Origin of the sequence: Marinomonas pontica (assembly GCF_036322735.1) — a bacterium.
Classification (GTDB): Bacteria; Pseudomonadota; Gammaproteobacteria; order Pseudomonadales; family Marinomonadaceae; genus Marinomonas; species Marinomonas pontica.
In genome coordinates, this window is the sequence record NZ_AP027271.1 from 1,120,343 (window position 1) to 1,235,685 (window position 115,343).

Sequence of the window (115,343 nt, forward strand, 5' to 3'; positions counted from 1 at the left end):
CAGAATATCGCCATTGTTAGCACGAATCTCAAATTTGTAGCGCGCACCGTGATTCACGTCTGGAATAAACAAACGCCAAATGCCATCGCCATTGCTCGACATAGGGTGAGTTCGGCCATCCCATGCATTGAAGTCCCCCACAACAGAGACAGAACGTGCGGCGGGTGCATAAACCGCAAAACGTGTTCCCTGTATTGTTAATTCATCATTTACTTTTGCACCGACGCGAATGGCCCCTTGGCTTTTGTAAAGGCTTGCTTGATGGTGGCTTGGGTCAACAAAGGTGGTGTTCGGGAATTGATAAGGGTCTACTAACGTGTGTGTGCTGTTGTCTTTGTAAGTAATTTCTAGTCGATAATGAAAGCGAGTCTGTGTTTTTGGCCATTCAGCTAAAAACAATCCTTTGTCATCGACTTGGCGCATTTTCGCCAATTCTGTGTCCTGATCGATTGCCAAGACACGAATGGCGGTTGCTTCCGGCTGCCAAACAATTAACGACAGGCCTTTCTTCGTAGAGGATTCATGCAGTCCTAAACATCCAAACGGGTCAGAACAGTGTGTGTTCAACACGTCATTAATTAGGGCATTTTTTAGTAGATCCATTCACTTCTCCAGCAAGAGTGAGCGTGTTAACTCGTTGAGTGTTGGTGCTGATGACTGTGAAGTTTGCTCACTGTCCAACGTAAGTATTGGTTTACTTTATTCGGTGTAATTTGTGCAAATTCGTCCAAAGCGGCGTCGGCCCAACTGTCTTCTGGGTGTTCCGCTTGGTGTTGCTTAGCATGGTCTAACGCCGCTTGAGAGACCAGAACAGGTAGGTTTATTTCCTGTTCAAACTTACAGTTTTTGTGTTGCTGACAGAATCGTATAAAGGCGTATAACCCTTCAAAAATCAAACTCTTATACCAGCTTGGGTGAATATCTGATGTCAATGTTTCAATCAACAAGGCAAAGGTGTCTTCACCAGGTGTCATTGAACTGAGTGCTCGTTTACAGTCTAAAGCCGTGTTGCTTTGTACGTCGCCAAACACGATGGTGTTCGCATTGCTCAGACTTTCCCAGAGCTGCAGAAGCATTGACTCAGGCAGCTTGGTAATCATGCCTTGCTCTGAACGCCAGTCAAACCAATCCACGTCTTTCATCTTGCTCTGTGCGTCTGTGCTGTTGTGATAACGCATGGTATTGGCAACGTGTGCAAATTCATCGTGCTTTTGTTGTAACACTTGTTTAAGGGCTTCGTAAAGCTCACTGGGAGAAACGTTTGATAATGTTTCAAAAACCGGCGCATCGTCCACTGGGTCAAATTGTCGTGCGCAAAGCTGTGCAAGGTTGTGGATTCGAATGGTTCTTACCCCGGAGAAAAAATCAGGGTGGACTTTTATTAAAGTACCAGCGATAGAGATCAGTTCGTGGCAAATGACTAAGCCGATAGGAGACGACGACACGCTTCTTAGCATGTCTAAAATCACATCCTGATGCAGAGGTGAGCTGATATCCACCTCTGTTTCTGGTGTTTCTCCAATGACTAATAGACGTTGTCGAACAGTGATGTCGGCAATGTACGTGGCTAAGTCGGTGGTGGGCTTTAATACCAAGGAATACAGCAATCTGGCCGAGCGCCAGTTTTCAGAAAGCAGCGCCTGAAAGTAAACGCTGTTCAGTACTTTGTAGGCGGTAACCGCTGGTGTTGAATTGGGAACCGTGTTCATCAGCGCACGACGTCTGCCTAGCTCCATCAGACAATCAATGGCTTCATTCATGCTGGGTTGCGTGGTAAATCGAGCGAGTAAGGCGTCGGTTTCTGCGTTTTTAATCTCCGCCACATCATAGGCTTTTGGTTTGTCAGACAGTGGCCAAAATGCATCATGAACAGGCAGTTTGGCGCCCAGCTGCTGTTGATCTATGGTGTTGATAATAATGGAACGGCGATTGCCAGATTTAAACGCATTTTTAGCAGACTGAGGAATGACTCGGAACTCTTCGTGCTCGCGCTTTTGCAGCAATCGAATAAATTCGAATAGCGCATCACTGCCTTTCATCTCGCTCATGGCTTCATCGATTAAAATGGTAAAGACAGCGTTCGCTTGATAATACCAATGATCCGCGATGATTTTTAATTCGTTGCGAATGTGCGCTTGGAATAGGATTGGGTCGACTTTGCGGTAATCTTTGTCTTCGTTTTGAATCCAAGATAAGCAAAGGTAACTTTCACCATCGATGTTAAACGCCTGAGAAGTGGCCAAACTGTTTAACGCACGGTTTGGGCGACCGGTTAACCCCAATGTCTCTGACGCGCCAAGATGGCGATAGGTTTCAACTAATTGATCGGCACTGATGGCTTTTAAAGGCGCAATGTCTTCCAGCGTTTGGCATAAACAGCCGGCATTCAAGAGCTTCTGTTTTACGTTGTCATTTTGAGCCAGAATCACCATGGAAGTGGTGACTTTGTTGGGACGATACTGAATGCGATGCAGACCCAATGGATCTAGGTCATCCGTATTGATCAGTTCTTCATCGAGCATTTTTCCAACCAAATACAGACTTTGCGCCCATACCAAAGGTAGGTTGTCATTGGGAACGCGTTTTTGTGACCCTGGCTTTTCTTTTTCGGCTAAGATGTTTTCTTGCGGCACGTAATACAATTCTGGCAGCAGCATTTGACCGTCTTTTTCGACCATTAATGACTCTAATTTATGGCGATAAAAATTGGCGCTTTCCCAGTCTCTGGCAAACAATCGATCGATATACAGATACGTGAAGAACAATGGCCATTCTGATTCGATGTGTTCAAAATTAATCAGCTCGTCGTACTCGTAATAAATTCGACTTTGATCTTCCAATTCCGACTGATGGCCGTCGAGTAAAAAGCGTTTACAGCCGTATTCACCCCCCAGTTTGCTGATGATTTCCTTTCGCGTGCGTCGTGCCAGTTTTTCGTCGTTTACCGCAAAAGCAGGGAAGCCAATAATACTGAGGATGGCGCTGTCGACTTCTTTTGAGCGGGATTCTTTTGGAAGCAATGATTGAAGAACTGAGCCTGCTCGCGCCACCGCATCGGCAAACGAATGAACGACAGCCCACTCTGGACCATCACTGCCAAATAGGTTTAATCCGTCCATGGCTTCCATGGCGGCTTTTGCCATGCCCACAGAGCTGGCGTTGATTTCAGCTTTGCCGTTGTTGACTTTATTTCCTCGTTCCCAAATACCATAATCGGGCGTACGGTAAGTGCGAGAAATATAGTAAATCAGGTTTTGGATGAAATTGAATTCATCGCGAGAAAAAATCAGCTTGCTGCCTGCCTTAGTCATTTGCGCCAACATCAACAAATAAAAGCTGGTGGCGTCAATTTGCAAATGCCCCCATGCATCGTCCGCCACGGCTTCTAAGCCTGTTTTTGTGTCGTATTTGGCGTGTAGCGCATCTTTCGGGTCTAGGCTGTGTTTAAAGGCTTCTACTTTGTGGGACTGACGCATCATGGCAAATAACAAACCGCGCATCATTTTTATGCAGGCAAACTCTAATTCATTCGCACGTTTTTGAGGGTTGGAAGCGCGCTTGTAAGCTAGGTGTAACGCCCAAACGGCCTGAATACTGTAAACGTTGTCTCGTACCCATGCATCGGTATAGTTGCCGTGATTATTGATGCTGGTACTGGCTGGAAAAAGCCCTGTGACTGGATGTTGGCGGGTTAAGATAACCGCTTGAATATGTTGATAAAGAGAATCTAGCTTATCTTGAGCATCAGTCGCCATGTTCGATCCTTCATAAAACGTACCGTTAAAGATCTGTTGCCTAATTCAAATCAGAGTTGTCCTGATTAGGTTTGGATTTACTATACCCAAACATAATGGGACTCACCAATAAGTTAAAGCGGTAAACGGCTTCTTTTTCACATAATCTCCAAAAAAAACGAGATTTCAAGAATATCCTATTTCTGTGCACGGTATAAGGGCGTGAACTGTCACGATTGCTTCTTTTTAGTCTCTCCTCTCGTTACTGACCTTTGTGTCAAATACTAAACTGATGGACAAGTTTGCGTAACTGGCTTGCGCATTCTTGTAGGTTGTTAACGGATTTTTGAATGTCGGTTGAGTTGTGATTGGTTTCTTCGCAGATATTGGCAATATTTTCTAACGTTTGATGGACGGTTTGCGATGATTCGAATTGTCGTTCGGCGGCTTTACGGATGGTACTGTTGAGCTTGGAAATGGACAACACCCCGCTGGCTATTTCAGAAAACGCTTGCCCAGCCTGTGAGGTTTGTTCTGCACCTTGGTGCGCGGTATTGCGCGCCGACTCCATCACATCCACGGTGGTCAAGGTTTGTTGGGTTAATTGATCAATAAGGCCGCCAATTTCCGTGGCCGCTAACTGTGAACGCTGCGCCAGCTGACGAACTTCGTCAGCAACAACCGCAAATCCTCGCCCTTGTTCACCGGCTCTGGCGGCTTCAATGGCCGCGTTTAATGCCAGTAAATTGGTCTGGTCCGCCACTTCGGCAATGACACCAAGACGATCATTAATGTGAGTTACTTCTTCACGCAATTGTTGAATCTGCTTGGCCGCTTCGCCCACTTCAGAAGACAGTTGTTGAATGTCTTGGTTGGCTTTGTTCATTACCCCAAGACCCTGTTTTGAATGTTGGCCAAGTTCTTGAGTGGTATCGTTGGCTTGTTCGGCAATAGCAAGCGTTTCTTCGACCGAGGTCATGACGCTGTGCATCAAATCCGTTGCCTGACCTGTGTTGGATAACTGTTTCGACACGCCCAGAACGGTTTTAGTGGTGGAGTTATTGGTTTGACTAACGATGCTATCGAGTAACTCGCTTGAATGGCTGACATTTCGAACGATAGATTGAAAATCGTTCATCATGCTATTAAAGGCTCTGGCCATGTCACCCATTTCATCTTTGCCTTTAAATTCAACGCGTTTCGTTAAATCACCAGAATGTTGAACGGACGTCATAGTTTTGCACAAAGCCGTTACCCGATGGGTGACAAGATGGATAATATACAGAGCGGTTCCGCCGACTAAAACGGTTAATACGCAAACTAAAATGGCATAATCAACCAAAGCGACAAGGAAAAAGTCCATCACTGCATTCATAGACGCCGTGGCAATAATCGTGATATTCCAAGGCTGAAAAGTGGAGGCGGTCGCGACCATATTATGTACTATGTGGTCATTGCCTTTAAATTCGAACGCAATGGATTGGTAGCGCTCTGATGTAAATGGGGCCGCTTTGAGAGCGTTGGCGAGTGAGGCTGGTATTGACTTACCGGCGTAGGTGTCCGGTGCATTGACTATTTGGTGTTGTTTTTGGTCCAGAACCCACAGACTTTGTTGGTCGCCATATTGGTAAGTGGACAGTTGAGATAAGGCGTGTTGTTTGGCTTGGTCTGCGGTTAATTCTCCCGATTTTTGTTTCTCATAAAGAGGAACTAGGGTCGCGTTAACAATATTTAAAATGTCATGAGTACGGTCTTTGCGAGCGTCCACATGACTGTAAAATAAAGACGTTAGAGAAACGAGTATAAGTGCCGCCGTTCCCATGGACATTAAGCCAATAATAGCCCATAGCTTGTAGCGAATTTTTATATCATTGACGCGTTCCAGCATGCCAGCTCCAAAAAGTAAGGTCGGTCTTGTTGGTTACAGTAAATAGATGATGCGCTCAGTAATGACTTTGTTATAAACACCGGCGTTATAAAAGCAACGTAAAAGAGTAAATGTTTTGTCTTGGGTTTCCTAGTCGAGAAAATTGAGATAGATCAGTGTTTTCTTGCTTAGAAATCGAATTATTTTGATATGAATGGGTATGGCAATATTGTGTGGGATTACCTGACGGTTTTTTTTGTGTCTTTTCTGTCTGCGACGATTTTGCCGATGGGGTCAGAAGGGCTATTGCTCTATTACGCTAATGAAGCATCCGCCTCGTTGTTACTTTTGTGGGGATGGGCGAGTGTTGGTAATACAATAGGTGGCCTTACAAACTGGGTGTTAGGGCGTTATTTAGTGCGTTTCGAGCAGTCTAAATGGTTTCCTATCAGTGCATCGTCTCGTCAAAAGGCCGAGCGGTTTTTTAATCGATATGGCATTTGGAGTTTATTATTTACATGGCTTCCTGTTGTTGGCGATGGGATTGCTTTAGTATCGGGTGTGTTACGTACACCTATTTGGTATTTTTTACCGTTGGTTTTCATTGGCAAAGCGGCTCGCTATGCCTTAATTTTGTGGGGACATCACTTACTAGTCACCTGATCCTGTATGAATGGCATACACACTCATATTAGTAAGCGCAGAGTCCGAACGATGTACACGGAGAATTGAATCATGGAAATGTCCAAAAAGTGGCTTATTGCGTTGGCCGGTTTATCATTGACTGCTTGTTCATCCATGGATGAAAAAAATACCTTCATGACCTACGATGATTTGCAAAATAAAGTGCGTGCTCATGAAGATCAATGGCAAGCGGCGCAAGTGAAACTGGATAAAATCGATGCGCTCGAAGCCGAAATTGCCGCTTTAAAGCAAGAGAAATCCAACACTATGACTGAGGGTGAGCCTCAAGAGAATATTATTTCCGACGATAGTATGGCCGCCGTAAATGTGATTCCTGCGGTCACGCCAGCACCAATAAATGAAGAGGCCTCAGATAAGATGATGGCCGATTCAACGGAAGAAAGCGTGGAAATGGCCAATGCTGCTCCACCGGTTGTTGCGGCGCCAATGGCGGTACAGAAACAAGAGTACGGAGTGCAAGTGGCCGCTTATGGTAATCGTCAAGATGCGATTCGCGGATGGAAGGTAATGCAGAAAAAATCGCCAGCGTCATTTGACGGTCTTACCCCCTTGATTAATGAGAAAGAGGTCAGTGGTCGAATGATGTATCAGTTAAAAGTGGGGCCATTTTTTAGCAAGTCCTTCGGCTCGGATTTCTGTAAAATGCTGAAAGAGAAAGGCACCGATTGCTTGGTTACGCAATACAACGGCGAAACGTTCGCCGCGAACTAACAGGTTTCAATTTAATTAAGAGGCGCGTTTTTATCTGTACTTCAGAAAAAAACGCGCCTTTTTTGTATCGATTGACTGTCAAATGAACCCGGATTACATCAACGGAAACTCGGTGTCGTAGATTTTACCTTGGCCATCTTCGATGTGGATCTCACTCTTATATTGATCCTCTTCTGAGGTTATTAGGCCTTGTTGAATCAAGCCATCAATGATCATTTGTGTTTGCATTTTGACTTCTGGGGCATCCGCTGGCGCGTAAATTTTGCTGGCAACAAACTGCTCCGCCAAGCTGTGAAGCAACGCTTGATCGGCTTCGATGTTGGCATTCACAATCATGTTATACAACCAAAACTCAGGGGTCGACAGCTCTTCCATAGTGGGAGTATCTATGTCTGCTAATGTGCTGGTTAATGTGGCCTTAAAACGACCATTTGGAAAAGAACCGCTAAAGTCCGTAATGTTGAATTCAGGTTTGGCAGCCAACAACTCATCAAGATGCTCTTGCATGAAATCAAACAACGCCGCATAGGTATCATCCGACACTGGTGCATCATTCAGCAGCATGTCTGAGACATTTTTGTAGTCAATGAAGAATTGGTTGCTAAGTTTGTTTAACTCTGTCACCAACGTCAGGTCACTTGCCTGGAAATCGCCGTATACAACGTCTTTGATTAAGTAAGCAAGCCCAATGCTGCCCAATTGAGCGTCTTTATCTAAGCTGGATCCCATTTCCATGTTCAAACCTGAAAACGTCGCATCCGTACCAATATCCAGCTGCTCAAGGCTTAGATCGGTTGTACTGTCATAAAAGCCACCTTTCATAATGGTGGCCAGATCCGCGTCTAACTCGATTGACAGTGAAAACCCCGATGCTTTAACCGGAGTGTATCCATCCACTATATCTAGTTGATCTAAAACACCTTGGTAGTTGATACCTGTTTTGGTTATGTCACCTTGTCCTGTATAACCGCTAAATTGAAACGTATTGGCCGCATTGCTAAGCGCAGGGATGTTATCGGCAAGGTAAATGTTGCCAGTAACGTCGCTAAGGACAGAAAGTGCGTACAGAGGCTGATTTTCATCCCAAAGTAAAATCGCGCGTTGTTTTTCTCCATCCAAACGAATCGTCGACTCGAACCAACCGAATACGCCTTGCTTTGAAAATAACAACGGACCAAAGTGCGTGTCGACAATCAGCTCAGCTTCAATTTTTCCACCTTGAATCGTCGGGTCAATATGAGTCGTATCGAAGCTCACTTGTACTTTGTTTTCAGAGCCGAACCACGCGGAATGCGTTGTCACAATGGCTGCATGATAACCGGGTGCTTTGTTGATGTTTGACACCAGCTCGACCACTTTAGCTTGGTGCTTCGGTGCGATAAATTTAGGTGCCACCAGACAGGCGGCCACCAGAGCAAACACAAGTACAGCAAGTATTTTCTTCACAGAAAGTTCCTTTTCTTTGTAGGGAGAATGTAGGCGTGCATAATACAGGCAAATGATACGCAGATGAAACAATGCCTAGCGTGCTTTATCAAAATAACGTGGCGCAAATACAACATTTTATTTTCCATTGTTTCAGCCAACATGGAATCAATTTGGCAGCGGATTTTTTGTATTTGAAAATCGTCAGCGCCACTTTTCGTTATGACAAAAAAGGTTCCCTACACTATGGTATTCGAAGAGTATTCTAAGATAGTTAAAGAGTTTCAGCATGATGCGTCTTTATCGCTAACTCAGACGTTTGATGCACTTTGCGCAGCACAAGATTCGTTAATTACTGAGCTGGTGGCGTCGGGCGCGGGGGTGGCAGGTTGGAAAATTGTAGATAAGGATGGCGTGATTATTTTGTCCCCAATCTTTGATTTTCAGGTTTTCAAACCTATTGGTGAAACGATCTCGAGCCAAGCCATTCGTGGTACTGAGCTGGAAGTGTGTTTTCAAATAACAGTGCCCGCTACGCTTGACGCTGTTAAAGAGAGGGTGGCTGATTTACCACCTTTTGCGGCCGTTGAATTGATTCGACCAGAGATTCACCCATCCAACCATTCAGCGTGCGATTTTTACTTTAACTATGGCGTGTTTGTGACTCCGTCTCCTGTTTCAGGGGAGGTGCGTTTTGAAGGCGGCAATCAAGGGTATGACTTTTCTGTGAATGTCGATCAACTTGTGGATGCGAAAAAAGCCATCGTGCAGCAAGGTATATTGCAATGCATTCAGCGTGGCTATGGCGATAAAAACTATTTTTTCATTACCGGCACGTTAAATGGCTTGGTGCCGACGAGCGAATCCATTGGCGTGAACCGCGTGTTGAATCAAGGTGAATGTCAAATTTGTTTTGATATAAGTGAGACAGCGGTGTTGTGATGACGCTGTGCTGATGCTGAATAAAAAAGGGAAGACGCTCGTTGCGTGTTCCCTTTTTTATTGGCTTTGTGGCAGCTTGGTTATGCGTTTTTGGCGTTTATACTCAATGCCATGGCTTCGGCAATTTTGATGCCGTCGATGGCCGCTGACATGATGCCACCGGCATAGCCTGCGCCTTCACCAGCTGGGTAAAGCCCTTTGGTGTTGATGCTTTCTAGACTGTCGTTATCACGCTTGATATTGATCGGAGCTGAAGTGCGTGTTTCTACCCCTGTTAGTAGCGCATCGTCAAAGGCAAAACCGCGGATTTTCTTATTAAACGCTGGAATGGCTTCTCGAATCGCTTCGATACAAAAGTCTGGTAGAGCATCCGCTAGGTTAGTGAGCTTGATTCCCGGCTTGAAAGAAGGTTCAACTGTACCCAGTTTTTCTGGTGTTTCGTTACGCAGAAACGCGCCAACGGTTTGCGCTGGTGCATCGTAGTTGCTGCCACCTAACTCGTAAGCAAGGCTTTCTAGTTTGCGTTGGAATTCGATTCCAGCAAGCGGCCCACCCGGATAATCTGAAGGATCAATGCCGACAACAATGGCGCTGTTGGCGTTACGTTCGTTACGAGAATATTGACTCATGCCATTGGTTACGACACGGTTTTCTTCCGAGGTAGCGGCAACGACCGTCCCGCCAGGACACATGCAGAAGCTATAAACGGAACGACCATTTTTACAGTGGTGAACCAGTTTGTAATCCGCTGCACCAAGAATTTCGTTACCTGCATTTGGACCAAAACGTGCTTTGTCGATAGACGATTGCTCGTGTTCAATACGAAAGCCTACCGAGAAAGGTTTGGCTTCGATATAAACACCTTTATTGTGCAGCATTTCGAAAGTGTCACGAGCACTGTGACCAATAGCAATAGCGATGTGCTTAGAATGCAGTTGTTCGCCATCAGCAAGCGTAACGCCAGTGACTTGACCATCTTCAATATGCAAGTCATCCACGCGGCAGCTGAAACGAATCTCGCCGCCCAACGCAATGATCTGAGCACGCATTTTTTCGACCATGGCCACTAATTTGAAAGTACCAATGTGTGGTTTGCTAACGTACAAAATTTCGTCTGGTGCGCCCGCAGCAACAAATTCATTGAGCACTTTACGGCTGTATTGTTTTGGGTCTTTCACTTGGCTATAGAGTTTGCCATCAGAGAAGGTTCCCGCGCCACCCTCGCCAAATTGTACGTTAGATTCTGTATTCAGAATTTTTTTGCGCCAAAAACCAAAAGTGTCTTTGGTGCGTTCACGTACTTCTTTACCGCGCTCAAGCACGATGGGCTTATAACCCATTTGCGCCAGTACCAATGCAGTCAACAATCCACAAGGGCCAAAACCTATGATGATCGGTCGTTCGGTCAAGGTGACAGGCGCTTGGGCAACAGGGTGATAGTCTAAATCCGGCGTTTCCTTAACTTGTTGATGATCTGAGAATTGCTGCAATAAATCATCATTACATGTTGTTTCAACATCCAAGGTATAAATCAACATGATGTTGGTTTTTTTACGCGCATCGTAACCACGGCGGAATACATTAAAACGAACCAGTTTTTCCGCTGAAATATCAAGCATGGATAAAATCGCGTTTTCTACTGCGCTAGCGTCGTGGTCAAGAGGAAGTTGAATATTAGAAAGTCGTATCATAGGAATAAAAGTAAGTATGCTGAGTCAATGGCTAATAGCGGTGGATAATACGATATTTTTCGAAGAAAAGCTGTCACCAAATAGCCGTCGTGCTTTTAAAACATGCCAAGAAAATACCACCAAATAAAATTCAGCGGCAGCAACACAAGACTTGTTAGCACAAATGTAGCCAAACACACTTTAGTCACTGCACTGATAGACAGGTTGCCGAGCGCGATGGCTGTAATGAGCGGCGGAGCTTGATAAGGCAGAAAAACCGTTGAAAAAGCCAATACTTGCGTCATTAATACGGCGTCTTTGGATAATCCTGTAATGTCCGCAAGATGTTCTGCCATAGGGGTCATGATGGCTGGCACACCCGCTAAGTTCGTCACGATAGCCACACACGTAGAAATGAATGTCAGCAAACTAAGGTTCAACAAAGGAGTGTGTGGTGAAAACGGAATAACCTCTGTTAAATAGTTCACCAAAACACGACCCAAACCAGAATGGGCAATGATGGCACTTAAACCAATGATGCCAGCCGCAAACAGCAAGGTGCCGTATTGAATGTCTTTATCGATAACATTTTTTCCAGTTAACCCAAGGCTGGGTAACAAACATAGCAAAGCAGCAATAAGGCCAATCCAGCCTGCGGAAATATGGTGTAGGGAGTCGGTGAACCAGAAAGCAAAGCAGGCACAAAGCACCATCAGCAAACGAATTTCTATTTTGGTCATGGCTGATTTTTCAATAGTGGCTTGTATTGCTTGGTTAGGGGCTTGATCGGGAAAGAGCCAAAGAATCACCCCAATGGTCATGAATAGCTTTCCCAATCCCAAAACAGGGAAGTGCAAGAGCAAGTATTCCCCATAGGAAAAAGGCGCGTTGTAGAGAGCTTCTGTCATACCGGAAAGCAACATGTTTGGTGCATTTGCCGGTAAAATCGAAAAGGCGGGTAAAAATGTTCCGAACGCGGCCGCCAGTAACATGCCTTTACGACCATTAGAATCTTGGTCATAGCCAAAATGATCGGCAAGAGAAGCGATGATCGGAATGATCAACACGATACGGCTGACGCCAGAGGGAATTAAAAACGCCAAGGCCATGGCAAACAAGGCGATTTTTACAATCGTACCTTGGTAGCTGTTGCCCAAAATCAACATGAGCAAACGTGTCGCACGAGAATTAATCCCCGTGTGGTTGATGGCAGCACCAAACACCATGCCACTAAACAACAACCAAAATGTTGATGATTGAAAGCCTGCGAAGATCACCTGGGTTGGCGCCAGCTGTGTTGCAGTTGCAAAGGCAAATAAGCCCAAAGCCGGCCAATAAGCGGGCACCAGAGACGTCGCCCAGAAAGCGATGCACAAGAAAAGCAGCCCAGCCACCAGTGCTTGGTTCAGGCCTAAAAATTCATAAGACAAGAGACCAATTGCGGCTGTAATGACCAATATGAGAACAAGCAGACAGTAACGTTGAGCCATCACGCAGACAAGGTCGCGAAGCGACGTGGAAGATTGAACTGGGTGATTATGTTGACTCATTGGCGTGCCTTAAAGGAAAGTTCGGGCATCTTTGTTAATGAAAGAAGCCCGAACGAGGGATTAACGAAGGTTAACGGCGATGGCTTCGTCAAAACCTAACATGATGTTGAGGTTTTGTACGGCTGCGCCAGATGCCCCTTTGCCTAGATTATCCAGTTTAGCGACCAATATGCCTGACTTGTTGCCAGGTTCACTGAGCACAGACAGCTCGATTTGGTTGGTGTCTTCCAAGCCGTGTGGTGTCAAGAATGGCGCTGCGTTATCGGCTACCACATTAAGGCCATTGACTGTTACAAACATGTCGTTGGCATACACTTCGACCAATTTAGCGTGTAACTGCTCCATGGTGACGCCGTCTTTTAGCTGAATTGGCAAAAAGGTCAACATGCCTTGGCGGAAGTTCCCGACGCTTGGTACGAAAATAGGCGCTTTGTCTAAACCAGACCATTTTTTCATTTCAGCTAAGTGTTTATGATTAAAACTCAGACCGTAAGCGCCAAAGATCGGGGCGTTATTATCGCCTTCGTAACGGTCAATTAGCGCGTTCCCGCCACCACTGTAGCCTGACACCGCATTAATGGAATAGTCATAAGACGCAGACAATAACCCAGCTTCTACTAATGGTTTTAGCAACAAAATCGCACCCGTTGGGTAACATCCTGGGTTAGACACAAATTGCGCGCTTTTGATTTTTTCACGTTGTGTCACGTCAAGCTCTGGCAAACCGTATACCCAGCCTTCTGCAACACGATGTACTGAACTGGCGTCTAAAATGCGGCAGCCTTCTTCTTTCGCCAATACGACACTGTCTTTTGCAGCGTCATCAGGTAGGCAAAGTACGGTTACATCCGCTTCTTTCATCAGGCGACGTTTTTCTTCGACGTCACGTTTCTTTTCTGGATCAATACTGATGATTTCAATGCCGGGATGGTTGACTAGGCGATCTTTTACTTGAAGGCCTGTCGTGCCTGTTTCGCCATCAATAAATACTTTTTTCACAGCGGAATTCCTTGTTGGGGGATTAAATCAAAGCATAAATCAGTTTTACCGAGTGGTTGGTCTGATTTTTTTGCGCACTGTTACGCTGCTCTTTAATGGTTAAATAGTGTAATGCATCGCGCCGCGACTGAATAGTTGGTTAAAACGCTTAATCACTAAAAAGCACGGATTTGCACTATTTGGCTTTTATTTTTCCATGGGTACTCTGGCCAAGTTGGCGATGATTTCGTAAGGCGTTACACTGCAAGCGTTTTTAGGAATTGAGCGTGTATGAAAAAGTCAGATAAAAAGATAGAAAATGCCATAAGAGAAGCGTTGACCACGGTGTGTGATGGGGCGCTGGAGTCGGTCAGTGGTTTTGTATGGATCACTCACATGGTTAACTACGATGCCTTTCCTCAATCCCTCAGAATTGTGTGCGTGTTTGATACGGATGAGGCGTTGTCTAATGCGTACGATGCTAAGCAGGACGCGTATTTCTATGCTGCCATTGAAAAAGCATTACGTGGGGTAAATATCAAACTCAATAAGCTTCCTCAACAAGTCAGTTTTGATACGGAAGAAGCCTGCCAACGTACCCATGCCGGAAAATGGCACGAACGGCTTGCCAAGGTGTCAGGTCGTTTGCATTAGTCAATCTTCCGCTTGGTCTTTAATTCGCTTCATGGCGTCTTTTAATTGAGGGTTCTTTTCTTCCAAGTATTTGCTTAGACGATCAATAAATACTTTATTTTCGTGAAACGGCACGCCGATTTGGTGTGCGTCGGCGACTTCAACCATGGATACTTTGTCGTGTTGGTTAAAAACGTCGATCATTTGCTCGGCTTTGTTGTGCGAAATACCCAATGCCTCAAAGGCGGATCGCCCCATACGCAAACTGCTGTCATAGTTTTCACGGATAATGTCTCGACAACCTGACGCCCATAAATCGTAGACATGATTGTTGTCAAAGGCTCTGGCAATGACGTGTAGATCTGGGTAATTCGAGCAAACGTATTTAACGAGCTTGGTCACTTGTTCTGGATTGTCGATGGCAATAATCAGCAAAGAGGCTTCATCAATGCCCGCGGCTTCTAATAAGTCTGGCCGTGTGGCGTCGCCAAAATAGTTTTTGACGCCAAAGGGTTGCAGTGCTCTCAAACGTTTGATGCTGAAATCAATAACGGTAGAGTGAAACCCCGCTAAACGCAGCACGTTGTCTATTGTGCTGCCCATCCTTCCTGAGCCTGCGATGATGATTTTGTTGTCATCAGGCAACTCGTCAAAGCTCTCTGCCGCGTGGTCGGTGGCATAGCGTGGTGCAATAATGCGGTCGTAAATGATAAATAAGGCTGGCGTCAGTAGCATCGACAAAGCAACGACTAATAGTAAGGTGTCGGCTACGTCTTGTGATATTACGGCATTACTGACGGTAAAAGACACCAGAACAAACCCAAATTCCCCCGCTTGCGCCAACCCCAACGCAAGCAACCATTTGTTGGAACCACGGATATTAAAAAACCATCCAAGCAACAACAGAGTGGTGGCTTTGACAAGAATGAGTCCAACGGTTAAACCAAGAATCGAAAAAAAGTGATGGAAGAGTAAGGTGAAATTAATACCCGCACCGACCGTCATGAAGAATAAGCCCAACAGCAAGCCTTTAAACGGCGCAATGTCGCTTTCTAATTCGTGACGATAAGGCGAGTTTGCCAGCACAACGCCGGCTAAAAACGTGCCCAGAGCAGGGGATAACCCCACCAACGACATCAACAGCGTTGTGCCGATCACAAACATTAACGCCGCAGCGGTAAACAGCTCTCTTAATTCCGCAACGGCAATGAAGCGGAAAATTGGCGTCACTAAAAAGCTGCCACCTAACACCACAATGGCAATGGCGCCAAAGGTCACTAATGTGGTTTGCCAAGCTTCAAGCCCAGACAACAGAGACACATTGTCGGTCGAGGTAGTGTCATGCAGGGCTTTGGCAGTATGGCTTACCGCATCTATGAGTTCAGGTGTTGCGAGCAAAGGAATAAACGCCAACATTGGAATCACAACAATATCTTGTGCCAGCAAGACCGCAAAAGACGACTGGCCTCCATCGGATTTCATCAGGCCCTTTTCGGTCAGCGTCTGAATGACAATGGCAGTCGAAGAGAGTGCCAACACCAAACCTATAGCGAGACTGGTGCGCCACTCTTGGTCTAGCAACACCCCCAGCCCCATAACACAGAGTGCCGTCAAGGCGACTTGTCCGCCCCCCAAACCGATCAGTTTGGACTTTAAGTCCCACAGTTTTTTAGGGTTGAGTTCCAATCCAACTATAAACAGCATCAACACCACCCCCAGTTCTGCGAAGTGCTGAATGGAGTGTATGTCAACGCTTAATATGGCCAACAGCGGGCTGATGATCACGCCTGCCAGCAAATACCCCAACACAGAGCCCAGTCCAAGACGTGACGCAATCGGAACAGAAATAACGCCAGCAACCAGAAAAACAAAGGTAAGTAAAAGCGCGTCAGTCACGTCGTTGGGTCCTTTATAGCAGACAAGATTTTTAAGAGTGTTATCGTGTTATTGACGTGGACGGCAACACTATAAATCCGCCACATCGCGTGCGAACTGGTCGACGCTTTCCCAATTGGTGAATTCCATATTGGTTGTTGGGTCGGTTGGGCCTTTGGTCATCCACATAATAAAACGAATCATGTTTTTGTCGAGAAAGCCGTAAATAGAATAATTTAATTTGCCAGCAAAAACGCCTTTTAAAGCTGGCTGCCAATTCAATTGATCCAAAAATTTTACAATATAAGGGTTGGTGTCTGGTTGGCATTTTTCGGCTTTACGCGCCACCAAATTCACCGTGTAAAACGCATTGGGTTTGTCCTCTAACAAGGCTTTATTTTGGGTGATGAAATCAGCCACATTTTTTTGGTGTTTGCCGTAGCGAATACTGGCACCAATAACAATCTTGTCATGTTGGGCAAGTGTGTCAGACGTAGCGTCTTCCACCGGCATCAAGGTGACAGTATGACCCTGCTGCTCTAAAACAGATTGCATTTTTTGGCTGATTTTTTGAGTATGGCCGTCGGTAGTGGAATAAATGAGCAAAGTATTGGACATGGGAATCAGAAAAACTGCCTCTGTTGTTTTGGCTGGAATGACGTAAGGAATGCAACGAGTTATAAACACTCATAGAGCGAGTGTAAAGGGCGCAGGCCATGCTTCCTCGTTTTTATGGAAAATCCCATAAAAAAAGCGGTTCATCATAGAGGAACCGCTTTGCGTGTTATCGAATGAATTTACTCAGCTGAGCTGTGTTTTCTTGCGCGAATGTCAGATTGCGCGCTGCGATAAAATTTTTCTTGTGGCTTAGACTTCGTGACTTGATCGTCGTCGTTGTCTTCATTGCGCAGCAATAAGAAGTCAGCAACGCGTTGTTCATCAAGACGATTGGACTTCACGGCGGCTTTTAAAGCGCAACCAGGCTCACCTTCATGGCGGCAGTCACTAAAGCGACATTGTTTTTCCAAGACAATAATATCGGCGAAATTGGCAATGGCACTGCTATCAAACTCTGCTAATTGCAATTCACGCATGCCAGCGGTATCTAATAAAATCGCTCCTGAAGGCATGATTTTTAAAGACCCAGACTCGCCAATATTACGTTGTGTCTTATTGCTGTCGGTGGTTTGCATCAGCGTATTGATCAAGGCCGACTTGCCTGATCCAACGGCGCCTAGCAAAGCAACCGTTTTGCCTTTTTTAAGGAAGGGTGCCAAACAAGACAAACTGTTTGCATCCAACGCATTGACGGTTTCCACGATCAGTAATGGGTCGAGTTTTTCGACTTGAGCGCGTTTTTCCATGGCATCGTCACAGGTGTCAGCTTTGGTCAATACAACCACTGCATCAGCTTGAGCTTCATGGGTAAGTTCTAAATAACGTTTGATTAACGTTAAGTTGAAATCCTGATTTAATGCGCAAATCAAAAAAACAGTATCGATATTGGAAGCAATGCTTTCAAAGGCTGAACTGGCTTCTAAAAGGCGCAAAAAACGGTTTTCAGTATCGGTAACAACCCAGTCACCCACCGCCATATTTGGCATATCTGAATGGCTTTCTAATGAAAAAAAGCCAAATTCACCGACAAGCTCATATTGGTTGCTATTAAAAGCACAAATACGCGCAATGCGATTCGATTCTAAATCATCCAATGATAACTGTTGTTGAAAGTAAGCCTGCCAGCCTAGATCCAATAAAGTAAACGTGGAATCCATTGATATTACCCCAAGCGAAATACGCCATCGTAAATTAGAAGCAAAGCGCTTCAATTAGTACAACCGAACATCAGTAAATAGTTACCTTTGTTCTAGCCAAAAAAATACACCAAACCACACGGATTATAACCCGTTAAAACAAGGCGTTATTCTGCGAGATTAGCACAGTGTGACTGGCCTACAAACAGAAATATTGCTGTCATAAAAATGCGTTATCGTCGGGCTATTTACATGGAAATGACCGCGCAGCATCTTTCACCAATTTAATGCCTGACAAGAGACATTTACCAAGATTAAATACCTTTTACAGCGGATTTCTTTGGAACCTGCTGAGTAATGCAATGAATGTTTCCACCGCCTAATAGTATATTTCTGGCATAAATGCCGTGAATATCATAATCAGGGAATGCTGCTTGCAATAAACGCTTAGCCTGCTCGTCGGTATCTACGCCAAATACAGGAAAAATAATGTGCTGGTTGCAGATTAAAAAATTTGCGTAAGACGCGGCTAAGCGTTCGCCTGCATCGCGGTTCATATTAGGGCTTTCAACGACGCTTTTGGCTTCTTCTTCGCTGACGTACAGTGGGCCGGGCATGGGCAGTTTGATGATGTCCAGCGTTCGGCCTTTGGCGTCTTTTGTGTTGCTTAGGACTTGAAAGGCCGCTTGACTGATCGCGTACTGCGGGTCGTTTGGGTCTTCGCAATAGGTTAACGCGACAACACCTGGGCGAATCACGTGCATGATATTGTCTACGTGGCCATTGGTTTCGTCGTTAAACAAACCGTCTTTTAACCAGATGATTTTATCTACGTTCAAATACACCTTTAGTAGGTCTTCAATGTCCGCTTTGCTCAAATCAGGGTTACGGCTTGGGTGAAGCAGGCACTCTTCTGTGGTGTACAGCGTTCCTTCACCGTCCACATGAATGGAACCGCCTTCTAAAATCAAAGGCGCTGCGTAAACTTGATCGCCCGTAACGGCGGCCATTTTTTCGGCCACTGCGTTGTCTTGCTCCCATGAGTCGTACAGTCCATCTAACTCGCCACCCCAGGCATTGAATTGCCAGCTGTTTGCACGGCGTTCGCCTTTGTCATTCACAACATAAGTCGCACCGATGTCACGCATCCAGCAGTCGTCAGAGGGAATAGTGAGCAATCGAATATGATCTGGTAGTGATTGACGAGCTTGATCGTGATGTTTTTCATCCACAATAAAAGTGACATCAGCGGCCTTAGAAATGGCCTCAGCAACCGCAACAAACTCTTGTTGTGCCGGCTTGCCTTGTTCGCGCCAGTTGTCTTCTCGGGTTGGCCATGCCATCCACACTTGCTCTTGCGGCTCATGTTCTGCAGGCATTCGAAAGCCATCCAGTCGTGGTGAGGTAAAAAGCGTGCTGCTCATAACGTGTCCTTTATTCTGGCGGTGAGCCTCTATTCGCAGAGGATCGGTTTTTCGCCAATTCTATGGCAGAGACGCAAACATTCAAGCGTATTTTTGTCTATTTTGGTGAGTTTGCTTTTATTGGCAGCACATTTTTTGCGTCTTTACATTTCCTCGACGGAAAGCGTTACCGAGTAAAATGGTAAAAAATACAGGCCAACGCACGCCGAGCATCACCTATAAAAGTGAATATTCAATAAAAAAATATTATTAATCAGTGGTTTATGTGGTTTCTGGAAAGCTGGCACAACATTCGCAACAGTCTAAGTGACGTCAACCTTTGGAAGAAAAAACCATCCAATATAGGTTGAATCGGTTTCTTGAAGTCACGCTTATTCAGCGTTGATTTTGCAGAATTTTATAACACTAAATGGAGGTTACCATTATGACTATGAAACGTACTCTACTAAACAGCGCTTTGGTTCTTGTAACAGCGGCAACATTGGCAGCATGTGGACAAGAAGGCGAAGAAAACAAAGTAGAAGATGCCATGTCAAACGCAGGAGATGCCGTTGAGCAAACAATGGATGACGCAGGTGATGCATTGAACAACGCTGGTAATGCAATGGAAGACACCATGACAGACGCTGGTAATGCCATTGAAGACAAATGCGAAGAAGTAAAAGAAGGTGTTAACGCAGCCGACACTAATTGTTAATAATAAGTTCGATTGAGGCAGACAGGTTCTGCCTCAATCGTTTTTATTTGACTTACACAAGTGGTGAGTTGTCGTATTTGTCTAGCTTGTTATAGAGCGTTTTGATGCTTATGCCGAGTTGATTGGCGGTGTCTGTGCGGTTGCCATCGTTACTTTTGAGTGTCTTTAGAATGGCGATTTTTTCGATATCATCAAGGCGCATGCCATGCGGAATGCCCGCTGCTTTTGATGGTTCTTGCGCTTTGATTTCATTGGTAATGATGTGCTCGGGGTGAATGGTGTGGTCGGCCAAAATATACGCTCGCTCGATGGCGTGTTTTAGTTCTCGGACATTGCCAGGCCAAGCATATTGGCGGATTTTTTCGAGACTCTGATCAGAAAGTTGTTTGTGAAGGCCATCTTGGGCATTGCGATATGCCAAGAAGTGTTGGGCAAGACCGCAAGCATCGCCTTCTCTATCACGCAATGGCGGAGATTGAATGGGAAATTGGGCGAGGCGAAAATACAGGTCCTCACGGAAGATTTCGTCACGAATGGCGTTTCCAAGGATTCGGTTGGTGGCAGCCACGATCCGCACGTTGGCTTTTTTTACATGCTGCGCTCCTACGGGTTTGTATTCTGCGCTCTCCAATACTCGTAACAATTTTACCTGGTGTTCGTAGGGCATTTCGGTGACTTCGTCTAAAAAGAGCGTACCGCCTTCGGCTTGTTCAAAAACACCTTGATGGTCTTTGTGTGCTCCCGTAAACGCCCCTTTAACATGGCCAAACAGTTCGCTGTCAATCAGCTCTGGGCTCAGCGCGCCGCAGTTAATGGCCACAAACGGCGCATCCGCTCTTGGGCTAAACACATGCAAGGTATTTGCAATCAATTCCTTGCCCGTACCGCTTTCACCGATGATGAACGCATTGGTGTTTGTGGCGGCAACTTTGCGAATGGTGCGATACAGAGTATGCATGGCGCTGGAAGAACCAACAAGCAAACCAAATTGATCTAGGTAGCTGGTTTGTGTCGTGACCTGAGGCGAAGAGTGGCTTAGTTCGCTAAAAACTTCATTTAATGACGATGCCACTAAATTCACATTGAATGGTGCGCGATAATGAAAGCCGGCGCCTTTTTGAATGAGTTTGTCCAATCGCTCATCGGGTTCGCCTTGGCTAAAAAAGAAGAATTCGGTTTGCGACAGAATGGGGTGATGGATTAGGGCGCTCAATGACTCGTCTTGATCGGAATGGACTTCAATGAGTGCGACATCACATTGGCTCGCAGTTAATTGCAGTAGCCAATTTTCTTCGTGATGACTGATGTTCAGTTCATATTGTAAAACGCCTTTTAGCGCCAGCAGGTCGGACGCCAAAGTAGGGTCTTGAACGTGCAAAAAGAGCTTTGGTAAAGACATCATTATTTTCCCTGAATCGATATCATGAAATGGATACGGTAATAAAATCATAGGGTTGAAGCGGATCAAAGGTGTGGCTCTATTACTTTTCATGAAACACAGCGTTAATCACGCGTATTTGCACAAAGCTCACCCTTTTTTGAAAGGAGGCCACGGTGATGAAAGAACACAGTTTGGATCAGAGGACTTTTACGCAACATGACTGTCGGCTTCTTTACGACATGCTTTCTGTGTGCTTAGACGGTGTTTTTGCCAATTCAAGGCTACATAATCGAGCGGATAATACGCTAGAGAAACAGGTGTTTCAGTCGTTGTCTGTGTTGTATCGGCATTTGGCGGCATGCTTAATGGTCAATATTAACCGCCAAGTAGTCAAAGTAAACGCGGCAGGCACTAACGCTGCTTCCCCCACCGCAAGCATCATTGCGACGGCGTATTTAGCTGCGTTAGATGGATCCGCTTCCCAAGCGCCCATTCAAGTAATGGATGTGAATAAACAGACGATAAGGCAGCTTCGGGTATGGTCTCAACAACTAGTGAATGAGCCTTTTGTGTGCGCGATTTCTGACAATTTGGCGAGTCTCCAAAGAGGCATAGATCGCGCGCAGCAGCGGCGAGAAAATGCCCAATTGTGATGAGCATTTAGCAAACAATCCCTCGTTAATACAGCAAAACGACATGCTTATTTATCGTCAACGATACGGTAATCTAACTTGCCTTTAATAGAGCCAGTTTTATCGTGCGTTGCGACATTAAAATTAGCGTCATTCTTTTCTCTGTTTGGGTTAATGGTCGCAATAACCTGATTGTTCACCACCAATTGGTAGGTTTCTGAAAACGTGATGTTCAAGTCTTCCGATTTAGGGTTCTCAAACAAAATGTTGTCTTTTAAGCGAATGCCACGGCTTTCTCCGCGAACCCATTGACCCACAAGCGGCTGAGCTTTGAAAGAAACCGCATTATGCTCAACGGTCACTTCAGACAGAAAAATACGAATCACATCGCCATTCATTGCCACTTTTTGGCGGTCGCTAACGCGCGCATTTAACGCCGCTAACGTCGTGTTGGTTTGGCTGACATAGGTGCGCAATGCTTGAATGCTGGCGTTCAGTTCTTTGTCGGTCTGAGATTGGCTTGGGGATACTTTTGGTAACCCCGCCGCTTTGCCGAGTCGGTTGGTCAATTCGGTGTGATTGGATTGCGCCAAGGCGGTTTGATCCGCAAGCTGTTTCATTAGCGTCTTGTTGGTGGAAGAATTTTCTGTTGGCACAGTGGTCGTGTTCGTTGGTGTTAACTCTTCTGCCGCAGAAGTGTTTACCGATGGCGTGTCTAGCGCATTGGTTTGAACGGTATTTGTGTCGCGATTATCCACCTTGGAAGAGGGGGAATCTTGTAAAATTGGCATCGAGCAGGCGCTAAGTAATAGCGTTGCAAGTAAAAGGCCAGAACGTAATGTAGGCATTGAATAATCCTAGGATTAGAGGCGAAAAAATAGGCCACTAAGTATGCGGTATGGCGGGGGACATGTCGAGAAAAGCGTTTGAGGCAAGCAAATTACTTGCCTCAAACGTAGGGTTATTTTTGCGAGTTATTCCACAAAATGCATTCGTCTAGGGTCACACCTTGTCCACCAAAAATGTCTAAGGCACTGCCGATGGTTAAATCGACTTTCCCGTTGGATAGTTCATGGACACGCTTTAAATCCGCTAACGAACGAGCTCCACCAGCGTATGTCACAGCAACAGGACAGCCTTTTCCAAGTAAGGTGACTAAGTCTTCATCAATACCCGCTTGTAGGCCTTCAACGTCTGCCGCGTGAATCAAAAACTCGTCACAGTGGTTTGCTAACTCTATTAAGTTTTCTTGGTTCACTTGCGTCGATGTGATGGTTTGCCAGCGGTCTGTCGCAATATACCAACCGTCTTTTGTGCGACGGCAGCTTAAATCGAGCACCAAACGATCGGTGCCGGTTTCTCGTTTGATGTTGTCCAGGCGATCCCAAGAAAACTCGCCATTTTCAAACAAATAAGAAGTAACAATAACGTGCGACGCCCCTGCTGATAGGTAACTTGCTGCGTTACGATTATTGACGCCTCCGCCAAATTGCAAACCATCTGGGTAGGCGCGAAGTGCGCTGAGCGCTTCTTCTTGGTTGCCTTTGCCAAGTGCAATGACATGCCCACCCACTAAATTATGCTCCTTGTACATTAGGGCATAATGTTCAGCATTGTATTCGCTGATAAAGTTCTCGGTGGCGCCTTTGTCGTTCAGGCTGCCGCCTACAATTTGCTTAACCTTGCCTTGGTGTAGATCGATACAAGGACGGAATTGGGTCACAAAAAACTCCTATTTAGTCGGAAACAAGTCGGCGATTGTAACCGATAATGTACTGATAAACGATGCGCCAAAGCAAACACTTAATAAGCCTGTTATAATCGCAGACCAATTCGATAGATAAGAATCATAGCGCTACTACCATGTTGCAAATTACCCTCGCCGTGTCGATCCCAGATCATGAAATAGAACTGACAGCCATTCGTGCTCAAGGTGCGGGTGGGCAGAATGTGAATAAAGTGTCTTCGGCCATTCACCTTAGATTCGATGTTGCGAATTCGTCTTTGCCAGAATTTTACAAAGAACGTTTGCTGGCGCTGAGTGATTCACGGCTCACCAAAGACGGTGATATTGTCATCAAGGCACAGCAACATCGCACCCAAGAATTGAATCGAGAAGACGCACTGGCTCGTTTGAAAGACCTGATTCTTGACGCTGTACGCGTTCAAAAAGCGCGCCGCCCGACCAAACCCACACGTTCTTCGCAGAGAAAGCGCGTTGATCAGAAAAAGCAAAAAGGCCAAATTAAAAGTTTGCGTCGCAGTAACTGGGACTGATTAACATGGCCAAGAATGTATCCGCATGAAGAATAAGCCAATCGCCGGTGTGAACGAGATATCCGAATCGAAGGTGCTAAGTCCTTGTATTCGTCACTGTTGTTTGGATGGCGATGATGTCTGTGTCGGTTGCTATCGCACCATTACGGAGATCATGAATTGGCAACGGTCCTCTGACGCGCAAAAACGGGATATTTTGAACCGTTGTTCTACTCGTAAACAACAACACGATGCGCGTTATCGCTGATTTCCCCCAACGGTTGTATTTTCTCATGTTCGCGATTTTTGTTTTGTCTTTTTTTTCAGTATTAGTGTAAGAAAGCCACGCCTGCCCACGTCAAAGTTCTAGAAACACAAAAAGCCGCTTGGTGTTGACCAAGTGTTTAGACGAATTGAGTGGGTAATGTACCGTGATTGCAGAACTTCAAGCATGGCTGACATCGGGAAACACGTCCTTACCGGTGTTGTGTGTTGGCATTGTGCTTTTGTCTTATTTACTTGAAGACTTAGCGATTGCCACAGCAGCCACCGTGTCAGTGCAAGGACATTTGTCGCCATCGCTTGCGTTGTTGTCGATTTTTATCGGCATTGCCAGTGGTGATGTGGGCTTGTACTTATTAGGGCGTTACGCCCGTAATGTCCGATGGTTGCGCTACCGTGCTTTAACCCATACCTCTTTTAACGTTGTAAGAGAAAAGCTTACTCAACGCGCTTTTGCGAATTTGTTCTTAATTCGCTTTATCCCCGGTTTGCGAACCATTGGTTTTACCTTGAGCGGTTTTTTTTCTATCCCACTCCCGCTGTTTATGAGCGCCGTTCTGCTGGCGACGTCCCTATGGACGTTGGTGGTGTTTACGTTGATATATCAGCTCGGAAACGTTGTGTTTTCTGCATTGGCCGAATGGAAGTGGGGGGTGATCCCCTTGGCCTTTGTTTTGTTGTTTTTGATGAATCGTTTTCTGACACCGTCTTTCACACGAGGTAAGTTATGAGCGCCATGACAGAAGGGCGGTTCATTTCGCCTGGTAAAATGAATGCGGGAATGCCGCTGCTGGAAGTGGAGCAAAACGCCAGTATTTCCCCTTATGAATTTATGCCGAGCTGGTTTTTCTATGCGCCAGTGGTCATACAGAGCCTTGCGTTGGGTCTGCGTCATGGTGACCTGTGTTTGCCGTTAATTGCCAACCCAAGTATTAAGTTGAGTGGCATGGTAGGCGAATCCAAGACCGATATTTTGAACTTGGCTGGCCCTGTTGCGAAACAGTGGATTGAGCCTTTTATTACACTGACGAAAAATGCTCATAACCTTGATGCCCAGCTAGAAAGCGCTATGCAAGCCATGAACTCGGCTCAGCTGTCTTTTCCCATTGTGGCGAAGCCAGATTTGGGGTGTCGAGGTGTGGGAGTCAAATTACTGAAATCCAAAGCGCAGCTGCGCGATTATCTTCAAACGTTTCCTGCATCTGCGCGGTTTTTATTACAGCGTAAGGCTCCCTATCAAGCCGAAGCTGGTGTGTTTTATGTGCGTTACCCCGGCCAAGAACGAGGCAAGATTATTTCCATAACCTTGAAATACGCTCCCAGTGTGGTTGGTGATGGTACACACACTCTAAAAGAGCTGATCGAGCGTTGCCCACGAGCGGGTCAGCTCACGCATTTGTACTTTCCGCGTCATACACAAAAGCTGGATTGGGTTCCCGCAGAAGGCGAAGAGTACCCACTCGCGTTTGCGGGCAGTCACAGTCGTGGCTCGATTTTTCGTAATGGCAACCAATACATTTCACCCGCATTAACGCGTCGGCTTGATGGCATTTTGAAGGACGTAGACGGCTATTACTACGGTCGTTTGGATATCAAATTTGCAGACATGGAGTCTTTCATGGCGGGCGAGAATTTCTCCATTTTAGAAATGAACGGCGCGAGCAGTGAAGCAACACATATTTGGGATCGTCAGACCTCATTGTTTGAGATTTTTAGCACGTTGCTGAAGCAGTATCGCATTTTATTTGAAATCGGTGCGTTACAGAGAAAACGCGGAGTCAAAACGCCAAGTCTGCGTGCGTTATTGCAGGCTTGGCGTGAAGAAAAGTCATTGGTTCAACATTATCCAAGTACGGATTAGTCAACGCACTGTATGAAAGGAACGAGTATGCAATCGGTATGTAAAAAGAGCGCCGTTGATCTGCCGCAGTCCATCCCATATGCGCCTACGATTCAGGGGGCGCTGGAAATATTTGGTCAGGCATTGCGTTGCTTGCGCAGATTAGATGATGAGGCGTACCAAGCGTCGATGAAACCGTATGTGAGCAGCTCTATTGGGGAACATTTCCGCCATTGGTTGGACGTGTTTTACGCCATTTATCGAGCCAGCATTGTGATTGATTACAATCAAAGGCGCCGCGGTCATGACGTTGAACGATCGCGAAAGATGGCCGAAGACGATATTACTGTGTTGGTTCAGTGGTTGACCGGACTATCGGAAAAGCAGCTTAAAAAAAGCGTGACCATTGTGACGGAAGTGTCGGTAACACACACGCAAGATTGTCTTATGACATCGACCTTAGAACGAGAAATTACTTTTGCCGCGCTTCATGCAAACCACCATTTTGCGATGATCAATGTCGCAGCCAGTTTAATGAATAAGCCAATGGATGATGACTTTGGTATTGCGCCAGCCACAGCCACTTTTTTGCGAGGGCAATAACTATGTGTTCGGTTTCTTGGTGGATAGACGCATCGGGGTATCAATTGTTTTTCAATCGTGATGAGCAAAAATCCCGTGCGCCAGCGTTGCCACCTCAGACGTTTATTCTGCGAGGGGTTAAGGTGTTAATGCCGGTTGACCCTGTTGGTCAGGGCAGTTGGATCAGTGTCAACGAACACGGTTTGTCACTGTGCTTGTTGAATCATTACCAAGGCAAAAAGCCCGCTGGAGAGCTGATTAGCCGAGGACAATTGGTAAAGTATTTGTCTAGTGCGAAGACGATTGCGGAAGTGGCTCAGCGGTTTTCAGAATTGAAATTGGGCGTGTTTGCCCCTTTTACCCTGCTGGCATTTGAATTGGGTCATTCTACCGCACGGGAGTTGCAATGGAATGGGGAGTCGTTCTGTGTTGTGGCGGCGTTTTCGCCGTATTTCTCTTCCGCAGTGGCGCTGGAAGACGTAGTTACCTATCGACAATCTGTCTATGACGCATTACCTAACATTGATTCGCACACCTTGTTGGCCTTTCATGCTCAGCATCATCCAGAGCAATCGCATATGTCGGTTTGTATGCATCGTGATGACGCGCAAACGGTGAGTTTCACTGGCGTAAGAGTGTCTGAACAGCATCGACAAATGAGCTATGTAGCGGGGTCGCCTTGCACGCATTTGACGGCCGCGACGTTAGCATTAAAAACAAGTTACTTAGAAAAAACGGAATCTCACCCTGGTCTTTTTGTTTAACCCTAGTTTAGGAGTGCTTATGACGCGCTTAATGGTTTTTTTGACTTTGTTTATGAGTGGCTTTGTGGTCGCGCAAGATGAAATTTATACCGGCTATTTTAGCAATAAAGCCTTAGATGGATACGATACGGTGGCGTATTTTACCGACAATAAACCTGTGGAAGGCAAGCCTGATTTCGTGACCACATACAAAGGCGCGGATTGGTATTTTGTGTCGCAACAGCATTTGGATATGTTTGTGGCAGAGCCTGAAAAATACGCGCCGCAGTACGGTGGTTATTGTGCTTGGGCGATTTCAGCGAAAAACGATTTTGCCTCGGCTGACCCAAAAGACTGGGCCGTTGTGGACGGCAAGTTGTACCTGAATTACAACGACGACATCAAGCGCAAGTGGGATCAAAATCGTGCCTTGCACATTAAGCAGGCCGATGAAAATTGGCCCGCACTGATCCGCCCATAACCGCAATTCATAAGGTCAATTACGATGAAATCTTCTTTTATGAAACCGTCTTTTACTAAGTATGTTCCCGCTGTCTTTATCGCGTTTGTTTTTGTGCAGTCGTTGTTTTTTAAATTTACTGGGTCTTATGAAACCGACTATATCTTCGGTGTGTTGGGGACTTGGTCTGGTTTGGCGTTCTTTGGGCAATACGGTGGCTACATTATTGGTGTGGCTGAACTGATTGCGGCTCTTTTGCTGTTCAGTCGTTGGCATGGTGTCGGGGCTTTGATGGCGCTGGGAGTCATGAGCGGGGCGATTGTTTTCCATTTTTTCACGCCGTTGGGTGTGGTCATGCCTGAGTTTAACGCCGTTGGTGAGGTCATTGGCAATGATGGCGGTTTGTTGTTTGGAATGGCGTGTTTGGTGTGGTTAAGTGCGGCGTTTTTAACGCTTCGGGATACAAAACATCCGCAAGGCACTTTGAATCAAATTGTCGCTAAATGGGTGTATTGAGGAGCATTATTATGTTGGCTACTTCGACGCGTGTGTTGAGTCCTTTTCGTTTACCACGAGTCACACCATTTGGTGTGGGGGAATCGATTGTAGAATGGGCGACAGGACTCGCTGCATTAGATCGCTTGTACCAACATCGACCTCGTTGTCAGTCCTGTTTTGAGTTTATGCGTTATACCCTAGATGCATTGAATATTGACTATTCGATAGCCAAAGGTGGACTCAATAACCTTCCTCAAAAAGGCCCTGTCGTGGTTGTGGCGAATCATCCTCTTGGGGCGATTGAAGGGGTGATATTGGCGGATTTGGTTGGTCGTGTCCGTTCTGATGTGAAAGTGTTGGCCAATGAACTGCTGAAGCGCTTGCCTGAAATCAGTGAGCTGTTTATTGGTGTGAATGTGTTTGGTGGCGCGTCGGCACAGCGCACGAATGGCAAAGCGATTCGCGATGCGCATCGACATTTAGCCGAGGGCGGTGTGCTGATTGTTTTCCCAGCGGGTGAAGTATCGACTTACCTCAAAGACACGCCAACGAGTGAGAAAACGCTGGCGGACATCGAATGGAGTCAGTCGGTGGCGAACTTCTTAAAGCGCAGCCACGCGATTACCGTACCGATGTTTATTAATGGACAAAACAGCGCGTTGTTTTATCAAGCGGGTCGTCTTCACCCTTTACTTCGCACGGCGTTATTGGGGCGCGAATTACTCAATAAACGATCGTCGGTCATTGAGGTCTCCATCGGCGACGCCATCCCGTATTCGGAAATGAGCCAATTTGACGACAATCGTGAGCTGGTGAGCTATTTGCGTTTAAATACCTATTTAATGAGTACGCAGCGAACAGACCGTGAAAGCGAGCAAGCAACGGCGGTGGATTTGCCGATTATTTCACCGCTAGCCCCCAATGTACTGGATGCAGAAGTGATGGCATTGCCAGACAGTATGCGGTTGTTAGAGCAGGGGGAATTCTGCGTGTATTGCGCACCAACACATTCTATTCCACAGCTGATTCAGGAAATTGGTCGAGTCAGGGAAGAGAATTTTCGTGCTGTGGGTGAGGGCAGCGGTTTGGCGTGTGATGTTGACAAATATGACTTGTACTACCATCAGTTGTTCGTTTGGCACCACGGTAATAAAGAGCTAGTCGGTGCCTATCGTATGGGATTAGTGGACCAGCTCATCGAGGCTCACGGACTGGATGGATTGTATTCGCGCAGTTTGTTTAATTATGACCATGCGTTTATAGACAGTTTGGGGAGCAGTCTTGAAATGGGGCGTTCTGTGGTCGCAGCAAAATACCAAAAAAGCCTACAGTCCTTGCTTTTGTTATGGAAAGGCATTGCGACTTTTGTGTCTCGAAACCCTCGTTACACGCACCTTTTTGGCCCTGTCAGTATCAGTAATAACTACAGCCAATCCGCACGTCAATTAATCGCCGCGACCTTATCGATTCATTATTACGATAAAACCAAAGCAGAATTGGTGACCGCCTCTACTCCGTTGCGAAATCGCGGTTCGGTGTTTTGGCAGCCGAATTTATTGTCGTCATTAACCAGTGTGGCTTTATTGTCCAATGTGTTGTCAAGAATGGAGCAGGGCAAAGGCGTACCGGTTTTGATTCGACAGTATTTAAAAATGAACGGCAAGTTGGTGTGTTTCAACGTTGATCCTGCTTTTCACAATGCTTTAGACGGCTTGATCGTGGTGAACCTTAAAGATGTTCCCTTGGCTATTTTGGGAAAATACATGGGACAAGAAAACGCCAGTGACTATTTGGCAAGCTAAGGAAGACTGCGCGAGTTGACGTCTTCAATGGCGTCAATCACGCGGTTTGGATACTGCAAATGCAGTAAGTGTCCAGCGTCTTGAATTCTGTCTATTTTGATCTCACTGTGTTGAAACAACTGGCTTGCGAAGGTGGCATTCTCTGGATCTACCAGTGTGTCTTCAGTGCCTTGTAATAAGGTGATGGGAACCTTTAACCCAGACAGTGTTGTTTGGGCATTGGCCAAGCTTTGAGACAGTGCCAGTACTTCTTTGTTTGAGTTATTCCATTTGTCTGGGATCAAAAAATCCGGCGTCCAATCAAGCAAGGTGTTGTACCAACGGCCTTCTGCCAGTGTTGGGCTCAGATCTCCAGCCAAAATCACCACGCCTCGCACGTATTGAGGGTAATCCGCCGCCAGTATGGGCACAAGAGAACCGCCCAAAGAATGCCCCACCAAAATGATTTTCTGTTGGCCGTTTTGTTCCCAAATGTTTTTTAGCATTAAACCAATTTGACTGGACTGTTTTTGTAGCTCGGTAGGGTAATGGCCCGCATAAGTGGATATTCCCCAGCCTGGTCGATCAATCGAAATGAGTCGAAAGCGGTCTTTTAGGGTGGCATTCTGAAAATATCGGGCAAAAGAAGACCAATCCCCCGGCGTTCCGTGCACAAAGACCACTGTATGGCGCGACATTTTGCTCGGGTCGCTGCTGGCATAGTGCAATTTGAAATCGCCGTCCGGCCCTGAAATATACAGTACATGGTTTTGAATCATTCCCGGTGTATTCGCCACTTGCCTGGCTATGTCTTCGTTCTCATCCAGCTCTTTTGGCATCGAACAAGCGGTTAATAGCAGCGTTGTTACGCTCAGTACAAAGAGCAAAACCTTGTTAGGCAAGCGATTTAGCATGGCTTTCATGGGCGAGTTTCCAACATTCAAACAGGTTAGATCAGTGCGAAATGATAATACATTTTAGCGACAAAGCGTGCAGATGATTTTGTATAGAATGGACTCGCTTCAAAACGCATGACAGCTCGATCTTTTTGCCTACTTATTTCTTTCACTCTCTTTATCTTGATCTAACGCAATGTTTCAAATCGCAACAGCACTCATAATCCAGCCTTATAGTAAGCCTCATACTGATTTGGGGCTTCGGTGGGCGTTGGATAACAAGAACACATACTAAGTAAGTGTCTACGATCGTCTTTTTTCTCAATCAAATGAATGGGTTGAAGTTATATGATTAACGAAGCTGTAGTGGAATTATCGCGGTTTCAGTTTGCTTTCACTGCTCTGTACCACTATTTGTTTGTCCCTTTAACACTAGGGATGTCTTTCTTGCTGGCTATCATGGAGTCTGTCTATGTTATTACCGGTAAGCAAGTCTACAAAGACATGGTTAAGTTCTGGGGTAAATTGTTTGGTATCAACTTTGCGCTAGGCGTAACAACAGGTTTGACGATGGAGTTCCAATTCGGGACGAACTGGTCTTACTACTCTCATTATGTTGGTGATATTTTTGGTGCACCTTTGGCCATAGAAGGATTGATGGCGTTCTTCCTAGAATCCACGCTGGTGGGTTTGTTCTTCTTTGGTTGGGATCGTCTGAGCAAGGTAAAACACTTGGTTGTGACATGGGGCGTAGCATTAGGCTCTAACTTGTCGGCTTTGTGGATCTTGATCGCGAACGGCTGGATGCAAAACCCAGTAGGTTCTGAATTCAACTACGAAACCATGCGTATGGAATTGGTCGACTTCGGTGCTTTGTTGTTTAACCCAGTGGCGCAGGTGAAATTTGTTCACACAGTATCTGCGGGTTACACAACGGGCGCGATTTTCGTGCTTGTTATCTCAAGCTACTACTTACTGAAAGGCCGTGATCTTGCATTTGCTCGCCGTTCTTTTGCCATCGCGTCTGCGTTTGGTTTGGCGTCTATTTTGAGCGTTATTCTTTTGGGTGACGAATCTGGTTACGAGCTAGGCGAAGTGCAAAAAGTGAAATTGGCGGCGGTTGAAGCGGAGTGGGAAACACAAGAAGCACCGGCTGACTTCACGCTAATCGGCTTCCCGAATCAAGAGCTTGAAGAAACCGAATTTGCTATCAAAATTCCGGGCTTGATGGGCTTGATCGCCACGCGTTCTTTAGACAAAGAAGTCGAAGGCATCAAAGAGCTGAAAGAGCATAATCGTCAACGTATTATCAACGGTATCTATGCGAATCAATTACTTGAAGAATTGCGCAGCGGTAATACGGATCCTTTGGTAAAAGAAAACTTTGAAAAAGTGAAAGGCGACCTTGGCTACGGCTTATTGGTTACGGCTTTCAATGAAGACATGAACAAGGTGACATCTGAAGAGATCGATCAGGCGGTGGAATACTCTATTCCGCAAGTGGCGCCATTGTTCTTCGCCTTCCGCATCATGGTGGGTTGTGGCTTTGTGATGTTGGTGGTATTTGCTGCGGCGTTTTATCAAAATGCGCGTCGTCGTATTGGTAATAACCCATTGTTCCTTAAATTGATCGTGTTGTGCCTGCCATTGCCTTGGATCGCCAACGAAGCAGGCTGGTTTGTTGCAGAATACGGTCGTCAGCCATGGGCGATTGGTGAAATCTTGCCGGTTCACGTTGCGGTATCCAGTCTAACTGCGACGGAAATTTGGATAACAATTGCTGGTTTTGCTGTGTTGTATACCGCGTTCTTGATTGCCGAGATGTACTTGATGATTCGTTTTGCGAAGCAAGGGCCTTCTAGCTTGCACACTGGTCGTTATGCACTTGAACAAGAAACGTCTCAGTTGAAGCAGGAGGTGTAAGATGGATTACGAATTATTAAAAGTCATTTGGTGGGTATTGATCGGTGTTCTATTGATCGGTTTCTCCGTGACAGACGGTTTTGATATGGGCGTGGGCAGCTTGCTAAAAGTAATCGGCGGCACGGACTCAGAGCGTCGTATTATGATCAACTCGATTGCGCCTCATTGGGACGGCAACCAAGTGTGGTTTATCACAGCAGGTGGCGCATTGTTTGCGGCTTGGCCTGTGGTGTACGCAACGTCTTTCTCTGGTTTTTATTTTGCGATGATGTTGGTGTTGGCGGCGTTGTTCTTCCGTCCGATCGGCTTTGATTATCGCTCTAAACTAGAAAACTCCAAATGGCGCACAAGCTGGGATTGGGGCATTGTCTTCGGTTCTGCTGTTCCACCGATCATTTTCGGTGTGGCATTCGGTAACTTGTTACAAGGTGTACCTTTTGAGTTTGACCAGTACCTTCGTGCGACTTACACAGGTTCGTTCTTTGGTTTGCTAAACCCATTCGGAATTCTTTGTGGCTTGGTTAGCTTGATGATGTTGATGACTCAGGGCGGTGCTTGGTTGCAAATGAAAACCGACTCTGACTTGCATCGTAAAGCCTGCCTAGCAACGGCTGTTACAGGAACATTGGCTGCCGTACTGTTTGTTTTAGCAGGTGTTTGGTTGGCATACGGAATTGACGGTTATGTGTTAACCAGCGCGATTGACGGCAATAAAGTACTAACGCCATTAATGAAAACCGCAGAAGTACAAACGGGTGCTTGGTTAGCCAATTACGAAAAAGTGCCAGCGCTTATGCTTGCGCCATTGATCGGTGTGTTGGGGATGTTGGGAGCCGCTTTGGCGGGATTGGCGAAGAAAGGCGCGTTGTCTTTCCTTAGTTCTTCATTGGGTATTGCTGGCATTATCGTGACTGCGGGCGGTTCTATGTTCCCATTCTTGATGCCGTCTTCAAGCTACCCAAGTATGAGCCTGACAATGTGGGATGCGACGTCAAGTGAGAACACCATGATGATTATGTTCGTGGTCGCCTGCATCTTCGTACCGATTGTGTTGGCATACACTTTGTGGAACTACTTTGTGATGTACGGTCGTCTGACGAAGAAACACATCGAAGACAACAATCATTCACTGTATTAGTCATTGGCTCTAAAGGGTGGAGCTCCCTGAGCTCTGCCTTCTTTGCAATAAATAGAGGAACAAAATATGTGGTATTTTGCTTGGGTTCTAGGCATTTTATTGGCGTGTTCATTCGGTATTATCAATGCCGTTTGGTTAGAGTTTAGTGGTTATGAAGGTGAAGAGGAGCAGAAGTAAATTCTATGACGAGAGAGAAGGAAGCAAAGAAGACTCGTCGAACTGGTCGAATCAAAACACCTGAAGCGGTATTTTTGGGCTCGTTGGCCAATCAACAATCTGCCAAATACCGTTTTGCGCAAATCGCAGGTGTGGTGTTCGCTGTGTCTTTGGTGCTGCAAGCGTGGGCATTTGCTAATGTGTTTTCTGACATGGCCTTGCAGCAGTCCTTTTCTCTGTCTCTTTTGGTTGTGGGGTTACTCGCTCTTTTGGTACGCGCTTTGGCGAGTTATAGCCGAGAGCGTATTTGCACCAGCGCAAGCCGTGACATACGTTACGGCTTGCGTCGTAATATCGTGTCGCATTTAACCTTGCTTGGGCCTGCGCGCCTGAGAATCGAAGAAGACGCGGCACTGTCTACTCGCGTCTATGAACAAATCGACGCGTTAGACGATTTCTTCAGTCGTTATAAACCACAAGTGTTTATGGTGACTCTTATTCCCTGTGTGATCCTGTTGTCTGTTGTGTCTATTTCCTGGATCGCCTTTTTTGTTTTTATGATGACCGCGCCATTGGTCATTATCTTCATGATTTTTGTCGGCCACAAAGCCGCACAAGCCAACCGTCGACAATTTAACGTCTTGGCCATGCTGTCCAATCAGTTTATGGATTTAAACCAAGGGCTGGCCGAATTAAAGCGTTTGCATCGCACATCTCAGGCCAGAGAGCGTTTATCCAACAGCGCTGCCGCTTACCAAAAAACCACCATGGGCGTTTTGGTCTTGGCGTTTTTATCGACCGCGACACTGGAGCTTTTTGCTTCCTTGTCTATCGCTATGATTGCCTTGTATTTGGGATTGGGGTTATTGGAAGTCTTACCTTGGCAAGTGGGTTCTTCCCCCGTTACGTTAACTCAAGCCATGTTCTTGTTATTGCTCGCGCCAGAATTTTATTTACCGCTGCGACAGTTGGGTAACGATTACCATGCGAAGCAAAAAGCCGAGGCAGCCGCGACCGATTTACTGGAAATTTTACATCATGAGATTTTAGCCACACCGACTCATGTGGATTCGGCAACGGAAAACGACAATGCCGTGGCGCGGGATCACATAACGTCTATTCGTTTTCAAGACCTAAGTTGGCAAGAAGCAGGACGCTATCGACTTGCGCCCATTACGGCCGAGATAGCCCAAGGTGAACGCGTCTGGTTAAGTGGCGAGTCGGGGGTCGGGAAATCGAGTTTATTGCATTTATTGCTTGGCTTCGAAGACGCGTATGACGGCCAGTTTTTAGTCGGTGGATTGCCATTTTCTCAATTGAATCTTGCTGATTGGCGCAGCCAATTAGCTTGGTTGCCGCAAACACCTGAATGGATCAATGGCAGTATTCGCCGAAACTTACTGTTAGGCCTTGGTGGAAAAGAAGGCAAAGAACTTCCCAATGAAGACGAGATACATACGGCGCTGAAAGAAAGCCAATGTGATGGCTTTGTCTATGCATTGCCCGATGGATTAGACACCAAACTCACAGAGTTGGGCTCAGGATTATCTGGTGGGCAAATGCAGCGCCTTTCCATTGCTAGAGCCTTATTGTCCAAGGCCAACCTGTGGCTACTGGATGAGCCTTGTTCCGGTCTCGACAACGACACAGCGCAAGCGGTGTTAGATACTTTAAAGCGTGCCTCTAAAGGCAAAACATTACTGATCGTCAGCCACGATACACACCCCATTCTATGGGCAGATAAGCACTGGTCTTTAACCAAAGGAGGCTTGCATGAGCAATCACGCAAACAACACGGCGAAGCTATCGCTTAAACGCCTGTTATTGGCGAATCCTTGGGGCTTTATTGTTCCGTTTGTCACTGGTGTGGCGGCTACCTTAGCGGGTGTTGGCTTGCTTGGCCTTTCTGGCTGGTTTATCTCTGCCGCTGGTTTGGCAACCGCCATGGGGGTGGGCATAGTATTCAATTACCTCACACCAGGTGCGATCGTCCGAGGCTTAGCCATCTTACGAACAGCAGGGCGATACGGCGAACAAGTTACTGCGCATAATCATTTGCTTGGCTTGTTGCGGACATTGCGTCTTTGGGTATGGGATCAACGGGTCGCAAAAGAGTCGACTGACTTGAACCAACAAAGTCGAGGTGATTTATTGCAACGTTTGGTCAGCGACCTTGACCAAATTATTCGTTGGCCTTTGGTGGTTTTTTTGCCGTGGATGTACGCCGTATTAGCGTATGTTGCCGTGGCCATATTCGCTTTTTTTATCTCGCCAGACTTATTGTGGCCGTTATCCATCGCCGCGGTGTTTCATGTTTTGATTGTGCCTTGGGCGTGTGGCCACATTGCCAGTCATGCGGTGCATGTTGGGCAAATATTAGGTGTGCATCGTCGCAGTCGATTTGTTAGCTTCTTTTCAGCATTGATCACCTTAACCATTCGAGGTCGTTGGGAAGATTACGCCAAACGACTCGATCAACTGGATGTGCGTCAAAAAAACGCCGAAATTCGCATTCAACAAGCCGTTAGCTTAGGGCGACTGTTTTCCTACCTCGTAACCATCTTGTTATTGGCGTGCAGCCTGTATTTACTGGGCACTGTGACGACAGAAACGGGGCGTTGGGTATTGAACGACGGAGTACAAGGCACGTGGGTCGTTGGCTATGTTTTATCCTTGCTTGCTGTGAATGAATTGGTGTTGCCATTGGTGCAATCCTTCGTCGCACAAGGGCAATCGCAGGTAGGGTTACGTCGATTAAACCAACTGCATCAGTATGCGAATACTCCAATAGATCAGACGATCCCTCGTATAGAACAGCTTTTCTTCAAACAATGGCGCGGTTTTTATCTGCCGAGCCGCATGGGGAGCCCAACAACCAATATTCGAGTCAATCATGGCGAAAGTGTGTGGCTGCGTGGTGTCAGTGGCTCAGGAAAATCCACCCTGCTTGCGTCAATGGCAGGGGACTGCTTGTCGTCCGGAGAAGCGTACATCAATGATGAAAAATACGATGTGTGCAACAACCCAAGCTATCAAGCCAAACTCAGTTACTTGCCACAATCACCGTACGTGTTTCAGCAAAGTATCGCCGCCAACTTGCTTCTTGGTAACCCAAATGCCAGCGACGACCAACTGTGGGCAGCACTTGATGCCGTCGCCTTAGCTGACTGGGTCAAAAGCTTGCCGAACGGACTGGAAACCTTACTTAGCTCCCAAGGCCGTAACCTGTCTGGCGGGCAACGCAAACGCCTCGTGTTAGCGCGTCTTCTGTTAAGGCGATCCCCCGTTCTACTCCTGGATGAACCTTTTGATGGGCTAGACAAAGCCACCATTGAAAGGATTTCTCATTCACTACAACATGACTACAAGCCAGATATCTTAATCCTTGTTAGTCACGTTGGTAGCCGCCTTGGCGACAACGCGAGAGTTATAGAGCTGTAGCTCTTTTCCCCTCCCCTTATGTCTTGCAAGGGGAGGGTTAGGGTGGGGTTATTCTCTTCTTTGGGTTCTATTCAAACACTTTGTATTCCCAACCTTTTTTCCGCTCTGCTGAGCGGGTAACTTTTTGCAAGCGCCCAAAAAGTAACCAAAAATTCGCTTTATCGGGCTATCGCCCAAACGTCTCATTTATTTTCTTAAGATTAGGTTTAGCAACACGATTTTTAGAGTAAGGCATGGATTGTTCTTTTAGTAAGAGATAGATCTTAAAACAATGACTCTGAAACTCCATAAAGTCGCGCAACTTCGTCGCGTCGAACTGACTGCATCGTAGCTAATTGTCAGCTAGCTGATGCGGGGTCGAACCCCTTTTTTGACCCAAAGGTCTTTTTGATCCAACAGTCCTTATTAAAAAAGGGCTTTGACCCCATAGTTAATGGTTGAGGGTTCTTGACAATGCCTTATTTACCTATCAATATGATAGGTATTAACTCAATGGATGAGTGACATGAAAAAGAATAACCCACAAGGAAAGGTGGTGTTTCCACTTAGTGAGTTTACCGCTCGAAAAATCATTAATGATCTAGCAGAAAATCATACCAATCGAATCCGTTGGAGCAAGCATATCAAAGAGAGAATGCTTGAACGTGGTGTGACAACGGGGCAGGTTTTAGCGTTGCTGAAGAGTAAGCGCTCAGTATTCCGTGAAGGGCCTTATCTCGAGATTAATGGTGATTGGAAATTTAACATAAAAGGAATGGCGGCAGGATCTATTATAGAGCTCAGTGTCGCCATTAAGAACCATACTGATAACCCGACTTCAATTCTCATTACAGTTTGGGTTCATTAGGAGTAAAACGATGTATCACTATACAGAATGTGGTTTGCCTAACGTCTACTTAAAAAACGGTTTTACCATTGAACATATAGACGGCGAAGACTACACCAGCATTGATGATATGAATAACTTGCATGTCGCTATAGCGCAGACAATAGCAGACGGCCACACGGCACTTCGTCCGGCGGAATTTAAGTTTTTACGCATAGAGCTGAACCTATCGCAAAAAATGCTCGGACACCGCTTTGGTGTATCCGAACAAACGATAGCGCGTTACGAAAAAGGTCAGTCAGACATCCCTCGAACGACAGACGCCGCACTTCGATCTCTATTCATGGAAAAATTAGAGAAAACGAACTCCGTTAGCTACTTTCTAGACCTACTTTCTGATGCCGAAGCACAGCAAGCCGCAAAAGAAATCTTACTGGAAGAAGTCGATAACCACTGGGGAATTGCGATATAGCTAGACGTAGTGGAATTCGAACAATTAGGGTCATATATGGTCCATCCCGCGATGCAAGATAAAGTTACTGGTATGACAGAAAGATATTGCTTCCATATATCCGGCCTTTAACTGAGGTTTTTGTAACCTCTGGCCCTGATGGAATTCGCTCGCTCCTACCTCATCAGATGATCGGCCTCTATGAGCCCTAGACCCTAGCAGGTTTTAGGAACGCAGGTCTTACCTTTTATGCCATCACTTGTACTTTATCCACGCAACTCGTTGCTGATCTACCTTGTTAACCGCTTTTCTGTTTAACTTTTCTTTGCATCTCATGACCAACTCGGTCGGGATCAGGCTGCTGCCTGATAAGATTCCTTTTTACTCAAGACCGCCCAAGCAATACGCGCATTTTTATTGGCGACCGCAACGGCTGAAATATTCTTACCACGGCGGTTATCAAGCTCCTTCACCCAACGATTACGGCGATCATCATGTTTGTCGGCCACCCTGACAACCGTCCTGCCACCATGGATCATCAAGGTTCTTAGATAGGTATCCCCTCGCTTACTGATGCCGAGCAAGGTGGGTTTTCCTCCGGTGGAATGTTGTCTAGGCACCAGCCCAAGCCAAGCGGCCAGCTCACGGCCGTTTTTGAACACGGTCACATCACTAATCGCCGCGATCAGTGCGGTGGCGCTCAACAGGCCGACGCCCGGAATGGTGAGCAAACGTTGGCAATCGTCATGGTTTTTGGCGATGGTTGCCAGTTGTAACTCAAGTGCCTCAATCCGATCATCTAAATGAACCATCTCATCGTAGAGCGTGCTGAGCAAGGCCCGAAATACATCACTTAATCCATTGTCTCTCTCTTCGAGAATAAGGGGGATGTGTTTTCGAACATAAGAAATCCCCTTGGGAATGATAATGCCGTATTCTATCAGTAGCCCCCTGATCTGATTGGCTTGCGCCGTTCTTCGGGCAACCGCTTGGCTACGCACACGGTGAATGCTCTGGATGTCCTGTTGCTCAATACTTTTCGTAGGCACAAAGCGCATACTCGGGCGCTGGATCGCTTCACAAATTGCCTCTGCATCTGCGGCATCATTCTTGTTTGATTTGACATAGGGTTTAACAAATTGAGGGGCAATAATACGAACCGAATGCCCCAAGGCCGTAAATTGACGGCACCAATAATGCGCACCGCCACAGGCTTCAATGCCAATGACACAAGGTGGAAGATTAGCGATGCAGGGTAACAGCTTGCTACGGCTGAGCTTTTTTCTGAAAACCACCTTCCCATGGTTATCTACGCCGTGCAATTGAAAGCTGGTTTTGCTCAAATCAACTCCGAGAGTACATACCTGGCCTTTTTTGCTATGCTCGTTCATGGTTCGCTCCGTTTCTTTTGATGAATGACATTGTTCACACAACTCACTTCATCATGGCTCATTTGAAGCCGATATGGGGCGGGGTGGACCATTCCATTAGATGAAAATAAAATTATCTGCCCCTAATTTCTACGTCGACAACGCGAGAGTAATCGAACTTTAAAACCCTATGGGGTCGAATTCCTTTTTGACCTCATAGCGTAAACGCTTTAATTTGCCGATCTTTATTTCGTACTTTCATTTCAGGAAAAGCTGAGCGGTTTTTATTTTTCATACACAACAAAATATTTGCGGGTCGGCTTGTAGTGGCATAGTTAATTTGGCCACCTGATTAGGGATGTTAAGATGCATCTCAGAACTAGACAGGTGACTATATGAAAAATCGTACAAGACGCACTTTTAGTACAGAGTTCAAACTTGAAGCTGCACAATTGGTGACAGAGCAAGGCTATTCAATTATCGAAGCAGCTAAGGCTATGAACGTCAGCAAATCTGCAATGGACCGATGGGTTCGACAACTAAAACAAGAGTATCAAGGTATTACCCCAAAAGCGTCTCCACTTACGCCAGAGCAAATTGAGATTCGTGAGCTCAAGAAGAAAATATCCAACCTTGAGGAACACAATGATATTTTAAAAAAGGCTACCGCTCTCTTGATGTCGGACTCGCTGAACAATTCTCGATAATTGAGAAACTCAGGAAGGGCTTTAGCGTAGCAACCTTATGTAAGGTATTCAGCGTTCATCGAAGCAGCTACAAGTATTGGCGTAGTAAAAGTAGGCAATTATCACCTGAACAAAAGGAATTACGCTCTATTGTCAGTGATATGCATGAAGCCAGTCGCGGCTCTGCTGGAGCGCGTACCATTGCTAGTATGGTGACTAATATGAAGAACATTCCGCTTAGTCGCTATCGTGCAAGCAAATTAATGAAATCCCTTGGCTTAGTGAGCTGTCAATCACCTAAACATCGATATCGAAAGGCTAAACAAGAGCACCTTGAAATCCCTAATCTTTTAGGACGTCAATTCTCTGTAACAGAGCCAAACAAGGTTTGGGTAGGCGATGTTACCTATGTATGGGCAGGAAATCGTTGGATGTATTTAGCTGTTGTCATTGATTTGTTTGCACGAAAACCGATTGGCTGGGCTATGTCATTATCGCCAGACAGTAAGCTAACAGGGAAAGCATTAACGATGGCTTTTGAATCAAGAGGAAGACCAAAAGGAGTGATGTTCCACAGTGATCAGGGTAGCCATTATACAAGTCGTTATTTCAGGCAATTATTATGGAGACACCAGATTAAACAAAGCTTATCAAGACGAGGAAATTGCTGGGACAATGCACCAATGGAACGATTCTTTCGTAGCTTAAAAACAGAATGGATACCACCGTCAGGGTATCGTAACTTCCCAGCAGCACAGCAAGAAATCATTCACTATATTATTGGCTATTACAGCCAACTTAGACCCCATCAGTATAATGGTGGGTTATCACCCAATGAATCAGAACGATTATATTGGGAAAACTCTAAAACCGTGGCCAGTTTTACTTGACCCCTACAGCTCGACCACTTCCCAGCTGCCCTGAAAGCCTGCGGAGATTACAAATCGGTCACCGGCTGTTACTCGTATAGGCTCTTTTCCCTCTTCGGTGATGAGGCTTATGCCTTCAAGAATATGGCAGTATTCTTCTTCGCTGTAACGGATTTTCCATTTGCCTTTGTCGCTTTGCCAGATGCCAGCGGAGAATGTTTCTGAGCTGTCTGTGTACTCCATCCACAGTTTTTGGAGTGGATTTCCTTCGAGTCGTTTTTCTTCTGAGACGTAATATTCTTCGGCTTGAATATCAGTATCTAAACGTGTAAATCCCATCTTCATCCTTCCTGTTCGTTTAATAAAAAAACTTGCTAAAGGCTGAAGTTAAAGACTTAACAAACGGATTGCTATACCTCCTAAAGGATAGGTTGAGGACAATATCAAGCGCCGACTCTTGTTCTATTTGTTGTGTCCTTCCTTTTCGTTCTGTCTGTTTTTCCCGTAATAGTGTCCCAAAAAACATTTTTTAAGATAGATAGCATATTGCCTATTCTCGATGTACATTGACGGCTCGATCTTGTTTCTTCGACAAGGTCATTATTGGCTATTCATTAAAGCTTATCAGTCTGTTTCCCCTGCAATGTTGGCGTTCAAATAGGAGTGCTAGATGCAATCAAAGTTTACGGTTCAAGTCGATTCTTTCCAGAAGATCAGTAAGATTCAAAACGCGTGGTCGGTTGGCGATTTTAAAGCGCTTTTGACGATTATGGATTTTGACGACGATGTCGACGCGATGGACGCAGGCGAGCTGCGCGAGATGTGCATGATGTCGTTAAGCGATTTGAAACCAGAGGACGCTGCGGCGGTGGTGTTAACGCATAGTTTTCCGACGTTGTCTCGCGGTAAAGTTGAACAGATTAGCCATGATATGATGGATGAGCATTGCTGGGAGGAATACCCAGATTGCCTGTATCACGAGCGTTTCTTTAATGCGTATTCGTTGTTGCGAGAAGCGTTTAATGGCAAGTTTGCCAAACCAGCCGGTGTTGAAATAGCGCTTACGGTAACCGCGGCTCACAGTGAAGATATGACGATTTTTGATGACTCGCTTCATTCTTCCATCGTGCGTATATTGGCAAGTGGCCAAGGCGATGATGCACTGATTAATCGTTTGTACGAAGAGCAAATCCAAGGGAAATATTTTCCTGAAGCGAAGGGCATTGTGTGGCAGCTGAAGCAGATCGCGGACAATGGCTTATCGCGACAGTTTAGTTTGGTTAGCTCTTATTTCTGGTTGGAATTTTTTGAACAAGTTGATGAATTCAAAGCGGTGTCTCACGCAGATAGCGCCGCCTAGCGCTGTGATGTATCAGGCATTTGCATGGTTATGAAATGAAAAGCGAATCCTAGGGTTCGCTTTTTTTCTGGGTTGGCCGTTGTTAAATCGGTCAATTCGGGTTGTTTTTTCGTACACAAGCTCCATTTTAAACGAATGTTCGAACACTTTATTATTGAGGATTAAGATGACGGCTTCCCCTATACAAATCGTTTGTCAAAGTTGCGCCACAAAGAACCGTGTGCCGAAAGACAAGCTTGGTAATACACCTCTTTGTGGCAAATGTAAAAAGCCCGTTCTTTCAACCCGTCCCATTATGGGCGGTGATAATAATTTCAGACGCTATATTACAGACAGCGACTTGCCAGTGGTGGTTGATTTTTGGGCGTCTTGGTGTGGGCCGTGTCAGCAATTTGCGCCTATTTTCGAACACGTCGCGGGTGATCTGTCGACAAAAGCCTGTTTTATGAAGTTGGATACAGAGAAGAATCAAACCACGGCGGGTGGCTATAATATTCGTTCTATTCCTACGCTAATGATTTTTCATCATGGTAAAGAAGTCGCGCGTTTATCAGGCGCATTACCGAAAGCACAATTCCAGCAATGGCTAGCGGAGAACTTGCCTGCTGTTTAAGGTTTGTTTGATATTGGTGGGGCGTTAAACGCTGGTATCAAAGTGCATTTCAACAAACTTCTCGTATAATACGTCTTCTGTTTCGCGTCTGTTAGGATCGGGTTTCACGCAGTCGATAGGGCAGACAGCGACGCAAGTGGGTTGGTCGTAGTGACCAACACACTCTGTGCATTTATCGGGATCGATAACATAAATCTTCGCGCCCATGGTGATGGCCTCGTTTGGGCATTCGGGCTCGCACATGTCGCAGTTTATGCATCGATCGTTGATGAGTAAGGCCATGCTTTGACCTTACTCGGTGGCGCTAGCGTGAGGCTGGCGTGTAGTTTGTCCAGCCGATAGGTTTCTTAATAAAATTCCCATCGAGGCATCGATGTTTTGTGGGCAAGGAATCGACACAGTGTGACCACTGCCTTTGGCAACGTCGATTGGGTGGCCATTTTTGTCGTTCAATTCGGTCAATTGAAAAGTAACATTGCCTTTTGGTGTCATCAGTTCCAATGAGTCACCTACGCTAAAGCGGTTTTTTACTTCTATGGTGAGGGCGTTGTCGCTTGTTGTGATGACTTCACCAACAAATTGTTGCTGTTCGCTGACGGAGTTGCCTGTTTCGTAGTTTTGCATGTCCACATGGCGATGGCGTTGCAAGAATCCATCGGTGTAACCTCGGTTCGCGAGGTTGTCTAAGCGGTTCATTAGACCTTCGTCAAAACGCTGGCCAGTGACAGCGTCGTTAATGGCTTGGCGGTATATTTGCGCGGTTCTGGCACAGTAATAAAACGATTTGGTTCGGCCCTCAATTTTTAATGAATGCACACCCATTTTCACCAAGCGCTCTACGTGTTGAATGGCACGCAAGTCTTTGGAATTCATAATATAGGTGCCATGTTCGTCTTCAAAGGCTGGCATGTATTCGTCTGGGCGGCCGCGTTCTTGAAGCAAGAAAAGCTGATCAGTTGGCTCTTGTACTTGCACAGAAGCCTCTTGAATTTGAGCTGTCTGTTCAGGAACGTATAACGAAGCGCCACTGGTGGCAATGATCTGTCCTGCGTCATCTTGTGTCGCTTCGTGGACATTGTATTCCCAGCGACAGGCGTTTGTGCACGCACCTTGGTTTGGGTCGCGTTTGTTCATGTATCCCGATAGCAGGCATCGACCAGAATACGCCATGCATAATGCCCCATGCACGAAGACTTCCAGTTCCATTTCGGGCACTTTCATACGAATTTCTTCGATCTCGTCTAAGGACAATTCACGCGACAGTATTACGCGGGAAATGCCTTGTTGTTGCCAGAACTTGACCGTTGCCCAGTTGACCGCATTGGCTTGTACCGAAAGATGAATTTGCTGATCAGGGAAGGCTTCTCGCACCATCATAATTAAGCCTGGATCTGACATGATGAGGGCGTCTGGATTGAGATCGATGACCGGCGCTAAGTCGTCAAGGTAGGTTTTTAATTTGGCATTATGGGGAGCAATATTGCTGACCACGTAAAGTTTTTTGCCCAGCTGGTGAGCTTCATTTATGCCGATACCAAGTTTTTCCAAGTCAAACTCGTTATTACGCACTCGCAATGAATAGCGTGGTTGACCCGCGTATACCGCGTCTGCCCCGTAGGCAAAAGCATAACGCAGGTTTTTTAACGAACCAGCTGGAGAGAGTAATTCTGGAAAGAAGGCTTTTTCTTGAGACATGAGGTTCACCGATCGATCAAAACGGGCGGAGTTTACCTGTGTGTTGATTGAACTCAAGCACTGTCGGTGGGATGACTTGTTTAAATAAAACGACTTTGATGCAGGTCAAAAATGTAGGAAAAACCCCCAAAAAAACGGATCAAGAGACCCGCTTTTTTGTATCTGTCTGTTAGTGAGCCTGATGCGATTTAAAAGTCGTAGGCGGCAGTAACATACACGCGACGTCGTTCACCTACGAAAGAGCCGTTTTTCTCCGTAAACCCACTGACGGCGTATTCTTTGTCGAATAGGTTTTTGATGTTCAGCTGGAATTTCCAATCTTCCCAGCTTGTTTGCCAAGACGCATCATAAACTGCATAGGGTTTGATGGTTTGTCCTTGACGGTTGATTTGGTCACTTACATAGTCTGCACCGAAGGCAATGGAGGAGGTGATACTTGGGAAATCGTATCGAGTCCAAAGGCCGAGCTGGTTATATGGCGTATTGGCAAATCGGTCATTATTAGAGTACTGAATATCCGCGTCGGTTGACTCTTTTACTACTGTGTCGTTGTAGGCGTAATTGACGTTTGCTACCCAACGAGGTGTGATATCGGCCATCACATCAATTTCTATGCCCTGACTGCGAACTTTACCTATCGAAACTAATAGACTGGCGTCATTTGGGTCTTCCTGAAGGATGTTTTCACGAATGATGCGATACGCAGCAATGTTTACATTTAGCTTGTTTTGCAGCCAGTAAGTACGCAAGCCCGCTTCAATTTGATGGCTTTCTTCTGGGTCGAAATACCCGTCAGTTGACGATGCTTGGTTGGAAGCAGACTGAGGTACGAAACCTGTTGATGCGGACACATAAGGCTTAATGTGTTCATTTAGTGCGTAGGTTGCCCCTATGCGCGCAGAGTAGCCGGTGTCATCGTATTCGGTTTCTGTATTTTTTATATTATTGGTGTATTTTTCTTCGTATCGATCAAAGCGAACCCCCGTGGTTAAATCCAGTTTATTGGTGATGGCCCATTGGTCTTGAGCAAACACACCAACACGGTCTAAAACGGTTTCTTCGTCTTTATAAAGCGGCATGGTGTAGTCGCTAACGTTGTCTGTGTACTGAGGGTTGCTTAGGCTTAAATCTGATACACCAGAACTTGAGTTTGATCGGTAATAAAGAAAGTCACCATAAAGATGGAAGTAATCTGCGCCGACTAAGACGGTGTGGTCACCTAATTCAGCAATTAAATTACCTGCGACCGTAGTGCCTTTTTTGTTGCGAACTTGGTCGCGATATTGACGTGTTACCATATCGCTATCAGTCGAAGAAATTCCGGTCACTTCATGGTATTTCTGCGTTTCGGTATTTTCAAAATAGCGTAATGTTAAATTACTGGTTAGCCATGCGTTAATGTCATGATCTAAGCGTGCTTGAAAGACTTCGGCATCCAGCTCTTGGAAATCACTTGATGAGTTCGAGTTCCAAGACGTATCGGCCAAGAAATTACCGTCGTCATCCGTAGGGATACCGCGTAATCGCGCCCCTGAAATGTACTGATGAATCTTGGTGTATTGAAGATTCAGCGTGTTGTTGCTGTCGATATCCCACGCATAACCAAGATCAATGATCTGATTTTCTTCTTCTACGTTCGTGCGGTACGAATCCTGTCCGTCTGAGTAAACACCAACTCGGTAACGCTGAGACGCATCTTCATTTGCGGGGCCAGAGGATTCAATGCTACCGCTTAAAAAGTCTTTGTTTCCGGCACTGATTTTCAGCGTATTTTTCTGTTCATACGTCGGTTTTTTGGTGACGTAGTTGATAACGCCGCCCGGTTCACCTGCGCCGTACAGGGCGCCAGATGGGCCTTTTAAAACTTGTACTTGTTCAATGGTGAACAGTTGTGGAATAGAAAAACCACTGAAAGGGTCGCCACGCATACCGTCATATAAGATTTCATCTTGATTGAAGCCACGCAGTGTTACGTTGGCGACATTGTTTTGCGACATGCCTGAGATTGAGCGGTATAAATCGGTGATTTGTCTTGCCGCTTGGTCTTCTATTAATGCTTCTGTGACTACTTGAACCGACTGCGGCGTTTTGTCGATAGGTGTTGCGGTTTTTGTCGCGAGTGTCGCTTCGTCTTCCTTGTACAACGATAAAGCACGTCCTTGTACTTGCAGTGTTTGAAGTTCTATGTCGGATCCATCCTTAATTTGAGCATCTCCCTCATTGAGATACACACTTTGCTCAGTATTGCTTGTTGTCTCTGCAAGCAGTGCTGTCGAAAACACAAGCGCCCCACAGGCTTGCATCATGATTAAGGTGGTTCTTAGTGCCATAGCTAAACCCGTTATAATGATAATTAAACGCGCATGTTAGTGTTTATGATAGTCATTTACAAATGAGAATTGGCGAACAAAACTTACAATAACTGCGAAATACTTGGGGTGAGGGACGTTTTGGAAAGGGAGTCAGCCAGAAAAACACGAGAGGTGCCTTTCTGGCTGTAAGCAGTGCAGGCGTGTTTAGGCTTTTTCAGCGGCCAGTCTGGTTGCCTTGATGTACCCTTGCAAGGTGTCTTTTAGTTGAAGGCGCTGTTTCTTCAATTTTTCTTCTTCAAACGTGGCTGCTGGCACAATTTCTTGCTCGATTTTCTCAACCGCTTTTGTCAGGTGGTTGTATTCGTCATACAGCTTTCTGAAATGCGCATCGTCCATTTTTAGTTGATGAATGTCGTCTTTGAATTCTGGGAATTCATTAATAAGTGTGTGGTCTTCAATTGGCATAACTTTCTCCTTTAAGTGTTTGCTTTAAGATTAGGTTAGCCTAGTTAAGCGATTTCTCTCTTGATGCTTGTCAGGCTTTCCTTAGATTGTTATGGCTTGTTTATGGCGCTTTTCAAGCGTTAGGAAGCCAGTATCGGAGAGGTGTCATGGTTTGATGGATATCTTTGCTTATATTTGACGAAAAAGCCGCAGTAGAGCACCTTGCTGCGGCTTATTTCGGTTTTTATCTAAACTGTCTCGTTTCGCCCAATCCAACGCGTATTGGTTAGAAGTTGAGTTCGACTCTTGGTTTGCTGCTCTTAGAAAGGTCTATTTCTGGCGAGCAAAGGAAGATTCTGGACGATGTAATCCCTTCACTTACCAGATAGTCTTTTAGGTGGTCAGCGCGTTTTTGCGCTAAATTTCTGGCTTGCTCTTTGGTCTCATCGTCAATGGATACCGGTGGTTTTTCAAATCCTAAATCCACAAAACTGGTCACGCCGCAGGCTTTAAGTTGGCTGTCTTTTTTGTCCTTCATTAAGGCGGTAAGCTGGTTTAAAAATGCCTCTTGCGAATCGTTCAAAGTGTCTTCTTCAGCGTTGAAAATGAGCGGTTCTACTCGGATTTTCAGCAGCTGGTCACCCGCCAGTTGAGCAATGCTAATGACGTTGGCATAGGGAATAAATGTTTGCATTAAGTAAGTACTGGAAGCGGTATACAGGGCTTTTTTCACCGGTAAGAATAGGAAGTCTTTCCAGCCAAATTCTGGGTTATTGATGTCCCCAGACAGTGGAATGTTTAAGTCTATATTGTTGTCGCTGTCTTTTAAGATACCAACAGCAATGTTCAAAGGCACTGCGCCGGCTCTTACGACGGAATTACTGTCTTGGCGGCCACCTAAGTCAAATTCTCTCAGTACAATGTGAGAATCACCATTTAATGTGCCGCTTTTTGCCTCTAGGTTGAGATCCAAATCGAGTTGACCGGAGTCGATTTGATAGCCTAATACGTTGGCGATATACGACGAAAAAGGCGGCAGCTCGGCTTCTCGCACTTGGACTTTGCTTTGAAGCGTTAACTTATCGGCCAGCGGCCACACCGTGGCGTCGGCTTTCAAAGTTGTGTATTTGCCACTGCGCGCTTTGAATGAAAACACAGTTGCTTGGTCTTTTTTCTTCGAATTTAAGTCGCGTAAGGACAAAGTTTCTATGTCCAGTGATCGCTTCAGTGTTGGCGTGATACTTCTATCTTGGAAGTAAATACTGGAAGCGCCCGTGGTATCGTACGCACCAAGAACCACATAATAGGGCGCTTTAAAAGCGGGATCTTGTGCATCCGTGGCGATAGGTGCGACATCATTTTCTCGTGGTACGGATTTAGTGTCTGGTGTCGGCTGGGTTGCATCTTGTTGATCTGCGCCACTGGTGAACACAAGGTTTTCAATGCGCTTTTGAGCATCAATCATTAGGTTAATAGTAAACGAATCGGCGGTGATTTGTTTGATGTCTGCACCGTCTTGATTGGCTGTCACTTCCTCTATGCGGATGTGATTGACATGGCTTAGAGATGGCAATGCCTGTTTGGTGGATTCCGTAAGTATCTGCGAAACGGTTAGATCATCGAGGTCTAACTGCGTCAGCGTGACGTTGACATTGTCGCCTTGTTGGCTAAATGACAGATCGTTCAAACTGGCGTTAGCCCAAGACGCGATGCGTTTATTATCGGTCAGTAGACTGTCTAATGCGCTGCTGGAAAAGTTGATGTTTTGTCCTGTAATTCTAGGTGACTTCCCCATTTTTTGTTCAAAATCGAGTTGTTTTGCTGTCAATGTTGCTGCGCCTAATGACACCTGTTTTTCATCGATGTGTTTTGCGTTGACACCCTCAATAGCCACCTTCAACTGATCGTTTTGGGCAGATAACGCATCATCACTTTTTGTTAGTGATAAGGTATTCGACAACGTAAACACATCATAATGAGCGGTATTTCCAGCTTGTTGTACGGCCAATCCATTGCTTTGTATGTCTGTAAATAAAGACACACTGACAGCGGCTTTAGGATCCATTGCCACGTCCACATCTTTTAAGGCAATGTGCAATTGTTTGTTTTGCACGGCAAGACTGTCTAACGATAGTGCTAATGTGTTCACGTCGAGTGTTGTGGAGGCTAGGTTGGCGTTCAGCCCGGACTCTTTATCTTGTTTGATCGTAAATGGTGTTTTCAGCGCTAAGTCGTCAAACACTATGTGCTGGCTGGCTTGAGCAAAACGGGATTTGCCCAATTGCGTTATTAGATCGCCCGTTGCCGTTATGCCCTGTTCACTTTGTTTTACATCAAATGGTGTGCTGAATTGAAGCGTTGCAAGTTGTACATCAAGATCAGCTTGAGCGAAATACGGCTTTTCCAGCGCTAAGTCTAGGCGACCTTTTGCAGTCAATCCTGATGTATCACGAGAGATATCGAACGGTAGGTTCAGAGTCAGTTTGTCCAGTTGTGCTTGGCGGTCTTCTTGAGCAAAAGACGACTGTGTGGAGTCTAATGTCATGGTGCCTGTAGCGGTTAATTGGTCGGCAGAAACAAAGCGAAGGTTAGCTTGGGACAGCTGCAGCGAGGTGGATTTGGTTGAGGATCTGTCTTGTTCGCCTAGTGGTAACGTTAGGTCTGTGATTTTAGTGTCCAGCGTCAGGTTTTTAATGTCATAAACGGCGCGGTTATTGACAGATTGCAGTGAGAACAGAAGGCTTGCATTCAGATCGAGTAGACCGCTTCCTGTGTTGTAGGGAGCTGGCAAAAAGTGTTTGAAGCTGCTGATCATCAGGCGAGTGTCTGTGATGTCGATGTTCGCATTTGCTTGTTCCGGCGAATAGTCGAATTGGCTGTCTAATGACATTTCAGCCTCATTCACTAAGACAGATGCGGCGATATTACCTTGCCATGTCAGACCTTGACCCGATAAATCTTCAATGCGCAATTGCTTTAAAATAACGGTATCGGATTTAACTGGGGTGTTTAAGTCCGCTTGTCGAGATAGAGAAACTTGCCCATCGCGAATGGTAAACTCCGGTAATGTAATCGACCAGGGCGTGCTGGCTGTGTCAGCGGAATTTTCTTCCTCTGTAGATGCTTCTGACTGGTCTGTCGGTGCAATGAATTGTGTCGTATTGATACCAGCCACGATCCAATTTTTTTCCTTTTGAGCGACTGTTAGGTGCAACCCTTCAATGTTTGCTTCAGAAATATGCACGGTTTTGGTGAACAGAGGCCAGAATTCAATGCCGAATGTCGCTCGCTTTAGCGACAAGGTATCGTGTGTTTTATCGTTTATAACAATGTTTTTTACATCAATTTTGGGTGGGAAAAAATCAATCGATAATGCCCCTACAGAAAGGTCTTTACCTTGCTCGTTCAGGTAAGCGGTAAGATAGTGTTGCGCCACATAGGGAGTAGCAAACCAGATGGCTGTGACAAGGCCAGTAACAGCGGCAAAGGGGTAAAAGACAAAGTGTTTGAAATGTTGGCGTGTCATCATAAAGTGCCTTTTGGTGAAGCGTATGAGGGGAAAAAGTTTAACCGTGTTCGTCTTTCTCTACTGTCTGATCTGTATTTTCGGAACGCAGCGGCATGCGCATTAAATAGGTTGTGACGCAAAGGCCAATCACGATTAATCCGATGGTGGCCCAAAAGCGAGACACGATAAAAATGGAGATCGCCATGCCCGTCCACATGAATAAAATGGCGCGGTTTCTGGCGTGTTTTGGAATGCCGTCAGAAGACTGCCAATCCCGAACAATAGGGCCAAAAAATTTGTGCTCAAGTAACCAAGTGTGGAATCGATTTGATGATTTAGAAAAGCACCAAGCGGCCAATAAAACCAAGGGGGTTGTGGGGAGTAAAGGCAAAAAAATACCAATAATGCCAGTGATAAGTGAAAACCACCCAAGCATTAAATAGAGAATTCGCTTTCCTTGCATAGGCTTGCCCACGTAAAAGGTAAAAGAAATGGGCTGTTATCTCGCCAACCCATTTCCATTATGCGGTTATTTTCCAGAATTAAAAATAGCCGCCATGCTGTCTTCTGGTTCGCTTTCCACCAGTGGCCATCCACCAAGGCGTTTCAAACGATTCACCATTTCGCAAAAGAGTTCAGCGGTTTTTTCAGTGTCGTATTTCGCTGAGTGTGCTTCGGAGTTGCTAAACGGGATAGAGGCCGCTTCACACGCTTTCGCTAACACAGTTTGTCCATATACCAGCCCTGCTAAACTTGCCGTATCGAAGCTCGAAAATGGGTGGAATGGATTGCGTTTTACATCCGCTCGCTCAATGGCTGCGTTTAGGAATCCGTGGTCAAATGCGGCGTTGTGCCCCACCAAAATGGCGCGTTTACAGCCTACAGATTTCAGTTCTTTGCGAACTTTTGTAAACATTTGAGACAGCGCTTCTTCTTCTGGCATGTCCTGTCTATCAGGAGCAAACGGGTCAATGCCGGTAAAGTCGAGCGCTGCTTTTTCAAGGTTTGCGCCTTCAAATGGCTTGATCAAAAATTCTAATGTTTCATGGATGTATAAATCGCCATTTTCATCCATTCTTAGGATGCTGGCCGCCATTTCTAACAAAGCATCTGTTTTTTGATTAAAGCCTGCGGTTTCTACGTCGATAACAACAGGTAGGAAGCCGCGGAATCGATCTTTGATTTCATGGTTTGACAAAAGAAGGTCCTTAATTCTGCCGCTTGATCAACAGTAACGGTATACAATAGGATCGCATCATAACACATTTGATAATGCTTGAACGAGATGTCTAAATGGGAATTCCCCAACAACTTCTAATTCGCACCACATTTTTATTGGCCGCTGGCTTAGCGTGGACGCAGGCTAACGCCATTACACATTACCAATCGGGTATTTCGGATTCTGAGTGGCTTCTTGCGGGCGATATTTTTTCTTGCAGCTTAACGCATCCCGTGCCGAATTATGGCGAAGGTCATTTTATAAAAGAAGCGGGCGAACCGATGAAATTCATCCTGCAACCGCAGAATGAAAAGTTGGGCCCTGGCCAAGTGTATATTATTTCCCAAGCGCCTGATTGGTCGCCGGGCGTGAAGCCAGAAACGCTGGATATTTTACCTTACCCAGGTTACGGGTTAACCGTGGAAGTGGGTGGCAAAGTGGCGGAACGTATGTTGACGAGCTTGGATCGTGGTCGACATCCAGTGGTCGCTGGAACTGCGTGGGAAAACAGCCGAGAAACCGTAGAGGTGGGGCTGTCGAACATTAATTTTGCGCCAGCCTACAACGAATTTAGACGCTGTTTGTCCAGTTTATTGCCCGTTAATTACGATCAGATTGCCAGAACAGCGGCCTTGTTTACGACAAACGGGGTTGATCTTACGGACCGAATTAAAGCTCGTTTAGATTTGGTGGCCTTGTATGTGTCTTCCGACCCCAGTGTGGAATACATTTACATTGATGGTCACACAGACATCATTGGTTCGCGTCGAGATAACCGAGAATTGTCTAAAATACGTGCCGAAAAAGTGACGGCGTATTTGCTTGAGAAAGGCGTGCCCGCGGCCAAAATTATCTCTCGTTATCATGGTGAACGTTATCCTTCAGCGACCAACAATACGGCGCAAGGTCGAGAACGTAACCGACGTGTGACGATTCGTTTGGAAAAAAATGAGGCGAGTTGATTTGCCGATTTTCTGATTGTCTCTGAATTGTAAGAAATAGCCCTGTTTTGCCGATTTATCTGTGTAGAACGGGGCTTTTTACTTGCTAAGCAAGAATCGAGATCTTACACTTACCACCCCTTTTTTTAAATTATTTGCGCCGCCATGTACTGGTTTGAAAGCATTGGTGAGGGAGCGCGAGCTCGTTGAGGAGAATAGAGATAATGTCTGACGTGAAGAAGGTTGTGCTAGCCTATTCAGGCGGCCTAGATACTTCCGTAATCGTGAAGTGGCTTCAAGAAGAGTATAACTGTGAAGTGGTTACCTTTACCGCTGATTTGGGTCAGGGTGAGGAAGTAGAACCAGCTCGCGCTAAAGCTCAAGCGTTGGGTATTAAGGAAATCTACATTGAAGATTTGCGCGAAGAATTTGTTCGCGACTTCGTTTTCCCTATGTTCCGTGCCAACACTATTTACGAAGGTGAGTACCTATTAGGTACATCGATCGCTCGTCCATTGATTGCAAAACGTTTGATCGAAATTGCCAATGAAACGGGTGCGGATGCTATTTCTCACGGCGCGACAGGCAAAGGTAACGACCAAGTGCGTTTTGAACTTGGCGCGTACGCATTGAAACCTGGCGTTAAAGTGATTGCACCTTGGCGTGAATGGGACCTAACGTCTCGTGAAACGCTAATGGCTTACTGTGAAGAACACAAAATTCCGGTTGATTTTTCGACTAAAAAGAAAAAATCGCCTTATTCTATGGACGCTAACTTACTGCACATCTCTTTTGAAGGGGATCAGTTGGAAGACCCATGGACAGAGCCAGAAGACGACATGTGGCGTTGGTCTGTTTCTCCAGAAAATGCACCAAATGAACCTACTTACATCGAAATTGGTTACGAGAAAGGCGACCCAATTTCTATCAATGGTGAAGCAATGTCTCCTGCAACTATCTTGGAAACATTGAACAAGATTGGTGGCGCGAACGGCATTGGCCGTGTTGATATCGTAGAAAACCGCTTTGTTGGCATGAAAGCGCGTGGCTGCTATGAAACACCTGGCGGCACTATCATGATGCGTGCTCACCGCGCCATTGAGTCTATTACACTAGACCGTGAAGCGATGCACCTGAAAGATGAAATGATGCCTCGCTACGCTAAATTGATTTACAACGGTTTCTGGTGGTCAGAAGAGCGTCGTATGATGCAAGCTTTGATCGACACATCACAAAAATACGTAAACGGTACAGTGCGCCTTAAGTTGTACAAAGGTAACGTAAGCGTGGTTGGTCGTCAGTCTGATAACAGCTTGTTCGACAGCAAAATTGCGACATTTGAAGACGATGCTGGTGCTTACGATCAGAAAGACGCAGCAGGCTTCATTAAGCTGAATGCACTTCGTATGCGTATTGCCGCACAAAAAGGTCGTGGTTTTCTAGATAACGACAAGTAATCACTGTCTGTTTTAGAAAATTAAGCTTTCAAAAAACGCTCCGTTCTTGCAGAATTGGGGCGTTTTTTATTTTTTGTACGCTTGGTCAATATTTGTGATTAGATCGACTGAGTTGACTGCGTAGTGGTGTTGGGTAGGACGATCTACCGTAACCCATGTTCATACTGAAGGAAGGCTATAATGACAATTTATAATGTTGGCTCGATTAACCTCGACCACCTTTATCAGCTTGATCACTTTGTTCGACCTGGTGAAACCATGGCCTCAGACAGCTACCAATGTTTACTGGGTGGTAAAGGGGCAAATCAGTCTGTGGCGTTAGCCAAGGCAGGGGCTGACGTTAAACATGTCGGTGCTGTGCATCACAGTGATCAAGCGGTGATTGATCAGTTAGAATCGCTTGGTGTTAACACGGACTTAATCAAGCGAGTAGACACAGCCACAGGTCATGCGATTATTCAGCTCACCAAAGCCGCGGAAAACTCGATTATACTGTACCAAGGTGCAAACCATACGTTGTCGGAAGCGCAAATTGACCAGGTGTTATCCAGTGCAAGTGCTGGTGATTGGGTGCTGTTGCAAAACGAAACCAATCTGATCGAATACACCATGCGTAAAGCACAACAGCATCAGGTCAAGGTTGCGTTTAATCCAGCGCCGATGGATGCAGAGCTGACAAAGCACGTTTTGGAGTTTGTTGACTTATTGATCGTCAACGAAGTCGAAGGCATGGATTTGATGGGAACAACAGATATCGACAGTACCATCGCTGCGTTTCCGAAAGCGTACCCTGAACTTGCGGTTCTCATGACGTTAGGAAAAGCGGGTGTGTGCTATTTTAGTGGCAACGAAACCTTGTCTGTGGACGCTTTTTCGGTTGACGCTGTCGATACGACCGCGGCAGGGGACACATTTATCGGCTACTGTTTGTCTTCTTTAATGAGTGGGGACGATATGACTCAGGCAATTACTCGTGCCTGTGCAGCCTCTGCCATTTGTGTTACACGTTTGGGGGCGGCGTCATCCATTCCAACACAAGACGAAGTGACGGCTTTTCTTGCTGAACATAGTTAGCCAAAAACCGTTAACCAAAAGAATTCGCTAAAAATAGTTAGCCAAAATGACATAGCAAACAACAAATTGCTAAAAGAGGAACAGAAACATGGCTCGTAAAATTATTATTGATACCGATCCGGGTATAGACGACGCAATGGCGATCTTTTTTGCCTTCCAAGCGCCACAGCTTGACGTGCTGGGTCTGACTACGACGTTTGGTAATGTGTCTGTGGAATTGGCAACACAAAATGCCATTACCTTGACGGAAATCGCCAAGGTAAATGTGCCTGTGGCGAAAGGTGTTGCGGTACCAAGTAAAATAGCCCCACGCCCACATCCTGACTTTGTTCATGGTGCTGATGGTTTTGGCAATATCGATTGGCCAGCACCAAAAGGCCAAGCCGTTGATAAAAGCGCCGCGCAGTTTATCGTTGATACTGTGCGTGAATTTCCAGGTGAAGTGACCATTATCGCTCTTGGTCCGCTAGGTAACTTGGCAAAAGCGCTTGAGCTTGATCCAGAAGTAGCCAACTTAGTCGATGAAGTGGTGTTAATGGGTGGTACTGCGATTGAATACGGTAACGTATCCCCAGTAGCGGAAGCGAACATCATGAACGATCCTCATGCGGCGGATAAGGTATTTACTGCGCCTTGGCAAGTGACCATGATTGGTCTGGATGTGACGCATCAAGTATTGTTGGATAACCCTATTCTAGAGCGTATTAGAGAAGCAAACCCAACAGAGGGTGGCTTCTTGTACGATTGCGCTCAGCATTACATTAATTTCTACAGCAGTCGATTTGATATGAATGGGTGTTACTTCCATGATGCATCAACCATTGCGTACGTGTTAGATCCGAGTATTTTTGGTGTTGAGTTGGGTGCCGTTCGCGTAGCGTGTGAAGGTATTGGCATCGGCCAAACGATTTTTGCACCGCAGGGTATGAGTTTTCCTGAGCCCCATTGGAATGATGTACCAATGACGCAAGTGTGTATGGAAGTGGACAGCCAAAAACTATTGGCATTATTTGAGACAACCCTGTCTTAAATCGTTAGAATGGCGCAATCAAACTGGAAGGCATGGACAGTAACCCCATGCCTTTTTTATTTATAAAGAGAAAGATATGAAATTATTAGTTAGAAACCTAGCGCGTAACACCACAGAACAAGAGCTAAGAGTCTTGTTTGCAAAACATGGCACATTGCAATCTTGTAATCTTGTAATGGACAAAGAGACCGGCGAATCAAAAGGTTTTGCCTTTGTTGAAATGCCAAAAGTCGGTGACGCTAAAGTGGCCATTAAAATGCTAAACGGCAAAGAAGTTGACGGATCAAAAATTCGTGTGAAAAAAGCAGAAGAGACTGCGAAAAAAGTGGGTAGCGATGACGCAGAGTAAAATCCGCATCGAGTAATCTGCTATCCTAGCTTGTCTTTGTTATGAGCTAGGAATGAGCGTCAGCAAATACTTTGATAAACTCCACATCTTTGTTTGAAATCGTATGATAAGACAGCTTTATATAGTGCTTATTATGCTCATTAAAGACATCCAATTCTGGGTCACACAGCGCGACAATCGTGGCTGTTTTTCCTTCATGAATGGCCTTCAGCTCCAGTTTCACCATTTTAGATCCCTGTAAACCTCCTGGTGCTTCTACTTCGATTTTTTGTGTTGATATGTGTGTGCAATGGATTGGCATAACCATCCCATTGGTCAAATACAAAGAACCTGTCCAAAAGCAACGAACATAGGGTGAATGAGAAATAGACACAGGAATTATCCTTTGCTGGGTGAAGAACTAAAATCGATAACGATGCGTTTGCAATCGTCATTATAATGCAAGAATGTTCGCAATGGATAGTTGCAATAATATGATGCAAATCAAGGTGTTGCACATGCACGTACAACACCTTGAGTTTTGGGGAGCGTAAATCGCAAGTGAAAAATTAGCTTACTTGCTTAATGGTTTCTCCTAGAGCATTGATGAGACTGTCCATTTCAGATTGCTCTGTTGTAAATGGTGGTGCTAACTGAATGGTATCGGCACCATAACGCACGTAATAGCCTTTCTCAAACATGGACATAGCAATCTGGAAAGGACGTTTCGCAGGCTCGCCATCGACTGGGGCAATGGTGATGCCCGCTGCAAAACCGTAGTTGCGAATATCAGTGACAATGGAGCTCGCACCTTTCAGTTGATGAACACCGTTTTCCCACGTGGAGCTCATGCTCTTAACGCGCTCAATCAAACCTTGTTTTTTTATCTCAGCGAGAGAAGCCAATCCCGCAGCGCAGGCAATAGGGTGGGCTGAGTAGGTGTAGCCATGAGGAATCTCTAGCATGTAATCCGGACCGCCATTGTCCATGAAGGTGTCGTAGATTTCTTGTTTAAAGGCCACAGCGCCCATTGGGATCACCCCATTGGTAACTTGTTTTGCCATGGTAATCACGTCAGGCGTCACGCCAAAGGCTTCTGCGCCGGTTTTCGCGCCCATGCGCCCAAACGCGGTGATGACTTCATCAAAGATGAGCAAGATATTGTGCTGATCACAGATCTCACGCAAACGCTGCAAATACCCTTGTGGTGGAACGATAACGCCAGCGGAGCCTGACATGGGTTCAACAATGACGGCGGCAATGTTTGATGCATCGTGCATTGTAATAAGGTTAATTAGATCGTCAGCACGTTCTTTGCCTTGCTCTGCCATGCCTTTGGTAAATTCACTCCCCGGCACTTGAGTATGCGGTAAATGATAAGACTCTAAACCTTGACCGTACAGCGTGCGATTCGCGGGAATACCGCCCACGCTAAAGCCAGAAATACCAGCGCCATGATAGCCCTTTGCGCGGCCGATGAATTTTGTTTTCGTGCCCATGCCTTTTTTGCGCCAGTATGCACGAGCAATTTTTAATGCCGTATCTACCGATTCAGAACCTGAACCTGTGAAGAAAACGCGGTTCAAGCCTTCAGGCATAAATTCGGTAATCTGTTCGGCCAACAGGAAAGATTTCTCGTGACCAAATTGAAAAGCAGGGGAGTAATCCAGAGTTTTTACTTGTTGAGCCACCGCTTCATTGATCGCTGGAACACTGTGGCCTAAGCCGCAAGTCCACAACCCAGATAAACCGTCAAAGATCTGACGACCATCAAGGTCAGTGTAATAGTTGCCCGCCGCAGATGTAATAATACGAGGGTCTTTCTTAAACTGACGATTGCCTGTGTAGGCCATCCAGTGTGCATCAAGTTGAGCTTGGGTCAAACTGGATTTAGTAATGTGGCTCATATCAAACTCTCTCTAAAGTTGAACATCAATAGAGTAAGAATGCCGAGCAAGAAAGGTTTAATAAATGTGATGTTATTTAATTTTAGATTAGTCTTTGATTAACTAATGGTGGAGTCGTTATGAGCGTTCGCCTGTCTACAAAATTAAGTAGAGGTTTTGTCCTTGTATTCGCAAAGGTCTTCAATAATGCAGGCATCGCATTTAGGCTTTCGAGCGACACAAATATAGCGCCCATGAAGAATCATCCAGTGGTGAGCGTCTAATAAGAACTCTTTCGGGACGAACTTGAGCAACTTCATTTCCACTTCTAGGACGTTTTTGCCCGGTGCGACTTTGGTTCGATTGCCAAAGCGAAAAATATGCGTATCCACTGCCATGGCCACTTGGCGAAACGCCGTATTGAGTACCACATTGGCCGTTTTACGACCAACACCTGGAAGGGCTTCCAGTTCTTCTCGTGTTTCTGGCACCACGCTGTTGTGTTTATCGATCAGTATTTGGCAGGTTTTGATGGCGTTTTCGGCTTTGGCGTTAAATAAGCCAATGGTTTTGATGTAGCTTTTTAGGCCATCAACGCCAAGCGCCAACATGGTTTCTGGGGTGTTGGCGACAGGGAAGAGTTTGCGTGTGGCTTTATTGACGCTGACATCTGTGGCTTGAGCAGAAAACAAAACGGCGATCAAAAGTTCAAAAGGCGAGCTGTATTCTAGCTCGGTTACGGGATTTGGGTTTTCAGCTCGTAAGCGAGAAAAGATCTCGTAGCGCTTTTCTTTGTTCACAATAAGTAGCCTTTATTTACTTTAATACCCCCTCCCAACCTCCCCCTTAGCAGGGGGAGGAGCTTAGAGCGTTTTACTCCTTCCCAACCTCCCCCTTAGCAGAGGGAGGAGCTTAGAGCTTTTTTATTCCTTCCCCTTATCTTCAAGGGGAAGGCTAGGATGGGGTTGTGTAGATCTTGGTGTAAAGTGTTAACTAACCTGCCCAGTCACACGAACGCGTTTCGATGCGCTTGGGCCGTCTTTGGCTTTTTGCGTGGCAACGCGTTTTTTCTCACGTTCGTCTAGGTAGTTTTTGCCGGCGATCAACAAGCCTAAGCCAATGAAAGCGCCAGGTGGCAATACAGCAAATAATACATTTGGGTAGTTTTCAAAAACGACGACTTTCCAATGAATGGCCATGTCGCCGAATAAAAGCTGCATGTCGGAAAACAGTGTTCCTTGTCCGATTAATTCACGCATAGCACCTAAGGTAACGAGGATAAACATGAAGCCCAAGCCCATCATAAAACCATCGAGCGCAGAAGGCAGCACAGGGTTGCGGCTAGCGAAAGCGTCAGCACGGCCAAGTATCGCGCAGTTTGTCACGATAAGCGGAATGAAAATCCCCAGAATCTGGTACAACTCATACGTGTAAGCTTGCATGATCAACTCGATCGACGTGGTGAACGAGGCGATGATCATCACAAACGCAGGAAGACGAACGGCATCAGCAACATAGTTACGGATGATAGAAACCGCAATGTTTGAACCCACTAATACCACTAAGGTAGCGAGCCCAAGACCCAGTGCGTTAACCACCGTGCTGGTGACGGCCAGCATAGGACACAATCCCAACAACTGAACCAAAGCAGGGTTGTTTTTCCAAATGCCGTTATAAATGATTTCAGCGTAATTCGCGCTTGGCTTACCCTCGTCTTGGGTCGCGTCACTTGTTGCTATTTCTGCGCTCATTTTCATTGGGCTATCCTAATACGCTAACAGCGTATCTTTGTGTTGATCAAAATAAATAAGGGTGTTTTTCACCGCGCGAACCACGGCGCGAGGGGTGATGGTTGCGCCGGTAAACTGGTCGAAATCACCGCCGTCTTTTTTCACGCCCCAGCCTTTTAAGCTCGGGTTTTCAAGCGACTTATTAGCAAAACCTAAAATCCACTTGGATTTTTTGAGGTCGACCTTGTCACCTAGCCCCGGTGTTTCTTTATGACTAATGACTCGGCTGCCCGTCACTGTGCCGTTTTTATCAATGGCAACTAACATGTCTAAATTGCCGTTATAACCGCGTGGTGCGATGGTTTCGAAGATGATTCCCGACACGTCACCGTTTTTGCGAGCGATGTGAATCTTGATGCCTTCTTCGCTGCCCAATAACGGATCAGCAGGCAAGTACGCGGTGTCTTTGGTTAAATCATTGTCGTACAAATCCGCAGGCAAAATTTCGTTAAAAGCGGAAATTTGCGCATCCAAAATGTTGTTCTTGATGGTGTTGTCTGTGAGCTGGTGAGTCGTGGCAATAAGGCCTGCTGTCAGCACCGCAAAAATAGCAAGACCCAGACTGTTGCGACGAATAGAGGCGAACAATTCCATTAGTTATCCTCCCCAACTTTTAAACCGGATTTGGCTTTTTTGTGGCCGTAGGTTCTCGGTTGTGTGTAGTAATCGATTAACGGTGCCGCGAAGTTCATCAGCAATACACCAAACGCCACGCCATCAGGATAACCGCCCCAAGAGCGAATAATGTAAATCAAAATGCCAATACCGGCGCCATAAATCAGTTTGCCGCGATTACTGGTGCAAGATGACACTGGGTCAGTGGCAATAAAGAAGGCACCAAACATGGCTGCGCCAGTGGTTAAGTGGAAAAACGGTGTTGCCGTATCGGTTGGGTCGATCAAATGAAACACGCCAGACATCACCAACAAAGCACCAAGCAACGCGGCGGGCGTGTGCCACGTAATAATACGCAACCAGATCAGTGCCAGACCACCCACAAGGTACGCTAGATTTACCCAAAGCCAGCCGTTTAAGCTAGGGACTTGAAGAGCCGCAATGCTGCTAAAAGCCGTTTGCGTGTCTAACAAGTCTTTGTGTTTGAAACCATCTAATGGCGTTGCCATGGTGTAGCTGTCGATCACCGGAAGGTGATGGAAAATGGCTTGTAAACTTTGTAGGAAAGACAAAGTCTCACCCGCAGAAATCATACTTTGCACGCCCAACCACTGGCTCATAGGAACAGGAAAAGACACTAAGACAATGGCATAACCGACCATAGCAGGGTTGAATGGATTATTGCCCAAGCCGCCATAAAGCTGTTTAGCAAAGATGATCGCAAACGCAACGGCGGTTACTGTTACCCACCAAGGCACAACAGGAGGCAATGCTACCCCTAATAAGACAGCGGTTAACAAGGCGCTGTAGTCTTTCAAAAAGAAACCGACAGAGCGACGACGAATGGCCAAAATGGCGGCTTCACTTAATAGTGCTGTGATGCAGGCAATCATTAGGTTGATAAGCGTGCCCCAGCCAAATAGCCAAGTCTGTACGACTATGCCGGGAATGGTCGCTAAAATGACCATCTGCATCACCCAAGAGGTGCGGCGTCCTGCACGTTGTGTGTGGGGGGAGGTGATCCTCAATAATGCCATTTAACGATTCTCTTGCATGTTGGTTTGCGAATGAATAAGTTTTTCTAACAAGGCTTCAGCGCTTTGCAGACGTTTCTCGGCTGCATCAATCTCTTGGCGAATGCTGTTGGTGTCTTCTGGCGAGTTTTCTAGGCGCTTGTTGAGCTTGTTTATTTGCGCTTTTGCTAATGCCACCGCAATTTTTTCTTTCTTGATTTGCGTGGCCAGATCCATGTCAGCCGCGGCTTGAGCTTCAGCTGGCACCGCCTTAGTTTCTGTTTTAGCCGTTGCTGGTGTTGGTTGCTCGCTTTCTAGTGTAGCCAGCTTTTCTTGCGCTTCGATCAGTTTTTTAGGCCATTCTGAAGCGTTGATTTCGCTTTCGTCCTTGCCTTGGTCTTTTAAAAGCTGAATGTTTTTCTCGGCTTTTTTAATGCCGGCCTTGGCAATGGCCAGATCAATTTTGCGTTTCTTCGCGGCATCGGCATCGGCACTGTCTGCTACGGATTCGGCTTTAGCGGTTGTCGTTTCAGCCGTCTGTGTTGCGGCTTCTGGATTGGCTAAGGCTTTCTCTAATTCGTCAGCACGCTGTTGCGCGTCTTGCAATTGCTGACGGATAGCATCTATTTCGGGTGCGTTAATCTCTTCCGCTTTCTTCAAAGCTTTTTCGACTTTTTTTACGGCCGCTTTGGCGATAGCCGCATCGATCTTGAGCTTCTTCAGATCATCATTGGCTGCGGCTTTAGGAGCGCTTGCCACCGGTGCGCTGGCGCCCAATGTCGCCAAGATGGCTTGTGCGGCTTTAAGATCCGCTTCAAATCCAGCGACTTTGTCTTTTAGTTCTTGGTCGTCTGGTGACTCGTCCAGTTGTTTCTGTAGCTTTTTCAATTTCACGCCAATGAGCGCCACATCGATTTTGGCTTTTTTCAATTCGTCATTGGCTGGGGCTGGTGTAGCCTCGGCAGCAGGCGCTGCTTGAGCTACGTTCGCCAGCTGAGCTTCAAGAGAGGCAACGGTCTTTTCTTGATCGCTGACTTGCAGTTGTAAGCTGTTGATGTCTTCCACATGCTCGTTTTCTTGCGCTTCTAGTAGCTGTTTTTGCAATTTCTTCAGCTTAGATTTGCCAATGGCGATGTCCACTTTTAGCTTTTTAGAATCGTCTGATGCAGGCGCTGCAACGGCAGGTGCGGCCTTGGCAGGCGTTGCTTTCTTCGCATCTGTAGTTTTGCTTGGCGCGGCTTTTTGACGAGCCAGACGTTTCGCTTCTTTTTCTGCGGCTTCGGCGTCTTGGCGAGCTTTACGGGCTTCAAAACGTTGCTTCGCCAAGTCGGATTTAACGTTGGCTTCACGAGCTTCGCGGATGCTGCTTTTCGTGTGGCGATAATACTGCACCAAGGGAATGCTGCTTGGGCACACATAAGAGCACGCGCCACATTCGATGCAATCGAAAAGGTTGTGATGCTCGGCTTTTTCGAACTCTTGGCTTTTACTGAACCACAATAATTGCTGAGGCAATAAGCTGGCTGGGCAGGCTTGTTCGCACATACCGCAACGAATACAAGCTTGCTCGGGAGCCGGTGTTGGCAGTTCTTTTTTGCTGGCCGCCAAAATGCAGTTGCTGGTTTTAACGATTGGCACCAACGGGGAGTCAATTGTATATCCCATCATTGGGCCACCCATAATTAGGCGGTGTAGCGCGTTCGGATTTGCGTCAGCGTAATCCAATAAATGGGAAATGGGGGTGCCCAGTAAGACTTCCACGTTTTGAGGCGCATTCAATGCATCACCCGTTAACGTGGTAAAACGCGAAATCAGTGGTCTGCCGAGTTTTATGGCGTCATGGACAGCAACACAGGTGCCGACGTTTTGACACAAAATACCGATGTCGGCTGGGTATTGTCCACTGGGTACTTCTTTGCCCGTTAAAAGCTGGATTAATTGTTTCTCACCGCCAGACGGGTATTTTGTTGGTACAACGGCGACTTGGATGTTGCTATTACGCTGTGTCAGCACGGTTTTTAAGGCCGCGATGGCGGTTGGTTTGTTGTCTTCGATACCGATGACGACGTTTTCGGCTTCCACTAGGTGTTGAAGAATTTCGATGCCCAATACCAACTCTAGTGTTTTTTCGCGAATGAGCATGTCATCTGCGGTGATGTAAGGCTCACATTCGGCCGCGTTAATAATAAAATGTGTCAGCGGATTTTTGTGCGCTCCCTGCAGTTTTACCTGTGTTGGAAAGCCCGCACCGCCCATGCCGATGATGCCCATTTCGGACAAATACGCCAACACGTCAGTTTTGCTGATGTCTTGCCAGTTGTTTAATGGTTCTAGTGTTGTCCATGTGTCTTTGCCGTCTGGGGTAAGGATAATACAAAGGTCACTCAAGCCAGACGGGTGAGCAATCAAGCGCTCTTCGATTGCGCTGACCGTGCCAGACGTTGGAGCATGCAAAAAGCTGCTCAAAAAGCCGTTGTTAATGGCAATGGCGTCGCCTTTTAGTACGCTATCACCCACTTTGACTAAAGGGCGTGAGCTTTGGCCAATGTGCTGACCCAGTGGTAAAATAAGCTCGCTTGGTAAACTAGGGCGACCCAATGGCAGTTGCAAAGACTGCGCTTTGTTTTCAGCAGGGTGGATGCCACCATGAAAGGAGAAAATACTGGCGGTTTGCATTAGTGAACAACCTCCGCTTGGCGATCCGTGGCAATAATATTCAATGAGGTGGCCGCGATACCTTGCGGTTTGTCCCAAGACCAAGTTTTTGCTGTCACGCCAACTTCTACCATATCAATACAATCTACTGGGCAAGGTTCGACACACAGGTCACAACCTGTACATTCATCCGCAATCACGGTGTGCATTTGTTTTGCTGCGCCAAGAATGGCGTCCACAGGGCAGGCTTGAATACACTTGGTGCACCCAATGCATTCATCTTCACGAATCACCGCCACACGTTTTGCGGTTTCTGTGCCGTGATCGCCATCCAAAGGCACAGCTTCTACATCCAGTAAGTCTGCTAACGCTTGAATGGTGCTTTGTCCACCCGGTGGGCAATGGTTAATCGCTTCGCCGTTCGCAATGGCTTCGGCGTAAGGACGACACCCTGGGTGACCGCATTGGCCACATTGAGTTTGAGGAAGTAGGGCATCAATTTGGTCAACAATCGGGTCGCCTTCTACGTGGAAACGCACATTGGCGTAACCCAAAATAGCGCCAAAAACCAGTGACAGGAGCACCAACATTCCGATAGCGAGTAAAACAGTTAACATCGTCGTACTCCTAAATCTGCACAAGGGCGGTGAAGCCCATGAAAGCCAGAGCCATCAGACCCGCCGTGATCATACCGATGGCAGAACCTTTAAACACAGTCGGTACATCGGCCACGTTAATGCGTTCACGCATTGCCGAGAACAGAATCAAGACGAAAGAGAAGCCCACCGCCGCACCAAAACCGTAAAGAATGGATTCAACAAAGCCGTTTTGCTTGCTGATGTTTTGCAGCGCCACGCCCAATACCGCACAGTTGGTAGTAATTAATGGGAGAAAAATACCCAATACGCGATACAGCAAAGGGCTGGTTTTATGCACCACCATTTCGGTGAACTGAACGACAACCGCAATGACCAAAATGAACGAAATGGTTTGTAGGTATTCAAGACCAAATGGCTGGAGTATGTAGGTATAAGTGAGATAACTACACAGGCTCGACAAGGTCAAAACAAAGGTGGTCGCCATTGCCATGCCAATCGAGGTTTCTAGTTTTCCAGACACACCCATGAAAGGGCAAAGACCCAAAAACTGTACCAAAACAAAGTTATTAACCAGAATGGTACTGACCAGTATCAGGAGATATTCAGTCATCTCAAATCCAAAGTATGCGGTGAATAGTATGTGGTTTTAGATGTATCTAGGTAAAAACATCTGTGAGCGTAACTATACCAATCTGCTTATAACTAACAAAGCTAAAAGTATCGTATTTTTAGTCTGATTTAGTATATAGATAATAGGTTACGCTTATATAAGTATGATTTATGTTTGCTTATTAATGCCAATGCTCACCTTATCAATAAATGTTCGCATTTATCACAAGGTGAGCATTGAAGTCAGTCACGACATGAGCGGACGATAGCCCGCTCAGCTAGGTTACATCACGCGTTGGCCAGGTTTTGCACCAGCATGAGGTTCCAGTAGGTAAATTTCTTCACCGCCAGGCCCTGCAGCCAATACCATGCCTTCAGACAGACCGAACTTCATTTTACGTGGCGCAAGGTTAGCCACCATGACTGTGTGTTTGCCTTCTAAGTCTTCTGGCTTATAAGCAGACTTAATACCAGAGAACACAGTGCGAGTTTCGCCACCAATGTCCAAGGTCAATTTTAGCAGCTTATTGGCTTTTTCAACGTGCTCGGCTTTCACGATTAAGGCGATGCGCAAATCGACTTTAGCGAAGTCGTCAAAGGTAATCTCGGCTTCGATTGGCTCTTTGCTTAGCTCGGTTTCAACCTGAGCGGGTTGAGCGGCTTCTTTGGCTGCCGCTTCAGCCGCCGCTTCTGCTTTGCCTTCTTCGATGATGGCATCAATTTGCGTTTGCTCAATACGGCCCATTAGTGGCTTGAATTTGTTTACCGTGTTGCCAAACAATAATTCGCTGCGGTTATCCCAAGTTAGCTCTTTGCCAAGGAAGGCCTCGGCGTCGGCCACCAAGTTTGGCATCACTGGCTTCAAGTAGGTCGCTAAGATGCTAAACAAGTTCAAGGCAACCGTACAAACGTCCTGAACTTTCGGCAACGTCGCTTCGTCTTTTGCCAATACCCAAGGCGCTTGAACCGCAATGTATTCGTTGGCTACGTCAGCAAGGCGCATGACTTCACGAATGGCTTTACCGTATTCGCGGCTTTCAAAATGTTCCGCAATCACATCGCCCGCGTCGACGAACGATTGAATCATTTCCGCTTCGCTCACGTCAGTCGCTAATTGGCCATCGAACTTTTTGTTGATGAAGCTGGCGGTACGACTCGCGATGTTAACGACTTTACCCACAACATCTGAATTCACGCGCTGCAAGAAATCGCCTAGGTTAAGGTCGATGTCGTCAACACGAGAGTTTAGTTTGGCGGCATAGTAGTAACGCAAGTACTGTGGGTCCAAATGCTTCAAGTAAGTACGGGCTTTGATAAAAGTACCGCGCGACTTAGACATTTTTTCGCCGTCAACGGTGACGTAACCGTGTGCGTTGACCGCTGTTGGTGTGCGGTAGCCAGCACAGTCCAGCATCGCAGGCCAGAACAAGGCGTGGAAATTGATAATGTCTTTACCGATGAAATGGTAAAGCTCAGCGTCAGAATCTTTGCCCCAGTAATCGTCAAACTCTAACCCTTCGGTGCGATCACACAGGTTTTTGAAACTCGCCATGTAACCAATCGGAGCGTCTAGCCAAACGTAGAAGTATTTGCCCGGCGCGTCTGGAATTTCAAAACCAAAGTAAGGCGCATCGCGGCTGATGTCCCATTCTTTTAGGCCAGAATCCAACCACTCAGATAGCTTGTTAGCCACTTGGTCTTGCAAGGTGCCGCTGCGTGTCCATTTCGCTAGGAAATCTTGGAAATCTGGCAATTTAAAGAAATAGTGTTCAGAGTCTTTCTCAATCGGTGTCGCACCAGAATAAACCGAGCGAGGGTTGATCATTTCCATTGGCGTGTACGTCGCAGAACAGACTTCACAGTTGTCGCCGTATTGATCTTCTGCTTTACACTTAGGGCAAGTCCCTTTAATGAAACGATCCGCAAGGAACATTTCTTTCTCTGGATCGTAGGCTTGCACGATAGAGCGAACCGCGATTTTGCCATTGTCACGCAGGGCTTTGTAAATGCTGTTTGAAAACTCACGGTTTTCGTCAGAATGCGTAGAATGGTAGTTGTCGTACCCAATCAGGAAGTCATTAAAGTCCGCCATGTGCTCTTGGCGAACACCGTCGATCAATTCTTCTGAGGTAATGCCTTGTTGTGCGGCTTTGATCATAATGGCCGTGCCGTGCGCATCATCCGCACACACAGCAGTACAAAGATGGCCGCGCATTTTTTGAAAACGCACCCAGATATCGGTTTGGATGTGTTCCAGCATGTGCCCCAAATGGATGGAACCATTTGCATAAGGAAGGGCGCTGGTGACTAAAATTTTGCGTTGCGTTTGTGCCATTTTTGATAAGCCTGCTGCATTAAAAAAGGTCGGGTATTCTATCAATAATTAAGAGCGAATGACGAATGATAAACGCCTCAAGATACGGATAGTGTATAGAAAGCCGTCATTATAAGTCCCAATCACTCATGTGCAAGGGGTAGCTTTCTTACCTTGACTTGCTTTTCCATAATTTGCCCCCACACTTGGCACAACGTTGTAAAATAAACTTTATCTTTATTACCGCCTTACTAGGAGCCCCCATGCTAACCGATGCCCAATTACAGGCGAGTTTAGAAACCCTAATCGATGACAATAGCGGCCAACCTTATGGTGCTGTTTGGCGAGTTGTTGCCGATGACAGCCGCGTTCATGTCACTTTAACGCTCGGCTATCCTGCGCAACAAGAACACGCGATTTTAGAAGCCAAGATCAAAGAACTGATGGCCGATTCTCGCCGTCTAGAACTCGATATTGACTACCAAGTAAAGAGCCACGCAACTCAAGGCAACATTGCCGGACTGAAAGGCGTGAAAAACGTCATTGCTGTGGCATCTGGAAAGGGCGGTGTGGGCAAATCCACCACCACGGTTAACCTTGCCCTTGCCATGGCGAAAGAGGGGGCTCGTGTTGGTATTCTAGATGCCGATATCTACGGCCCAAGCCAAGGTATGATGCTAGGCTTTGCCGAAGGCACTCGACCACAAGTTCGCGAAGACAAATTCTTCGTGCCGCCAAGCGCCTTTGGTGTGCAAGTGATGTCCATGGCATTTCTGACCACCAAAGACACGCCCGTAGCATGGCGTGGTCCTATGGTAACGGGTGCTTTGATGCAGATCTTGACGCAAACTGATTGGGACAATCTTGATTACCTTTTCATCGATATGCCACCGGGCACGGGTGACATTCAACTTACCCTAGCGCAAAAAGTGCCAGTGGCCGGTTCTGTGATCGTGACAACCCCACAAGACATCGCCTTGCTGGATGCTCGTCGCGGCATTGAAATGTTCAACAAGGTTAAAATCCCAGTGTTGGGCGTGGTGGAAAATATGTCCACTCACATCTGTTCTAACTGCGGCCATCACGAAGCCATCTTTGGTGACGAAGGCGGTGCAAGTTTAGCAAAAGAATATAACGTCAATGTGCTGGGCAAACTGCCACTTAGCCTTGCGATTCGTGAACAAAGCGATGCAGGCCGTCCTATCGTCGTAAATGCCCCAGAAAGTGACGCGGCAGGCATTTATCAGTCGATTGCACGCAAGCTTGGTGCTACCCTTGCATCCCAACAGAATGTACAAACAGCAATGCCTATTATTGGTATGAGCGACGATTGAGGAAAAGTAATGCGTTTGTGTGACCGAGATATTATAAAAGCCCTAGACGAAGGTTCCATTATCATCGAACCCCGCCCAGATAACAGCGTCATCAGTGGTGTATCTGTTGACCTACGATTGGGCAACTCGTTTCGTGTCTTTCAAGGTCACCCAGCGCCTTATCTTGATCTAAGCAGCTCAAAAGCCGACTTAAGCAAAGTTATAGAATCCGTGATGAGCGAAGAAATCCTTGTCGAAGACGGCAAACCTTTCTTCATCCATCCGGGCGAACTCGTACTTGGCGTCACCAAAGAATCCGTCACCGTGCCAGACAACCTAGTGGGCTGGCTTGACGGACGTTCCTCTTTAGCGCGCCTTGGCTTAATGGTTCACGTCACCGCACACCGCATCGACCCAGGTTGGAGCGGCGGCATCGTTCTAGAATTCCTTAACGGCGGCAAATTACCCATCGCCCTAAGCCCAGGCATGACTATTGGTGCCATCAACTTTGAAACCATGTCGGGCTCTGCGGATCGTCCTTATAACAAACGGGATAACGCTAAGTATAAAGACCAAACCTCCGCGGTTGGCAGCCGGATTTCCGGTGATAAATCTTAGATCCTTTATAAGATCGACTAGAAAGAGGCCTCGGCCTCTTTTTTTTGTGTCTAAATTCCCTCCCCTTATGTCTTCCAAGGGGAGGGCTAGGGTGGGGTTAATCTCTTCTTTGGGTTCCATTCAAACGTTTTGTATTTCCAACCTTTTTTCCGCTCTGCTGAGCGGGTAAGTTTTTGCAAGCGCCCAAAAACTTCAGATTAAAGGAAAGCAAAAATTCGCTTTATCGGGCTATCGCCCAAACGTCTCATTCATATTGTTAAACATCACGTCTAGCAAGACGATCTTTACTGTAAGGCATAGATTGTTTTTGCTGGTGGAGGGAAAGGGATTTTTAACTGACCCTGAAACTCCATAGAGTCGCGCAACTTTGTTGCGTCGAACTGACTTCTAGAGAGAAACATAAACTGAAGATATACGTCATTTCCCACAAGGGGACAGGTGCCCGCGAAGGCGGGAATCAATCTTTGACGGTTAGTGATAGCGTGCTTATTTAGCTTAATTTCGTATTTTTTAGGTTGATAAATGTACAGTCTGTTGACATAAAAGCCTGAGATAACGATACTAAGCATGTAGATGACGTGGCGGTAGAGGCATCCCCACATGAAAAACACCAACCTCATTTGACGTCGCGGCGGTAGAGGTATCCCCGCAATAAATAGCATCAACCTCAATGGAAGTTCTACTCGAAAAGCCCTTATTTTATAAGGGCTTTTTGTTTTTATAACAAGGATGGTTATGAAAATCAGGCTGTTAACAGAAACTGCTTACAATCGAATAATTACACTTCAAGAAACCATGAGTAAAAAAGATCGTGGTTATGGTGTGATTCCAGTCAAGATTCAAAATATCACCTTTGCGATTCCATTTCGAAGCAATATGGCTCATAAACATGGGTTTAAAACCATATTCCACAATGGCGTCTGGAATGGTGTTGACTACTCCAAAGCCATCGTCATTACAGAAGACGATCTACAGCCAAAAGCTTTCAAACTTCGTAGCGAAGCGGAATACCAAAAAGTAAAAAATAACAAAGACAAAATTCAACGGCAATTTGAGAAGTATGTAAACGACTATGTCTCACAAGCAAAATTGGGAAACCTCCCGAATCTACAGCGCTTTGGTTATACTACGTTGGTTAATTACCATGAAGAGCTTGGGGTGTAGGGTGTTATGAACGCAGCTGCTTGGACGTTTGGGCGAGAGCTCGACAATAGAGCAGCCCCATCCTCCGCCTTCCCCTTGGAAGACAAAAGGGGAAGGGACTAAGCCCTCGCCCAGCAGGGCGGAATAAACTTGTAGCTAAAAGTCATTGAGAAGTCACAAATCTACTTGCAGACCAAAAAAAAATTAACCCAACCATACGAAGTACCAACCTATGCGTTTACTAAAATCCTCGATCCATCCAAGCATCGAGTCTGTCGATCAACCCTTTTTTTTACGTCTTGCTGCCCGTGGGATTATTTTAAAAGGCGAGGATATTTTGATGCTGTATACCCAGCGTTACGATGATTATACCTTGCCGGGTGGTGGGATTGATGAAGGGGAAAATCAGGTGGAAGGTTTGATCCGTGAGTTAACGGAGGAGACGGGGGCGCGAAATATTCGCAATGTCGAGGCGTTTGGTTTGTATGAGGAGTTTCGGCCTTGGAATAGGGATGGTTTCGAGATCATGCAGATGAAGTCTTATTGTTATACCTGTGAGATTGATGAGCAGTTAGGTGAGACAAGTTTGGAGGATTACGAGGTTAACAATGGTATGAAGCCGGTGTGGATTACTGTTCACGATGCCATTAAGCATAATCTCGATACGATTAAAAACAGCGATAAAAAAGGCATGTCGATTGAGCGTGAAACCTTTTTGTTGCGTTTGATCAGGGATGAGTTGCTGACGGTTGTAAGTTGATTTTAACGCCCATTTGCGTCTTTCTTAGGGCGCTCTGGTTTTTTCAGAGCGCCTTTTTAGAACGTGTTTTGCGGTGTTATAGCCTTTTGCTTTGCTAAGGTGTTTGCAGATCTTTCACTTCATATTCGATGTTTTGGCGTAAATCCATTGGCAAATGCAATGCGTCTCCTAGTCTGTCTAGGTAGCGTCGTTCTTCGTCGGTATCGATATCAACCGCGAGTAAGGAGACTAGGTAAATTTCTGTGGCCTGTTCTTCGTTTTCAGATAGACGAGCGATTGCGATAGGGTCGCTGGTTGCGCGCAGTTGTTCTACTAAGAATTGTTGTTCTTCTTTGCCAATCCCTAGGTCTTTGATTTGTTGTTCAATTCGAGTGCGTTCTGTCGCGTCGATATGGCCGTCTGCTTTGGCGGCGCTGATCATGGCTTTGATTAGTATGAGGTGTGTATTTTGTGTTTGCTTGCTCGGTTGTTCTTCAGCGAGGTCGAATATGCTGCCAGTTGGGACATCTGGCAGGGTATTAGCCGAATCTGAGTGAACGCTCTTCTTGGGCATTGCTGGAGCGGTTTGTGCTGTGGTTTGGTTCTCTTTATGGTCACGCCAAGCCTTGTAAGCGATTCCGCCAACCGCTGCCATGCCTCCATATTTGATAGCTTTACCGCCCATTTTTCGGGCTTTTTTGTTGGTTAATAACATGGCGGCTAATCCGCCAGCTGCAGCGCCTCCCAAAAGCCCACCGGGCATAGAGCCAGATTTTGCTTTGGTGACGACTTGGTCAATTCCTGAGCCTGTAGAGCCCATAATGCTGCTTAGCAGTGAGTTGATACTCATGATTAATAACCTCCAATTTATTTATCTGTTTTTTATCAGACTGGAGAAGCGTGGGAGAGTTCATCTTTGGTGGTTTTGTTCCCTTTCTTTTACTCTTTAATTACGTTATTCAAGGGAAGTAAGTCGATGACTTATCTGCGTTAATCTAATAAAAAGAGTGGCTTTGCGATGTGTTATTGAGCATGAAATTTATTGTTAGTCTCGGTCAGAGGGCGTTGTTGGTGGTTGTGACCTGAGATGGCTTCTGTGTTTCTTTGGTTTCATGCATTAAGGTTGGGTATGTTGACGAGAACGTTTTTATGTTTATGGGTGTGTATTTTATTGCAGGGGTGTTCAAGTAATATGCCGAATTTAGGGGTTACAAATGGGAAGTTGGCGGCTTGTCCGAGTTCGCCAAACTGTGTGAGCAGTCAGGCCGAGGGCAAACATTTTATTGAGCCTTTGGTGGTTAAAGGAACCAATGCTGAAGCTCATGAAAAGGTCGTTGCGGCAATTGATTCGTTGAAGCGAGTAAAGGTGGTGACGAGAGAAGAGCGTTATATTCATGCTGAGTTTACGTCGGTGGTGTTTCGCTTTGTGGACGATGTGGAGTTTCTGTTCTTGGAAGAGCATGACGGAGACGTTGTTATCGATATTCGCTCGGCGTCTCGGGTAGGGCATTCCGACTTTGGTGTGAATCGAAAACGTATGGAGGCTATTCGTCGTACATTGAATGAATAGCGTGTGTTTTGTTTAACCGGTTATAGCATGTTTATTTTTGTTTTGTTGTTTTCGTTTTATGGCCTGATGGGGCTTGTCACTTTCTGTTTTTACTGCGTCGATAAATCAGCGGCAAAGCATGGTAGGCAACGTGTTCGAGAGTCAACCTTGCATTGGTTGTCATTTTTTGGTGGCTGGTGTGGTGCTTTGTTAGGACAGAGGGTGTTTCGTCATAAGACGAAGAAACGACGATTTCGATTCGTTTTCTGGGTAACTGTGATTCTGAATGTCATGATTTTATCGTACGGTGTGTATTTTATGTCTGGGTTTTAGGTTGTGTTGCGAGAAATGTGGACATAAATGCAGCGATTAAGTGAATTTATTCAGTATCCGGCCGTTAATTCTATTATGAGTGTAGTGGCTTCGTGTTTTGTCTTCTACAATCTTAGTGAAATATTACATGTATGTTTAGGTGCGTTTTTTTATGAAAAACAATGCTGTATCCATTGATATTGCTGATGTGATGGAACTGATGTTAGACGCGGTTTGTGTTGTCGACCGTGATGGGTATTTTGTTTTTGTGAGTGCCGCATTTGAACGCATGTTTGGCTATGCGCCAAGTGACGTGATTGGTCAGCCGATGGTGAATATGGTCTATGAAGAAGACAGGGTGGAGACATTAGAAACGGTTGATACCATCATTTCTGGGCAAGTTCAGCCACGTTTCGAAAACCGCTGGGTTCGTAAAGACGGTAAGGTTGTGAATGTACTTTGGTCTGCAAGGTGGTCCGAAGAGCATCAAGTCCGCATTGCTGTTGCACACGATATTACGGAACGCAAAGAGATGGAAGCGCGGCTGTTGTACGCGGCGGGTCATGATGATTTAACCTGTTTGCCGAATCGCACGTTGCTTTTGGATCGCCTACAAACGGCTTTGACGTTGGCGGATCGTGAACAAGTGGGGTTGTCGGTGTTGTTCATTGATATTGATGGGTTCAAAGATGTGAATGACCTTCGTGGACATGCAGTAGGGGACTTATTATTACAACAAATAGCCGAAAGATTGGGGGCTTGTGTGCGCAAGTCGGATACGGTTGGGCGTTTGGGTGGTGATGAGTTTCTGATCATTTTAAACAAAGCGAGCACATTAGAGGGCATGGCGTTGGTTGCTGAGAAAATTCGTGCAGAGTTAGGCCGAGCTTTCGTGATTGATGGTGTGGAATCTCGAGTGTCGGCGAGTATTGGCGCAGCACGTTACCCTGAAGACGGAAAAGCGCCATTGGCGTTAGTTCAGTCCGCCGATAAAGCAATGTATGTGGCTAAAAATGACGGCGGTGATCAAGTTGTGTTGGCCACATCTTAACGGTGTTTTGAGTCTTTGTTTCACTTCTAAATTAGCAAATATACTGGAAATATCCCTTTCATTCGGTTTGATATTGACGATTTACTTTCTTCGCGCCGATTTCCGTTTTACTATCAGGAGATTGGCTCGTAAGCAAATATAGAGTCCTGATGATGCTGGTTTGATCGCCAGTATTACTCGTAATCATTTAACTTTCATAGGAAACAATAATGGCGGCTTTTGGTAGCGTGTTTATGCCTAAGATGGCATTGGCAACATTCGAAAATAATCAATGGAGTGAAGCAAGTATTGTTGGATCGGACAGCATTCAATTGCATCCTGGTGCGCATGTTTTACATTACTCAAGTACTTGCTTTGAAGGGTTGAAAGCCTTTCGCCACGAAGATAGCAGCGTGCACGTGTTTCGAATGGACCAAAACATTAAGCGTCTAGCACAAAGCAGCCGTTTGTTGTCTCTACCTACGTTAGATGAAGAACAAGTCGCTAAAATGATTTTAGATGTGGTTGCTGAATATGGCAGCGATGTTCCTGAGCCACCTGGGTCTATGTATATTCGCCCAACTCATATTGGGACTGAAGCTGCAGTGGGTAAAGCCGCTGCGCCAACAGCAACGTCTATGCTGTACGTTTTGTTGTCTCCAGTAGGTGATTACTTCACGGGCGGTGCGAAAGCGTTGCGTCTTCTATTGGATGAAACCGGCATGCGTTGTGCGCCACACATGGGCATGATCAAAAGCGGCGGTAACTACGCCAGTGCTTTGGGTCCTATGATGAAGGCGAAAGCAGAAGTTCAAGCGGATCAAATTTTGTTCTGTCCAAACGGCGACGTACAAGAAACCGGCGCAGCAAACTTTTTGTTGATCGACGGGAACGAAATCATCACCAAAGGGTTGGATTCCTCTTTCCTACACGGTGTGACACGTTCTTCTATTTTAACCCTTGCGGCCGATTTAGGCATGACTGTGACAGAGCGTGACTTGACGGTAACTGAGTTGCTAGAACGCTCAGCTAAGCCTGAGGTCGAAGCGGTTCTGTCTGGTACGGCAGCGGTATTAACGTCTGTGGGTACGTTTATTCATAACGATAAAGAGTACAAAGTGGGCACTGGCGAGCCAGGACCTATCGCTCAAAAACTTCGCCAAGCATTGAATGATATTCAATGGGGCAAAGCAGAAGACAAGCACAACTGGCTAACAAAAGTGTGCTAAGTGTTCTGTCGTGAAGTTGTTTTAGAATGACGAAAAAAGGGTTAAAGCTAAGTGCTTTAACCCTTTTTTTTATGGCCTTCAACACGGACGGTCTTTAAACCATGCGGTGCTAGAAGCTCAACCGAGCTGTTGCCGACATAATGTTGTAGTTGTCTGCCACGGCATAGTTTCCTGACACAGAGAAGTTTTGTGTTAAATAATAGCCTAATGATAGTTTGGTATTGTCTCGGCCATCTTGGTCTGAGTACATAGTATGCGACAACCTCACTTCAAGACGATCTGAAATCGTGCTGTTTATGCCCACTCTAAAACTGATATCTGAATCTTCATCATCATAATCGTTATAGTGAACCAGCCCATAGATATTGCTGGCACTGCCTAAGTCAATTGAAGCCCCGATGCCTAATTTTAAAATATCGAAATCGTTGAGATCGATGGATTCCACTGAAATGAGCGGAAGGATGGGCGTTTCAATTGAGGCGGTAAAAGCAGAATAATCACCGCTGCTAGAACTGGAGTCATAGTCTACGGTGCCTATGGAATAATCCACGTAGGTCATTGAAGAAGCATTTGCATTCATGGATAGGCATATTGCCGTTGCTGCAATTCCTGCTGCCATTATTCTTTTCATGATTTTCTCCGTTAATTGAATAAATGAGAATGAGCATCAAGTTTAAGTTTTTTCCTTACCTTTACCCAATCGGTTGGTTTCGGTCGAAGTTTAATCAAAAAAGTGTAAAGTTTTTGCGGCTCCGAGCGTATTTTTCGCTAGGGTGATGATATAAAAGACATTCTACTAAACGAAATGTTGTGGTGAGCGCATGTTGGCTCTTACAGTAAAAAGAAGGTTTTATGAAAGAAACAATGAGAAAACTCTGTGCGCCAGTGTTGAGTATGTTCGAATCGGGTGATGGTGAATATGAATATAAACAGTCCCATCGTACCATTCTGATTGTATTGGGGCTGCTTTGTTTGGTGATCGGCTCGGCCTCTGTCGCAGTGACTCTGGTGACAGGTGAACCTGCGGGGGTGATTCCTATTTTGTTGTTTATGCTGACGGGGTTGGTGTGTGAAATCGTTGGTTTGCTTGGCTCAGATCGCGCCGTTGCTCGAATCTGGAAGCGCAGTTAAGCCTTCTGATTTCGATGTGGACTAAACGAAAAAACGGCCATCAGGCCGTTTTTGTTGTGAAGGTAGATTATTTACGATCTTTGCCTTTGTGACGCGGCTTATCATTACCGCAATCTTCTTGTTGTTCTTTCTGTAGTTCAACGAATTTTGCTTTTTGCTCTGGCGTTAAAATGCTTAGCATTTTATGTTGTTTGCTGAGCATGTCTACTTGACGTTCTACTTGTTGGTTAGAGAATTCTTGTGCAATCGCCGTTGCTTTCGCTGGGTCAAATTTGTCTGCCATCAACAGGGCGTTGATTTTATTAGCCCGCTCGTCTCGCATTTCATCGCGTTGCTCCGCATTGTCTTCAAAACGTTGTTTCATTTCGTCTTTACTGGCTTGGCGAAGCGTTTTGAACTGGTCCTTTTGTGCGTCGGTTAGATCCAACTCTTTCATCATGCCACGGTCAAAACCCGGTCCAGGGCGGCACTCTTCATGTGACCCTCTGTGGTCTTTCCCACCGAAAGCAAATGCATTAGAGCTGATGACTAGAGGCAAAACAACAGACGCTAAAATCAATTTTTTGGACATTTTCATAGTCTTTTCCTTCCACATTGGTTGGGGGGTAGTGTTATTAAATACTGCGCTCTGAACGCATAGGGGTAGAATAGAGGTTGTAAAGTAAAGTGACGTCTTTGGAAGGTAAAGTATCGTAAAGGCTACGTCGTAAGCGGTTTTTCAACGTAAAATACGATTTATCGATTTGTTTATTACTCTGGTTTTAGGAATGTCTCATGCCTCATATTTTAATCATTGATGACGATATTGAATTGAGTGATTTGCTCAAGGAAGTTTTGTCTTTTGAAAATTGCGCGGTGTCAGTGGCTTATGATGGCGTGGAAGGGCTGGCAGCGATGAGCGACAGCGTGGATCTGGTTTTGCTTGACGTGATGATGCCTAAATTAAACGGCTTTGAAACACTGAAGCAATTACGAGAAAAGTGGGACGTCCCAGTGTTGATGTTGACCGCCAAAGGCGAAGAGATTGATCGTGTGGTTGGGTTAGAGTTAGGCGCCGATGATTACTTGCCTAAGCCATTTAGCGAACGCGAATTGTTGGCACGTATCCGAGCCATTCTTCGAAGAACGCAAGCCAGTAACGGGCAAGCGCAAAACGATTTTGTGGCATACCGAGACGTTAAGTTGTACCCAGGGCGATTAGAAGCCTTTTGCAACGGCGATGTATTGGATTTAACCAGTACTGAGTTTGCGCTGCTGCATTATTTCTTACTCCATCCAGGAAAAGTATTGACCAAAGAGGAGCTGAGTTTGGACGTATTGGGCAAGCGCTTGGCAGCATTTGACCGAGCCATTGATATGCATGTTTCTAATTTGCGAAAAAAACTGCCGGATTGGCCAAGTGGTAAGCCGCGCATTAAGACATTGCGTGGTCGCGGTTATTTGCTGGTGGAGGGCGAATAATGAAGTTGCCTAAAATAACCAGCCTGTACGGGCGTATTTTTGCGATTTTCTGGTTCACTATGTTTTTGGTGGTGCTGGTGGTATTGGCTTTACCGCACTTTGATCCGCGAAAAAGTCGTGATATTGACCCGCCTCATTACGAGCAAATGTTGCAAATACGAGATCGTGCAGAGCAGATTTTTGCTTCGGCTCCAGATTTGGCATCCGTATTGATGAGTCTAGAAGGGCGTTCTCATCGAGGTGATGACAAAAATAAATTAAGTTTATTTATTACCGATTTAGACGGAAACATTCTGACGTCTGAGCGTCGTCCTGATTTTTCATTTAAGGCGCTGCGTAACTTTACCACCACGATTGAAAACCCTAACAACCCGCAACAAAAACTGTATGGCAAAATGATGATTTCAGGGCCACTTCCTGTGCGATTGGCCAATCAAGATTACTTTTTGTACATCGGTACTCGTTGGGGCGAGCCACCTAATTTCTTGTTGCAGCTGTTTGATCATCCGTTTCGTTTATTGTTGGCTGTTATGTTGGTGAGTACGCCGTTGTTGCTCTGGCTAGCGTGGGCACTGAGTCAGCCTGCAAGACGTTTAGAGCGCGCCGCACAACGTGTGGCGAAAGGGGTGTTTGAAATCGATCCAGAATTAGAGAAGGGCACATCTGAATTCCGCCAAGCGGGCGCCAGTTTTAACCAAATGGTTGAAGCGGTGAATATGATGATTTCTCGCCAGCAACGCTTGTTGTCGGATATTTCTCATGAGTTACGATCTCCATTAACGCGACTGAGAATGGCGCAGGCGTTAGCAAACAGAAAATTGGGAGATAGTCCAGACTTGGCACGCATTGATACAGAAGCCCAACGACTTGAGCAAATGATTGGCAAGCTGCTGGAATTGTCCAGCGTGCAAGTAGACAGTCATTTAAATAGAGAAGCTCAACCTTTATCGAGCTTGTGTGATGCCTTGTTGGAAGACAGTCAATTCGAAGCCGAGCAAATGGGCAAAATACTGACGGTGACAGACGTGCCAGAGCGGTTGATGACCTGTCATCCTGAGTTGTTAATGAGTGCGTTGGAAAACATTATTCGCAATGCCATTCACTACGGTAAACATCAGATACAGGTGTCGTTACAAGCCAAAGGCGATGTTCTGCTACTGCAAGTAGAAGACGACGGTGATGGTGTGCCAGAGGATGAATTGGATTCGATATTTCGACCTTTTTACCGGGTGTCTACTGCACGAGATCGACACAGTGGTGGCGCGGGGCTGGGCTTGGCCATCGCTGAAAATGCCATTCGCCAACATCAAGGAAGTATCCGTGCGGCTCGCAGTGCGTTGGGCGGTTTGTTGGTTGAGGTCACGTTGCCCTTGCTGAGCGAGCCATGATTTTAGGTTTTAGGGAAAGCATTAGTGGACAAAGCGAAGAAGCCAGAGCATATTAGAAGCTCTTCGTTCTTGTCCATTCAGTCATATGGGCATTTTCTCTACTATTTTAGGAAATACATGATCAATACAGCAAAAGAGTTTCTATTACAGCGCATTTGCATTTTTGCCAGCCAAACCTTCGATCCAAACTCAGATTCACAAGTGGTTGGATTACTAAAGAGCAAATTTAACATTCGTTTGCCGCAACGACGTTCTATTAATGAATCCCTGTCTTCCACCGTAAGCGACCATGAAATCGTTGGACTGATTTTAAAATACCGCGCGATGTGCGAAAAATAAGTCAGATTTCCCCTTCGTTGTCTTTTTTTACGCAGACAAAAATCGCATTGCCCGACTGTTGATTCCAAGCCACGATTTTATCGTGCTCGTGTTCAAACACATGAACGTCAAAGTATGGTGCTAAGAGAGCGAGTAGTTCGGCAAAGCCGATGGCAACCATAGGATGTTCATCGTTCCAGCGCTGAGTATGATTCGAATCGGCCTTTTCAATGCTTAATTTGAGTGTTTGTTTTTCACCTTCGCCACGGTAAAACCAAGAAGAACCAAACGAAAATACACTGTTTTCAACATGGACGCTGTGTTTTGCCGATAAGTCATTGTCTATGTGGTTTTTATCGACCGAGTTGAAGCAGAAAACCCCATTGGCGCTGAGTGCAGAGTGCACACTACGAATGCAGTCAGTGAGGTGTTTTATGTCGCCGCTGTAATGAATGGAGTACAAAAAGCAGGTGATGAAGTCGTAAGGCGTATCTATCTCAAAATCGCACATGTTGCCGAGCGTGAAATCCGCCTCAGGGCAGCGCTGCTTAGCCAGATCCAGCATAGGCTGATTAATATCCAATCCACTGCATTGATATCCCTCTTGTAGAAGGTATTGAATATGTGGCCCGGTGCCACACGCTAAGTCTAAATGCCGTGTCCCGCCATTCCCGAAAATCTGCTGAAGTCGATGTGCGCTGTTACTTTGAGCGCGGTAGTTGATATCAGCACACATTAAATCGTAGTAGCCAGATAGGTCCGTATAGAGCGCATTGTCAGACATGTATTCTTCACTTGGAGGGGGCGTAAAATCGATGGCGCATCATATAGCAGATCGTCGTTTTTGCGAAGCCGAAAAAAGCGTTTTGGTGATATTAGAGTCGATGTGATTAAGGGTTGTTGCAGATAAAACAAAAACGGGAACAAAGTGACCTTTGTTCCCGTTTTTGATGGTGTGTATCTTGTAGTCTTTATTTAAACAAAAATAAAGAACTTAGCGATAAACAACGCCGCCAGTAGGTATACCGCGACACCCACTTGTTTGCCTTGACCAGACAACAATTTGATCACCGCGTAGCTGATGAACGACAAAGCAATGCCATCGGCGATTGAGTAAGTTAATGGCATTGTGAACGCAGCAATCAGTACCGGTGCGGCTTCGGTAATGTCATCCCAATCCACATGGGAAAGACTGCTTGTCATTAGAACAGCAACGTACATTAAGGCGCCAGCCGTCGCGTAAGCTGGAATAGAACCTGCCAATGGTGAGAAGAATAAACTCAGTAGGAAGAGTAAAGCGACAACAACCGCCGCAAGGCCAGTACGACCACCGGCCGCAACGCCCGACGCACTTTCAATGTAGCTGGTTGTAGACGATGTGCCCAACGCAGCACCAACAACAGTGGCTCCAGAATCCGCTAATAGCGCTTTTTTAAGGCGAGGTAATTTGCCTTCTTTGTCCAGTAATCCACCGCGTTGACCTACCCCAATCAGGGTGCCAGACGTGTCAAATAAATCCACAAAGAAGAAAGCGAAAATGACGCTTAGCATACTAATTTGAAACGCGCCTTCAATGTCCATGGCTAAGAAGGTAGGTGCAATAGAAGGTGGTGCAGAAACCAATCCACCGAATTCATTTTGACCAAATAGCATCGATAAGATAGTCACGAAAATGATGCCGATCATCACGGCACCGGTCACGTTTAGGTACGCCAACGCACAGATGACGAAGAAACCCAATAAACCGTAAATAGCAGAAGGAGAAGAAAGGTCACCCAACGACACCATGGTGGCGGGGTTTTTTACGATAATGCCTGAGTTTTGCAAAGCAATCATCGCTAGGAAAAGACCAATACCTGCCGCAATCCCCAGTTTTAACGACGAAGGAATGGCGTTAATGACCCACTCTCGTATTTTAAAAATACTGATAAAAATGAAAAGAATACCCGACAGGAAGACCGCGCCAAGTGCTTGTTCCCATGTGTAGCCCATGCCTAGAACGACACCGTAAGTAAAGAAAGCATTCAAGCCCATTCCTGGGGCTAAAGCAATGGGATAGTTAGCGTACAGACCCATGATCAAACAACCAATAGCGGCGGCTAAACAGGTTGCGACAAATACGGCACCTTGATCCATGCCGGCTTGGGCAAGAATGGAAGGGTTTACAAAGATGATGTATGCCATGGTAAGGAAGGTGGTGATACCTCCGACAACTTCATTGCGTACATTGGTATTGTGGGCTTTAAGTTGGAAATAACGTTCGAGCATTAGAAAACCTTTTGCTAGCAGGGCAGCGGTATTTGTCACATTGTGAATCCAGCGTTTGGGGAAAAAATTCACAAAAAATACGCCGAGATAAGTTTAGTAACTGATCAATTGGTCAGTAAATCATTTCGGCGGCAAGTATAAAAAAAATGACGTGGTTTGGGGAGCTAAATTGCAATAAATAATCGATTGGTCAGGAATAAAGGGAAAAAACACCTAAGTGGAGGGTGATTTCTCCCTGTTGAGGGTGCTTTATCGACTGACTATAGCCGAGTTACCTTATAGCCGCTGAGTTTGAGTTTCTCTAACACGCTGTCAGGTCCCGCCAGATGCATTGCGCCGACCATGACAAATTCGGTTGTGTCGTTCTCCAGCATGGCTTTAATTTGCGGTACCCATAGGTTGTTTCGTTTTACTAGAAGAGAGTGATAGATTTCTGGGTAGTCTTTTTTAAAGTCATTGAGCTCTATGGCAGCCATGGCTTCTATGTCGCCTTTTCTCCAGCTGTTGCGCAATTTGGTCATGGTATTGGCCATGTCTTTAATGTCATCTAAGGTGTAATTTACCACGGCGTCATTGTCTTGGTCGTTTAAGTCGCTGAGCAAAGCAAGTTGTGCTTCGGGTTCTTCTAGCCACCCTTTGGGCTTGTGGTCCTGCTGTGCTTTTTGCGCGTAAAATTGGTCTACTCCTTCACTGGTAAATCCTAGGTGTTTCAATTCAATCATGCTTAAAGAAATAGCCAGTGCGCTGGGTTTTAGGTTTTGAATGGCGCTAAGAGGAACATGCCGAGTGTTTAAATAGTCTTGCAGAGACTGAAGGGGTGCTGGGGAAAGGACTTGGTCGATCGTGGTGCCATCGTGGTAAGACAGTTCGGATTGCATCTGGCGCTTAAACTGAGGCTGATTTAACGTGTCCATATTGGTTTCAAATACGACTTTATTGGCCGCTTGGTAAGCTTGTTCATATGCCTTTGGCAATGGATAGTCTTGTGGTGTTAGTAAGTGTATGGTGCCGCCAATGTACAGGGTGTGTGTGCCTGAGGTGATTTTCCACACAGAGGCTGCTTGTGTCTGAAACGTCGCGGCCGCGAGCAATGTTAGGCCAAATTTTTTAAGTAAGTTCATGCTGTTTCCTAGCGATTAGGTTAATCGATGGCGTTTTTTTAGCGATTCAGTTTACTCGTCTGTCTGCTCAGTGAAAGCGTTTCGCGTAGGTTGTACTGCTTTTTACTTAATGTTTGCCGGATTTCAGGCGTGCTCGTTGGCTGAAGGAATGCACTTTGAAATGGCGGCTGCGGGGACGAAAAGTGTTATTATTGGTTTTCTTTTTACTATTAATGCAGTGAATGTCGATGACGAATGAGTTTGTGTCCATCGGGTTAACCAACCCAAAAAGTACGTCTAATGTGGGCTCTGTGATGAGAGCCGCTGGGAATTATCAGGTTGACCAAGTGCTGTACTCTGGTTCGCGTTATGACCGTGCGGCCAAAATGTCGACCGACACTAAAAAAGCCAGTTCGTCTATTCCGCTAATCAACATAACAAGTTTGGACGTGGACAGTCTTGTTGATGCGGTGGACGAGGGCACTAAAATTGTGTGTGTTGATTTGATTCAAGGCGCGACGCCGTTACCGCGTTTCGAACACCCAGAAAAAGCCTTGTACATTTTTGGACCTGAGGACGGAACGATAGATCAAAAGACGGTCGATAGGGCTGATTATGTGGTTTTTGTGCCTACGGTTGGGTGCATGAATTTGGCGGCGTCGGTGAATGTGCTGCTTTATGATCGGCTGGCAAAATCGTCCCGAGCGGTGGCTGGGGATGAACTGATTCGTCAAAGCAAAGACGTGAATAACAATGTGAAGGTTCGTTAGTTTAGCCGATAGCTCTATTTGCGTGTGTCAGTAATGTCATTTTTTTATCCATTATTTTTCTTATAGTTAGCAGTAATTTGACTGTGATTAGTCAATATCAATGCAAAAATGTCTCCTACGTCTAACGGTGATTTTAGGTAGGAGACCCACCCTTGTTTTACACCACAAAAATGACGGTTTTCCCTACCTTATTTCGTCGGCCTGTTATTGATTGAGAAAGATAAGGAATCCATCCACATGATGCTTTTAAAGCGAGTCGCGCTGGTTGTTCTTGTTGGAGTGACACCCTGTATTTACGCAGAGGAAGCGCCAAAACCATTGGAGCCTTTGAGTGCCGAATTGGAATTGGGGATGATCTCGATTACCGGTAATACGGAAAGTTCTGCTCTCAAGGGAAAGGCTACGGTCAAGCAAGACTTTAAAGAGTGGAAAGCCAAATATCAATTGGATACCTTGTATAAACGCGGCAGAAGTGACGAAGAATCAGACACAAAAACGATTGCGCATAAGCTGTTTTTGTCGGCTCAAAGTGACTATAAACTCAGTCGCGATAATCGTTCTGTGTTTGTGTATGGTTCCTATACGGATGATCGTTTTAGTGGTTATGAATATCAAAATACGGTGTCGGTTGGGTATTCCGGACGGGTGTTCGGTGATGAGTTTTCGTATTTAGATTACAGTATCGGTCCCGGTTACTCTTTTAGCAAAACCGATGAAGGGAAAGAAGATGAAACAGCCATTGTCCATCTTGAAGTGCAATACGAATATAAAATCAGCCCGAATACAACCTTTCAGCAATCCTTCAGCACCGACGCTGCCATACAAAGTCATAAAAATACCAGTTCGAAATCAGAGACATCCATCAGTATCAAGCTAAGGGACGATTTGAGTATGAAGGCGGCATACAGTTTGGCGCACAATACCCAAGTGTTAGATGAGAATAAAAAAACCGATGGCACCACCAGTGTGATTTTTGCATATACTTTTTAACGCGCATTGATGGTTAAATTGACGCTCTGTACTTGGCTGAGATGTATATAAAATGCGTTATCAAGGAATAAAAGTCACGTTGGTGACGGGCTTTTTAGGCGCTGGGAAAACCACGCTTATTCGTCAAATATTGGCTCAAGCCCCACTTAATGAACGTTGGGCTGTGTTGGTGAATGAATTTGGTGACATTGGTCTAGACAGCGCTTTTTATGCCGATCTTGGGGTGGCCATCAGTGACGTCCCCGGTGGCTGTGTGTGCTGTACGACCTCCGCTGCGTTTCAGCAGGGGCTAAATCAACTTATTCGACGCTATAATCCAGACCGCATTTTTATCGAACCTTCTGGTCTTGGTCATCCTAAGCAAATTATTCAGAAACTACGGAGCGCGGAATATCACGATGTGTTGTTATTGAGTGGTGTGTTCTGTGTACTTGATGCGAGAAGCTTGCAAGACGAGCGATATACGCAACATGCCCTGTTTAAAGACCAAATTGAGTCGGCTGATGGCCTTGTTTTAAGTCATGTTGATCAGTATTCGTCGCGGGATGTCGGCGTGCTCGAACTGTACTTAGAAGCCCTTTCCCTGTCAGAAAAAACGCCCGCCTTGTTTACCTCTAGCCCTCTGGCAATGACGGCTTCTAAATTGACAGACTCTGGGTTGACAGTCTCTGAACTCACGACATTAGAGCTGGATGTTCGATTGGCTAGCTCGCCTTTGACTGAGTTTTCTACCGTAACACAACCCCATGCTGGTCCGCTTTTTGGTGAATCCAATCTTATTGAAAAAGAACAGATACCGCCTTCGATTCAACCCGTATCGCTTAATATTATTGGCCGATGGCATTATCAAAAAAAACAGGATGCCATGCAGGTGTTGGGCTGGCATTGGCCGGTCGGTGAGGATTTTGACGCTGACAAAGTGCTGTTTGTGATGCAAAACATCATGATGGAAATGGGGGTATATCGTGTTAAAGGGGTATTCGCTGTGACAGCAAGCGAGGCGGTTTTTGTCAATGCAGCGAGGGGCGAAATCACCAGCACGCTGTCTGCTTGGCATCAGCCAAGTCGTATGGAAATAATTGGTGATGCAGAAGGTGTTTGGTCGGATAGGGTGCGAAAATACAGTGCTGAGTTGCTTTGATGCGTGAATCATCGATGTATTTTGGTCATTTTTGTAAGGCAATTTCTGAATGATTTGCTTGGTTTGAGTGACGAAATGATGAGTGTGGTCTATTTTGTCATTAACTTTGGCACCTTTTGTTATTGAGAGAAAGTCTCCGATAGAGGAACCTTTCTAGCATTAGAGGTTCCTATTGGAACGGATGGAATAAAAATCAATAAGAGGTCATAGGCCATGCCTGAATATAAAGCACCGTTACGCGACATTAAATTCGTTACTGAAGAAGTTCTCGATTTTCAAGGGCATTATGCAAAGCTACCGGGCGCTGAAGAAGCGACGCCTGACATGGTGGCGGCGATCCTTGAAGAGGGCGCTAAATTTGCCGAACGTGTTCTTTCTCCTCTAAACCGTGTGGGCGATCAGCAAGGTTGCCAATTTAAAGACGGCGTTGTGACTACCCCAGACGGTTTTAAAGAAGCTTATCAGCAATATGTGGAAGGCGGTTGGCCTTCTTTATCTCATCCCGAAGAGATGGGCGGGCAAGGTTTGCCAGATTCACTCGGGATGATTGTGACAGAGATGATCGCCACGTCTAACTGGTCTTGGGGCATGTATCCGGGGCTAAGTCACGGCGCGATGGATACGATTGAGCTGCATGGCACGGATGAACAAAAGCAAACGTATCTGACCAAACTGGTATCGGGCGAATGGACTGGCACTATGTGTCTGACGGAGCCTCATTGTGGTACTGATCTTGGAATGCTGAAAACCAAAGCAGAACCCCAAGGCGATGGTAGCTACGCGATTACTGGCACTAAGATTTTTATCTCTGCGGGTGAGCATGATATGGCGGATAACATTGTTCATATCGTATTGGCTCGTTTACCGGATGCGCCAGCGGGTACAAAAGGCATCTCTTTATTTATCGTACCAAAACACAATGTCGATGACGCAGGTGAAATGGCGGATCGTAACCAAGTGTCTTGTGGTTCTATTGAACACAAGATGGGCATTCATGGTAATGCGACTTGCGTGATGAATTTTGACGGCGCGAAAGGTTTCTTAATCGGTGAAGCCAACCGTGGTTTGAATTGCATGTTTACGTTCATGAATACCGCTCGTCTTGGTACTGCTTTACAAGGCTTGGCACATGCTGAATGGGCATTGCAAAACTCCGTTGCTTACGCGAAAGATCGTCTACAAATGCGTGCGTTGTCTGGCCCAAAAGCGCCAGAAAAAGCCGCTGACCCTATCATTGTTCACCCAGACGTTCGTCGAATGCTGCTTACTCAGAAAGCCTTTGCTGAAGGCGGTCGCGCATTGATTCATTACTGTTCTATGCTGGTAGATACCATGAAGCGTGGTTCTGCAGATGAAAAAGCAGAAGCGGATGAGCTGATGTCTTTACTGACACCCATAGCGAAGGCCTTTTTAACTGAAACAGGGTTTGAAGCGGCAAACCAAGGTCTGCAAGTGTTTGGTGGTCATGGTTTTATTGCCGAATGGGGTATGGAGCAAAACGTACGTGATTGCCGTATTTCCATGTTGTACGAAGGTACTACGGGCATTCAGGCGTTGGATTTATTAGGCCGTAAAGTGTTGATGACACAAGGCGCGACGTTACGTCGCTTCACTAAAATCATCCATAAATTCTGTAAAGAGCATAAAGGCGATAAACGCGTTAAATCTTACATTACCGCCTTGGATAAATTGAACGGCGAGTGGGGCGATGTGACGATGAAAATCGGCATGAAAGCCATGCGTAACAAAGAGGAAGTAGGGGCGGCATCTGTCGATTACTTGATGTTCTCTGGCTATGTTGTCTTAGCGTATTTCTGGGCTCGCATGGCAGTTACTGCGCAAACTAAGTTAGATGAAGGCTCGGATGAAGTGGGTTTCTACACGGCCAAACTGCAAACAGCGACCTTCTATTATGAGCGTTTGTTGCCGCGTACCCGTTCACATGTTGAAGCGATGTTGTCTGGTGCAGATAACTTGTTGGCGATGGATGAAGATAACTTTTTATTCTTAAACGCTTAGCGTAACTGTGTTGAGCAATGAGAGTTTTTGAAAAATTTAACGGTACTGACATTGAGTTCGGTACCTTGTTCAAATAGTTTTTACAGAGGTTAATATCATGAGTGAAGCAAACGCAATTTTTGAAGCCATGTTAGGTCGTTTTGATGCCGATGAAGCCGACGGTATGGAAGCGGTGTTTCAATTTGACTTAGACGATGCTGACAGCTATCACTTAAGTATCGAAGATGGCAAATGTGAGATGGGAACAGGCGAACACGATGACCCAACGGTAACATTGAGTATGGATGTCAAAACACTCAAAGAAGTCATGAGCGGTGAATTAGATGGTATGGCGGCCTTCATGCAGGGTAAAATCCGAGCGGATGGAGACATTATGCTAGCGACGAAACTGACTCAGATTTTCCCATTATAGCGCTGGGTCTAGTATTTTATCGCTCTGAAGCTCAACTGCTATTGTGTAGTTGAGCTTTTGTATTTCCTTAATCTCCTAAATAAAAAAAACAAATGGAGCTTTTTATGTCAACGGATACTCCACTTCATAGCAATACCGACCTTGAAAAAACACCGGGCAGCTATTTGCCGGATTCTTTAAACCCTCATGGTTATCAGTCGTTGCCAGACGTATTGGCATTGGCGAGCAAAAAATTCGCAGACTTGCCGGCTTTTACTAGCGTCGGACGCACTATGACGTATCGTGAGCTGAATGAAAAATCGGATCAATTTGCGGCGTATCTCCAAAACGAGACGGATTTGGTCGCGGGCGACCGAATTGCGGTTCAGCTCCCTAATGTCATTCAATATCCGGTTGTTTTATTTGGCGCGATGAAAGCGGGAATGATTGTGGTGAACACCAACCCGTTGTATACACCAAAAGAACTGGAACATCAGTTCAATGATGCCAATGTGAAGGCATTGGTTGTGTTTGCAAACATGGCGCACAATGTCGGAAAAATCATTGCCAAAACGTCGATAAAACACGTCATCATTACGGAAATTGCGGATTTTCACCCACCAATAAAACGCTTACTTGTTAACTCTATTGTTAAATATGTGAAAAAAATGGTACCTGCTTACCACATTCCAAATGCCATGATGCTGAATGATGTGCTGGAAAAAGGGAAAGGCAAAGCGGTGTCTAAAGTGGCGTGTAAGCCTGAGCAAATTGCGGTTCTGCAATACACCGGCGGCACAACAGGTGTGGCGAAAGGCGCTATGCTGACCCACGCTAATTTAATCTCGAATATGTATCAGCTTAGCTCCAGATTGAAGTCCATTATTGGGGACACGAACGAAATTTACATTGCGCCACTGCCTCTCTATCACATCTATGCCTTCCTGATTCACGGTTTGACCTTGCTGGAGCGCGGTGCTCACAGCGTGCTGATTCCGAACCCAAGAGATTTGCCAGGTTTTGTCAAAGAGTTGAAAAAGTGGCGATTTACCGGTTTTGTCGGTTTGAATACTTTGTTTGTTGGCTTGTGCAATAACGCTGACTTTAAAACGTTGGACTTTTCAAGTCTGAAACTGACCTGTTCTGGCGGAATGCCGTTAACTCATGCCGCAGCCGATGAATGGAAGCGTGTCACTGGGTGTCAGGTGGTAGAAGGATATGGCCTAACGGAAACGTCGCCAGTGGTATCGTTTAACCCAATCGGGCAAGAGCGAATTGGTACGATCGGTTTGCCTGTTGCTGAAACGGACATCAAAATTCAGGGCGATGATGGTGAAGCCTTACCTCAAGGCGAGGCGGGCATGTTATGTGTTCGTGGGCCTCAAGTTATGAAAGGCTATTGGAACCGTGAAGAAGCCACACGTGATGTGATGACCAAAGACGGCTTTTTGATTACGGGTGACATCGCGATGCAGCATCCGGATGGGTATTTGCAGATAGTCGACCGTGCTAAAGACATGATCATCGTCTCTGGGTTTAATGTTTACCCGACAGAAGTAGAGGATTGCTTGTCTTCTCATCCAGCTATTTTGGAGTCCGCTGCCATTGGGGTGCCAGACGACAAGACTGGCGAATCTGTGAAGGCGTTTGTGGTGTTAAAAGCCAATGTCGATTCACTGGATGCGAAGGCGTTGCGTCTTTATTGCAAAGAAAATTTGGCCGCTTATAAAGTGCCAAAATTTGTTGAAGTGCGTAAAGAACTGCCAAAAACCAATGTGGGTAAAGTGCTGCGTCGCGCCTTGCGAGAAGAAAACGCTTAATTTGCCTTTTTGATAGGCACTGTTAAGCAGTATCGACAAGTAGGAGCGCAATGATGTCGCAGGTGAAACGCAAGTTAATGCATCGACGTACGATCGAGTCCTATGGTTATTTGCGAGAAGATGGCGATTGGGATATTGAAGCGACGATGCAGGATTTGAAATCGTACAATGTGAACCGTGAATTTGATGGAAGTTTGGTACCTGAAGGCAGTCCGTTTCATGATATTTCGGTTCGCTTAACATTGGATGACACATTTTTAATAAAAGACGTGTCGGTTTCCATGGACGCCTTTCCGTTTCCGAGCTGTGGTGGTGCTGCCCCCAGTTTTGATGTGCTAAAGGGAACGCGTATTGAGGCGGGATGGAGTCGTTGGTTAAAGCAAACATTCAGTGGAAAAGTGGGCTGTACTCATGTTCTGGAGCTGTTTCCTGTGGCGGCAACCACGGCTTTCCAGACCATGTGGCAGCCATTGGGAGAAAAGTACCCGAAGCAAATTCCTGTTGCACTTAAAAAGTTAGTCAATAGCTGTCACGGTTGGTCCGAAGAAGGGCCAATGGTGCGCAAATTGGTTGAAGAGCAAGTGTTGCATTTACCCTCTAAGGAGAATCAGTAATGAGTGATTTTGTTACTGAAAGTATTGAGTCTGGTATTCAGGTCTTATGCTTTGACCGTGTTGAGAAAAAAAACGCCATCACGCTGGATATGTATCAGGCGTTAACGGACGCTTTGCGTCGAGCCGAGGCAAATCCAGAGATTAAAGTGACACTACTGCACGGTGCGGGAGGTGACTTCTCCTCGGGCAATGACATTAATGAGTTTGTTCAAATCGCTCAAACACCTGAAAAAATGGAAGCTATTATGGCGTTCTTGCAGGTGTTAACCAGCTATAAAAAGCCGCTGATTGCAGGCGTAGAAGGCCGAGCAGTTGGTGTAGGTGCAACCATGTTATTGCATTGTGATCTGGTGCTGGCCTCGCGCGAAGCGCGTTTGCAGTTTCCATTTGTGCAATTGGGGTTGGTTCCTGAAGCAGCATCGAGCCATGTATTACCGCAATTGGTTGGCCATCAAAAAGCGTTCGAAATACTGATTCTGGGTGAGGTTGTTGATGCCACACAGGCTCATGAACTGGGATTGGTAAACCATCTTTGCGAAGAAACAGAAGCGTATAAAGTGGCTTTTCGTTTTGCCGAAAAGGTAGCTGCTTTGCCGGTAGAAGCGGTCGCTTTGAGCAAGGATTTGCTTAAATATCGTGGTCAAGACGACGTGCAAATGGCGCTGATGCGCGAAGGGCGAATCTTCAAGGATCGTCTGCGTTCAAAAGAGGCGCATCAGGCGTTTTCGACATTTTTATCCCGCAACAAATAGCGTCTTCTTTCTGCGTGGTCTTACTGTCTCATTGAGTAAGGCCACTCTGCGTGTTGTTGTCTTTTCTATGTAATTGACCTTTTGGTGTTCGCTGTTCCATTCTTGTTCGACTTCCCTTTTTTGTTCACGATTATCCAACGGCTTTTTTCGTATTTGCTACTAAACTGTAGAAGCAATATGGCTTCTATTATCAGTTTTAACGAGCGCTCTTTGTTTGGTCATCATTTTATGTGAATATTTTTGTCAGTTAACTGGCGCTTTTTTGTTATTGATGAAAATCGTTCCCAAACTACTATAGAGGGTAAGTAAAGAGTGCTATTGATAAGGACTGTCTGCGAGAGCTCAGCCAATTCATTAACAGCAGGCTGAATGTATAAAACAGGATTTAATAATAAATACGAGGGGCTTATGAAAATCTTAGTATCTGTCAAGCGAGTCATAGACTACAACGTCAAAGTTCGCGTCAAAGCCGACCACTCAGCGGTCGATCTTACCAATGTCAAAATGTCCATGAACCCTTTTTGTGAAATTGCTGTAGAAGAAGCCATTCGATTAAAAGAAAAAGGCATCGCCACCGAAGTGGTTGCTGTTTCAATTGGCTCTAAAGCGTGTCAAGAAACGCTGCGTACTGCGCTGGCCTTGGGTGCGGATCGTGCGATTCAGGTGGAAGCAGAAGACGGATTGGATTCTTTATCCGTGGCCAAACTGATCGCCAAAGTCGCGCAAGATGAAGCCGCTGACCTGGTAATTATGGGTAAGCAAGCAATCGACTCAGATAATAACCAGACTGGCCAAATGGTGGCTGCCTTGTTGGATTACCCGCAAGCCACTTTTGCGTCTGAAGTCTTGATTGAAAATGGTGAGGCCCAAGTTACTCGTGAAATCGATGGTGGCCTACAAACCTTGGCAATTACATTGCCAGCGGTTGTGACGACGGATTTGCGTTTGAATGAACCGCGCTTTGCGTCGTTGCCAAACATCATGAAAGCGAAGAAAAAACCTTTGGACGTAAAAACACCTGCCGATCTCGGTGTGGAAGTTGGCTCGAATGTCAGCCTTGTTTCTGTTACTCCACCGCCGCAACGCGCAGGCGGCATTAAAGTAGGCTCTGTGACTGAGCTGGTCGACAAACTTAAAAATGAAGCGAAGGTGGTGTCATGAGCGTTTTAATCATTGCAGAACACGACAACAAATCTTTAAAGCCTGCGACACTGAACACTGTGACAGCCGCAACTCAAATTGATGCGGATGTGCATGTTTTAGTGGTTGGCTTTGAATGCCAAACCGTGGTTGAGCAAGCCGCTCAAGTTTCAGGTGTTACCAAAGTCTTGGTCGCCGATAATGCCGCTTACGAACATCAGTTGGCAGAAAATGTGTCTAAATTGGTGGTGGATGTCGCAGCGGGCTACGGCCATATTTTAGCGCCTGCGACCACCACAGGTAAGAACACCTTGCCACGTGTCGCGGCGTTATTGAACGTGGCGCAATTGTCCGATGTGATCAAAGTAGAATCCGCTGACACGTTTGTACGCCCAATCTACGCGGGGAATGCGATTGCCACGGTAAAAACCACCGATGCAGTAAAAGTATTGACGATTCGTACCACTGGGTTTGATGCGGCGGCGAGCACGGGAGGAAGTGCAGAACGACAAGTGCTTTCTCAAGTCATTACCTCTGATCGCAGCCGTTTTGTGAAAGAGCAATTGGCTGAATCGGATCGTCCTGAATTAACGGCGGCCAGTGTGATTATTTCTGGTGGTCGCGGAATGGGTAATGGCGATAATTTCAAATTGCTAGAAGGTGTTGCCGACAAACTGGGTGCAGCCATTGGCGCATCTCGTGCCGCGGTGGACGCGGGCTTTGTGCCGAACGATTTGCAGGTTGGTCAAACGGGTAAAACGGTGGCGCCGGATTTGTACATCGCTGTCGGTATTTCTGGTGCGATTCAGCATTTGGCGGGCATGAAAGATTCCAAAGTGATTGTCGCCATCAATAAAGATGAAGACGCGCCTATTTTCCAAGTAGCCGATTATGGTTTGGTAGCGGATTTATTCGATGCTGTGCCTGAGTTGGAAAAAAGCCTGTGATTTTTTGAGCCCATTTCGATTGGCTTATAAAGAATACCAACAGATTACAAATACCAGATGACAATGTGTGATTGAGCCATTGTCATCATAATAAAAATAATTGGAGACCAGCATGATTTTCGAAGGACAAGCAATCAAGGTTGCAGCCGATGATGCCGGCGTGGCAACCGTCACTCTGGATTTGGTCGGTGAATCGGTTAATAAATTCAACAGTCTAACCTTGAATGAATTGGCCGAAGCCGTTAATGCCTTAAAACACATTGACGATTTGCAAGGCGTTATTTTTGCCAGCGCAAAAGACGTGTTTGTAGTCGGCGCAGACATTACGGAATTTACCTCTTGGTTTAAACTCGAAGAAGAGGATTTAACCGATAAACTTCGTCATGCACACAATATTTTCAACGATATTTCCAACCTATGTTGCCCAACGGTGGCGGCGATTAATGGGATTGCGTTGGGTGGCGGCATGGAATTGGCATTGGCTTGCGACTATCGCGTCATGGCGACTACTGCGAAGATCGGCTTACCAGAAACGCAGTTAGGCATTTACCCTGGCTGGGGTGGTACAGTGCGTTTGCCTCGTCTGATTGGTGCTGACAATGCGTGTGAATGGATCTGTGGTGGTGCGCAAAAACGCAGTGAAGACGCGTTTAAAGATGGCGCTGTCGATGCGGTTGTCGCTGCGGATAAGGTGAATGCTTCGGCTCGTCATTTGATTCAGCAAGTGCTGGATGGCAAGCTTGATTATCATGCTCGTCGTGATGAGTTGCGTGCGCCGATGGAGTTCACTCCCATTGAAAAAATGATGGTATTTGAATCGGTTCGTGGTGTGGTTGGCGCCAAAGCGGGGAAACATTACCCAGCGCCAATGGCCGCGATCAAGACGATTGAAAAAGGCATCAGTCAAGACATGGAAAAAGCCCTAGATACTGAAATCAAAGGCTTTGTAAAACTGGCAAAAGGTCCTGTAGCGAAATCACTGGTTAACCTATTCTTGAGCGATCAGCAGATTAAGAAAACCGCAGGCAAGTACGCGAAAAACGCAGTACCTGTAAAACAAGCTGCAGTATTGGGTGCGGGCATTATGGGCGGCGGTGTTGCCTACCAGTCTGCGTCAAAAGGCACGCCGATTATCATGAAAGACATTCGCCCTGACGCTTTGCAATTGGGTTTGAGTGAAGCGAATAAGCTTTTCAACGGCCAAGTAGAGCGTGGACGTCTCACCACAGAAAAAGCGTTTAAAGCGATGAATGCGATTGTTCCCGCATTGAGCTATGGCGAATTTGAACACGTTGATCTGGTGGTTGAAGCGGTTGTCGAAAACGTCAAAATCAAAAAATCCGTACTGGCTGAAGTGGAAACTAAAATCGCGGATGACGCTATTTTGACATCGAACACGTCGACTATTTCCATTACAGAATTGGCAAAAGATCTAAAACGTCCAGAAAATTTCTGTGGTATGCACTTCTTTAATCCTGTGCATCGTATGCCATTGGTCGAAGTTATCCGCGGCGAAAAAACCAGCGACGCAGCGATCGCAAAAACCGTTGCTTACGCGCAAGCCATGGGCAAAACGCCAGTGGTGGTGAATGACTGCCCAGGTTTTCTTGTAAACCGCGTATTGTTCCCTTACTTCGCGGGCTTCTCTTTGATGATGCAAGAAGGTGCCGATTTCCAAGTGGTGGACAAAACCATGGAAAAATTCGGTTGGCCAATGGGCCCTGCGTACTTGCTCGATGTAGTGGGTATTGATACGGCTTATCATGCAGACCAAGTGATGGCGGAAGGTTTCCCTGACCGTATGAAACACGAAGGCACTAATGCCGTTGACCGTTTGTTCGAACTAGAACGTTTCGGTCAGAAAAATGGCAAAGGTTTCTACACTTATACGCCAGATCGTAAAGGCAAGCCTAAGAAAGTTTTCAACGAAGAAATTAACGAGCTACTCGCTCCTGTAGTGACGTCGCAGTCTGAATTGACCGAAGACGATATTGTTGCCCGTATGATGATTCCATTGTGCATCGAGACTGTGCGCTGCTTGGAAGGCAACATAGTAGCAACCGCGGCCGAAGCTGATATGGGCTTGATATATGGTATTGGTTTCCCTCCATACCTTGGCGGTGCAATGCACTACCTAGACCAAATGGGACTGCAGGCGTTTTGTGACCTTGCAGACAAATACAGCCACTTAGGTAAGTTGTACGAGCCAACCGCGAAAATGCGTGAAATGGCGAAGAACAATGACACTTATTACGGCGCATAATTTCCCATAGGCTAGAGGAGAATTTCCATGAAACTGAATCCAAATGATGTCGTGATTATCGACGCTGTTCGCTCCCCAATGGGAAAAACGAAAAACGGCGTATTTCGAAATGTACGAGCAGAAAACTTATCCGCAGCGTTGGTGAAAGCCCTGTTTAAACGCAACCCAAATGTAGACCAAAAAGACGTGGAAGATTTGATCTGGGGCTGTGTTAACCAAACCCTAGAACAAGGCTTTAATATGGCGCGTGCTGTGTCTCTATTGGCTGGTTTGCCAATTACCACAGCGGCACAAACGGTGAACCGCCTTTGTGGTTCGTCTATGTCAGCCATTCATACGGCAGCACAAGCGATCATGACGGGTCAGGGTGATGTGTTTGTTGTGGGCGGTGTTGAGCACATGGGGCATGTGAATATGATGCACGGTGTGGACGTTAACCCAGCGTTGTCGAAACACATGGCGAAAGCGTCCATGATGATGGGGGTCACTGCAGAAATGCTGGGCAAAATGCATGGCGTCAGCCGTGAAGCGCAAGACGCGTTTGCCGTACGCTCGCACCGCCTTGCTCATGAAGCGACGTTACAAGGTCGCTTCAATAACGAAATCGTATCCATTGAAGGCCACGATGCGGAAGGTAACAAGATCTTAGTGGAAGTGGACGAAGTGATTCGCCCAGAAACATCCATGGAGTCGCTTGCTAGTTTAGCACCTGTGTTTATGCCGAAAGTCGGTACGGTAACGGCTGGAACGTCTTCTGCTTTGTCTGATGGCGCATCGGCTATGTTGATGATGTCTGCGAAGAAAGCGCAAGAGTTGGGTTTAACGCCCATTGCCAAAGTTCGAAGTATGGCAGTGGCGGGTTGTGATCCGGCCATTATGGGATATGGCCCTGTGCCAGCCACCAAGAAAGCGCTTAAACGTGCTGGTTTGACCATTGATGATATTGAGATTGTTGAACTTAACGAAGCCTTTGCTGCGCAATCTATTCCAGTATTAAAAGACCTTGGTTTATTGGATTTGGTCGATGACAAGGTGAATTTGAACGGTGGCGCAATTGCCCTTGGCCATCCATTGGGGTGTTCTGGTACGCGAATTTCGGCCACGTTGCTGAATGTGATGCGTGAAAAAGACGCGACCCTTGGCTTAGCAACCATGTGTATTGGTATGGGACAAGGCATTGCTACCGTTTTTGAACGAGTGTAACCGTTATTGAAAATTAAGCGCATGAAGTTGTGTGCCTCCTTGCTTTAGAACAGCAAAATTGATCTCTGTCTTTAGCCCCGCCTTGTGCGGGGCTTTTTTTGCTCTGGTGTTTTGTTTTATCTTGATTGATGATGAAGAGTATTCAACAAACGACGGTCTATGAATCAGCGAGGGTAGTGACGTGAAAATAGCGGTATTGGACGATTACCAAAACAGTGTGAAAGACCTTGCGTGCTTTTCAATTTTGCAAGGGCACGATGTGCATGTGTTCAACAAAACGTTTACGAGTACGAAAGATTTAGTAGAGAACCTGTTGGATTTCGACGCGTTGGTTTTAATACGCGAACGTACCGTGATTACTGAAGAGCTGCTTGCGAACTTGCCGAATTTAAAGCTCATTAGCCAAACAGGAAAAATCAGTAACCATATTGATGCCAAGTTATGTCACCAATACGGAGTGGCGGTAGCTGAAGGTGTCGGTTCTCCGGTTGCTCCCTCTGAATTATGCTGGGGGTTGATTATGTCGGCCAGTCGTCATATTCCCGAATACGTGACTCAATTCTCGCAGGGGCATTGGCAGCAATCTGGAATGCTTGGACTTGGTCGCGTGTTAAACGGATCGGTTTTAGGGATTTGGGGCTACGGAAAAATTGGTCAACGCATTGCGCAATACGCCAACGTTTTCGGCATGCAGGTATTGGTTTGGGGAAGTGAACACTCTAGAGCGCTGGCGCAAGAGCATGGCTTTAGTGCGGCTCAGTCTAAGGCAGAATTTTTTCAACGTGCTGATGTGGTGTCATTACACTTGCGGCTCAATGACGCCACTAAAGCGATCGTGACACAAGCGGACCTGGCGTTAATGAAACCGGATTCTGTGCTAGTAAACACCAGTCGGGCAGAGCTTATCGAGAGTGGTGCTTTGTATCATGAGATGTTGACTAACCCAACCAAACGGGCTGCTGTCGATGTGTATGAGGTTGAGCCTGCGAATGCCAATAATGAGCCTTTGTTGTCTCTGCCAAACGTGCTTTGTACGCCACATATCGGTTATGTAGAAGCCGCAAGCTATGAGCTTTACTTTAATATTGCGTTTGAAAACGTCGTAGCGTTTGCTAAAGGAAGTCCACAAAATTTGGTGATCAAGGTATAAAATGCAAACCGAATTAACGCATATTCAACGCGTTAATTCGGTTGTTTTCGATAACGTCTTCTTACCTAAGATTCCACTCGGGCTAGACTTTAAAATTGCCCACTTCATGGTTAAGAGTTTTATACAGCTCGGTAATTTGAGAGGACTGCTCATTGATTAAGTTCGACACTTCTTTCACGCCATCAGTTTGTTCTTTTAGTAAGACAAGACTTTGATTGATTCCATCGGATAATGCGGCTTGCTCAAGCGTTGCATGGGCTGTTTTAGAGGCCATTTGCTGTACCTTTTCAAATGACGCATTAAGCGCATCAAAGATGCTAATGACGTTGTCGAAATTAGAGGCGGTATTATCGGCGTTGTTTCGGCTGTTCTGGGTTGAAATTGAGGACTCTTTAACGTTCATTTTAAGTTGATCTATGATGGTTTCGATTTCATCTGTGCTGTTTTGGGTTCGCGTTGCGAGGGTTCTTACTTCGTCTGCAACAACCGCAAAACCGCGACCTTGTTCACCTGCTCGTGCGGCTTCTATGGCGGCGTTTAATGCCAGCAAGTTGGTTTGCTCTGCAATGTTTCTAATGACTTCAAGCACCGAGGAGATGCTCTCTGAACTTTTTTCGAGCTGATCTGCTCGTTTTAATGATTCCTCAATGTCATTAATTAAACTGGAGATGGCTTTGTGAGACGTATTCACCGCTTGAATTCCCTGAGCGGTGAGTTGGCTCGAAGTGGTTGCTTCTGTTTCTGTGTCCTTAGCCACTTCTGCCATTTGCTGGTTGGCCACGTTCATTTCTTGTCCAGCACTGATCATCGACGTTGAGGCATTGACCAAGGCGTGGGTGATATTGTTGGTGGTGTCCGACGCGCTTTTTAACTCCGTTGTCATGCTGCCGAGTGCGGAAGATTGTTTGTGTATATTGCTAATGATGGAGCGCAGTTGTTCGACGAATCCATCAAATTCTTTCGCCAAATCCCCAAGCTCGTCTTTTGACGTTGAGTTAATTCGTTGTGTTAAATCACCGTCTCCTTCGGCAATTTCACGAATGCGTAGCGCCATGCTTTCCACATTTTTGGTGATTTTTAGCGGTATGATGTAGCCAAAAATTAAGGCAATCACAAAGGCAATGGTGGTGATGATCATGGCAATTTCTTGATTACGAGCAATATTTTCTTTGGTTTTGCTCTCTATTTCTCGCGAATGGTTTCTGACCGTTTCTCCGGCTTTATCCAGCATGGCTCGAATAGCCGCAAATTTTTCATCCGCATTGATAATTTCTTGGGGAAGTTTATTCGATATTTGAGCTTCTGGAGAGTTCAAGTGGGCTAGGCTTTCTTCAAACCATTCATTAAAAAGCACATCAAACTTGCTGTAGGGTTTTGTGAGTTCAGGGTTGTTTATTAAGTTGCCTCGGTATGCTCTAAATCGGTCAAGGGCTTGGGCAGCGTTTAGATTGAAGTCTTCTTTGTTTTCACTGCTATTGCCCACACCGTTTATGATTTTTTGTTGGGCTAAGCGAGCTTGATACAAATCCCTGTCGGCATTGAGTACTTCTGTAATCGCCTCAACGTAGCTATTTAGCTCTTCTGCGGAACGAATCTGGTCTTTGGTGTTGTGTGTGTGCGTTCGTAGCTGTTCTCCCGCTTCGTCGAGCATGTTGCGAATTACTTGGAATTTAGCGTCTAGATTTATCATCGTGGCGGAAAACTGAGTGCTGCCTTTTGATGTGGCGATGAGGCTTTCGCTGGATGTGAGCCAATCATTATAAAGTGTGTTAAAGGACTCAAACGGTGACAACAGGTCTTCTGGCTCCTCTTCTAAATACTGCCGATAGAGTTGAAAACGATCGAACACCTGCTGCGCATTATCCCGAAAATCGGCTTCGTTTTCATTTTTTGGGCCTTCGCCATCCAGCATTTTTTCCTGAGCCAGTCTCGCTTGATAAATGTCTCTATCCGCATTTAGCACTTCCGAAATGGCTTCAAAATAATGCTCTGCTTGTTGCCTCATGTTGTTTTTTTGAATGCTGCTCATGAGCATCATGAAAACAAACAAGGAGATCAAAATAACCGAGAGAAAGATGATGGGGAGCATCATCTTGATACGAATGGAGTGGGTGCGCATGTGTAATCCTTTATCATTTTTTTCGTTAATGAAAGTTTAGGAAAGGATGTTTATTAGCGCAAAAAATAAAGGTCAAATTTTAGTCAGAAGTCGTTTTTGGATGGGCTCTGGTTTTATGAGGAGATCAATAAAGCCAGAGCCGATAGGTTATGCTGTGATTTGTGCGACCCAAGATGGAGTCAATACTCGAGAAAGCGCACGTTCCATAATGATGTTGCCATGTCGAACCGAGAGTAATACTTCACCTTGTTTACGCAAAACACTGTAGTCATCATGCCCCTCTAGTAATATAAAGTTGGCTGGATTACCGACTTCTATACCATAGCCCTTCAAACACAGCGTTTTCGCACTGTTGTCTGTGATCATATCCAAGGCACGGGCGTAATCTTGATAGCCCATCATTTGGCAAATGTGCATAGCAAAATCGAGTGTGCGCAGCAGTTTGCCGTTACCCAGTGAGTACCAAGGGTCGAAGATGGAATCTTGCCCTAAGCAAACATTGATGTCGGCGGCTCGTAGCTCTTTGACTCTGGTGACACCGCGGCGTTTCGGGTAGGTATCAAAACGTCCTTGTAAATGAATGCTTTCGGTCGGACAAGATATGAAGTTAATGCCGGAGTTTTTTAATAATCGAAACAGCTTTGAACAATAAGCGTTGTCATAAGAATGCATGGCGGTTGTATGGCTTGCGGTGACTTTCGAGCCCATATCATGGAATAGGGCTTCACAAGCTAAGAACTCTAGGAAGCGAGAATTTGGATCATCGATTTCATCACAATGCACATCAATCAAACGGTCGTATTTCTTGGCGAGTTCGATGATTAGCTTGACGGATTTCTCACCCAGTTCGCGCGTGTATTCAAAGTGGGGAATCCCGCCAACGACATCGGCACCTATTTCTAGGGCTTCTTCCATCAACTTTACGCCATTTGGATAGGACAGCATGCCATCTTGGGGGAAGGCCACTACTTGCAAGTCGATCTTGTCTTTCAGCTCATCGCGAAGCGCGCACAATGTTCGGACACCAATTAAAGTTGGGTCGGTTGTGTCTGCATGAGTACGAATCGCTTGTACGCCATTTTGTACAAGCAGCTCTATGGTCGATAATGCTCGACGTCGTATGTCGGCTTCGTTCAGCATCGGTTTGCGTTGGCTCCAGCGTTCGATGCCTTCGAAAAGAGTGCCGCTTTGGTTCCATTCCGGCTCGCCCGCAGTTAGGGCGGCATCAAGATGAATGTGTGGTTCGACAAAAGGCGCACAGACTAGGTTTCCTGCCGCATCAATGGTTTCTTCTGATGCCGCTAATGTGTCTTGTTGAATGTCAATTTTACTGAACTGGCCTTGGTCAATATGGATAGAAAACAGCTCTGGGCGTTGGCGTAAACGGGCATTGATGATCTGCATAGCATTCTCACATCATAATAAACTGGACAAAGTTCTGTTATTTATAACACGACTGGTGTGTCTCGCCACCTTGGTTGTCCCTGGAGGCGCGGTCGCCAAACGTGACGTCGACCCTTTTCATTTTGCGCTTAGCTTGTAATTTCAAAATGAAGTTTCTACCTTTAGTAGGCAGTTTACGTTCTGCTTTTCAATCTTTGTCTATTGTCTTATTAGTTTTTATTTATTGGTTGGATAACTTATTTAAGTTTATAACTATAGCTACTCAAGAATAAGACGTTCTACACAATGAACAGGAGAAAAGGTTATGTCTAACGAAGGTAAGTGTCCTTTTAATCACGGTGCCGTTGGTGCGAATCAATCATCGGGTCGTGGAACAGCAAATAAAGACTGGTGGCCAAACCAGTTGAACTTAAACATTCTTCACCAACATTCCCCAAAATCAAATCCAATGGGCGAAGAGTTTGATTACGCTGAAGAATTTAAATCATTAGACCTTGAAGCGCTTCGTAAAGACTTGTATGCCTTAATGACAGACTCACAAGATTGGTGGCCAGCGGATTACGGTCATTATGGACCGTTTTTTATTCGTATGGCGTGGCACAGCGCGGGGACATATCGTACTGCGGACGGACGTGGCGGTGCGACGTCAGGCACTCAGCGTTTTGCGCCACTGAACAGCTGGCCTGATAACGTTAACTTGGATAAGGCTCGTCGTTTGCTTTGGCCAATCAAGCAAAAATATGGTCGTAAAATTTCATGGGCTGACTTGATGATCTTAACGGGTAACTGCGCATTAGAATCCATGGGGTTTAAAACCTTTGGTTTTGCAGGTGGTCGTGCGGATGTGTGGCAGCCAGAGGAAGACATTTATTGGGGAACAGAAACCACATGGTTGGACGACAATCGCTACAGCGGCGACCGTGATCTTGAAAACCCATTGGCTGCGGTTCAAATGGGCTTGATTTATGTGAACCCAGAAGGACCGGATGGCAAGCCTGATACATTGGCTTCTGCCCGTGACATTCGTGATACTTTCGGCCGTATGGCGATGAACGATGAAGAGACGGTGGCGTTGATTGCAGGCGGTCACACCTTTGGTAAAGCCCATGGTGCTGGTGATGCGGCTCAAGTTGGCGCAGACCCAGAAGCAGCAGGTATTGCAGAGCAAGGTTTTGGTTGGAGCAATAGCCAAGGTACCGGTAACGGTGCCGATACGATTTCCAGTGGTCTTGAAGGTGCGTGGACGAAGCGCCCCATTGCTTGGGACAACGGTTACTTTGAAAACTTGTTTGAATACGATTGGGAATTAACTAAGAGTCCTGCAGGCGCTTGGCAGTGGGTTCCTAAAGAGGGCGCGGCTGCGGATTCGGTTCCAGACGCACACGATGCATCAAAACGTCATGCCCCAATCATGTTTACATCGGATTTGGCATTGCGTGATGATCCAATTTACGCGCCGATCTCTAGACGTTTTTACGAGAACCCTGACCAACTAGCGGACGCTTTTGCTCGTGCTTGGTACAAATTGACCCACCGTGACATGGGGCCTGTGGCTCGCTATCTTGGGCCTTTGGTGCCACAAGAAGAGTTGGTATGGCAAGACCCTGTTCCTGTTGCTAACTACGAAACCATTGATGATCAAGACATTATTGATTTGAAAGCGAAGATCCAAGGATCTGGTTTGACGGTAGCGCAGCTTGTTTCTACCGCGTGGGCATCGGCATCCACATACCGCGGTTCGGACATGCGTGGTGGTGCAAACGGGGCGCGTATTCGTTTGGCTCCACAGAAAGATTGGGCCGTGAATCAGCCTGAGCAGCTTGCTAAGGTATTGGTGGTTTTAGAGGGAATCCAAGCGGAATTTAATAGCGTGCATTCTGCGAAGCAGGTGTCCCTTGCCGACTTGATTGTTCTGGGTGGTTCAGTGGGTGTTGAGCAAGCTGCAAAAGCCGCTGGGCAGAACGTAACGGTGCCATTTACGGCCGGTCGTACCGATGCGTCTCAAGAACAAACAGACGTAGAGTCTTTTGCGTTTCTTGAGCCAGCTGCAGATGGTTTCCGTAATTATCTAAAAGGTAAATATACGGTGTCGTCAGAAGAGATGTTAGTAGACAGAGCGCAGCTATTAACACTGTCAGCACCAGAAATGACGGTCTTGTTAGGTGGTTTGCGAGTATTGAATGCCAATGTAGACCAATCTCAAGACGGTGTTTTAACGACGCAGCCGGAGACCTTGACCAATGACTTTTTTGTAAATTTATTGGACATGGGAACAAAATGGTTTGCGACGTCTGAAGAGGAAAACGTATTCCAAGGTCGTGATCGTACAACGGGTAAAATCAAATGGACAGCCACCCGTGCGGATCTCGTATTTGGTTCGAATTCTCAACTTCGCGCTATTGCAGAGGTGTATGCTTGCTCTGATTCACAAGAACGTTTTGTGAAAGACTTTATTGCAGCATGGACCAAAGTAATGGAGCTGGATCGTTTCGATCTCGCTTAATCTCCTAGTGTTACCAACACCCAACCCCGCTTCCGAAAGGAGTGCGGGGTTTTTTAATGGCTAATATAAAACATTGCATGCGATCTGTGATTTGAATGATTTAAATGGAACTTGATGACAATTTGGAAGGCGTTATTTTCAGCAATCTGATGACGGATAAAGAAAATAGGACAATAAGTGGCTTTGTGAGGAAAAATACCCGTTAAAAAGTGGCACTTTAGGATGAGTTAATATAAATTTACCAAAAATTACAAAAACTTATTGTCTTACTGACAAAAGCGCTTGCAGTATGAAATTTGTGCTATTTTTGTAGTGGTATTATCAACTCCTCAAAAGGGTCATTAAATAATGAAGGTATCCCATAAGGTCATCTTGTGCGCGTCTATTGTGGTTGTTTTTGCATTCTCCGTTTATTCATGGTTGCAATACAGCGGTGTTAAAAATGCGCTGTTTGAAAAAACAACGACCAGTACTCAAGAAAGCAGTAAAGCATTGGCTTTACAGGTTAATAACTGGTTAAAAAATAAGATGGATCTTATTGAAGTTATCTCCCAAAAAGTAGATTCAGATTTTAATGCCGACACGATTCAAAAAGCGTTTGACCTTCCTATCTATAAGAAAGAATTTATTCTGTTGTTTGGCGGTCTGGAAACGGGTGGGCCTCGTTTTACTAATGACCCTAACTGGAATCCACCAGGTTGGGATGCGCGTAAGCGTCCTTGGTATGATTTAGGGAAAAAACACAAGCAAGCGGCTTTGACCGAACCCTATGTTTCGACAGAAGGCGATATCTTAATTTCTGTTATTGCTGACTTTTCTGATCATGGTGTTTTTAAAGGTGCGTTTGGTGGTGATTTAAGCCTTAAAACGGTATCTGATGCGGTTAACGCTTTGAATTTTAATAATACCGGCTATGCGTTTTTATTAAACAAAGCCGGAAAAATCATCAGTCATCCTAATGCTGATTTGAACGGTAAATCGGTGTCGAATTTGTTCCAAGGTGGTGTGCCTGCGTTAAGCACCGACCTGGTTCAAAGACAATTAATGGACGGCACTTCCGTGTATGTGTCATTTAGCCCATTAACCGATTTATACGGCGCTGATTGGTACATTGGTGTGGTGTTAAATGAAGACAAACTGTTTGCTAGTACTCGCGAATTTGGTTGGGTAGCATTTATTGGTACATTGATTGCGGCTTTGTTGGTGTCGATTGTGTTGTTCTTTGTTGTGACGCATTTGTTATTGCCACTTCGCGCATTGCATGAGTCCTTAAAAGAGATTAATGGTGGTGAAGGTGATTTAACGAAGCGTCTTGAAATTACCACTAACGATGAATTTGGGCATGTGTCTGGTGAATTTAATCAATTTATTCATTATCTTCAGAAACTGATCAGTGAAGTGAAATCACAATCCAAACATATTCGTGAGAACACCGACAAAACGGCGGCGTCTTCGGTTGTTTCTTCAAAACAGCTGTATACGCAACTGAGTGAATTGGATCAATTGGCCACGGCCATGCACGAGATGTCTGCAACCGCACATGATGTGGCGGACAATGCTCAAACGGCTGCGAGCCGAGCGCATCAGGCCGATGTGGCGGCGAAAGAAGGTGAGCAAATTGTAGACCGTACCACCACATCGATTGCGCAGCTGACGGATCAAATGGGTGAAGTTGTCACCACGATTAATGATTTGGTAGGTTACAGCGATAACATTGAATCGATTTTGACGGTCATCACTGACATTGCAGATCAGACGAACTTATTGGCGCTTAACGCTGCGATTGAAGCCGCGCGAGCCGGTGAGCAGGGTCGTGGTTTTGCTGTGGTGGCGGACGAAGTGAGAACCTTGGCGTCTAAGACACAAGAGTCCACAGAGCAAATCAGCAAGATGATCCAGCAGCTTCAGACGGGAGTAAGAGGAGCAGAAAAAGCAATTCTTGAAAGCCGTGAAAACGCCAATGGAACACAGCGTATTGCTGATCAAGCGAAAAAATCCCTTGAAGCGATTCGTTTAAGCATCATTGAAATCAATGAAATGACGATTCAGATCGCAGCGGCTGCCGAAGAGCAGAGCGCCACATCCAATGAAATTAACCGTAATACCACGAATATTCGCGATATTAGCCAATCGGTTTCGGATGAGGCGCAAGGTCAATCTGTATTGTGTGAAACCATGGTAGATATCACGGTTGAACAAGCCAAATCGTTGGACAAATTTAAAGTCTAACGCTTTTAAATCGTATTAAAAAAGGCAAGTTGAGCATCCGCTTTACTTGCCTTTTTTGTGAGTTTCCTATTGTCCATTAGCGCAAATACACCATCACCTTTCTGTCATCTGTGTTGTTTATGCTGTTTCTTTTAGCTGAAGTGGCGTTTATGAAGTATGAAGGTTTGCATGCGATTGCTGTTTTAGAAGGTGTAAAGGGCGTTTTGGCTCTGCTGGTGGCCGCCAGTGTGATCTTATTAACAGGAGAAGACCTCCATACTATCGTGCAGCAAGACGTCAATCTTGGGCCACTTTCTTTTTCACTTCACCATATTCGCACTGTGTTGTTATTTGTTGAAAAACTGATGCAAAACAACCTTATTTTAGTCGTGGTTATTGCATTGATGTACGCTTCTTTTCGCTTCGTGATGGCCTTTGGATTATGGCATAGGTTACGTTGGACGGAATGGTTTGCCTTTATTAGCGGTTCTCTTTACATCCCTTTTGAAATTTATGCTCTTTATCACCAGCTCAATGTGATTAATGTGTCGATTTTGTTGTTTAACCTTGCGATTGTCAGTTACTTATATTGGGTGCTAAGGCGTGGCCTAGGGTCTAAAGCTTAACCTATTGGAATGTATATTCTATGTCTTGTCGCTATTTTTACCCCATATCTAATTTATATAAAGTATTGTTTTATATTGGTTTATTTTATTCCCTTCAATCTCTGTCATCTTCTTCTCTGCACATGTTTGCGCCTATCAGAAAAAAACATCATTAATCTATTGAAAATAATGAAACATATATTCTATTATGTCTTATTATTAGAACAAAATAGAAAACCATACTTATTACAAGGCAAAGCGCTTTGAGTTTAGCGGCGTTAGTGCATGAAAAATTTGAGGCAGGATAATGACAATAAAAAAAATGCGGGTTGGCTTGGTCGGTTCAGGCTACATGGGGAAAGCTCATGCTATTGCCTATCGGAACGCAATGGCGGCATTTGCTATCCCACAGAACCTACTTCAATGTGACATGTTGGCAGATGCAACACCTGAATTAGCGCAAAGCAAAGCACTTGAGCTAGGGTTTAGCCGATCAACAGGGGATTGGAAGAGCTTAATTAATGATCCTGACATTGATGTTGTCGATATCTGTGCGCCAAATTTTTTACATAAAGAAATTGCATTGGCTGCAATCAGCGCAGGCAAATCTGTCTACAGTGAAAAGCCATTAGCACTCAATGCTAGCGATGCGAAAGAAATGACAGAAGCCGCAGAACGAGCAGGAGTGAAGACACTGGTAGGTTTTAATTACGTTAAGAACCCAACCATGCAATTTGCTAAGCAATTGATCGCTCGAGGTGATATTGGCGACGTAGTGCATTTTCGTGGTGTGTTTAATGAAGATTATCTTGCCGATGCTAATTTACCTTTTAGTTGGCGTTTGCAAAAGCAGTTCGCTGGAACGGGAGCGCTCAACGATTTAGCTTCTCATCTTGTTCAATTGGCGACACATCTGGTGGCGCCTATCACGTCACTGTGTGCGGATCTGAAAGTGGTGCATCAGCATCGTCCTTTGGCTCAAAACTCGGATGATTCGAATACGGGTGTTGGTGAGGTTGAAAACGACGATCAAGCTCATATGATGGTGCGTTTTGCCAACGGTGCTCAAGGTACATTAGAGGCATCACGCATTGCTTGGGGACGAAAAAATGGTTTGTCATTTGAAATAACAGGCACCAAAGGGAGCTTAGTTTTCGATCAAGAAACCTTATCTGAGTTGTCTTTGTATGTCGCCGAAGGAAATCCACAGACACAAGGCTTCAAACGTATTCTGATAGGCCCAGAGCACCCAGATTACCAAGCATTTTGTGTATCAGCTGGGCATGGGTTGGGTTTCAATGATATGAAGGCCGTTGAAATTCGGGACTTATTCCAAGGTGTTGTGCATGACGCACCCTTGTGGCCAGATTTTAGAGCGGCAACACAGGTCAATATTATTCTGGACTGTGTGGTTGAGTCCCACGAAAAAGGAACATGGGTTGAAGTAGAGCAATATGATTCAAGATACTAATGTTTTCATTGGCTTGAAATGCTCACGATACAATAATAACGATTGAGGTTTGTATGTCACACTTGCTAAGTAAGAAACGCTCTCTGGACGGCACAACATTGACGCAACATGTCACACCACAAAGTGCGAATTGGCGCTATGTAGGTTTTGAAGCGCATCAAGTTAAAGCCGGTGAATCGGTACAGATTCAAACTGGAACTGATGAAGTATGTGCCGTGATTCTTTCTGGTAAAGCGAATGCAAGTACCAAAAGTGAAGAGTGGGAAAATATTGGTGATCGCATGAGTGTGTTCGATCAAAAAGCCCCTTATTCTGTCTATTCCCCAGCCCAAGATGAAATTCGCATTACCGCCCTTACCGATGTGGAAGTGGCATTTTGTAAGGCGCCAGGTAAGGGCGGTTTTCAAGCTAGGTTGATAACACCCGAGCAATGCCAATATGAAACTCGTGGTGTAGCGAGTAATACGCGTCATGTGTGCAATATTTTGTTTGGCAATGAACCCGCTGACAGTTTATTGGTGTGTGAAGTGATTACGCCAAGTGGCGGCTGGTCGAGCTATCCACCTCACAAGCACGATACTGATGCGGCGCCTGCGGAAACCCAATTAGAAGAAACCTATTATCATAAGATCGACCCGCCTCAAGGTTTTGCCTTTCAGAGAGTTTACACCGATGATCGCAGCATTGATGAAACCATGGCTGTGGAAGACGGTGATCTCGTCATGGTGCCAGAAGGTTATCATCCAGTTGGGGTGCCACATGGTTACCAATCCTACTACCTGAATGTTATGGCAGGACCAAGTCGTAACTGGATTTTCCATAATGATCCTGATCATGCTTGGATAATTGAACGAGATAAACAGCTCTAAACCTTAATAACTGTTGCGACGTTATGAGAGCAGTAGTCTTCTTGTATAAAAAAATAACACTAAGGAATTATCATGTTGAATTTTGCTTTGTTTGGAGCGGGTCGAATCGGAAAAATGCACGCTCAAAATATTCAGGCGTTTGCTCAATCCAATTTAAAATACGTCTTTGATGTTTATGCGCCAGCGGCAGAAGCGGTAGCAAATGCAACGGGGGCAAAAGTTGTTTCTAGTGTGGATGAGGCGCTGGCAGACCCAGATGTTGATGCAGTATTAATTGCAACCAGCACTGATACCCATGTTGATCTTATTATTAAAGCCGCCAAAGCAGGCAAAGCCATTCTTTGTGAAAAGCCAATTGATTTGGATACGGCTACGGTAAACGCTTGCTTAGAAGAAATTAAAGATTGTCACGTGCCGATCCAAATTGGTTTTAATCGCCGTTATGATCCAAGTCATGCGGCAATAGCAAAAGCGGCGCAAGATGGAAGTATTGGCAAGTTAGAGCAGGTCATCATTACCAGCCGTGATCCTGGTATGGCGCCAGTGGAGTACCTTAAATCATCTGGTGGTATTTTCCGCGACATGATTATTCATGATTTCGACATGGCGCGTTTTGTTTTGGGCGAAGAGATTGTTGAGCTGCAAGCTTTCGGCGGTGCTATGGTAGATGAAAAGATCACCGAAATTGGCGATGTAGACAGCGTCATGCTGATTATGAAAAGCCAATCTGGACGCTTGATTCACATTAACGGCTCGCGTCGCGCGATTTACGGTTATGACCAACGAGTGGAAGCGTTTGGCTCAGAAGGCATGGTGATTTCCAATAACCAAACGCCAACCTCTGTAACGCGTTTCACCAAAGATACGACGCAAGTAAAAGATCCACTTTATAACTTCTTTATTGATCGTTATGTGGATGCTTATAACTTGCAGCTAACGGCCTTTATTGAAAACGTTCTAGCGAAGAAACCTGTTTCTCCAAGTTTCGAAGACGGACGACGTGCGCAAATGCTTGCAGATGCCGCGCAAAAATCGCTGGAAACAGGATCGAAAGTCACACTGGACTGGTAACAGCATCCAGAAGGTGTACAGGAGGCATTTAGCCTCCTTTTTTATGCGTTATATATTGTTAGTGATGGACTGTTGTACTTTTTCACGTAAATCGTCCGGAAAAGGAATAGCGGCTTTAGCGGCCTTGGAAAAGCACACATAAGTAACATCCGCTTCTACAACAAGGTCATTGTTTTTCACGTTTATGATGGTTTGCTTCATGGTAATGCTGCGGTTGCCGATTTTAGTGTATCGAGTCTGAACTTCGAGCAGATCGCCAAAGTTGGCTTCGGACTTGAAGTTGATGTTGATATTCACCACAGGCCACACAAAGTCCTGCTGCATCCAGTCTTCTTGATCGAAAAATTCATCAAAAAAAGCCCAACGGCCTTCTTCAATGAATTCTAGGTAACGGGCGTTATTAACATGTTGAAAAAGATCTAGGTGATAGCCTCGGACTTTAATTCTTGTTTTGTTGAGCATGGTATTTCCTTTCTAAAAAGCGCCTTTAAAAGCTCGAACACAAAAGGTTACGGCTCTTTATAAGGGAAACAAATAACAAAATCGCTCGACTTTGCTAACAACCTTTTCTACAGCGTCATGGTGTTCTACCAAAACCGGCTTGCCGTAAAGTTTTTTCCATTTCGGCTGCACGTTCCGCAAGCTGTATTAATGCGGGCTTTGGGGTCTCAAACCATTCGTCCGGATGCAGTTCACGTTTTTCACGGATATGGGCAATGGCTGTCTCTAACGTTGGGTAGCGATCTGGGTATTCAAGATGCAAAAACAAAGCAACGATAGTCACTGATCGACTACGACCACCTCGGCAATTTACTAATATGTTGCCTTTCTCGCGTACTTTATAAGAGGCTTTTTCGGGAAGTTCTTGATCCAATGCCGAACGCATCAAATGGTAGCCTGCTAATATCATGGCTTCTGGGTTGCCAGCGCCATCAATCAATCCAATTTTGAAATAGCGAACACGACCGGACCCATGTCTTAAAAGGTGCTCTGGTGTATTGGCTTCCTCGAAATGAACAAGATTAATGTCTAAATTGATCGCGCAATTTAAAACAACCTTTATATTGTGCTTTTCTAAGAGCTCGGCATCGGCAACGCCTTTTGATCCGCCAATATAAATATCAACCTCCCAACCTGGAATATTGCTTTCAATTAGGCTGATTGGTGGTCGTGGATAGCGTTTTTTGATTTTTTCGGAGGTCATGCCGCTCCCTTTTTTGATAGGCAAAGTGTCGTATAACGAGTGTGATTTTGAATTCTAAAGGCGCTCTAATAAAAAGACTCGCTAAAATTGTGTTCCACTCCATCGGGAATCAAACAATGAAACGGGAGCAATAGCAAATTGCTTGGTTTTTTTATCAAGTCATCTTGAGCAGAGTAAACACAGTGTAGACATTCGTAACCGTTAATAATGGCTGTGTTTGATGACAAAATCGTGACATTGAAGACGTGTCTTCAAGACGTTGTTGTGATCGGTTTAGATTGAGCCACTTTGGTTCTCTTGATACTTTAGTCTTCTTAAGACTGGGAGAATATCATGGAAAATGTATTGCCGAACGATGCGGCATTTTATGGAGTCACCTTCACTGATTTGTCTATGGAACAAGATAACATCAGTCGTAAGACGTTTGAGTCGTGTGTGTTTGAGTCCTGTGATTTCACCGAGGCGTTTTTTGATGGCTGCACTTTTAAGGATTGCCAGTTTCGTAAGTGCAAGTTGACCGCGGTGAATGTGCGAAACTCGTCGTTTTCAGAGGTGCAGTTTTATGAATCAAAAGTGTTGGGTATTGATTGGACAAAAGCCTATTGGCGAGGTTTGCAACTTGGCGCACCGTTATTTTTTAAAGAATGTCTGCTTAATGCTTCGTCGTTTTATGGTTTGAAATTGTCAGGTATCGTGATTGAAGATTGCCGAGCGCACGATGTGGATTTTCGAGAAGCGACGATTTCCCGAGGGCGTTTTACGGGAACCGATTTAACCAATAGTTTGTTTGTAAATACTAATTTAACAGGCGCAGATTTTAATGGCGCGACCAACTACGATATTGATGTGAAGAAAAACACCATTAAAAACGCCATCTTTTGTCGATATGAAGCGGTAAGTTTGCTGACCTCCCTTGGTATTAAACTGGTTTAAAGCAACGGATAAAAACAAAAAAGGAAATAGCATGTTGAGAAAAGACAAAACCGGTTTGGTGATGATCGACGTTCAAGGAAAGCTAGCGACGATTGTTCACGACAGCGAGGCCTTTATTACCAATTTGGTCAAGCTAGTAAAAGCCGCCAAGCTATTGGGAATGCCGATTCTGTGGTTAGAGCAAAACCCAGAAAAATTGGGTGCAACCGTGCCAGAACTGCGTGAGGTTTTGGACGCCGTTGAGCCTATTGCTAAGTATTCCTTCAGCGCCTGTGGTGAGCCTGCTTTTGTCGATGCGGTTAAAAAGGCCAAGATGAACGCGTGGCTTATTACTGGCATCGAAGCGCATATTTGTGTGTATCAAACGGCATTAGGCTTGTTGGATTTAGGTTATGACGTGGAGCTGGTTAGTGATTGTGTCTCGTCACGAACGGTAGAAAATAAAGACATGGCACTCGCCAAGTTAGCTCGCAAAGGAGCGGAACTGACTAGCTTGGAAATGTGTTTGTTTGAATTGAT

Annotated in this window: 107 protein-coding genes (2 of these 107 running past the window's edge); 63 read left to right on the forward strand and 44 right to left on the reverse strand. The window is 45.8% G+C overall.

Annotation, left to right across the window (positions count from 1 at the left end; translation table 11 throughout):
* From glgB to AABA11_RS05255, 3 genes are all read right to left on the reverse strand, one after another.
* A protein-coding gene (gene glgB / locus AABA11_RS05245; protein ID WP_338266017.1) for a 1,4-alpha-glucan branching protein GlgB crosses the window boundary here: on the reverse strand, positions 1-603 show its 5' end (the start). Its footprint begins 1,593 nt before the window's first position; only the first 603 of its 2,196 coding nucleotides appear in the window; its start codon is at positions 601-603; the stop codon falls past the left edge of the window.
* Positions 604-629: 26 nt separating this feature from the next.
* Positions 630-3,755, reverse strand: a complete 3,126-nt coding sequence (locus AABA11_RS05250; RefSeq protein ID WP_338266019.1) for a phosphorylase b kinase regulatory subunit alpha/beta — start codon at positions 3,753-3,755, stop codon at positions 630-632.
* A gap of 256 nt (positions 3,756-4,011) precedes the next feature.
* The gene (locus tag AABA11_RS05255) at positions 4,012-5,622 is read right to left on the reverse strand and encodes a methyl-accepting chemotaxis protein (protein WP_338266020.1); all 1,611 of its coding nucleotides are present in this window, start codon (positions 5,620-5,622) and stop codon (positions 4,012-4,014) included.
* A 237-nt stretch (positions 5,623-5,859) separates the two neighbouring features.
* Between AABA11_RS05255 and AABA11_RS05260 the strand changes: the two genes are divergently transcribed.
* Both AABA11_RS05260 and AABA11_RS05265 read left to right on the forward strand, forming a co-directional pair.
* The gene (locus tag AABA11_RS05260; RefSeq protein WP_338266022.1) at positions 5,860-6,264 is read left to right on the forward strand and encodes a YqaA family protein; all 405 of its coding nucleotides are present in this window, start codon (positions 5,860-5,862) and stop codon (positions 6,262-6,264) included.
* A gap of 72 nt (positions 6,265-6,336) precedes the next feature.
* Positions 6,337-7,017 carry an SPOR domain-containing protein gene (locus AABA11_RS05265; RefSeq protein WP_338266024.1) on the forward strand — a complete coding sequence of 227 codons (681 nt, stop codon included), beginning with the start codon at positions 6,337-6,339 and terminating at the stop codon, positions 7,015-7,017.
* Positions 7,018-7,110: 93 nt separating this feature from the next.
* Here the strand turns inward: AABA11_RS05265 and AABA11_RS05270 are convergent, their stop codons facing one another.
* On the reverse strand, positions 7,111-8,463 hold the full coding sequence (locus AABA11_RS05270) for a YdgA family protein (RefSeq protein WP_338266026.1): 1,353 nt from the start codon (positions 8,461-8,463) through the stop codon (positions 7,111-7,113).
* 225 nt (positions 8,464-8,688) lie between these two features.
* Between AABA11_RS05270 and AABA11_RS05275 the strand changes: the two genes are divergently transcribed.
* On the forward strand, positions 8,689-9,384 hold the full coding sequence (locus AABA11_RS05275) for a hypothetical protein (protein ID WP_338266028.1): 696 nt from the start codon (positions 8,689-8,691) through the stop codon (positions 9,382-9,384).
* A gap of 80 nt (positions 9,385-9,464) precedes the next feature.
* Here AABA11_RS05275 and AABA11_RS05280 read toward each other — a convergent pair whose 3' ends face one another.
* The 3 genes from AABA11_RS05280 to argC all read right to left on the reverse strand — a co-directional run bounded on the left by AABA11_RS05280 (position 9,465) and on the right by argC (position 13,603).
* Entirely contained in the window at positions 9,465-11,075 is a 1,611-nt protein-coding gene (locus AABA11_RS05280) for an NAD(P)/FAD-dependent oxidoreductase (RefSeq protein ID WP_338266030.1), read from the reverse strand.
* Positions 11,076-11,170: 95 nt separating this feature from the next.
* Positions 11,171-12,604, reverse strand: coding sequence for an SLC13 family permease (locus AABA11_RS05285; protein WP_338266031.1), 1,434 nt, complete (start codon positions 12,602-12,604; stop codon positions 11,171-11,173).
* A gap of 60 nt (positions 12,605-12,664) precedes the next feature.
* A complete protein-coding gene (argC, locus tag AABA11_RS05290; RefSeq protein WP_338266033.1) occupies positions 12,665-13,603 on the reverse strand; it encodes an N-acetyl-gamma-glutamyl-phosphate reductase in 939 nt (312 codons plus the stop codon).
* Positions 13,604-13,873: 270 nt separating this feature from the next.
* On the opposite strand from argC, the gene AABA11_RS05295 reads away from it, so the two are divergent.
* Positions 13,874-14,236 carry a Fis family transcriptional regulator gene (locus AABA11_RS05295; protein WP_338266034.1) on the forward strand — a complete coding sequence of 121 codons (363 nt, stop codon included), beginning with the start codon at positions 13,874-13,876 and terminating at the stop codon, positions 14,234-14,236.
* On the opposite strand, the gene AABA11_RS05300 is transcribed toward AABA11_RS05295, so the two are convergent.
* From AABA11_RS05300 to aguA, 4 genes are all read right to left on the reverse strand, one after another.
* Complete coding sequence (locus AABA11_RS05300; protein ID WP_338266036.1) at positions 14,237-16,111, reverse strand: cation:proton antiporter domain-containing protein; 1,875 nt, start codon at positions 16,109-16,111, stop codon at positions 14,237-14,239.
* A 69-nt stretch (positions 16,112-16,180) separates the two neighbouring features.
* Positions 16,181-16,708: a menaquinone-dependent protoporphyrinogen IX dehydrogenase gene (gene hemG / locus AABA11_RS05305; protein WP_338266038.1), complete on the reverse strand. Its 528-nt coding sequence runs from the start codon at positions 16,706-16,708 to the stop codon at positions 16,181-16,183.
* Positions 16,709-16,887: 179 nt separating this feature from the next.
* On the reverse strand, positions 16,888-17,865 hold the full coding sequence (rsgA, locus tag AABA11_RS05310; protein WP_338266040.1) for a GTPase RsgA: 978 nt from the start codon (positions 17,863-17,865) through the stop codon (positions 16,888-16,890).
* Between the two features lie 293 nt (positions 17,866-18,158).
* Positions 18,159-19,268: an agmatine deiminase gene (aguA, locus tag AABA11_RS05315; RefSeq protein WP_338266042.1), complete on the reverse strand. Its 1,110-nt coding sequence runs from the start codon at positions 19,266-19,268 to the stop codon at positions 18,159-18,161.
* A gap of 424 nt (positions 19,269-19,692) precedes the next feature.
* On the opposite strand from aguA, the gene AABA11_RS05320 reads away from it, so the two are divergent.
* Positions 19,693-19,965, forward strand: coding sequence for a lipoprotein (locus AABA11_RS05320; protein ID WP_338266044.1), 273 nt, complete (start codon positions 19,693-19,695; stop codon positions 19,963-19,965).
* 52 nt (positions 19,966-20,017) lie between these two features.
* Here the strand turns inward: AABA11_RS05320 and AABA11_RS05325 are convergent, their stop codons facing one another.
* Positions 20,018-21,367, reverse strand: a complete 1,350-nt coding sequence (locus AABA11_RS05325) for a sigma-54 interaction domain-containing protein (protein ID WP_338266046.1) — start codon at positions 21,365-21,367, stop codon at positions 20,018-20,020.
* A gap of 155 nt (positions 21,368-21,522) precedes the next feature.
* On the opposite strand from AABA11_RS05325, the gene AABA11_RS05330 reads away from it, so the two are divergent.
* Positions 21,523-21,999, forward strand: a complete 477-nt coding sequence (locus tag AABA11_RS05330) for a hypothetical protein (protein WP_338266048.1) — start codon at positions 21,523-21,525, stop codon at positions 21,997-21,999.
* Positions 22,000-22,046: 47 nt separating this feature from the next.
* Here the strand turns inward: AABA11_RS05330 and AABA11_RS05335 are convergent, their stop codons facing one another.
* Together AABA11_RS05335 and hisA are read right to left on the reverse strand one after the other, a co-directional pair.
* The gene (locus AABA11_RS05335) at positions 22,047-22,826 is read right to left on the reverse strand and encodes a hypothetical protein (RefSeq protein WP_265728914.1); all 780 of its coding nucleotides are present in this window, start codon (positions 22,824-22,826) and stop codon (positions 22,047-22,049) included.
* A 113-nt stretch (positions 22,827-22,939) separates the two neighbouring features.
* Positions 22,940-23,701, reverse strand: coding sequence for a phosphoribosylformimino-5-aminoimidazole carboxamide ribotide isomerase (gene hisA / locus AABA11_RS05340; RefSeq protein WP_265728915.1), 762 nt, complete (start codon positions 23,699-23,701; stop codon positions 22,940-22,942).
* Between the two features lie 140 nt (positions 23,702-23,841).
* On the opposite strand from hisA, the gene arfB reads away from it, so the two are divergent.
* The 9 genes from arfB (at position 23,842) to AABA11_RS05385 (ending at position 30,441) form a co-directional block, all read left to right on the forward strand.
* Positions 23,842-24,255 (forward strand): alternative ribosome rescue aminoacyl-tRNA hydrolase ArfB, encoded by a 414-nt coding sequence (gene arfB / locus AABA11_RS05345; RefSeq protein WP_338266052.1) that lies wholly within the window; start codon positions 23,842-23,844, stop codon positions 24,253-24,255.
* A gap of 25 nt (positions 24,256-24,280) precedes the next feature.
* A complete protein-coding gene (locus AABA11_RS05350) occupies positions 24,281-24,502 on the forward strand; it encodes a DUF1289 domain-containing protein (protein ID WP_338266054.1) in 222 nt (73 codons plus the stop codon).
* A 163-nt stretch (positions 24,503-24,665) separates the two neighbouring features.
* Positions 24,666-25,247 carry a DedA family protein gene (locus AABA11_RS05355; RefSeq protein ID WP_338266057.1) on the forward strand — a complete coding sequence of 194 codons (582 nt, stop codon included), beginning with the start codon at positions 24,666-24,668 and terminating at the stop codon, positions 25,245-25,247.
* Positions 25,244-26,377, forward strand: coding sequence for a D-alanine--D-alanine ligase (locus AABA11_RS05360; RefSeq protein WP_338266058.1), 1,134 nt, complete (start codon positions 25,244-25,246; stop codon positions 26,375-26,377). The genes AABA11_RS05355 and AABA11_RS05360 overlap by 4 nt, the downstream gene beginning before the upstream one ends.
* A gap of 27 nt (positions 26,378-26,404) precedes the next feature.
* A complete protein-coding gene (locus tag AABA11_RS05365; protein WP_338266059.1) occupies positions 26,405-26,959 on the forward strand; it encodes a DinB family protein in 555 nt (184 codons plus the stop codon).
* A gap of 2 nt (positions 26,960-26,961) precedes the next feature.
* Entirely contained in the window at positions 26,962-27,702 is a 741-nt protein-coding gene (locus tag AABA11_RS05370; RefSeq protein ID WP_265728922.1) for an NRDE family protein, read from the forward strand.
* A gap of 19 nt (positions 27,703-27,721) precedes the next feature.
* Positions 27,722-28,162: a YHS domain-containing (seleno)protein gene (locus AABA11_RS05375; RefSeq protein WP_265728923.1), complete on the forward strand. Its 441-nt coding sequence runs from the start codon at positions 27,722-27,724 to the stop codon at positions 28,160-28,162.
* 24 nt (positions 28,163-28,186) lie between these two features.
* Complete coding sequence (locus AABA11_RS05380) at positions 28,187-28,657, forward strand: hypothetical protein (protein WP_265728924.1); 471 nt, start codon at positions 28,187-28,189, stop codon at positions 28,655-28,657.
* An 11-nt stretch (positions 28,658-28,668) separates the two neighbouring features.
* Positions 28,669-30,441, forward strand: a complete 1,773-nt coding sequence (locus AABA11_RS05385; RefSeq protein ID WP_338266062.1) for a lysophospholipid acyltransferase family protein — start codon at positions 28,669-28,671, stop codon at positions 30,439-30,441.
* On the opposite strand, the gene AABA11_RS05390 is transcribed toward AABA11_RS05385, so the two are convergent.
* Positions 30,438-31,343 carry an alpha/beta fold hydrolase gene (locus AABA11_RS05390; RefSeq protein WP_338266064.1) on the reverse strand — a complete coding sequence of 302 codons (906 nt, stop codon included), beginning with the start codon at positions 31,341-31,343 and terminating at the stop codon, positions 30,438-30,440. The genes AABA11_RS05385 and AABA11_RS05390 overlap by 4 nt on opposite strands.
* A 321-nt stretch (positions 31,344-31,664) precedes the next feature.
* Between AABA11_RS05390 and AABA11_RS05395 the strand changes: the two genes are divergently transcribed.
* The 7 genes from AABA11_RS05395 to AABA11_RS05425 all read left to right on the forward strand — a co-directional run bounded on the left by AABA11_RS05395 (position 31,665) and on the right by AABA11_RS05425 (position 39,272).
* Positions 31,665-33,239, forward strand: a complete 1,575-nt coding sequence (locus AABA11_RS05395) for a cytochrome ubiquinol oxidase subunit I (protein ID WP_338266066.1) — start codon at positions 31,665-31,667, stop codon at positions 33,237-33,239.
* Position 33,240: 1 nt separating this feature from the next.
* Positions 33,241-34,377: a cytochrome d ubiquinol oxidase subunit II gene (cydB, locus tag AABA11_RS05400; protein WP_265728928.1), complete on the forward strand. Its 1,137-nt coding sequence runs from the start codon at positions 33,241-33,243 to the stop codon at positions 34,375-34,377.
* 66 nt (positions 34,378-34,443) lie between these two features.
* Positions 34,444-34,554, forward strand: a complete 111-nt coding sequence (gene cydX, locus AABA11_RS05405; RefSeq protein WP_212918295.1) for a cytochrome bd-I oxidase subunit CydX — start codon at positions 34,444-34,446, stop codon at positions 34,552-34,554.
* Positions 34,555-34,559: 5 nt separating this feature from the next.
* On the forward strand, positions 34,560-36,347 hold the full coding sequence (gene cydD / locus AABA11_RS05410; protein WP_338266072.1) for a thiol reductant ABC exporter subunit CydD: 1,788 nt from the start codon (positions 34,560-34,562) through the stop codon (positions 36,345-36,347).
* Entirely contained in the window at positions 36,307-37,974 is a 1,668-nt protein-coding gene (locus AABA11_RS05415) for an amino acid ABC transporter ATP-binding/permease protein (RefSeq protein WP_338266074.1), read from the forward strand. The genes cydD and AABA11_RS05415 overlap by 41 nt, the downstream gene beginning before the upstream one ends.
* Positions 37,975-38,479: 505 nt before the next feature.
* Positions 38,480-38,821 carry a DUF4258 domain-containing protein gene (locus AABA11_RS05420; protein ID WP_265728931.1) on the forward strand — a complete coding sequence of 114 codons (342 nt, stop codon included), beginning with the start codon at positions 38,480-38,482 and terminating at the stop codon, positions 38,819-38,821.
* A 10-nt stretch (positions 38,822-38,831) separates the two neighbouring features.
* Positions 38,832-39,272, forward strand: coding sequence for a helix-turn-helix domain-containing protein (locus AABA11_RS05425; protein WP_265728932.1), 441 nt, complete (start codon positions 38,832-38,834; stop codon positions 39,270-39,272).
* A 332-nt stretch (positions 39,273-39,604) separates the two neighbouring features.
* On the opposite strand, the gene AABA11_RS05430 is transcribed toward AABA11_RS05425, so the two are convergent.
* Positions 39,605-40,642, reverse strand: a complete 1,038-nt coding sequence (locus tag AABA11_RS05430; protein ID WP_148832222.1) for an IS110 family RNA-guided transposase — start codon at positions 40,640-40,642, stop codon at positions 39,605-39,607.
* Positions 40,643-41,016: 374 nt separating this feature from the next.
* Between AABA11_RS05430 and AABA11_RS05435 the strand changes: the two genes are divergently transcribed.
* Positions 41,017-42,197 (forward strand): IS3 family transposase gene (locus AABA11_RS05435; protein ID WP_338266080.1). Its coding sequence is split into 2 segments (ribosomal slippage): positions 41,017-41,284 and positions 41,284-42,197, totalling 1,182 coding nucleotides; the frame shifts between segments, so codons are not numbered across the junction.
* Positions 42,198-42,200: 3 nt separating this feature from the next.
* On the opposite strand, the gene AABA11_RS05440 is transcribed toward AABA11_RS05435, so the two are convergent.
* A complete protein-coding gene (locus tag AABA11_RS05440) occupies positions 42,201-42,515 on the reverse strand; it encodes a cupin domain-containing protein (RefSeq protein WP_338266082.1) in 315 nt (104 codons plus the stop codon).
* A gap of 331 nt (positions 42,516-42,846) precedes the next feature.
* Here AABA11_RS05440 and AABA11_RS05445 point away from each other — a divergent pair, with 331 nt between their 5' ends.
* Positions 42,847-43,536, forward strand: a complete 690-nt coding sequence (locus AABA11_RS05445; RefSeq protein WP_338266083.1) for a hypothetical protein — start codon at positions 42,847-42,849, stop codon at positions 43,534-43,536.
* A gap of 166 nt (positions 43,537-43,702) precedes the next feature.
* Positions 43,703-44,149 (forward strand): thioredoxin TrxC, encoded by a 447-nt coding sequence (gene trxC, locus AABA11_RS05450; RefSeq protein WP_338266086.1) that lies wholly within the window; start codon positions 43,703-43,705, stop codon positions 44,147-44,149.
* Positions 44,150-44,173: 24 nt separating this feature from the next.
* Here trxC and AABA11_RS05455 read toward each other — a convergent pair whose 3' ends face one another.
* The 7 genes from AABA11_RS05455 to rnt form a co-directional block, all read right to left on the reverse strand.
* Positions 44,174-44,431 carry a YfhL family 4Fe-4S dicluster ferredoxin gene (locus tag AABA11_RS05455; protein WP_338266088.1) on the reverse strand — a complete coding sequence of 86 codons (258 nt, stop codon included), beginning with the start codon at positions 44,429-44,431 and terminating at the stop codon, positions 44,174-44,176.
* A 9-nt stretch (positions 44,432-44,440) separates the two neighbouring features.
* Complete coding sequence (trhP, locus tag AABA11_RS05460; protein WP_338266089.1) at positions 44,441-45,844, reverse strand: prephenate-dependent tRNA uridine(34) hydroxylase TrhP; 1,404 nt, start codon at positions 45,842-45,844, stop codon at positions 44,441-44,443.
* 188 nt (positions 45,845-46,032) lie between these two features.
* Entirely contained in the window at positions 46,033-48,174 is a 2,142-nt protein-coding gene (locus AABA11_RS05465) for a TonB-dependent siderophore receptor (RefSeq protein ID WP_338266090.1), read from the reverse strand.
* Between the two features lie 186 nt (positions 48,175-48,360).
* Positions 48,361-48,621 carry an HP1242/YdcH family protein gene (locus AABA11_RS05470; protein ID WP_265728940.1) on the reverse strand — a complete coding sequence of 87 codons (261 nt, stop codon included), beginning with the start codon at positions 48,619-48,621 and terminating at the stop codon, positions 48,361-48,363.
* Positions 48,622-48,886: 265 nt separating this feature from the next.
* The gene (locus AABA11_RS05475; RefSeq protein WP_338266092.1) at positions 48,887-52,129 is read right to left on the reverse strand and encodes a DUF748 domain-containing protein; all 3,243 of its coding nucleotides are present in this window, start codon (positions 52,127-52,129) and stop codon (positions 48,887-48,889) included.
* A 37-nt stretch (positions 52,130-52,166) separates the two neighbouring features.
* Positions 52,167-52,571 carry a YbaN family protein gene (locus AABA11_RS05480; protein ID WP_265728942.1) on the reverse strand — a complete coding sequence of 135 codons (405 nt, stop codon included), beginning with the start codon at positions 52,569-52,571 and terminating at the stop codon, positions 52,167-52,169.
* A 66-nt stretch (positions 52,572-52,637) separates the two neighbouring features.
* Positions 52,638-53,306: a ribonuclease T gene (rnt, locus tag AABA11_RS05485; protein ID WP_265728943.1), complete on the reverse strand. Its 669-nt coding sequence runs from the start codon at positions 53,304-53,306 to the stop codon at positions 52,638-52,640.
* Between the two features lie 95 nt (positions 53,307-53,401).
* On the opposite strand from rnt, the gene AABA11_RS05490 reads away from it, so the two are divergent.
* From AABA11_RS05490 to AABA11_RS05510, 5 genes are all read left to right on the forward strand, one after another.
* Entirely contained in the window at positions 53,402-54,289 is an 888-nt protein-coding gene (locus AABA11_RS05490) for a flagellar protein MotY (RefSeq protein ID WP_338266095.1), read from the forward strand.
* Positions 54,290-54,492: 203 nt separating this feature from the next.
* Positions 54,493-55,725 carry an argininosuccinate synthase gene (locus AABA11_RS05495; RefSeq protein ID WP_338266097.1) on the forward strand — a complete coding sequence of 411 codons (1,233 nt, stop codon included), beginning with the start codon at positions 54,493-54,495 and terminating at the stop codon, positions 55,723-55,725.
* Between the two features lie 180 nt (positions 55,726-55,905).
* A complete protein-coding gene (locus AABA11_RS05500; protein ID WP_265728946.1) occupies positions 55,906-56,799 on the forward strand; it encodes a ribokinase in 894 nt (297 codons plus the stop codon).
* An 88-nt stretch (positions 56,800-56,887) separates the two neighbouring features.
* On the forward strand, positions 56,888-57,829 hold the full coding sequence (locus AABA11_RS05505) for a nucleoside hydrolase (protein ID WP_265728947.1): 942 nt from the start codon (positions 56,888-56,890) through the stop codon (positions 57,827-57,829).
* 76 nt (positions 57,830-57,905) lie between these two features.
* A complete protein-coding gene (locus AABA11_RS05510; RefSeq protein WP_338266101.1) occupies positions 57,906-58,178 on the forward strand; it encodes an RNA recognition motif domain-containing protein in 273 nt (90 codons plus the stop codon).
* A 46-nt stretch (positions 58,179-58,224) separates the two neighbouring features.
* Here AABA11_RS05510 and AABA11_RS05515 read toward each other — a convergent pair whose 3' ends face one another.
* The 10 genes from AABA11_RS05515 to metG all read right to left on the reverse strand — a co-directional run bounded on the left by AABA11_RS05515 (position 58,225) and on the right by metG (position 69,659).
* Positions 58,225-58,551, reverse strand: coding sequence for a hypothetical protein (locus AABA11_RS05515; protein ID WP_338266102.1), 327 nt, complete (start codon positions 58,549-58,551; stop codon positions 58,225-58,227).
* Positions 58,552-58,726: 175 nt separating this feature from the next.
* Positions 58,727-60,064 carry an omega-aminotransferase AptA gene (aptA, locus tag AABA11_RS05520; protein WP_338266104.1) on the reverse strand — a complete coding sequence of 446 codons (1,338 nt, stop codon included), beginning with the start codon at positions 60,062-60,064 and terminating at the stop codon, positions 58,727-58,729.
* Positions 60,065-60,207: 143 nt separating this feature from the next.
* On the reverse strand, positions 60,208-60,843 hold the full coding sequence (gene nth, locus AABA11_RS05525; protein ID WP_265728951.1) for an endonuclease III: 636 nt from the start codon (positions 60,841-60,843) through the stop codon (positions 60,208-60,210).
* 189 nt (positions 60,844-61,032) lie between these two features.
* Positions 61,033-61,794 carry an electron transport complex subunit E gene (locus AABA11_RS05530; protein WP_265728971.1) on the reverse strand — a complete coding sequence of 254 codons (762 nt, stop codon included), beginning with the start codon at positions 61,792-61,794 and terminating at the stop codon, positions 61,033-61,035.
* Positions 61,795-61,809: 15 nt separating this feature from the next.
* The gene (gene rsxG / locus AABA11_RS05535; protein WP_265728952.1) at positions 61,810-62,427 is read right to left on the reverse strand and encodes an electron transport complex subunit RsxG; all 618 of its coding nucleotides are present in this window, start codon (positions 62,425-62,427) and stop codon (positions 61,810-61,812) included.
* Positions 62,427-63,485, reverse strand: a complete 1,059-nt coding sequence (rsxD, locus tag AABA11_RS05540) for an electron transport complex subunit RsxD (RefSeq protein WP_338266106.1) — start codon at positions 63,483-63,485, stop codon at positions 62,427-62,429. Before rsxD ends, rsxG begins: the two co-directional genes overlap by 1 nt.
* Positions 63,486-66,137 carry an electron transport complex subunit RsxC gene (gene rsxC, locus AABA11_RS05545; RefSeq protein ID WP_338266110.1) on the reverse strand — a complete coding sequence of 884 codons (2,652 nt, stop codon included), beginning with the start codon at positions 66,135-66,137 and terminating at the stop codon, positions 63,486-63,488.
* Positions 66,137-66,733, reverse strand: coding sequence for an electron transport complex subunit RsxB (gene rsxB, locus AABA11_RS05550; RefSeq protein ID WP_265728954.1), 597 nt, complete (start codon positions 66,731-66,733; stop codon positions 66,137-66,139). Before rsxB ends, rsxC begins: the two co-directional genes overlap by 1 nt.
* A gap of 10 nt (positions 66,734-66,743) precedes the next feature.
* A complete protein-coding gene (gene rsxA, locus AABA11_RS05555; protein ID WP_012069258.1) occupies positions 66,744-67,325 on the reverse strand; it encodes an electron transport complex subunit RsxA in 582 nt (193 codons plus the stop codon).
* Positions 67,326-67,607: 282 nt separating this feature from the next.
* Positions 67,608-69,659 carry a methionine--tRNA ligase gene (gene metG, locus AABA11_RS05560; RefSeq protein ID WP_265728955.1) on the reverse strand — a complete coding sequence of 684 codons (2,052 nt, stop codon included), beginning with the start codon at positions 69,657-69,659 and terminating at the stop codon, positions 67,608-67,610.
* 242 nt (positions 69,660-69,901) lie between these two features.
* Between metG and apbC the strand changes: the two genes are divergently transcribed.
* From apbC to AABA11_RS05580, 4 genes are all read left to right on the forward strand, one after another.
* On the forward strand, positions 69,902-70,972 hold the full coding sequence (gene apbC / locus AABA11_RS05565) for an iron-sulfur cluster carrier protein ApbC (RefSeq protein ID WP_338266118.1): 1,071 nt from the start codon (positions 69,902-69,904) through the stop codon (positions 70,970-70,972).
* A 9-nt stretch (positions 70,973-70,981) separates the two neighbouring features.
* Positions 70,982-71,569, forward strand: a complete 588-nt coding sequence (dcd, locus tag AABA11_RS05570) for a dCTP deaminase (protein ID WP_338266121.1) — start codon at positions 70,982-70,984, stop codon at positions 71,567-71,569.
* A 735-nt stretch (positions 71,570-72,304) separates the two neighbouring features.
* Positions 72,305-72,733: a type III toxin-antitoxin system TenpIN family toxin gene (gene tenpIN, locus AABA11_RS05575; protein ID WP_409371097.1), complete on the forward strand. Its 429-nt coding sequence runs from the start codon at positions 72,305-72,307 to the stop codon at positions 72,731-72,733.
* A 211-nt stretch (positions 72,734-72,944) separates the two neighbouring features.
* Complete coding sequence (locus AABA11_RS05580; RefSeq protein ID WP_338266123.1) at positions 72,945-73,472, forward strand: NUDIX hydrolase; 528 nt, start codon at positions 72,945-72,947, stop codon at positions 73,470-73,472.
* Positions 73,473-73,566: 94 nt separating this feature from the next.
* Here the strand turns inward: AABA11_RS05580 and AABA11_RS05585 are convergent, their stop codons facing one another.
* Positions 73,567-74,301, reverse strand: coding sequence for a tellurite resistance TerB family protein (locus AABA11_RS05585; RefSeq protein WP_338266125.1), 735 nt, complete (start codon positions 74,299-74,301; stop codon positions 73,567-73,569).
* A 279-nt stretch (positions 74,302-74,580) separates the two neighbouring features.
* Here AABA11_RS05585 and AABA11_RS05590 point away from each other — a divergent pair, with 279 nt between their 5' ends.
* The 4 genes from AABA11_RS05590 to AABA11_RS05605 all read left to right on the forward strand — a co-directional run bounded on the left by AABA11_RS05590 (position 74,581) and on the right by AABA11_RS05605 (position 77,571).
* Positions 74,581-75,021 carry a DUF1499 domain-containing protein gene (locus AABA11_RS05590; protein WP_338266126.1) on the forward strand — a complete coding sequence of 147 codons (441 nt, stop codon included), beginning with the start codon at positions 74,581-74,583 and terminating at the stop codon, positions 75,019-75,021.
* A 66-nt stretch (positions 75,022-75,087) separates the two neighbouring features.
* Positions 75,088-75,333 carry a DUF1294 domain-containing protein gene (locus AABA11_RS05595; protein ID WP_265728972.1) on the forward strand — a complete coding sequence of 82 codons (246 nt, stop codon included), beginning with the start codon at positions 75,088-75,090 and terminating at the stop codon, positions 75,331-75,333.
* 151 nt (positions 75,334-75,484) lie between these two features.
* Positions 75,485-76,363, forward strand: a complete 879-nt coding sequence (locus tag AABA11_RS05600) for a diguanylate cyclase domain-containing protein (protein ID WP_265728960.1) — start codon at positions 75,485-75,487, stop codon at positions 76,361-76,363.
* A gap of 209 nt (positions 76,364-76,572) precedes the next feature.
* On the forward strand, positions 76,573-77,571 hold the full coding sequence (locus tag AABA11_RS05605) for a branched-chain amino acid aminotransferase (RefSeq protein WP_338266129.1): 999 nt from the start codon (positions 76,573-76,575) through the stop codon (positions 77,569-77,571).
* 109 nt (positions 77,572-77,680) lie between these two features.
* Here the strand turns inward: AABA11_RS05605 and AABA11_RS05610 are convergent, their stop codons facing one another.
* Positions 77,681-78,202: a hypothetical protein gene (locus AABA11_RS05610; protein WP_338266131.1), complete on the reverse strand. Its 522-nt coding sequence runs from the start codon at positions 78,200-78,202 to the stop codon at positions 77,681-77,683.
* 221 nt (positions 78,203-78,423) lie between these two features.
* Here AABA11_RS05610 and AABA11_RS05615 point away from each other — a divergent pair, with 221 nt between their 5' ends.
* Complete coding sequence (locus tag AABA11_RS05615; RefSeq protein WP_265728964.1) at positions 78,424-78,702, forward strand: hypothetical protein; 279 nt, start codon at positions 78,424-78,426, stop codon at positions 78,700-78,702.
* Positions 78,703-78,769: 67 nt separating this feature from the next.
* Here AABA11_RS05615 and AABA11_RS05620 read toward each other — a convergent pair whose 3' ends face one another.
* Complete coding sequence (locus AABA11_RS05620; RefSeq protein WP_338266134.1) at positions 78,770-79,279, reverse strand: CpxP family protein; 510 nt, start codon at positions 79,277-79,279, stop codon at positions 78,770-78,772.
* 197 nt (positions 79,280-79,476) lie between these two features.
* Here AABA11_RS05620 and AABA11_RS05625 point away from each other — a divergent pair, with 197 nt between their 5' ends.
* From AABA11_RS05625 to AABA11_RS05635, 3 genes are all read left to right on the forward strand, one after another.
* On the forward strand, positions 79,477-80,163 hold the full coding sequence (locus tag AABA11_RS05625) for a response regulator (RefSeq protein ID WP_265728966.1): 687 nt from the start codon (positions 79,477-79,479) through the stop codon (positions 80,161-80,163).
* The gene (gene cpxA / locus AABA11_RS05630; protein WP_338266137.1) at positions 80,163-81,551 is read left to right on the forward strand and encodes an envelope stress sensor histidine kinase CpxA; all 1,389 of its coding nucleotides are present in this window, start codon (positions 80,163-80,165) and stop codon (positions 81,549-81,551) included. Before AABA11_RS05625 ends, cpxA begins: the two co-directional genes overlap by 1 nt.
* A 117-nt stretch (positions 81,552-81,668) precedes the next feature.
* On the forward strand, positions 81,669-81,890 hold the full coding sequence (locus AABA11_RS05635; RefSeq protein ID WP_265727549.1) for a hypothetical protein: 222 nt from the start codon (positions 81,669-81,671) through the stop codon (positions 81,888-81,890).
* 1 nt (position 81,891) lies between these two features.
* Here the strand turns inward: AABA11_RS05635 and AABA11_RS05640 are convergent, their stop codons facing one another.
* From AABA11_RS05640 to AABA11_RS05650, 3 genes are all read right to left on the reverse strand, one after another.
* On the reverse strand, positions 81,892-82,653 hold the full coding sequence (locus AABA11_RS05640) for a class I SAM-dependent DNA methyltransferase (RefSeq protein WP_338266139.1): 762 nt from the start codon (positions 82,651-82,653) through the stop codon (positions 81,892-81,894).
* Positions 82,654-82,844: 191 nt separating this feature from the next.
* Positions 82,845-84,137 (reverse strand): NCS2 family permease, encoded by a 1,293-nt coding sequence (locus tag AABA11_RS05645; RefSeq protein ID WP_338266142.1) that lies wholly within the window; start codon positions 84,135-84,137, stop codon positions 82,845-82,847.
* Positions 84,138-84,397: 260 nt separating this feature from the next.
* Positions 84,398-85,258 carry a TraB/GumN family protein gene (locus AABA11_RS05650; protein WP_338266144.1) on the reverse strand — a complete coding sequence of 287 codons (861 nt, stop codon included), beginning with the start codon at positions 85,256-85,258 and terminating at the stop codon, positions 84,398-84,400.
* A 221-nt stretch (positions 85,259-85,479) separates the two neighbouring features.
* Between AABA11_RS05650 and AABA11_RS05655 the strand changes: the two genes are divergently transcribed.
* The 13 genes from AABA11_RS05655 to AABA11_RS05715 all read left to right on the forward strand — a co-directional run bounded on the left by AABA11_RS05655 (position 85,480) and on the right by AABA11_RS05715 (position 100,437).
* On the forward strand, positions 85,480-86,007 hold the full coding sequence (locus tag AABA11_RS05655; RefSeq protein ID WP_338266146.1) for a TrmH family RNA methyltransferase: 528 nt from the start codon (positions 85,480-85,482) through the stop codon (positions 86,005-86,007).
* Between the two features lie 237 nt (positions 86,008-86,244).
* Positions 86,245-86,997 carry a DUF481 domain-containing protein gene (locus tag AABA11_RS05660; RefSeq protein ID WP_338266147.1) on the forward strand — a complete coding sequence of 251 codons (753 nt, stop codon included), beginning with the start codon at positions 86,245-86,247 and terminating at the stop codon, positions 86,995-86,997.
* A 52-nt stretch (positions 86,998-87,049) separates the two neighbouring features.
* Positions 87,050-88,138: a CobW family GTP-binding protein gene (locus tag AABA11_RS05665; protein WP_338266149.1), complete on the forward strand. Its 1,089-nt coding sequence runs from the start codon at positions 87,050-87,052 to the stop codon at positions 88,136-88,138.
* Between the two features lie 213 nt (positions 88,139-88,351).
* Complete coding sequence (locus AABA11_RS05670; protein WP_338266150.1) at positions 88,352-90,157, forward strand: acyl-CoA dehydrogenase C-terminal domain-containing protein; 1,806 nt, start codon at positions 88,352-88,354, stop codon at positions 90,155-90,157.
* 97 nt (positions 90,158-90,254) lie between these two features.
* Positions 90,255-90,569, forward strand: coding sequence for an SCP2 sterol-binding domain-containing protein (locus AABA11_RS05675; RefSeq protein WP_338266152.1), 315 nt, complete (start codon positions 90,255-90,257; stop codon positions 90,567-90,569).
* Positions 90,570-90,673: 104 nt separating this feature from the next.
* On the forward strand, positions 90,674-92,368 hold the full coding sequence (locus AABA11_RS05680; RefSeq protein WP_265727542.1) for an AMP-binding protein: 1,695 nt from the start codon (positions 90,674-90,676) through the stop codon (positions 92,366-92,368).
* A gap of 50 nt (positions 92,369-92,418) precedes the next feature.
* Positions 92,419-92,982, forward strand: coding sequence for a DUF2889 domain-containing protein (locus AABA11_RS05685; protein ID WP_265727541.1), 564 nt, complete (start codon positions 92,419-92,421; stop codon positions 92,980-92,982).
* Complete coding sequence (locus AABA11_RS05690) at positions 92,982-93,734, forward strand: enoyl-CoA hydratase-related protein (RefSeq protein WP_338266156.1); 753 nt, start codon at positions 92,982-92,984, stop codon at positions 93,732-93,734. The genes AABA11_RS05685 and AABA11_RS05690 overlap by 1 nt, the downstream gene beginning before the upstream one ends.
* Before the next feature lie 408 nt (positions 93,735-94,142).
* The gene (locus tag AABA11_RS05695; protein ID WP_265727539.1) at positions 94,143-94,895 is read left to right on the forward strand and encodes an electron transfer flavoprotein subunit beta/FixA family protein; all 753 of its coding nucleotides are present in this window, start codon (positions 94,143-94,145) and stop codon (positions 94,893-94,895) included.
* On the forward strand, positions 94,892-95,821 hold the full coding sequence (locus AABA11_RS05700) for an electron transfer flavoprotein subunit alpha/FixB family protein (protein ID WP_265727538.1): 930 nt from the start codon (positions 94,892-94,894) through the stop codon (positions 95,819-95,821). Before AABA11_RS05695 ends, AABA11_RS05700 begins: the two co-directional genes overlap by 4 nt.
* 112 nt (positions 95,822-95,933) lie before the next feature.
* On the forward strand, positions 95,934-98,084 hold the full coding sequence (gene fadB, locus AABA11_RS05705) for a fatty acid oxidation complex subunit alpha FadB (protein ID WP_338266160.1): 2,151 nt from the start codon (positions 95,934-95,936) through the stop codon (positions 98,082-98,084).
* Positions 98,085-98,111: 27 nt separating this feature from the next.
* Positions 98,112-99,287, forward strand: a complete 1,176-nt coding sequence (fadA, locus tag AABA11_RS05710) for an acetyl-CoA C-acyltransferase FadA (protein ID WP_265727536.1) — start codon at positions 98,112-98,114, stop codon at positions 99,285-99,287.
* A 181-nt stretch (positions 99,288-99,468) separates the two neighbouring features.
* The gene (locus tag AABA11_RS05715; RefSeq protein ID WP_338266163.1) at positions 99,469-100,437 is read left to right on the forward strand and encodes a D-2-hydroxyacid dehydrogenase family protein; all 969 of its coding nucleotides are present in this window, start codon (positions 99,469-99,471) and stop codon (positions 100,435-100,437) included.
* An 82-nt stretch (positions 100,438-100,519) separates the two neighbouring features.
* Here the strand turns inward: AABA11_RS05715 and AABA11_RS05720 are convergent, their stop codons facing one another.
* Together AABA11_RS05720 and codA are read right to left on the reverse strand one after the other, a co-directional pair.
* A complete protein-coding gene (locus tag AABA11_RS05720) occupies positions 100,520-102,556 on the reverse strand; it encodes a methyl-accepting chemotaxis protein (RefSeq protein ID WP_338266165.1) in 2,037 nt (678 codons plus the stop codon).
* 147 nt (positions 102,557-102,703) lie between these two features.
* Positions 102,704-103,960, reverse strand: a complete 1,257-nt coding sequence (gene codA, locus AABA11_RS05725; protein ID WP_338266168.1) for a cytosine deaminase — start codon at positions 103,958-103,960, stop codon at positions 102,704-102,706.
* Positions 103,961-104,264: 304 nt separating this feature from the next.
* On the opposite strand from codA, the gene katG reads away from it, so the two are divergent.
* The 6 genes from katG (at position 104,265) to iolG (ending at position 112,687) form a co-directional block, all read left to right on the forward strand.
* Positions 104,265-106,463 carry a catalase/peroxidase HPI gene (gene katG, locus AABA11_RS05730; protein ID WP_338266171.1) on the forward strand — a complete coding sequence of 733 codons (2,199 nt, stop codon included), beginning with the start codon at positions 104,265-104,267 and terminating at the stop codon, positions 106,461-106,463.
* Positions 106,464-106,811: 348 nt separating this feature from the next.
* Positions 106,812-108,692: a methyl-accepting chemotaxis protein gene (locus AABA11_RS05735; RefSeq protein ID WP_338266174.1), complete on the forward strand. Its 1,881-nt coding sequence runs from the start codon at positions 106,812-106,814 to the stop codon at positions 108,690-108,692.
* Between the two features lie 119 nt (positions 108,693-108,811).
* The gene (locus AABA11_RS05740) at positions 108,812-109,297 is read left to right on the forward strand and encodes a DUF2127 domain-containing protein (protein WP_265727530.1); all 486 of its coding nucleotides are present in this window, start codon (positions 108,812-108,814) and stop codon (positions 109,295-109,297) included.
* A 286-nt stretch (positions 109,298-109,583) separates the two neighbouring features.
* Complete coding sequence (locus AABA11_RS05745) at positions 109,584-110,747, forward strand: Gfo/Idh/MocA family protein (RefSeq protein ID WP_338266176.1); 1,164 nt, start codon at positions 109,584-109,586, stop codon at positions 110,745-110,747.
* Positions 110,748-110,800: 53 nt separating this feature from the next.
* Positions 110,801-111,616, forward strand: coding sequence for a 5-deoxy-glucuronate isomerase (gene iolB / locus AABA11_RS05750; RefSeq protein ID WP_338266178.1), 816 nt, complete (start codon positions 110,801-110,803; stop codon positions 111,614-111,616).
* Positions 111,617-111,688: 72 nt separating this feature from the next.
* On the forward strand, positions 111,689-112,687 hold the full coding sequence (gene iolG, locus AABA11_RS05755) for an inositol 2-dehydrogenase (protein WP_338266180.1): 999 nt from the start codon (positions 111,689-111,691) through the stop codon (positions 112,685-112,687).
* 48 nt (positions 112,688-112,735) lie between these two features.
* Here iolG and AABA11_RS05760 read toward each other — a convergent pair whose 3' ends face one another.
* Positions 112,736-113,149 (reverse strand): acyl-CoA thioesterase, encoded by a 414-nt coding sequence (locus AABA11_RS05760; RefSeq protein WP_338266182.1) that lies wholly within the window; start codon positions 113,147-113,149, stop codon positions 112,736-112,738.
* 115 nt (positions 113,150-113,264) lie between these two features.
* On the reverse strand, positions 113,265-113,891 hold the full coding sequence (locus tag AABA11_RS05765; RefSeq protein WP_338266185.1) for a dual specificity protein phosphatase family protein: 627 nt from the start codon (positions 113,889-113,891) through the stop codon (positions 113,265-113,267).
* Between the two features lie 333 nt (positions 113,892-114,224).
* On the opposite strand from AABA11_RS05765, the gene AABA11_RS05770 reads away from it, so the two are divergent.
* Both AABA11_RS05770 and AABA11_RS05775 read left to right on the forward strand, forming a co-directional pair.
* The gene (locus AABA11_RS05770; protein WP_338266188.1) at positions 114,225-114,824 is read left to right on the forward strand and encodes a pentapeptide repeat-containing protein; all 600 of its coding nucleotides are present in this window, start codon (positions 114,225-114,227) and stop codon (positions 114,822-114,824) included.
* Positions 114,825-114,855: 31 nt separating this feature from the next.
* On the forward strand, positions 114,856-115,343 hold the 5' portion of the coding sequence (locus tag AABA11_RS05775) for a hydrolase (protein ID WP_338266190.1). Its footprint extends 52 nt past the window's final position; only the first 488 of its 540 coding nucleotides appear in the window; it begins with the start codon at positions 114,856-114,858; its stop codon lies beyond the right edge, outside the window.

Coding starts and splice junctions, on each gene's coding strand:
- AABA11_RS05250 (WP_338266019.1), bottom strand. CDS start 3,755: ATGGCGACTGATGCTCAAGATAAGCTAGATTCTCTTTATCAACATATT.
- AABA11_RS05255 (WP_338266020.1), bottom strand. CDS start 5,622: ATGCTGGAACGCGTCAATGATATAAAAATTCGCTACAAGCTATGGGCT.
- AABA11_RS05265 (WP_338266024.1), top strand. CDS start 6,337: ATGGAAATGTCCAAAAAGTGGCTTATTGCGTTGGCCGGTTTATCATTG.
- AABA11_RS05275 (WP_338266028.1), top strand. CDS start 8,689: ATGGTATTCGAAGAGTATTCTAAGATAGTTAAAGAGTTTCAGCATGAT.
- AABA11_RS05280 (WP_338266030.1), bottom strand. CDS start 11,075: ATGATACGACTTTCTAATATTCAACTTCCTCTTGACCACGACGCTAGC.
- AABA11_RS05285 (WP_338266031.1), bottom strand. CDS start 12,604: ATGAGTCAACATAATCACCCAGTTCAATCTTCCACGTCGCTTCGCGAC.
- AABA11_RS05295 (WP_338266034.1), top strand. CDS start 13,874: ATGAAAAAGTCAGATAAAAAGATAGAAAATGCCATAAGAGAAGCGTTG.
- hemG (WP_338266038.1), bottom strand. CDS start 16,708: ATGTCCAATACTTTGCTCATTTATTCCACTACCGACGGCCATACTCAA.
- rsgA (WP_338266040.1), bottom strand. CDS start 17,865: ATGGATTCCACGTTTACTTTATTGGATCTAGGCTGGCAGGCTTACTTT.
- aguA (WP_338266042.1), bottom strand. CDS start 19,268: ATGAGCAGCACGCTTTTTACCTCACCACGACTGGATGGCTTTCGAATG.
- AABA11_RS05320 (WP_338266044.1), top strand. CDS start 19,693: ATGACTATGAAACGTACTCTACTAAACAGCGCTTTGGTTCTTGTAACA.
- AABA11_RS05325 (WP_338266046.1), bottom strand. CDS start 21,367: ATGATGTCTTTACCAAAGCTCTTTTTGCACGTTCAAGACCCTACTTTG.
- AABA11_RS05330 (WP_338266048.1), top strand. CDS start 21,523: ATGAAAGAACACAGTTTGGATCAGAGGACTTTTACGCAACATGACTGT.
- AABA11_RS05335 (WP_265728914.1), bottom strand. CDS start 22,826: ATGCCTACATTACGTTCTGGCCTTTTACTTGCAACGCTATTACTTAGC.
- arfB (WP_338266052.1), top strand. CDS start 23,842: ATGTTGCAAATTACCCTCGCCGTGTCGATCCCAGATCATGAAATAGAA.
- AABA11_RS05350 (WP_338266054.1), top strand. CDS start 24,281: ATGAAGAATAAGCCAATCGCCGGTGTGAACGAGATATCCGAATCGAAG.
- AABA11_RS05360 (WP_338266058.1), top strand. CDS start 25,244: ATGAGCGCCATGACAGAAGGGCGGTTCATTTCGCCTGGTAAAATGAAT.
- AABA11_RS05365 (WP_338266059.1), top strand. CDS start 26,405: ATGCAATCGGTATGTAAAAAGAGCGCCGTTGATCTGCCGCAGTCCATC.
- AABA11_RS05370 (WP_265728922.1), top strand. CDS start 26,962: ATGTGTTCGGTTTCTTGGTGGATAGACGCATCGGGGTATCAATTGTTT.
- AABA11_RS05375 (WP_265728923.1), top strand. CDS start 27,722: ATGACGCGCTTAATGGTTTTTTTGACTTTGTTTATGAGTGGCTTTGTG.
- AABA11_RS05380 (WP_265728924.1), top strand. CDS start 28,187: ATGAAATCTTCTTTTATGAAACCGTCTTTTACTAAGTATGTTCCCGCT.
- AABA11_RS05385 (WP_338266062.1), top strand. CDS start 28,669: ATGTTGGCTACTTCGACGCGTGTGTTGAGTCCTTTTCGTTTACCACGA.
- AABA11_RS05390 (WP_338266064.1), bottom strand. CDS start 31,343: ATGAAAGCCATGCTAAATCGCTTGCCTAACAAGGTTTTGCTCTTTGTA.
- AABA11_RS05395 (WP_338266066.1), top strand. CDS start 31,665: ATGATTAACGAAGCTGTAGTGGAATTATCGCGGTTTCAGTTTGCTTTC.
- cydB (WP_265728928.1), top strand. CDS start 33,241: ATGGATTACGAATTATTAAAAGTCATTTGGTGGGTATTGATCGGTGTT.
- cydX (WP_212918295.1), top strand. CDS start 34,444: ATGTGGTATTTTGCTTGGGTTCTAGGCATTTTATTGGCGTGTTCATTC.
- cydD (WP_338266072.1), top strand. CDS start 34,560: ATGACGAGAGAGAAGGAAGCAAAGAAGACTCGTCGAACTGGTCGAATC.
- AABA11_RS05415 (WP_338266074.1), top strand. CDS start 36,307: ATGAGCAATCACGCAAACAACACGGCGAAGCTATCGCTTAAACGCCTG.
- AABA11_RS05420 (WP_265728931.1), top strand. CDS start 38,480: ATGAAAAAGAATAACCCACAAGGAAAGGTGGTGTTTCCACTTAGTGAG.
- AABA11_RS05425 (WP_265728932.1), top strand. CDS start 38,832: ATGTATCACTATACAGAATGTGGTTTGCCTAACGTCTACTTAAAAAAC.
- AABA11_RS05430 (WP_148832222.1), bottom strand. CDS start 40,642: ATGAACGAGCATAGCAAAAAAGGCCAGGTATGTACTCTCGGAGTTGAT.
- AABA11_RS05440 (WP_338266082.1), bottom strand. CDS start 42,515: ATGGGATTTACACGTTTAGATACTGATATTCAAGCCGAAGAATATTAC.
- AABA11_RS05445 (WP_338266083.1), top strand. CDS start 42,847: ATGCAATCAAAGTTTACGGTTCAAGTCGATTCTTTCCAGAAGATCAGT.
- trxC (WP_338266086.1), top strand. CDS start 43,703: ATGACGGCTTCCCCTATACAAATCGTTTGTCAAAGTTGCGCCACAAAG.
- AABA11_RS05455 (WP_338266088.1), bottom strand. CDS start 44,431: ATGGCCTTACTCATCAACGATCGATGCATAAACTGCGACATGTGCGAG.
- trhP (WP_338266089.1), bottom strand. CDS start 45,844: ATGTCTCAAGAAAAAGCCTTCTTTCCAGAATTACTCTCTCCAGCTGGT.
- AABA11_RS05465 (WP_338266090.1), bottom strand. CDS start 48,174: ATGGCACTAAGAACCACCTTAATCATGATGCAAGCCTGTGGGGCGCTT.
- AABA11_RS05470 (WP_265728940.1), bottom strand. CDS start 48,621: ATGCCAATTGAAGACCACACACTTATTAATGAATTCCCAGAATTCAAA.
- AABA11_RS05475 (WP_338266092.1), bottom strand. CDS start 52,129: ATGATGACACGCCAACATTTCAAACACTTTGTCTTTTACCCCTTTGCC.
- AABA11_RS05480 (WP_265728942.1), bottom strand. CDS start 52,571: ATGCAAGGAAAGCGAATTCTCTATTTAATGCTTGGGTGGTTTTCACTT.
- AABA11_RS05490 (WP_338266095.1), top strand. CDS start 53,402: ATGGGAATTCCCCAACAACTTCTAATTCGCACCACATTTTTATTGGCC.
- AABA11_RS05495 (WP_338266097.1), top strand. CDS start 54,493: ATGTCTGACGTGAAGAAGGTTGTGCTAGCCTATTCAGGCGGCCTAGAT.
- AABA11_RS05500 (WP_265728946.1), top strand. CDS start 55,906: ATGACAATTTATAATGTTGGCTCGATTAACCTCGACCACCTTTATCAG.
- AABA11_RS05505 (WP_265728947.1), top strand. CDS start 56,888: ATGGCTCGTAAAATTATTATTGATACCGATCCGGGTATAGACGACGCA.
- AABA11_RS05510 (WP_338266101.1), top strand. CDS start 57,906: ATGAAATTATTAGTTAGAAACCTAGCGCGTAACACCACAGAACAAGAG.
- aptA (WP_338266104.1), bottom strand. CDS start 60,064: ATGAGCCACATTACTAAATCCAGTTTGACCCAAGCTCAACTTGATGCA.
- AABA11_RS05530 (WP_265728971.1), bottom strand. CDS start 61,794: ATGAGCGCAGAAATAGCAACAAGTGACGCGACCCAAGACGAGGGTAAG.
- rsxG (WP_265728952.1), bottom strand. CDS start 62,427: ATGGAATTGTTCGCCTCTATTCGTCGCAACAGTCTGGGTCTTGCTATT.
- rsxD (WP_338266106.1), bottom strand. CDS start 63,485: ATGGCATTATTGAGGATCACCTCCCCCCACACACAACGTGCAGGACGC.
- rsxC (WP_338266110.1), bottom strand. CDS start 66,137: ATGCAAACCGCCAGTATTTTCTCCTTTCATGGTGGCATCCACCCTGCT.
- rsxB (WP_265728954.1), bottom strand. CDS start 66,733: ATGTTAACTGTTTTACTCGCTATCGGAATGTTGGTGCTCCTGTCACTG.
- rsxA (WP_012069258.1), bottom strand. CDS start 67,325: ATGACTGAATATCTCCTGATACTGGTCAGTACCATTCTGGTTAATAAC.
- metG (WP_265728955.1), bottom strand. CDS start 69,659: ATGGCACAAACGCAACGCAAAATTTTAGTCACCAGCGCCCTTCCTTAT.
- apbC (WP_338266118.1), top strand. CDS start 69,902: ATGCTAACCGATGCCCAATTACAGGCGAGTTTAGAAACCCTAATCGAT.
- dcd (WP_338266121.1), top strand. CDS start 70,982: ATGCGTTTGTGTGACCGAGATATTATAAAAGCCCTAGACGAAGGTTCC.
- tenpIN (WP_409371097.1), top strand. CDS start 72,305: ATGAAAATCAGGCTGTTAACAGAAACTGCTTACAATCGAATAATTACA.
- AABA11_RS05580 (WP_338266123.1), top strand. CDS start 72,945: ATGCGTTTACTAAAATCCTCGATCCATCCAAGCATCGAGTCTGTCGAT.
- AABA11_RS05585 (WP_338266125.1), bottom strand. CDS start 74,301: ATGAGTATCAACTCACTGCTAAGCAGCATTATGGGCTCTACAGGCTCA.
- AABA11_RS05590 (WP_338266126.1), top strand. CDS start 74,581: ATGTTGACGAGAACGTTTTTATGTTTATGGGTGTGTATTTTATTGCAG.
- AABA11_RS05595 (WP_265728972.1), top strand. CDS start 75,088: ATGGGGCTTGTCACTTTCTGTTTTTACTGCGTCGATAAATCAGCGGCA.
- AABA11_RS05600 (WP_265728960.1), top strand. CDS start 75,485: ATGAAAAACAATGCTGTATCCATTGATATTGCTGATGTGATGGAACTG.
- AABA11_RS05605 (WP_338266129.1), top strand. CDS start 76,573: ATGGCGGCTTTTGGTAGCGTGTTTATGCCTAAGATGGCATTGGCAACA.
- AABA11_RS05610 (WP_338266131.1), bottom strand. CDS start 78,202: ATGAAAAGAATAATGGCAGCAGGAATTGCAGCAACGGCAATATGCCTA.
- AABA11_RS05615 (WP_265728964.1), top strand. CDS start 78,424: ATGAAAGAAACAATGAGAAAACTCTGTGCGCCAGTGTTGAGTATGTTC.
- AABA11_RS05620 (WP_338266134.1), bottom strand. CDS start 79,279: ATGAAAATGTCCAAAAAATTGATTTTAGCGTCTGTTGTTTTGCCTCTA.
- AABA11_RS05625 (WP_265728966.1), top strand. CDS start 79,477: ATGCCTCATATTTTAATCATTGATGACGATATTGAATTGAGTGATTTG.
- cpxA (WP_338266137.1), top strand. CDS start 80,163: ATGAAGTTGCCTAAAATAACCAGCCTGTACGGGCGTATTTTTGCGATT.
- AABA11_RS05635 (WP_265727549.1), top strand. CDS start 81,669: ATGATCAATACAGCAAAAGAGTTTCTATTACAGCGCATTTGCATTTTT.
- AABA11_RS05640 (WP_338266139.1), bottom strand. CDS start 82,653: ATGTCTGACAATGCGCTCTATACGGACCTATCTGGCTACTACGATTTA.
- AABA11_RS05645 (WP_338266142.1), bottom strand. CDS start 84,137: ATGCTCGAACGTTATTTCCAACTTAAAGCCCACAATACCAATGTACGC.
- AABA11_RS05650 (WP_338266144.1), bottom strand. CDS start 85,258: ATGAACTTACTTAAAAAATTTGGCCTAACATTGCTCGCGGCCGCGACG.
- AABA11_RS05655 (WP_338266146.1), top strand. CDS start 85,480: ATGTCGATGACGAATGAGTTTGTGTCCATCGGGTTAACCAACCCAAAA.
- AABA11_RS05660 (WP_338266147.1), top strand. CDS start 86,245: ATGATGCTTTTAAAGCGAGTCGCGCTGGTTGTTCTTGTTGGAGTGACA.
- AABA11_RS05665 (WP_338266149.1), top strand. CDS start 87,050: ATGCGTTATCAAGGAATAAAAGTCACGTTGGTGACGGGCTTTTTAGGC.
- AABA11_RS05670 (WP_338266150.1), top strand. CDS start 88,352: ATGCCTGAATATAAAGCACCGTTACGCGACATTAAATTCGTTACTGAA.
- AABA11_RS05675 (WP_338266152.1), top strand. CDS start 90,255: ATGAGTGAAGCAAACGCAATTTTTGAAGCCATGTTAGGTCGTTTTGAT.
- AABA11_RS05680 (WP_265727542.1), top strand. CDS start 90,674: ATGTCAACGGATACTCCACTTCATAGCAATACCGACCTTGAAAAAACA.
- AABA11_RS05685 (WP_265727541.1), top strand. CDS start 92,419: ATGATGTCGCAGGTGAAACGCAAGTTAATGCATCGACGTACGATCGAG.
- AABA11_RS05690 (WP_338266156.1), top strand. CDS start 92,982: ATGAGTGATTTTGTTACTGAAAGTATTGAGTCTGGTATTCAGGTCTTA.
- AABA11_RS05695 (WP_265727539.1), top strand. CDS start 94,143: ATGAAAATCTTAGTATCTGTCAAGCGAGTCATAGACTACAACGTCAAA.
- AABA11_RS05700 (WP_265727538.1), top strand. CDS start 94,892: ATGAGCGTTTTAATCATTGCAGAACACGACAACAAATCTTTAAAGCCT.
- fadB (WP_338266160.1), top strand. CDS start 95,934: ATGATTTTCGAAGGACAAGCAATCAAGGTTGCAGCCGATGATGCCGGC.
- fadA (WP_265727536.1), top strand. CDS start 98,112: ATGAAACTGAATCCAAATGATGTCGTGATTATCGACGCTGTTCGCTCC.
- AABA11_RS05720 (WP_338266165.1), bottom strand. CDS start 102,556: ATGCGCACCCACTCCATTCGTATCAAGATGATGCTCCCCATCATCTTT.
- codA (WP_338266168.1), bottom strand. CDS start 103,960: ATGCAGATCATCAATGCCCGTTTACGCCAACGCCCAGAGCTGTTTTCT.
- katG (WP_338266171.1), top strand. CDS start 104,265: ATGTCTAACGAAGGTAAGTGTCCTTTTAATCACGGTGCCGTTGGTGCG.
- AABA11_RS05735 (WP_338266174.1), top strand. CDS start 106,812: ATGAAGGTATCCCATAAGGTCATCTTGTGCGCGTCTATTGTGGTTGTT.
- AABA11_RS05740 (WP_265727530.1), top strand. CDS start 108,812: ATGCTGTTTCTTTTAGCTGAAGTGGCGTTTATGAAGTATGAAGGTTTG.
- AABA11_RS05745 (WP_338266176.1), top strand. CDS start 109,584: ATGACAATAAAAAAAATGCGGGTTGGCTTGGTCGGTTCAGGCTACATG.
- iolB (WP_338266178.1), top strand. CDS start 110,801: ATGTCACACTTGCTAAGTAAGAAACGCTCTCTGGACGGCACAACATTG.
- iolG (WP_338266180.1), top strand. CDS start 111,689: ATGTTGAATTTTGCTTTGTTTGGAGCGGGTCGAATCGGAAAAATGCAC.
- AABA11_RS05760 (WP_338266182.1), bottom strand. CDS start 113,149: ATGCTCAACAAAACAAGAATTAAAGTCCGAGGCTATCACCTAGATCTT.
- AABA11_RS05765 (WP_338266185.1), bottom strand. CDS start 113,891: ATGACCTCCGAAAAAATCAAAAAACGCTATCCACGACCACCAATCAGC.
- AABA11_RS05770 (WP_338266188.1), top strand. CDS start 114,225: ATGGAAAATGTATTGCCGAACGATGCGGCATTTTATGGAGTCACCTTC.